Below are 115,343 nucleotides of genomic sequence, written 5' to 3'. Positions count from 1 at the left end.
TTCCGGTGATTTTCCACAAACAAACAGGGCTTCTGCCCCCAGAGCTTTTTGTGCTATAGCCAGGTCCACGGCAGGTTCAGAAACTGCAGTCCATTTCCAGTTGCTTAATAAGTGCAATATCTTCATAAAATACCTGTGTCAGCTCATTCTTGAATTTGCCAGCCTTCCCTTTCTTTCCCTTCGGCGTTTCTTTCTGGCCATATATTCCGGATATAAAAACGGGTAGTACTTTTTCCAGCGTTTATGCACCCAAAACCACTGCTCGGGATACGCTCTAACCGTCTTTTCAATCACATCTGTCATAATTTGCATGTTCGCTTTCAAGTCGGCCTTTAAATCTTTCGTTCTGGTTATCTTCAAAGGCGGTTCCACAATGATTGTAAGGCTTCCATTGATTTCTCTGACACCGAAAATGGGAACCACAGGACATTTGCATCTCAATGCAAGCAAAGCAGGGGCAACCGTTGCGGTGACAGACTTGCTAAAAAAATTGACCTTAACACCCATTGAGCTCTGTGTGCCCTGATCAATCATGATCCCAAGTATTTTACCCTCACGAACAGCCCGCCTCATCTTGGTCATTCCATCTTCTTTGTCAATTACTGTGGCTCCAAAACGGGTCCTAAGCCCACTAATCAGACGGTTGATTAGGCGAACACGCAATCGCCTTCCCACCATAGCCGCCTGTGCACCAATATTGGCAGACAGAAATGGAGCAACTATCTCCCAGTTTCCCAGGTGAGCAGAGATCAATATGACTCCCCTGCCCTCTTTTATCGCATCTAATAATATTTTTTCCCCCTTTATCTTGGTTCTGGATAATAGTTTATCCTTGGGAAGGCATGCTATTTGACAAATTTCCAGAAAGGTCATCCCAATATTCTGAAAAATTCTTAACGAAGTCTCTTTGATATACGCTGGCGACCATTCAGGATAAACAAATTTCAAGTTACGTCGCACAATACGCCGATGCGGAACATCGGCAACATACATAAATCTCCCCAGCAGTCTGCCCAAACACAAAATATATTTATGTGGCAAACCTGCTATAAAAGATACGATTGTATGGTGAATACCATCTTTTTTATTTGTGTTATTTTTGACTTGCTCTTCTTTTTTCATCGGTTGAACTATTTTTATATTGTTAAATAAAATTGGTCTGTTGAACCCAGAAGAGGCTAACGAGTAACAGACAAAAAGCAAGCTGTCAATGCATAACGTATTTGCATAATGTATTTGATAGCAGGATTAAATTGACACTTTAAACTCTTTCCATTATTAGTTCTTTTCTATGGTGAATAGACTGTCAATAAAATTGGCCTTTCAACTCTATAATATCGGATGGAATATCTCTATCCCGGCACTTCGCCTGAATAAACGCCTTGTTGAGGGATTTAAACAGCGAATACTTGGTGAAAAATTGCCTAAAGCGGATATCTGGATTCAAGCTGCGTCCGTTGGAGAAGCTTTTCTGGCCAAAGAACTTTTTGATCATTTTAAACCCTCCAACCCAACACGAATTCTCGTGACTTCAAACACCAGTCAGGGAATAGAGATCTTGGAGAAGACTGTCAGTAAAATCACACCTGATAATAGAGGGGTAACTGCTTTTACCGCATACTTTCCCTTTGACAAACCCACAATTATGGCGCAAGCCGTGAGTGATGTCAGCCCCAAAATTATGATACTCCTCGAATCTGAAATGTGGCCGGCTCACCTGGCTGAATTGAAAAAAATGGGCTGTAAGATTCTCATTATTAACGGCAGAATCACATCTAAAAGCCTTTCACGGTACCTTATCTGGCCTTCATTATGGCGGACAGTCAGCCCTGATAAAATCCTTGCCATTTCTCAAAACGATGCCCAAAGGTTCGCTACGCTATTTGGTAAAGATCGCGTGGATGTCATGCCTAATATTAAATTTGATAAACTCAACAGCAAAGAATCATTGCCAACTACAAAGAATCCCCTTGAAGCCATTATTTCTCAGGAGACACCCTTTGTGGTGCTTGGATCGGTCAGGCAAGAGGAAGAACCTCTCATCGAAAAAATTATTGCAGATATCCTACACAAGCAGCCTGAGATCAATATCGGGCTCTTTCCCAGACATATGCACAGGATAACACACTGGGAAAATACCTTAAATCGTATGACGGTCTCCTGGGTTTTACGATCTGAAACAGAGCATATTGTATCTCCCGGTACGGTTATCCTCTGGGATACTTTGGGAGAACTCTCTTTTGCCTATAAAATATCCAAAGCCGCTTTTGTAGGCGGCAGTCTCATGCCCTTAGGCGGTCAGAATTTTCTTGAAGCTGTCACCTGCGGTGTGATCCCGGTCATTGGCTCTTCATGGGAAAACTTTGCATGGGTGGGATCTGATATTATAGACAAGGGCCTGTTAAAAATTGCCAACAACTGGAAAGAAGCCGCGAATACTCTTGTCAAAGGGCTTGTAAACCCACCATCCCGTGAAGCAGTTCGAAAATCAGCCGTTGAATATTTGAAAGACCGCCAGGGCGGAACAAAAATTGCCTGTCGCCTTATTCATCAATTTTTAAACAATTTGTAAAAAAAACCAAGCATTACCTCCTTGACACATTTTCATCGTTTCTCTATAGTCCAATGACTTTAAACCATCCACGGACAATATAATGACTGTAGATCAAAGGAAAACATATGAGTCTTATCATTTTGGATTTTCATTTGAGCTGACCTACCAGCACTTTCAGCACCTAATAAAACTGTTTCAAACACCCTCAAAAATGTCTAATTCTATTCTTGGAGGAAGAAGTTCGGTTTTAATTGATGAAATGAATAAAATAGGACCGGTGGCTGTTAAATATTACCACCGAGGAGGTATTGTTAGACATTTTATTAAAAAACGATATCTCAAATGGGGAAAAACCCGAGGCCAAAAAGAGTATGAACTCCTGCAAAAAGTGAGAAATATTGGAATAAGTGCCCCTGAGCCCATCGCCTTTGCTTATTTTGGCCGTATTTTTTATCAAGCATGGCTTGTCACCAGAGAGATTAAATGCCACCAAACATTGGCTGAGCTAAGCTTATCAAACAAAAAGCGGGCTCTTTTGACAATGAAACATGTTATACAACAGACTGCCATACTTATTGAAAACCGCATATTACATGTCGATTTACATCCAGGCAATGTCATTGTTGATAATCAAGACAGAGTATATATTCTCGATTTTGACAAGGGAAGTATTTTTTCTGGAAATAAAAATGTGCTTAAAAGTCGATACATCCGTCGCTGGAATCGGGCCATAAAAAAACACAGGTTACCGAAGATGCTTATTGAATTGATGTACAACGGCCTTAATCACAAAATCAATCATCGATAAAAAGGATATGATGGTTACAACTCCTCCAAAAATACTACAACCAGACCCCTCGATTCTTATTATCTTAATGGGATCTTTGGGAGATTTGATAAGAGGGCTTTGTCTGGTAGCGCATATAAAAAATAATCTCCCCAACAGCAGAGTAACATGGCTGGTGGAAACGGCGTGGGCACAAATTGTGTCCTTTCAACCCCAGATTGATAAAATGATCGTGTTTAACCGTCCAAAAAATGTTTTCGCTTTACGGGAGCTCTACCAAAATCTATCGCAACAGAACTTTGATATTACTCTTGATCTTCAACGTCATTTCAAGAGCGGCTTTTTTTCTCTCCTTTCAGGTGCAAAAAGAAGGATCGGCTTTCATCGTAAAAATGCAAAAGAGTTTAATTGGTTTTTCAATAACGAACATATCGAAAATATCAGCGACGAACTATCGCTTCCCAAGTGGCGGCATTATCTTAAATTTACAGAATATCTGGGGTTGCCTGAACCTTCTTCCCTTGATTTCGGTTTTTCTTCTCTTGATGTTAAAACTGTTGCCCAGGGTATCGTAACCGAAATAAACAATCCCTTTATAGCTGTTGTAATTGGAACATCCTGGAAAACAAAAGAATGGTTCTTTCAAGGGTACTATGAACTGATTGATAATATCCTGTCTTCCGGCAACAATAAGGTGGTGCTTCTCGGTGATCGATCAAAAACAACCTATGCCGCATCACTTTGCGAAAAAGTCGACTCACCCAGATTAATAAATATAGTGGGAAAAACTTCACTTCTTGAGCTTGCAGCCATACTAAAGGACGCAACGGCCGGTGTCGGCCCCGACTCAGGGCCGGCTCATTTAGCTGCAGCGGTGGGAACCCCCTTTGTAACCCTTTTCGGGCCTACCCCTTCCAAACGAATGGCACCTTATAAATGTGAACACCTTGTGGTTAAAACTGATATAAGCTGTGCCCCCTGTTATAAAAAGAAATGCCCTGAACTTGACAGGCGGTGTATGCGCCTTATCAGCGCTGAAGCGGTTATGGGAAAACTTACCGAAGCACTTGCAATGGATAGGATGGATTAGATTAATCCGCTTTTAAACGGTCAAGCCGCTCTTTAAGAAAATTGCCGAAAATCTTGTCATCACTACCGAAAGAAATTTCAACCCCTACAACCAGAAGGTCAAGCGGCCATTTTACCCGGTGAGCGATCCTGGCATAATCTTTCTCCGTGGTAATCAGAAACTCAACGTTTGCTTTTTCTGCCGAATAAAATATTTTTTTAAAATCGTTGTCTGAATATCGATGATGGTCGTCAAACTCTATAAATCCCAAAACATTACAATTAAAACTTTTAACGCTGCAAAGGAAATCATTGTTCCTGGCAATACCGGCAAAGGCATAAACTCTCCGATCTTTTAATAATTCTGAACAATTTAATGGAGAATTATTTGAAATCCGACCAAATGGGGCGCTGGTTTCTTTTTCAACCTTGTAGATATAAGGTACATGAACGGTTATAAAAACCGGCAGTTTATGCGTAAGTTGGCTAAATTCAGCGTAAGAAACTTTCATTTTTTTTGAATCAGCTCTGGTCAGTATCAACGCATCACTGCGAAATAAAGATGATGGTGGCTCACGCAAAATGCCTCTGGGTAACAGGTAAGAATTTCCCAAGGGACACTTGGCATCCAAAAGCACCAGATTAATGTCGCGTCTGAGTTTCAAATGCTGAAAAGCATCATCCAGCACAATCACATCAGGATCAAATTCCCTTACAGCCAGCTTGCCGGCTTCAAACCTGTCTTTACCAATGATCACGGGAATTCCCTTTAACCTGCCAGCCATCATAAACGGCTCATCCCCCGCTTCTTCCGGTCCTAAGATTGTTTTATTGCCGTCGCTTACAACTCCCCCGGATTTTTCCAGTCTTCCTTTATATCCCCTGCTGATTACGACCACCTTATAGTCAAGCCTTTGAACGAGTTTGGCTATATATAAAGTCATGGGTGTCTTGCCCGTACCTCCAACGGTTATATTCCCGATTGATATGACTTTGCATGGCAGCCTTTTTGATTTTATTATGTTTCTTTTATATGCCGCAACTCTAAATTTTATTAAACCATAATAACCGACAGAAATTAAATATAAAAGAGATTCAAAAAGAGAAAACCGGTTTTCTCCTTTGCCGGTTGCTATGTTTATCATCTTTTTTTTTATTTTATTCAGCATTCAACAGAATAAAGCCTCCCAAACTTAAAAAAATAAGGTTTGCCATCCAGACGGCAATAACCGGTGGAAGTAATCCTCCATATCCAAGTGATAAACAAAAGCTGTAAAGAATCCAATAAAGAAAAATGATACCGATGCCGTAAATGATACATATAGACAGGGTTCTGCCTTTTTTTACTCTTATAGAAATACCGGTAGCCAGCAGACACATGATGATGCAAATAAAAGGAAAGGCAATTTTAGCATTCAGATCTACTTTATAAGTGGTTGCATCATAGCCTTCAGACTCAATGCTCTTAATATATAGATACAACTCCTTAAAATTCATCTCTTCCGACTTTTTAATCACCCGCTTCAAGTCATCAGGCAAAAAATCTAATTTCTCTATCCTCTGTGGGTGCAATACAGTCTGGTAATTTCCTGTTTCCCTGTCCTGTATCTGTTCCATGATTTCATGAAAAATCCATTGCCCATTTTTATAAAAACCCTTTCGGGCGTCAATCCTTCTAACCAAAGCATAATCCTTATCAAAATAATATAAAGTTGCTCCAGATATCGTTTTATTTGAAGGATTATAATATTTTATATGTAATATGGAACGATTATCTTTTATCCAGATGTTCTTTTCTCTTGAAACAACCGCAGATTTTTTTTTGACTTCCTTTAGCCATATCGCGTTGGCCTTGTTCATGGTAATTGGGACAAGAGTATCCGATAAAAAGAACAGTAAAACACTAAACAACAGACCTATAGAAAAAACCGGTCTTAAAAAAAAGTAGACGCTTACTCCGCTGCCTTTTAAAGCAATCATCTCATTATTTTTGTTCATCAAACCAAATACAATGAGAACGGCCAGGAGAATGCAAACAGGGGCGAGCTGAGTAATGATAAAAGGTATTCTGAGCTGAAAAAAACGGATCGTCGTTGAAAAAGGAAGCCCCGCTTCTATGAAATTATCTATTTTTTCAAAAAAATCGACCGCCAGAAATATACAGATGACCGTAACCAGAATAATACCGAAATATTTGAAAATCTCTCCTGTTAAGTATTTTGTAATGATTGACATAATAGAAGTGCTTTTTGGTTATTATTGCGCCAACGCAACTTGCCAGCTTTAGTTAGCAGCAGTTTCCTTTTTTGGTATTCGATATTATTGCGGGTTGCGGGTTGCAGGGTACGGGTTAAAAAAGGTAAGATTATTTCCTATTAACAACTCGCAACACGTAACTCGTAACCCGAGACACTTACATGATAACCAGACAAACCAGTTTAATAAGAGGCATTATGGTTAGCGATAAATATCGTTTTAAGGTTGTGTTATCTTGAGAATACAGAATTGAACCTTTTTATAAAAAATGCTAAGAAATCAATTCTCACCGGACGTTCAACTGCCGTCCTGGTCAGAAAATATAGCCCGAGCCCCCCTATGACGTAATTGGGAACCCACATTCCGATCACCGGCGGATAAGCACCTGTTTCACCAAAAACCAACCCAAACGACAGCAATAAATAATAAATCAGAAAAAACGCCAGGCCGAGCACCAGACCGTAGGATGTTTTTGAAGACCTTGACTGAATGCCCAAAGAAACAGCGAGAAGTCCAAGGGTCAAACAGGCAATTGAAATGGAAAATTTTTTATGCAATTCCATTAACGCCTTATAATATCTTTCATTTTTACTTGGCGCATCCCTTAAATAATTTAGCAATTCATCTAGACTCATCTCTTTTCTGCTCTTGCCCCTCAATCTTGCAGTTTTTATATTTTTTTTAAGATCAAGGCGTATATCGTAAGTCTGGAATTTTATAGAGTGTGCCGACTTGCTGGCAATATCGGCCTGATTAATAATGCCGTCATAAAGTCTTAAGTGATAAACAAGCCCGTCCGGCTCACTGAAGAGTCTCCCTTTAGGGGCAACAACTGTGCTTGCAACGTTTTTTGCACGTTTATCTTCAATAAAAACATCAATGAGTGTTCTGGTTTTTGAATCGATTTCATTCACATAAAACATCACATCTTTAAAACTGTCATTAAAAGTTCTTTCTTTGAGTCCCACATCCAGATGGGATGAAACAATTTTAAATGTAAGCTTTTTAACAGCCAGCCTTCCCCACGGCTGACCATAAACAGCCATAAATGCGGTCAGCAAACATCCTGCGAGACAAAACAGTATAACAGGTGGAAGCAGCCGGTAAATGCTTACACCACCGGTTTTTAGTGCAATGATCTCATTGTCTCCCGACATCCGCATGAAAGTAAGCAAAACAGCCATCATGACAGACATGGGTATCACATATACGAGAAAATAAGGCGTAGAATACACCAGCATCGTAACAATGACAATCATTCCAACACCGTAATTTACAATCAGATCTGTGATCTTAAGCATTTCCGCCATTAAAAAAATAAAGGTAAAAAACACCAAGTTGATGGCAAAAGGAGTCATCATTTCTGTAAATAGATATCTGTTTATAATTGAGTTGATTTTCATATCTTTGAAGAAATATGGAGTGTCGCAGAGGGACTTGAAGATCAGCCCTTTGGGCTTTTAGGATCGCCACTGCGTGGCTTGTATAGCGTCCCGCTATGCAAGACTTAAAGCCGAAAGCAAAGCGATCTCTGAGTTAAACGCTCATCAAGCATGGCGCTTCATATTCCCATTGGCAAATTGCATCTGGTAGAGTTTATGAAACTCTCCATGGTTTTCAAGTAACTCGTCATGTTTTCCTTCTTCCACGATTTTACCATTTACAATCACCACAATCCGGTGAGCATAACTGATGGTAGACAATCTGTGTGCAATGACAAAGGTGGTACGCCCTTTCATCAGGTTCTCAAGGGCCTTTTGAACCAGCATCTCGGCTTCGGTATCCAATGAAGAGGTAGCTTCGTCAAGGATTAATATGGGAGCATCCTTTAATAAAGCCCGAGCAATACAGATACGCTGTTTTTCTCCGCCTGACAGACGCCCGCCCAGTTCCCCGATGGTTGTGTCAAATTTATCCGGGAAATTTTGTATAAAATCATACGCATAGGCTGCCTTGGCCGCACGCTCTATTTCTTCATTCGATGCATTTCGCTTACCATATGTGATGTTGTTTTTAATGGTATCGTTAAAAAGGATGGGGTCCTGAGTTACAATGGCGATCTGTTCACGGAGTGACAAGATGGAACAATCCTTAATGTCTGTTCCGTCAATCAGGATAGAGCCTTTGGTGACGTCATAAAACCTGGGGATTAAATTAACCAGTGATGTCTTGCCGCCGCCGCTCATACCCACCAGCGCCAGAATCTCTCCGGCCTCGGCATTGATGTTAATCTCTTTAAGAACCATCTCTTTTTCATATTTAAAAGAGACATTTTTAAATGCAACACTGTGAGGACCCGGCTTTATTATCACAGGATTTTTTGATTCTCTGACCTCCGATTTCCTCTCGATAATATCAAAAACCCGGTCAGTTGCAGCCAGTCCCTGTTGAATGGCATTGTTCAGTTTACTTAAATTTTTTATCGGCGCATATAATAATAAAACAGCCGCCAGGAAGGAAATAAAGGTACCGGTTGTATAATCTCCTGCAATGACTTTTGATCCCCCATACCAAATCACTATAGCGGCCCCCACTCCGCCTAAAAATAAATTGATGGGACTCGATATCGCCCTGGCTCTGACTTCCTTCATTTCAAGCCTTAAAAGTCTGCGGGTCTTTTCAAAAAATCGTTTTTTTTCATGGTCCTCCATTCCGAAAGCCTTGACAATTTTATTTCCCGCAAAGGTTTCATGCAGAAAAGAGCTCATATCAGCCATGGCTTCCTGGCATCCTGTACTGACCTTGCGCACCTTTCTTCCAAAGATAACTATGGGATAAAAGGAAACCGGCAAAACGATAAATGCGATAAGTGCCAGTTCCCAGATCTGGTAAAAAATAACAACCGTCAGTCCTACTATGGTAAAACAGTCCCTGAGTGATCCTGTGACAGCAACAGAAACCATGGCTTTTATAATATTTACATCGTTGGTCACCCGAGACATTAAAACGCCGGTCTTTTCCTTTTGAAAAAAAGAGAGCGGAAGATCCTGGATACGGTTGTATAAAGTGTTTCTAAGACGTCGTATGATGTTTTGCCCCACATAGCTCATTAAATAATCCTGACCATACATTGCCACACTGCGAAGAAAATAAACAATGATTATAGCTGCCGGAATCAGCTTCAGCATCCTGACATCCTTATTAATAAACACATCATCCAACGCAGGCTTAATTAAATAAGCAGCGGCAGAAGTGGCTGCAGACATAACAAGCATGCACCCCATTGCCATAAACAGGACAGGCCAGCTGTCTTTTATCATAGTTATTAAACGTCTATGTCTGTCTTTTATTTTCAGCATTGGTTTCAGATTTTTCCAGCATATTCAAAGCAATATTGGCCACACGCAATGATGCGCCCGGCCCTCCCAGCATATCTTTTAGCGCTAAAAGATCACTTTTCATCTTTCCCAGACGGGAAGCATCGTTTAATATTTCAAATGCCATATCGGCTATTTTTTCTGGTGAAGCTTCACCCTGCAGCAACTCAGGTGAAATTTCCCGGTCCGCGATGAGGTTGACCAAACCGAAATATTTTACCCGCGATCGAACCAGCATCCTGCCAAGCCAGTAGGTAAGAGGCGATATTCTATATATGATGATCATCGGAACCCCGTAGATTGCGGTTTCAAGTGTGGCTGTCCCGGATGCAACCACGGCAAGTCGGCACCTTGTTAACACACGTTCCACAGGTTGTGAAACAACCTCAAAATCATAATTTCCTCTATGTTGTTCAACAATAGTTTCCACGAATTTTCTTTTGACAGAAAGGGCGGCTGAAATGATAAATTTAATTCTGTTATCGCGTTTAAGCAAAATCCTTGCGGATTGAAGCATCACCGGAAGAAGCCTTGCAATTTCCCTGTCCCTGGAACCCGGCAGAAGTCCGACCACCGGAATATCTTCTGTATTAGCTGCGGTTAATGATTCTTCTGCAGCAACATGTGTGTCGAGTAAGGGATGCCCCACAAAAGAAACTCTGACTTGATGTGCTTTATAAAAATCTTCTTCAAAGGGAAGGATAACCGCAACATGATCGACAAGCTTCTTAATTTTTTTAACCCGACCCGGCCTCCATGCCCAGAGCTGTGGGCTGATATAATACAAAACTGGGATACCTGTCTTTTTTGCTGCCGCAGCAACATGAAGGTTAAAATCGGGAAAATCTATAATGATAAGAAGATCGGGTTTTAGACTTTTAATCAGTTTTTTTGCAGCCGACATGCCTCGAAAGAGACCCGGCATTTTGGAAAAAACCTCGGATATTCCTACCACCGATAGCAGAGAGGCATCTACTATAATTTTGACACCTGCTTCTCGCAGAGCCTGGCCGCCAATTCCGCAAAAAAACAACTCGTTGTTTTTCTCACGCATGGCAAGAACAAGTTTTGACCCGTGAAGATCGCCGGAAGCTTCGCCGGCTATGATCATCACACATTTCTGTTTTTGGTAAGCGCCCATTGGCTTGTGAAAAGCAACTTATATTTTAAAAGAAAATAAACTCAAAAAATCACTTAAGACAAAAGGACAATTAGGTCTAAATATCTGCCTGTTTGGAAGTTTATCTCATAGTGAGTGGGCAAGTTTTTGATTTCTGTTTTGAATTTGTTGCATAATATCCAACGCAATCTTTAAAGCATCTCGCCCCACCTGTCCGGTCACTTCAGGAGATTCACGCTTTTTCACTGCTTTTACAAAGGCTTTTAGTTCATCGTCTAAAGCATCTCCCTGATTAAAACAACGTTTATTTATATCCATTCCGGGTATAATGCCGCGCTTATCTTTATCATTTTTCTTCACAATGGTAATTTGGCGATTTGCAAAATCAACTGAAATATAAGCATCCTTTTGAAACAGCCTGATTTTTCTTTCGTCCCTAGTTGAAATTCTGCTGGCAGTTACATTGGCCACACATCCGTTTTCAAACTCCATACGTGTATTGGCAATGTCTACATGCCCGGAGATCACAGGAGTTCCCGCGGCATGAATACTCTTTATTCCGGACCTGACCAAATTAGATATAATATCAATGTCATGGATCATAAGGTCTAAAACCACACTGACGTCTGCAGCACGTTCTTTAAATGTACTCAACCGGTGAGACTCTATAAACATCGGTCTGGTTATATAATCCCGTAAGGCAATCACTGCGGGATTAAATCGTTCAAGATGCCCGACCTGGATAATAAGTCCCTTTGATTCAGCAAACCCAATCAATTCATCCGCCTCTTTGATTGTGGTTGTGATCGGTTTTTCAATTAAAACATCCACATCATGTTTTAAAAAATCACGACTGACTTCAAAATGAACCGGTGTGGGTACAACGATGCTGACGGCATCTACTTTGTCTAAAATATTTCTATGGCTTGTATATGCTTTTGTAGAATATTTTTTTGCTATCTTTTCTGCCTGTGTCTGGTTGATATCTGCTATTCCTACAAGCTCAACATCATCCATGCGAGCATATTTTTCAGCATGGAATTTGCCCAGATATCCTGTCCCCACAACACCGATACGCAACTTTTTTTTCGGTTTTTTCATTTATTATTCTTTAACAGCTATAATGGAAATATCATGCTGATTCGCCAGATTAATCATTTCTTCCCTGTCAAAAACTACCGCCTTTCCGGCTTCAACGGCAAGGACCCGCGCTCCCGCTTCATTCATGATCCGGATCGTCTGCATTCCCACAGCTGGGACATCAAACCTAAAATCCTGGTTCGGTTTACAGACTTTAACCACCACAGCGGTTCCTTTGCCAAGTGCTCCACCTCTTTGCACAGTTGCATCTGTTCCGTCAATTGCTTCAACTGCCAGAACCGACCCGCCACCGATCACAATGCATTGCCCGATATCAAGTCGTCCTATTTCTTTAGCAAGACTCCATCCCAGTTTAATGTCCGATGTTTCCGATCGGCTGGGTTTTCGTTTGGTCCAACACCCTTCTTTCGCCAGAAGATCGGGAAGTAAAAATGTGGAAGCCTTTATTTTGATTCCCTCTTTTTCAAGGGCATTTGCAAAAGCACTGAGTACTTGGTCGTCATGTGTATGTCTCAAACCTGCAATAATCGAAATCGCTTTTATATCCGGTTTCACATCCTTAAACATCCGGGTCTTTTTGATACCACCCATCATCACTGCTTCAATAATATTATTCTTCTTAAAAAACTTTATGAGACGCTTGATCTGGCCAAGGTGTATCCATTCAATGACTTCAGCATAATCCTGTATACCTGGATCCGCTTCATTTAGATATGCTGCAGCATAAATAGAAAAACCTTTTGACTTTGCCTTTTTGGAAAAAATTATGGGGAACTGTCCGCTCCCCGCAATTAATCCTATCCGTTTATCCATAATTATTTTTACCGCTGATTTACACTGAAATTACACAAAATTATTAGAATTTAAATAAAAAGCGCCGGTACTGCGCTGATAGATAAATATGGCAAAGCGACTTTCAGATTTTTTTCATTTTAATCTGTGATATTCCATGTCATTCCGATGCGATTCCTTACACTATATTTATCTCGTTATTCCTCTTTCGGATGACTTTATAAAATCAATGAAATTCACCACCTCAGGAATTTGATCAACTTCCGCGGTGACCCTTTCAATAGCCTCATTTAGTGTCAACCCGATACGAAAAATAATTCTATATACTTTTTTTAATGCCAACAACGTTGATTTGGAAAAACCACTCCGTTTTAATCCAATACTGTTTAAGCCATGCAGTTTCGCCCGATCACCGGCAGCAATCACATAAGGTGGAATATCTTTAACGATCGCTGATTTTCCTCCAATAAACGCATGTTCCCCGATATGCACAAATTGATGAATCCCGACAAGAGCTCCGATAGTCGAATAATCACCTATGGAGATATGACCGGCCAGCGATGCATTATTAGACAAAATAACTTTGCGGCCTATCTTACAGTCATGGGCGATATGCGTATAAGCCATTAAAAAACTCTCTTCACCAATTTCGGTAATTCCGCTGCCGAATCCGGTGCCTCTGTGTATGGTAACGAATTCTCTGATAATGCTTCCCCGCCCGATCTTTACGTAAGTTTCTTCGCCATTGAATTTGAGTGACTGTGGCACCGCGCCTATGGCGGCGTACTGAAAAATATTACAATTTGGTTCTATGGTCACATAAGGTTCAATGATCACATGGGGTCCTATCACTGTTTCGGATCCTATGGAAACATTCTCTTTGATAATTGAATACGCTCCAATTTCGACATCTGAGCCTATCTCGGCCTTTGGGTCTATTATTGCAGTTTGATGTATCATGATTTTTCTCCAACAGTGGCCATTATTTCTCCTTCTGCAACCACTTTTTGATCCACACTGGCGGTTCCGGCCATCTTTACCGCCTTGGATCTTTGCCTGATAATTTTAACTTCAAGGATAATCTGATCTCCGGGCACGACCATTTTCCTGAACTTTACCTTGTCCATCCCCATGAAGTAAAAAAGAAGGCCGTGCCCTTTTTTTAATTGTGATGAAAATAATATTCCCCCGGCCTGTGCCATTGCTTCTACAATAAGCACCCCCGGCATTATAGGATTGCCAGGGAAATGACCCTGGAAAAACGGTTCGTTTATGCTAACGTTTTTTAATGCCACAATTTTCTCGCCGGGCACAATTTCCAGCACTCGATCAACCAGTAAAAATGGGTACCGGTGCGGCATATAATCCATGATGGCTTGTATATCAGCAACTTCCTCCATTTTATCTCTCCTGTTTTTCTTCTATGATCTTTAAACGTTTTTCAATTGTCCGGATCTTATTTTTAATCTCCGGGAGTTTTGGAATAATATTTTGCACTCTGAGCCACAGCCGATGAGGAATCGCCGGTGTACCTGATACAATTTCGCCACTAGCAACTGATTTTGTCACACCTGCTTTTCCCGCTATCTGTACATGATCACCCACAGTAATATGCCCGACTATCGCAACCTGACCGGATATCGCAGCGTGCCTTCCTATGGTTGAGCTTCCGGCAATTCCAGTCTGAGCAATAATTACAGTATCTTCGCCCACAGTGACATTATGAGCAATATGAACCAGATTGTCAGTCTTAACACCCCGGCAAATCCACGTTTTACCGAAAGTGGCCCGATCAATGGTATTACCCGCCCCTATCTCCACATCATCATCAATTTGGACAATACCGGTCTGAGGAACCTTATAATACTTTTCTCCGTCAGGGGCAAACCCAAAACCGTCGCTTCCTATTACCGAACCGGCATGAATAATCACCCTGTTGCCTATAACGCAGCGTTCGAGTATTGTCACATTGGGATATATCTGTGTATTATTTCCGATGGTAACATTATCACCAATAAAAACACTTGAATGTAGGACGGCACTCTCGCCGATGGTAACATTATCTCCAACCACTGCAAAGGGAGCGATGGATACTTTTTCCCCACATATCAGATTTTCGCCTAGATGAGCACCGGGATTTATTCCTGTTTTCGGTTTCGAGATGGGGTAGAATAAATTCATAACTTTTGCAAAGGCAACCCTTGGGTTTTTTACCCTCACAATGTTGTTGGAAGCTGTTTCAACATCCAGTGGAACGATGACGGCTCCTGCTTTTGTTGTGCTAATCTTTTTGGTTAATTTTGCCCGATCGACAAAGGTGAGATCATCATCAGTGGCAGACTCCAAAGGGGCTACACCACAGATTTTTTTGTTTCTATCACCCTCAACCCTACCCTCTACCAGTATTGCTATTTCAGAAAGTAATATCTCCATACAAATCCTGTCACTGAATGGTTGTAAACGTTCTATGTCGTTTTCTTCTGACAGCCTCAGCCTTCGATCTAAACATCTTCATTCTCACTTTACCCTATTTTTTAAATCCTGCATTATACTCCTGTATTACTTTATCCGTCAGGTCCAGTGTTTTAGGAACATAGACTGCCACGCTCTTTTCAATAATGATAAGGTAACCTTCTTTTTTCCCGATTTCTCTGGTAATATTAAAAACCTCTTTTTTTAGCTTTATAATCTTTTCTTTTTCACTTTTTTTTATTTCGGAATTATATTTATTCGTAAGATTTTTTAAATCGTATATCTTAATTTGAAGCTCGCGCTTTTTTTCTTCACGGGCCTCTTTGCTCATGACCGCTGCCTGGCGTTCTAAGCTTTTCTTCATTTTTTCTAGTTCTGCTTTTCTTTTCTCAAGCTCAGCCTTCATCTTTTCACCCTGCTTGTGAAGTTCAGCCAAAGCTGCTTTCCCGGCATTAGAGATATTAATAATTTTTTCTATGTCAACCACACCGATCTTGGCCACATCGGCAGCGTTCGATGAAAAAATAAAAACAAAAGTTACCATAAACATCACCGGAAATATTTTTTTAAAAAACCGCATGTGAATACACCTCCAGATTTTAATATTACCAAATTATTTGTTAAATGTTTGCCTTGTTATAACGACTTTATAAATATTATTTCTGAACAGCAAGATATCAAATGGCTAAGTCTCCTGTTGAGAATTTTGCTGTTTCTTGTTCGATATCCGAAATTCAATGGTTTGGGGCCAATTGCAAGAATCCCCAAAGATATACCCGGTGCCAAATGTATGCAACGAGCGGGTCTTTATGAAAATCTCGTTTCTTTCCGCTTAAAATGAACCACCCATGGTAAATTCCCATTGTCCTCCTTCACCCTGGCCCTCTATTGGATCAAGTATATACCCGTATTCAAGACGAATTGGGCCAACAGGTGAATACCACCTGAAACCGAATCCGGCGCTCTCTCTCAAGTGTTCTAAAGTACCCCAAGTGATCACTTCATCATTATCATAAACATCACCTGTATCAAAAAAAACAACCCCGACTATTCCAGCATCCTTAAAAATGGGATACTGCAGTTCAAAATTGAATTGCACAAATCTATCCCCACCGATGGCATTTCCATCTTGATCTTTGGGGCTTAAATCTTCCCAGTCAAAACCGCGCAATGAATTTATTCCACCGAGAAAAAATCGTTCATAATCCGGCAGTTTTCCTTCAGAGTTTTCACGAACATATCCACCCTTTGCATGGACAAACCCCACTATATCTTTAAACAAAGGAATGTACCACCCGGTATTGGCGGTATACTTAGTAAAGCCGATATCTCCATCAAAGCCAGCATATTCAACCTTTATGCTGTGATCCGATCCTCTGGTGGGATTAAAAATCCTGTTCCTTGAATCATAGCGAAGTTGGGCAGCCATACTTTTGGTGATAATATTCTCATCCCCCACATCGCTAATCAGATCTACGATTGATTGAGGTGTCTCTACTTCATTAGTAATTTCTATGTCCGCATTATCATAGGAAAAAGAAAGATAACCCCTGGTATAATCAAACACAGGAAAACCGAATTTTAATGTGCCGCCTTTGCTCTGTTTATCATATGCATCATATTCATATTCCCAATCATAAATCTTGATATCTGCTGATAGCGGAATGTCAAAAAGCCATGGTTCCGTGAATCCCAAAGAGTATTTTTTTGTCTCGCTTCCCCACCTCCCGTTCACGGCAAGAATATGCCCCCGTCCAAACAAATTCTTTTGCGAAATCGATGCCGTTACAAACGTTTTTTCAGTAGAACTGTATCCCCCACCGAAAGTAAAACTTCCGGTAGGCTTTTCGGAAACATCGATTTTAAGTATCATCTTATCAGCAGCGCTTCCTTTAATGGTGTTTACCTTAACATCTTTGAAATAATCAAGTCTGTATAGATTTCTTATACTTCGTTTTAAGCGAACCCCGCTGAACAGGTCCTGTTCATATACTTTAAGCTGTCTGCGAATCACCTTGTCCCTGGTTTTCGTATTCCCACTAATAATAATTTCTTCAAAATAAACCTGTTTGCCTTTTTTTATATCAAATGTGATATTGACCACCAGCTTATCAAGATCTTTTTCAGTACGTGGAAGTATTTCTGCATACGCATAGCCCTCATCTGAATAAATATCCTTAAGTAGCATCACATCATTGTGTACAATCCGACGGTTGAAAAATTCTTGTTTTGAAATCTTTATTTTCTCCATCATTTTCTCTTTGGCCATTACTAGATCGCCTTTTATATATACCTCCCCTACTTTAAACTGTACTCCTTCTTTGATTTTTATGGTGATCTCTATATGGTTTTCCTTAAATTCAACCTTGGGTTCCCCTATTTTGGCCTGTATATAGCCGTTGTTGTGATAAAAAGCGGTAAGCCTTGCCACATCTTCGTTCAAATCTTCTCTATTTAAATCACCGGATGACGTCAGCCAGGAAAAGAAACCTTTTTCCGATGATTTCAATATTTTTTTTATTTTTTTATCCGGATAAGCTTTATTTCCAATAAAATTAATTGTTCTAATCCGAACTTTTTCACCTTCTTCAATAATAAATGTTAAGTCCGCCTGATTGTTTTTAAGCTCAATAATTTTATAATCCACTTTAACGTTATGATAATTTTTTTCTTTGTAAAGTGCTTCAATCCGCTTCACGTTTTTCTGTACTTTAAATATGTTCAAGATTGAACCTGTTTTAATATTCAGGTTTTCCTTTATTTTTTCATCATCAAACCTGGTTGAGTTTCCTTTCATTATTATTCTTCGGATCGTCGGCTTTTCTTTTACCTTAAAAAAAATAATTTTCCCACTGGGTGTGCTTTCCGCTTCGATACGAACATCTTCAAAATAGCCCATTGCATATACGTTTTTAAGATCACTGGAAAGGCTTTTGGGGATAAATACATCACCCGGAGTAGTGATAATCACTCTTTTTATAGCATCCGCTTCAATGCGCTGGTTGCCCTCAATAATTATTTTTATGATCACTTCACGTTTAAAAAGCTTAAGACTTATATCGCCGGCTAGTTTTTTTACTGCATGAGGAAGATTCTCCATACCTTTATTCTCAGCAGAAAAGACAATGGGAGGATCGGTTCCGAAAACCTCCATCATCTTTATATCCAGGCTAAACTGTTTGCCTATCCAGGCCATACCTCCCCAAATGACATAGTCAGCTCCACTTTCCATACCAAAATTGCGAATTTGGGTTTTACCTTTGGCCATATTTTTAGGCGTCAAACCTTTGTGTTTATTTGCATCAATTATGGTCACCCCATCTTGCTTCAGATGCTTTTTCAACACTTCCGGAATTGAGGTTTGCAGATTTGAATAATCATCGCTGCTGTATATTTTAAAAGGGAGTATCACTACCGAAATCGGTTTTTTGGCATTTAACGAACTGGAGAAAAAACATGTGAATAGTAAAATAATCAGGCCCAAGCGTTTGAACATACAAATCCTCTATAGACAGGAACTTGTTTCAACCAGCAAACCATCAACAACTGTTACACATCGGGACATATAGGACGCAAGTTCTAAATTATGAGTGACCACCACCAGTGTCATCTGTAATTCTTTATTTAACTCCAAGATAAGATCATGAACCTGCTGGCTGTTTTTTTTATCAAGGTTCCCTGTTGGTTCATCGGCCAAAAGGATAACTGGTTTAAGAACCAGTGCTCTGGCCAGGGCTACTCGCTGTTGTTCGCCTCCTGAAAGTTTTCCCACCCTGTGAGACAGGCGATCTTTTAACCCAACCCTGACGAGTATTTCTTTTGCCGCCTCTCTGGCAGTGGTTTTGGATTTTCCATTAATAAGAGCCGGCATCATTGTATTTTCAAGTGCGGAAAATTCAGGAAGAAGGTGATGAAACTGGAAAACAAACCCGATAAACTCGTTTCTAAATTTTGCAAGTTTTTCTGTACTAAACAACAACACATCATTCCCCCGGTACAAAATTTTTCCTTTGTCCGGTCTTTCAAGAGTACCGAGTATGTGAAGAAAAGTTGATTTTCCGATCCCGGATGGTCCGACAACAGAAAGTGTTTCACCCGCGTTTAAATCAAAATCAACTCCTTTCAGGATATCCAGGCGTGCCTTGCTGCTGTTAAAACTCTTGCACAGCCCCCTGATAGATACCAAATTATCCAAAACAAATGCCTCTGGCTTTTTTCAAACAAATATTTAAAAGTTTAGCCATAACGAATTGCCTCAACAGGATCGAGTCTGGACGCCTGCCGCGCCGGATAGAGAGTCGCAAAAAAGCAGATCACTAAAGCCGCGGCTACAATAATAAAAATATCAAAAATTTCGAGCCGTACAGGAAGTTTTGTCGTAAAATAATAAATATCTCCGGTAAGTTCGGCAATCTTATAATGTTTGAGAATGGTACACAGTACAAAACCGAAAATAACACCCAGGGTTGTACCGATGGCACCTATAACCATCCCTTTAAACACAAATATTTTTTTGATGCTTTTATCCGTGGCCCCCATGGCTTTTAATATGGCAATATCCCGCGCCTTTTCCATAACCATCATGATAAGTGTACTGGCAATATTAAAAGCAGCCACAAGAACGATTAATGTTAAAATAATAAACATCACCGTCTTTTCCAGCTTCAAGGCGGTAAACAGGTTTTGATTCATCTGCATCCAGTCCCTTGCCCAAAAAGGAAATCCCAGGTTGGAAACGATCTTTTGAGCAATCTCTCTTGCCTGGTAAATATTATCCACACGTATTTCGATACCGGATACGGAATTGCCCATACGCAGAATTTTTTGTGCCTGATCGATGTTTATGTAAGCAAAAGACCCGTCATAATCATACATTCCGGATTCAAAAAACCCGGTCAGCTTAAACCTCTTCATGGCAGGAAGATGTCCTATGGGAGAAATCATTCCCCGGGGTGATATCAAATAAATGGTATCCCCCTGGCTTACACCCAGGTTATTGGCAAGCACTTTGCCCAAGACAATTCCCGGCACATTACTATTCCCACTTTTACCCATACCGATTTTTGCATGATTCAAAGACACCTTCTCGAGCGTTTTAATCACTCTCCCTGCTGATTCCGGATCTATTCCTCTTAGGACCGCACCTGACACCTTGGAGGATGCACGAAGCATGACCTGGGTATAGATCACAGGTGTGGCTGATTGGACTCCGTCGATCTTTTCCACCTGTTTAAGAATTTCGCGGTATTCCGTAAATGGACCACCGTGGCGCATCAATACGATATGGGCCTGTCCACCAAGAATATGTGACTTAAGATCAGATTCAAACCCGGCCATGACGGCTATTACCACAATAAGGGCCATCACCCCTACCGCAATGCCTGCTGTAGAAAGGATGGTAATCAAAGAAATGAAAGCCTGTTTCCTCTTTGCCCTGAGATAACGTCTTCCGATAAAATATTCAAAGGACATATGCCGGCCGCCTTTATTTTCCCTCTCTTGGTTTCATATGCGGAAAAAGGATAACTTCACGTATAGAAGCTGCATCAGTAAGAAGCATGACAAGCCTGTCAATGCCTATTCCCTCGCCAGCTGTTGGGGGCATACCATATTCTAAAGCTTCTATGTAATCATCATCCATACGATGGGCCTCTTCATTTCCGTCATTCAAGCTTTGAACCTGTTGAAGAAAACGCTTTTTCTGATCAGCCGGATCGTTGAGTTCAGAAAATCCGTTAGCAATTTCATGCCCTGCAATGAAAAGCTCAAAACGATCCGTTATCTCTGGATCTTTGTCATTTCGCCTTGAGAGTGGAGAAACCTCCACCGGATATCCCGTGATAAAAGTGGGCTGAATTAGATTTGGTTCCACCAGAACATCAAAAAGCTTGGTAATAATTTTACCGAGTCGTCCGGTTTTTTTGATTTTAATTCCATTGGAAGCGGCAAACTTTAGAAGGCCTTCCCTGTCATTCAGCAGGTTTGGGTCTATTTTGCCAACCATCTCCAAGGAATCCAATAGATTAAATCTTTCCCATTTGCCTCCCAAATCAATACTGTTTCCCTGGTATTCAATTAAGTCAGACCCTATCACTTCTCTGGCCACAAAGGAAAACATTTTCTGAGTTAAGTCCATCAGATCTTCGTATGTCGCATAGGCCTGATAAAATTCAATCATGGTAAATTCAGGATTGTGTTGTGTGGACACCCCTTCATTTCTAAAATTTCTATTAATCTCAAAAACCCTTTCAAACCCCCCGACAACCAGGCGCTTTAAATAAAGCTCAGGAGCGATACGCAAAAAAAGATCCATCCCCAGAGCGTTATGATATGTTTTAAAAGGCGCAGCCTCTGCACCTCCTGGGATGGGCTGCATCATCGGAGTTTCCACTTCAAGAAAATCGCGTTTTAAAAAAAACGTGCGTATCTTATGAATTATTTTGCTTCGTTTTATGAATATCTCCCGTACATCCGGGTTTACTAGTAAATCAAGGTAACGCTGGCGATACCGTTTTTCAGGATCTTTCAGGCCGTGAAATTTCTCAGGAAGTGGTCGGGTTGCCTTGCCAATAAGTTTTAATTGTTTGACCAATAGAGTCCACTCACCTGTTTTGGTTTTAAACATCGCTCCGCTTAAGCCGATAAAATCACCGATATCAAGCTGTTTAAAAATGTCATAGGTCATATCGCCAATTTGATCTTTTCTGACATATGCCTGAAGCTGCCCGGTTCGGTCTTTGAAACGGATAAAAGCTGTTTTTCCAAATTTGTTTATGGCCATCATCCGACCGGCCACAACAAAAATCGGTTCGTTTTCCGTAATTGAATTTTTTGGCGAATCTTTTATTGCATTTTGTATATCCCTTATAGTATGTATTACCTTAAATTCATTGGGAAATAGATTGATTTTTTTCTCTTTCAGGTCTTCAAGCTTCTTTCTCCGATTTAGGATGATATTTCCTTGTTTTTCCATAATTATTTTACACCTGCAAACATATAAATATTTAAGGCTCGTTTAAAATAATTTCACATTTTCTCATCTTAAGCTTCAAACCATTTTGGGCCAATCTTCGACCGCAAAGCGTGCGAAATAGCTTGCTATTACTCAGACTTTGCTCAATCAGATCAACCAAACCAAACTCAAATCTTAAGCACGAAAATATGAACTTATTTTTGAGCGAACCCTTATTGTTTCAACGGGTTGAACAATAATAGAAATAGCATAAACTTGTCTTGCTAACCTATTTACCGGGAGGTGTCAAGATTAAGTTGGAATGTTGATATGCTTTAATTTTAAGGTGAAGGTTGTTCCGGAGTTTTCTCTGCTCTCAACATCAAGTCTGCTATCATACGACTCAAGTATGCTGTGAACAATGGAAAGTCCAAGACCTGTTCCTCTTTTTTTGGTTGTAAAAAAAGGATCGAAAATCGATTTCATTATTTTATCCGACATTCCGCTGCCATTGTCGGATATTTCAATACATGCATATTTATTCTTTTCATCATACAGTTTGATATCGATTAACCCCGTGCCTTCAATGGCCTCTGCTGCATTTATTAAAAGATTCCACAGGACCTGGCGCAAATGCACCGGATCCATTTCAATCCTGATGCCGGACTTAATCTGCTTGTTTATTGAAATTCTTCCTATGCAAGTATTATCTTTTTCAAACAGCTCGATGGTGTCAATCAATACCCTGTCTATCTCTATTGATTCAATCCGGCTGGCCGGTGGCTTGGCAAACAAAAGAAAATTGCTCACCAGAGTACTTAAACGGTCTGCCTCACGAAGAATAATCTGCATCAGCTTATCCTGATCAGGATTACGATTAATATCATTTTTGAGAAGCTGAATGGAGCCTGCCAGAGAGGCAAGAGGATTCTTGATTTCATGGGCAAGGCCGGCTCCCATTTCGCCTATGGCTGCCATCTTCTCAACCCGCTTTACGTGCTGTTCCAGAGCCAACAGCTCTTTTTTTGTCTTTCTTGCCTGCTCTGCCAGTAAACTGGACAGAAAAGCAACGGCAAAACATGCCACCATGGTAATCATTATCTTATAAATCACATGGCTCCAGGCATAACCCGTCGAAATCATACTCCCCTGCACCATAAAAGGTTTCAACACCCCGTAATATTCCAGATCGATCATTATTCCATACTGCAGGCAGCAGAGCGCAGCCATAATCATGCTTCCCTTTCTGAAAAGAAGCATGCTTGTATAGATAATAACGACAAGGTACAGAAAAGAAAAAATGCTGGAAAAACTTCCGGTTACGAAGATTATCAGGGTCACGATAAAAGTGTCTATACAAATCTGGACATAGGTAAACTTAACAACCTGTTTAACTCTTTTGAATATCAGCGTATATTGAACTGACAGTAAGAAGATCCCGATAATAATTCCATACAGAACCAGAAGAGACTTGGCCAGCGGAGGAATCTTTTGATTCAGTTGAAGGATAATGGTTGAACTTAAAAGAAGTGTGGTAAAAAGAACGCGAGCAAACATAAGCCATTTAAGCTTATATAATAAGTCAGTTTCAGATGCCATGGTTGAGCTTTTCATCAGATATTAAAATAGAATCAAAGATTGGATTTAACAGAAGGTAATCGGGAAACTGACCGCCTAAATCGGGTTTGACTCGATGCGACTTTTAAAAAAAGATTTTTCGATCAGAATGTATACATCAAGCAACAATATTTTAAACCTTTTAAAGGCTACTTGCCATTTGAAATACCGGAAGATACATTGCGATGACAAGTCCTCCGATTGTGATACCCAGAAAAACCAGCATAAACGGTTCGATTAATGAAGTAAGATTTTCAACCGCCTGATCAACTTCTTCGTCGTAGAATATAGCAATCTTTTCCAGCATGGCATCAAGCGCTCCGGTCGATTCACCAACTGCAATCATCTGGCACACCATTGACGGAAACACCCCGCTTTCGATGAGCGGATCGGCCATGGTTCGTCCTTCTGCAATATCGGAACGGACAGAGTAAACCGCTTTCTCAATGGTTTTGTTGCCTGCCGTCTTGGCAACAATTTCCAGCGCTTCTAAAATAGCAACCCCGCTGGAAAGCATTGTGCCCATGGTGCGGGTAAATTTAGAAACGGCAACTTTTCGAATCAAATCTCCAAATATCGGTAATCTAAGAATATTTTTATCAATCAACGCCCTGCCTTTTTCAGTACTGTGAAACTTTTTAAAAGCAAATATAAAAAGTATCAAACCCACTACGATATATATTACATTTTTTTTTGTAAAATTACTCGCCTCAACAACCATTTGGGTAAAGGCAGGTAGCTGTCCTCCCATATCTTCAAACATGTCCTCAAATACAGGTATAACAAAAATCAGAATAACTGCAAGTACAGCACCAGCGATAACAAGGGTTACTATGGGATAGGTCATGGCCCCTTTAACCTTGGATTTTAGCCTGGCGGCCTTTTCCATATAGGTAGAAAGCCTTCTTAAAATCGTATCAAGAATACCTCCAGCTTCGCCTGCGGCAATCATATTTATGAAAAGATCGTCAAACTCGTTGGGAAATTTTTTCAACGCTTCAGCAAGGGTTGCACCGCTTTCCACATCATCTTTTATACTTCTGAGCATCTTTTTAAAGGTGGCATTCTCCTGCTGGGAATAAAGAATGTCGAGGCACTGGATAATAGGAAGCCCTGCATCGATCATGGTGGAAAATTGCCTTGCAAAAAGAATGATATCTTTATCTTTGACTTTTGGTTGAAGAAAGGCAACATTTTCAAAAAGATCTTTGGGTTTCTTTTTAACTTTTGTCGGCTCAATTTTCATTCTTTTCAGGTTGGCAAGTACCGCTTCTTCCGTTGAAGCTTCCATCTCACCTTTTTGCATGTCACCTTTTTTATTTTTCCCTGACCAAAGAAAAACCGGCATAATCAACCCCCTTCTGGATTTAGAAATACACTAATATAGTGATGATCTCGTAAAAAATTGAATTCATCAGGAATTACGTTTTGTGCTTTAATGATGTTTACTGTTTAACCAGAGGCTTAAAACTTAAAACATTTTGTAAACAGCTGTTTTTTCTTTGCGAACGCATCAATATATTAATTGAGCATAAAATATCTCAATTGTCAGCTGTTACAGTCATCTGTCCGTTGTTATTTACAAATTGTTGCATTGATTGAACGGTCTATTTTAATTAACCCATCATAGATTAAATATAATATCACAATCTTATTTAAACAACAATAGCTTTGAACAGTTTATTGCAAAACCGGATAAATCTTTCTAACCACTCATGATTCTATACAAATTTCATACCATACAGTTATTACTTTCAGTAAAAAACCACGGAAATAATTACAATGAATACCGATGCTATCGGCATTTTTCTCAATCCATATTTTTATATTTTTATCAAATAATTTTAGCGATTTGATGTATAGCTTGAAAAAGCTTGGGGACTATGTATATGTTGAGACTTCTAACCTACTCTGGTTTTTACCTTTAACGGGGCTTTGACGTGGAAAATAAAAAATTAACCATAATAACCAGCCATATCAACGCTGACTTTGATGCAATCGCATCCATGCTTGCTGCCCAGAAGCTGTATCCGGATTCTCTGGTCGTATTTCCGGGTTCCCAGGAAAAAAACTTAAGGAATTTCTTTGTCGAGTCAATGGTATATCTTTTTAATATGGCGAATATTAGAGATATCAATTTTTCCAACGTCAAAAGATTGGTCCTGGTAGACACGCGGCTGGCAAACCGCATCGGCAAGTTATCTTTGCTTCTGGAACAACAGGATTTAGACATACATATTTATGACCATCATCCACCCACTCCCAATGATATTAAAGGACGAATCGAGCTAAATCGTTTAACCGGTGCCACGGTCACCATTCTGACAGAAATTCTGAAAAAAAAGCAAATCGATATTTCTCCGGATGAAGCCACCATCATGTGCCTCGGCATATATGAAGATACCGGAAGTTTTACATTTCCATCCACTACCGAAGATGATTTTAAGGCCGCTGCCTTTCTCCTCTCAAAAGGTGCAAATCTGAACATCGTTTCAGATCTAATTTCCAGAGAGATTAGCACGCAGCAGGTCGGACTTTTAAACGACATGATTCAGACTGCTGTGCGTTACAGTATCCATAGTTTCGAAATTATAGTTACCAGTGTATCGTTGAACAACTATTTACCCGATTTTGCCTTCCTTGTACATAAGATGGCAAAAATGGAACCTGTTGATGCTATCTTTGCCATTGCGCGCATGGAAAATAAAATTTATGTGGTTGCACGAAGCAGAATTTCAGAGATTGATGCCGGTGAAATTATTGCACCACTTGGCGGAGGCGGCCATACTTTCGCTGCTGCTGCAACGGTTAAGGAAATGACATTGACCCAGGTTGAACACAAACTGATTGAAATACTATATCAAAAAATTAAATCAAACCGACTGGCCCAAGACTTAATGTCATCGCCTCCCATTTCCGTGACAAGCGATATATCCTGCCGGGATGCCGGCAATCTGCTTACACGCTATAATATAAATGCACTGTTGGTCACTGAAAAACCGGAGAAGCCCGACAGCCGTGAAAGATTGCTCGGTTACATATCACGCCAAGTGATTGAGAAAGCGCTTTACCATAAACTGGATCTCGTCCAGGTAAAAGAATATATGACTACGGATATTGCTGTTGTCAATTCAGATGCGGATCTCACAGAAATTCAGGAAAAGATAATCGAAAACAAGCAGCGCCTTCTGCCGGTGATGGATAATGGTGCCATCACCGGTGTGATTACACGCACCGACCTTTTAAATATCCTGGTCAAAGACTCAAGATACACCCGGGAAAGTTCTCCCGACCCGCTCACCGAACCTGTTCGCGCCAGAACCAGAAATATTGTAAAGTTTATGAAAGAACGGCTTTCAAAACGTCTGGTGGATATATTAAAAACCCTTGGAGAAGTCGCAGCTGAAAAAGGATACCGCGCCTATGTGGTTGGTGGATTTGTTCGTGACCTTTTTCTATACAGAGTTAATGAAGATATCGATATCGTCATAGAAGGAGATGGCATTGATTTTGCTAAAAAATATGCTTCAATAGCTGGAGCGCGTATTCACTCGTATAAGAAGTTTGGTACTGCGGTAATAATATTCCCGGATGGTTTTAAAATAGATGTGGCTTCCGCCAGAATGGAATACTACAAGTTTCCTGCTGCATTGCCCACGGTTGAAATGAGTTCCATAAAACTTGATCTGTTCCGCAGAGATTTTACTGTCAATACTCTGGCAATACAACTTACCCCTGACAGATTCGGCATATTAATCGACTTTTTTACCGCCCAAAAGGACATAAAGGAAAAAACGATACGTATCTTGCATAATTTAAGTTTTGTCGAAGACCCCACCCGCGTTTTTCGAGCCATAAGATTCGAACAGCGCTTTGGTTTTTCCATTGGGAAACTCACTTCAGGACTGATTGAAAATGCTGTTAAAATGGATTTTTTCAAACGACTCAGCGGAAGGAGAGTCTTTGCAGAATTTCGCCAGATCCTGGAAGAAGAAAATCCGATTCCTGCAATAATAAGGCTAAATGAGTACAACCTGTTAAGTGTATTGCATCTTTCAATTACCCTGGACAATGATCTTATTTACCTGTTTAATTCAGTCAAAAAAGTATTATCTTGGCATGATTTGCTTTTTTTAGAGGAATCATATATGAAGTGGGCCGTTTATTTTTTAGCACTTATTCGAAGCGACGATAAGAAAATTACCAACGAAATATGTGTGCACTTTGAACTTGCTCCCCGCTATCGAAGAATATTTTGTGTCGAACGCTTTGAGGCCGACAGATGCCTTTTCTGGCTGGAAAGGAACCTGCCGGTTAAAAACAGCGTGCTTTATAGTAAACTTTCAGTTTTTAAGACAGAACTTTTACTTTATATGATGGCGGCGACCAGAAAGGAAATTGTAAAACGATCCATTTCGAATTACTTTACGCGTCTCAGATATGTACATCCCGTAATTTCAGGCAAGGATTTAAAAAAGATGGAAATAGCGCCCGGACCTGTTTTTCGTGAAATTCTGCAAGCAGTTTTAGAAGCAAAATTAAACGGTACACTTAAGACCAAAAGCGATGAACTTGCTTTTGTACACAGGTATATTGGTAAAAAGTAGTTTTGACTTTTAAAGAGACCATGGTGTTTGATAAAATAGGAAATTTTATATGACGGACAAAAAACGAATTCTAAGCGGAATGCGCCCAACCGGTCCACTTCACCTGGGTAACTGGCATGGTGCTCTTGCAAACTGGGTGAAAATGCAGAAAGAGTATGACTGTTTTTTCTTTATTGCAGACTGGCATGCATTAACAAGCGACTATGAAAAAACAGGTTCGATATCCAAATATATTAACGATATGATAATAGACTGGCTTAGTGTGGGTCTTTCCCCGGAAAAAAGCACCCTCTTTATCCAGTCACATATCAAGGAACATGCAGAGCTCTTTCTAATTCTTTCCATGATAACTCCTGTTCCCTGGCTGGAACGTAACCCGACTTATAAAGACCAAATTCTACAGCTATCCAATAAAGATCTCTCTACCTTCGGATTTCTTGGTTACCCTGTTCTTCAGGCAGCTGATATCATCATGTATAAACCCTTCGGGGTCCCTGTTGGCATGGACCAGGTCCCTCATGTTGAAATTACAAGAGAAATTGCCAGAAGATTCAATCACTTATACGGCGAAGTGTTTCCCGAACCTGAAGCTGTTTTAACCCAAACACCCAAGTTACTCGGCATAGACCGAAGAAAAATGAGTAAAAGTTATGATAATGCCATATACTTATCCGACAACCCAAAAGTCATTGCTGATAGAGTTTCCCGTATGATCACCGATCCACAGCGCGCAAGGAAAAATGATCCAGGGAATCCGGACATTTGCAATGTTTATGATTTCCATAAAACATATACCGAAAAAGAAACCATTGATCAGATAGCTAAAGAATGCCGTGCTGCAGACATCGGCTGTGTACAATGCAAAAAAATTATGGCTCAAAACCTTATCAAAGCGCTTGAACCGGTTCGTAACAAAAGAGAATACTATTTGTCCCGACCCCAACTGGTGAATGAAATAATCAAAGACGGAATACAAAAAGCACAAAAAGTTGCACGACAAACCATGGACGAGGTCAGAGCTGCTGTGAAAATATAGGCGCTTCTGGCTTGCTTAACCATAAATTTACATTTTAGGGTGTCGATGCACCCATGACAATTCGTTTGGAGCACTAATCAATAAATGCCGGATGATATTTACAGAGTTCGGATTACAGATATCTTTGAAGGTCCTATGGATCTTCTGGTCCATTTAATTATAAAAAATGAGGTGGACATTTATGACATCCCCATCGCCTTAATAACAAAGCAATACCTTGATTATATTCAATGGCTTGAATCCATGAACATTGAACTTGCCGGTGATTTTTTAGTCATGGCCGCTACCTTGACACAAATAAAATCAAAAATGCTACTCCCCACTGCTGAAGATGATGACCAGGAAGATCCCCGGGAAGAAATCACCAGGCCTATTATGGAATACTTGCAGCTAAAATCCGCTGCCGATGACCTTGCAGGAAGAGCACTGCTCGGGAAAGACACTTTTACCAAAGGGCATGATGATGCGGATTATTTGATCGGCCAAGGCGAGGATCTTATAAAAATCGGCCTGTTTGAGCTTATTGATGCTTTTCAAAAAATTCTGAAAAACATATCTTCCGATCACTTGGTAGATCTGACTGCTGACAACATCTCTGTCAAGGACAGAATTTCCGAAATTGTTGACATTTTTGAAAAACAAAATTCAGTCACTTTTAATGAATTATTCCCTTCAAAAGCCAACAAAAGTGATGTAATTATAACCTTTCTGGCAATACTTGAAATGGTTAAACTTAATCTGGTTAAGCTGGCCCAGCATGCCCAAACCGGTATTATCAGACTATTTTATATATAAATGGAAAATCTAAAATATATTATTGAAAGCCTGCTCTTTGTTGCCCAGGAACCTCTTTCGGTTGACCGCCTGAAAAGAGTTCTTAATACCGCCGGCGCAAATGACATCAAAAACGCTTTAAAAGAACTTACGGATGAGTATGAGGCCCGTAAAGGTGGCTTTTACTTAAACGAAGTTGCCGGTGGTTTCCAAATCCGCACCCGTTCAGAATATACAAGCTGGATTAAACGTCTCATACAACCAAACCCTCCTCGCCTTAGTAAGGCTTCTCTTGAAACCCTGGCAATTATTGCCTATAAACAACCAGTAATCCGTAGCGACATAGAAAGTTTAAGGGGTGTTGATTGCGGTGGAATCCTTCGCGTATTGCTAAAGAGAAAGTTTATCCGGGTTCTGGGACGCAAGGAACTACCGGGTCGCCCCTTGATCTATGCAACCACCAAGCGTTTTCTGGAAATATTTGACTTAAAAGATTTAAAAGACCTTCCCACACCCAAAGAAATCGAAGAGCTGGGAAATTCCCCAACAGATAAAACTGATGAAGATTTTTTCAATGATGAAAAAAGATCGGACCCAGACAAAGGAAATAATACTTGAAAGTTTAAAACCATATAGGTATAATGAAAGCCATCGTATAAATGACCGGCAAAGGAAAAAATCATAAAATTTTTTACTTGATCTGGCAGCATTGCATTGGGTGCGACACCTGAAAACACTGACCTGAACGAGTCCTTAAGGTCTCTCAAAGTTAATTTTAAACAAGCCTGTAATTAAGGAGCCTTTATGAACAGATCTGATTTAATTAATGCAATAAAGAATGAAACCACACTTACTAAAAATGAATCTGAAAAAATTGTCAATGAGTTCTTTGGCGCTATAACTCAGACCCTTTCTAACAATGAACGAGTTGAAATCAGAGGTTTCGGCAGTTTTACAATTAATGGATATAAACCATATGTTGGCCGAAACCCGAAAACCGGTGTTAAAATCAATGTTCCTTCAAAAAAACTTCCATTTTTCAAAGTCGGCAAAGAATTAAAGCTTCGGGTAGACCATATATAATAACGGGCGGTTAACTCAGTGGGAGAGTGCCACCTTCACACGGTGGAAGTCACTGGTTCAAACCCAGTACCGCCCACCAAACAAATTCTCAAATCCATGAACAAGGACTCGCTTAAAAATTACTTTACATTCTAACCAGTCGATCCATGCCCAATGGATGGGTTACTCGTCGCTTGACTCACCCCAGACGAATCACCCTGGTTTTGTTATGCAGGCACCTTGATACATTGAATTGTAAATTCATTTTTGAGCAAACCCAAATCGACAGGGAGGAAGTAATGAACTTTAAAGTTGCTGTATTGATACCGATGCTTCTTATCGGCCTGGTTTCTATGCCTCTTTGTGCAGAATCACCCGATGGGGATATTATCGTTGAATCGGATGGTTTTGGGATATCTAAAAAAGACGCTCTTCTTAAAGCAAAACGTGAAGCTGTTGAAATCGGTATCGGCACAATTCTTTATTCCCAGACTGAAATAAAAAATTTTGAGCTCCAAAAAGATGTGATTCTTACTAAAACAGTTGGCTCAGTAAAAAAATATGATATCCTACAACAGGAGAAGAAACCAGACCATACATTTTATGTGAAGATACAGGCCGTGGTCTCCTTGGCTGGTATAAAGGCGGATCTTGCCGCATTGAAAATATTGCTGGAATCGATGGACAAGCCTCGTATGATGGTCGTAATAAGAGAAAAAAATGCGCGAAATGCTGAAAGTGCGATCATTGACTATTTGACTGAAAAGGGGATTGAACTGGTTGACCCAGCGGTTGTAGCTGCACTCATGAATAAAAATGATCAATTGATCACGCGTGCTGCCGATGGTGACCCTTCAGCAGCAGCCAAAATCGGCACATCAAACGGGGCGGAGTATATACTTGTGGGAAAGGTGACAAAAAGCACCGGGGAAAATGCACTCTTGAAGGAATCAGGTTTGATATCCGGTCAGGCCGGCATCACAGCTAAAGTGGTGGACTGCTCAAACGGTAAAATCATTGCATCAAAATCAACACGCAGTGCAGCGGCCCATATTTCAGAAAAAACGGCCCGTAACCTTGCGGCAGAAAAGGCCGGAAAAAAACTGATGGACCAGCAGCTTTTCGAAGCCATTGTCACCTCATTTCAGGATATGGTCAATAATGGTATACCACTTGATGTAACCATAAAGCAGGTTCCGAATTTCAAAACACAAAAGGCACTTAGGCAAACTTTGGGGAATCTTTCCGGTGTCGTTTCCGTAACAAAGCGCAGCTTTGGAAATAGCCGGCTTAAACTTACTATTTTCTATAAAGGAAATGCGGATTCTTTTTGCGAAACTGTTGACGGCAAATCTTTTCAGGGAAAAAGACTGTCGGTCATTGACACATCTGGAAGCAGGGTGGTTGTCCTGCTTAAGTAAAAAAACACAGCTTACCAGATCCACTGAAAACGCAGAACATAGGATATCGCCTGCTTTTTCTCTGGTTAAATAAAATGAAACGGTTTTTAACAACTTATATTTCACTGATGCAAGAATGTTAAACAGCCTGCAAGCCACTCCACCAAAACATGAAAATAGTTTTTTTAAATGAGTTCTCCGGCTTTTATAAATGCTGTTTGCCATAAATATATTCTTTTAGGGTAGAATTCATCCGGGTATCAAAAGAGGTTGCTAAATGATTGCCTCAAAAGAGGAATTGGGTAAAAACAGTCTGATCTCGCGTTTATTCAACATAGTTAACGGGCTTTCCGAAGAACAGCAACTTATCCTGCTAAAACAATTGCTTAAAAATAACATTACTAATCATTTGTTTAAGCTAATTATAGATATGTCGGATTACCAGCAACATCTTTTGCTGGAAGAGCTGGAAAAATTACCGGCAGATGATATGCCGGTGAGGACCGTTAGCTTAGATGGAAATGAGGTCTTAATGCGTGGCCATACCCGCAAAGCATGCCTGGTCAGTGTTGACCTTTCTGTTCAAGACAGGTCTTTCAATGCCCATATTCTTGACATAAGCACTGTTGGAGTCTTTATAGAAACCGGTGAATTACTTCCGGTGGGAGAAAAAATTAAGGTGGTCTTTTCGCTACCCAACCATCCAAAGCCTCTCAGCATCACCTGTATAGTTACCTGGGTTGGTCAAAATGGAATGGGGGTCAAATTTATCAAATTAACCAAGCATAATGAAAAGATAATAAAAGCTTTTGTTGAAAATTAGCAAAGATAATGAATATATTTATTTTTTTCTCTGTTATGCAAAATGTTTACCTTGACCTTCCACCTTCCGAATGTTATAAAAATGAATCTGTTTCAACATATTCAATTTATTCCAGGTTCAAACTCTCCTGGGTTTGTCCGCAATCAGACAGAGATATTAACCCCGCCATGGCGGGATCGTAAGCTTTTTTTTGCTTCCCTGCTTAAAAACCGCAGGATTGCCTTAGTTCTATTGTGTGTGGCAGCACTTCAGATCGTATCGATTTTAATCGGATTGCCCGGATGGCAATGCCCGATTCGGTCAACACTTGGAATTCCGTGCCCAGGCTGCGGGTTATCCACCGCAATAACTTTAATAATTAAGGGTGATTGGCAAAGTGCCATTCACACCCATGCCTTTGCACCGGTTTTCCTGTTCGCATTTGTCATACTTTTCATCGTGAGCATATTACCGGAAAATCTTCATCGTAAAACTGTGCTTCAAATAGCTGCCATTGAAAAACATACAGCATTTTCCGCATATGTTTTATGGGGAATTGTTATTTACTGGATTTTCCGTCTGTTAGCAGCATGTTGGTAAATTTGTTGTTTTTAATGAAAAAATGATACTTCTCACCAAAATGCAAGACAAAGAAAACGCGAAATTTATATTTTCTCCAGTGCTTATGCTGTGGTATTTTTTTCGTATATGTACCATTCAGGTTCAATATAGATTAAGAATCTTACGTTATTTTCAATTTTTAAGGGGATAACCATGACAACTAACTTTATGATATACGCGGCGGTGTTTGCAATTCTTCAAATTATTTCAATTGTTATATTCTTCATTGTTCTGATAAAGCTGTTTAAAACAGAAGGTGCTTTAAAGGGTATCCTGGGATTTATCTGCGGTCTGTATACATTCATCTGGGGATGGCTAAAACACAAGGAACTTCAAATGACCAAAATGATGATGCTGTGGAGTATCATTCTTGTTATTTTCATGGTTGGGACACCCCTGATTGGAACAGCAGAAATTATGAAGATGGTTGCAACGGTTCAGGGGAAGGGTTTTGATGTCAGATCCTATCAAAAAGGTAAAACAATTAAACCCTGGAAAAAACCAAAACGTGTGAGACCACGAGCAAAAGGTCCCGGTGTAAAAACTGTTCCAACAAATATTGACCCACATAAACAGGCAATCGCTTTATGGAAAAATGGTAAATACACAAATCCCAGGCAGGCACTCATATTCTTAAACCAGGCCGTTGCCAAAGATCCTAAATTTGCCAATGTTTACAGCAACCGTGGCAATGCCTACCGTGACTTAAAACAGTATCCAAAGGCACTGGCCGACTACAACAAAGCCATCAGCCTGAATCCGGCCCATGTCAAGGCGTATAATAATCGCGGGAATATCTATTATGAACAAAAAAAATATCAGCAAGCGCTAAAGGATTACAACCAGTGCATCCGTCTCAACCCGAATTACACCAATGCCTATATTAATCGAGGGCTTGTTTTTTATCAATTAAAAAGCAAAACACGCGCATGCAAAGATTTTAAAAAAGCCTGCCAATTGGGAGATTGCGATGGGTTAAACTGGGCAAAGGGAAAAGGGTTCTGCAAGTAGCAATTAAGCACCTCCTGTGATAACTAGGTGCAATGAGGGCGAACAGTTGGCCGAATTAACCGACGAGCAATTCACTCGGGTGGGATGTGTCAGTCCATTATAAATTGCTGAGTTGTTTCTGAGCAAGCCCTAGCTTACAACGATCCGGTCTTCTGGCTCAGTCAACACTTCTCCTATAACGGTTGCATCATTTATTCCCTTTTTCTTCAAACTGTTTACCAGATCATCGGCACTTTCTTTCTCCACGCAAATTAAAAGTCCCCCTGAAGTCTGGGGATCAAAAAGGATGTCTTGAGTCAGGCGATCCACTGTAGGGGCAAAATCAACCATTGGCCCTCGAAATTCGCGATTTTTGTATGCTCCCGCCGGCACCAAACCCATACCTGCATATTCCAAAGACTGGGAAATAATCGGTATTTTTTCTGATTGGATTTTCATCCCAAAATTGGATTCGGCCACCATCTCTGCCAAATGACCAAGCAAACCGAAACCTGTAATATCCGTACACGCATGGACAGGATAGTCATTCATTGCCGCTGCTGCATCTCTGTTAAGGGTTGCCATCAGGCCGGTCACATACTCAACAATTTCATCAGAAGCAAGGCCTCCCTTGATAGCTGTGTTGATAATGCCAGTTCCCAGCGGTTTGGTCAAAATCAGGCGATCTTCAACTTTAAGATCTTTTTTTGTAAGAACACGATCCGGGTGAATAAATCCGGTGACAGACAGTCCATATTTCAGTTCTTTATCTTCCACACTGTGTCCGCCCACCAGAACCACACCCGCTTCTTTCATCTTATCCAGCCCTCCCTGGATAATCCGGCGGAGAATAGACATATCCATATCTTTAAGCGGAAAGGCTACAAGGTTCATGGCTGTTTTAGGCACACCACCCATGGCATAGACATCACTTAAGGCGTTTGCCGCCGCAATTTGTCCGAACCAGTATGGATCATCTACAATCGGTGTAAAGAAATCCACAGTCTGAATGATGGCAATATCATCCGTAACCTTATAAACACCCGCATCATCTGCTTTATCCATCCCCACAATCAGATTCGAATCAGTTGGAAATTCTATTCCGCAAAGCGCCCTGTCCAGGTCCCCTGGAGGCAGTTTTGAGGCTCAACCGGAACCTGAAACTGTTTCCGTGAGGCGGAGTACTTTTTTATCTGTCATGATTTTTTCCTTTTTTCAGCCTAATTTGCTGCAATCAGCCCCTCTGTTATCTTCGAATTGACTGCTTCCTCCAAATATCCATCTTTTAAGGTCAAAACATTATCCGAAATTCTTCTTGTAAGAGAGGTATAATGGGAAACGACTATCAGGGTACATTTTTCCTTAAAACTTTTCAACAATTCGGTAATCTTTAAAGCAGCCTCCATATCCAGAGATGATGTGGGCTCATCAAGCAAAAGAACCTCGGGTTGTATAATCATGGCCCTTGCAATACATAGTCTTTGCTGCTGCCCGCCTGAAAGCTCAAGCGCCGAATCGTTTAACCTGTCCTTTACTTCATCCCATAAAAACGCATCTTTCAGTGCCTGGTCGACCTTCTTCTTTATATATTCTCTATCCTTGACACCAGATAATTTCAGCGGGAAAGCAATATTTTTAAAGATACTCATTGGCAGAGGGTTAGGGACCTGAAAAACCATACCAACCTTTTTCCTGAGGGTAGTAACAGGCAATCTGTGAACGTCGATATACCTGTCGTTTAATTTTATCTCCACTCTTCCCTCAACCCTGCAATCCGGGATCGATTCATAAAGTCGGTTTATTACCATCAGTAATGTTGTCTTTCCCACACCGGAAGGACCGATGATAGTAGTAATCGCCTTTTCCTCAACTTCTCCCTTAAGCCCTTTTAAAACCGGTTTTTTCTTATAAAAGAAATTAAGGTCGTTTATCCTGATTTTTATATTTTTCATGGATGTAAATTATCTATATATGGGTGGCAAATCTCATTACCGCCCTCCTTCTTAGTATATGTGAAAGGACAAACAGGAAAACACAGATGGAAAGCAAAATTATACAAGCCCCAAACCCTTTCATCAACTCCTCCTGGGAATTATAGTCCGAAGAAATGTAGAAGATATAGAAAGGAAGTGCCTCATACTGGGAAAGCAACGAATTAGGAATCCCGGCCATGGCCACTACTCCCGTCAGCATGATGACTGCTGTATCCTCTGCACATCTTCCTATGGCCAGGATAATGCCGCTGATAATACGTGAAAGATTATAAGGAATCAATATGAATAAGATGTTTTGCAGCCTGGAAGCGCCCAGCGCAAGTCCCGTAGTCTTGATAAAAAAGGGTAAATTAACCAGGGATTGCTCTGTTGTCCGGATAATATAAGGAAGAACAAGGCAGGCCAGAGCCAGGCTTGAAATAAGAAAACAGGGGTAAATATGATCGGATAGATGCTTGTGAAGGAAAACAGCAACGGCAAATCCGAAAAGGCCTACCAGTATGGAAGGAATCCCGGCAAGGACATCGAGCATAAGATTAAAACCGGGTTTCCATTTTTTGTCGCAGTATTCAGCAAGATAAATGCCGGCAGCAACACCTGTGGGGATTGCCCATATAATGGAGGTGAGAATCAAAAACAGGGTGCCGACTATCGCAGGAAAGAGACCGTCAACTACCTCGGCTTTTAATAAAAACGCGTCAAGAGGCCTTGTTTCCCCGAATATAAGGGATAAATTCAAAGATGAAATACCCTTGTGGAATAAAAAAGCCATGAGTACCCCTATGGCACAGATAAGGACAATCCCGGATATCCAGCAATAAAGCTTGATTTGATATTCCACAAAACGATTCATCTATCCCTCAATATTTTAAAATACCCCAGCAGTCTCAGGACAAGGATAATCAGGGTTGTAAAGATAAAGAGTATCAGGCCGCAGACGAAAATCGATTTGAACTCCGGGCTCTCATAGTCGCTTGCGATAATAAGGGCAATATGTGCGGTCAAAGTCCTTGCTGCATCGGAAAGTCCCTTGGGGATTTGCAGTGCATTGCCGGCAATCATAAGAGAAATCAGGGTATCTCCCACAGCCCTTCCAGCAGCCAAAACCAATGCTGAGATTATCCCTTTCCAGGCTGAAGGGATGATTACGTAAACAAGTTTCTGCACAGGCGTGGCGCCAAGGGAATCCGCTGCATCAAGATAATTTTTAGGCACTGAATTAAAAGCATCGGATATAAATAAAACAATGGTAGGAAGAATCAAAAGGGCCAGCATAATTGATGCACTCAATACGCACATCCCTGTTCCCTTTTCGAAAATCTCCCTGATAAACGGCACCAGAAGAAAAATAGCCACAAATCCATAGATAACGGTGGGAATTCCGGTCATAAACTCAACGACTTTTCTTAAGAACCTGCTGAAATACCCCGTGGAAAAGACGCTTATAAGGGCACTGCACCCTATCCCGAATGGTGTTGCGATCAAAAGAGCCAGGGAGGCAATAATTCCTGTTCCGGCCATCATGGGAACTATGCCGAACCCTCCTTCATATGGGTTCCATTCCAGAGTGAAAAATTGGGCTATATCACCTCCTTTAAACAGCGGAAAACTGAAAAATACCATGAAAGAAAGGATAAGTATAGTAATAGAAGCACTGAGTATGGCACTGAAAAGAAAACCCTTTTCAGCTAATTTTTCAATAGAGGGTTTCATTTCCTGACGGCAATATATCCTTTATCTTCTGCGACTTTCTGTCCTTCTTTGCTCATTATGTAATCTATAAACAACCTGGTCAACCCTGAAGGTTCTCCTTTTGTATTCATATATAGGCCCCTTGCTATCTTGTAATCACCCTTTAGCACACTCTCAAGTGTTGGTGAAACGCTATCTAAGGATACAGACGCCACACTATCGTCTATATAGCCTATTGAGATATAGCCTATTGCGTATGGATCAACGTTTATTGCCGATTTCATGGCGCCGTGGGATTTTACGAAATTAGCGGATTTTATTATTTCCCCTTTATTTAATGCTTTTTTCCAGAACACCTTTCTAGTACCGCTGGAAGCATCCCGAGTATATACATTAATCCCCCTGTCTTTAAATCCAAACGTTTTCCAGTTGCTGGTTTTTCCTGAAAAAATATCTATCAACTCGCTCTTTTTCATCTTTGCTACAGGATTTCTCGGGTTAACAACAACGGCAATTCCGTCTATTGCAAATTTATGCATCTTCAGACCATACCTTTTTATTTCATCATCCGTCGCCTTTCTTCCGGAATTTCCTATGTCAATAAGTCCTTCACCCACCTGCTTGATTCCTACACCTGAACCGCCTCCGGCAATTGTAATCTTGATACCGGAATTTACGGCCATTATCCTTTTTGCAGCCTCTTTCATAACCGGTATATGGGCTGTTCCTCCTGCAATCCTGAGAGTTCCTTTCACGCCCTCAAATCTGCCCAAATCTCCTGCAACTGCAAATGAGTTTCCTGCCATCATAAAAACAAAGATTCCTGCCAAATAGATTGCAAATTTCATGATTATTCCTCCTTTTATCCTATATATTGATTACCTTGTCGGCCAGTTGCATAGCCGTAACAATATCCAGCATATTGGTTGTCTCTCCCACCTGTTTTTTGTCAAGCAAGTTGAAATGGGTCAGACAGGTTCCACAGACCAGGATGTAAAGCCCATCTTTTTCATACTCTTTTAAAATCGGCAGCACCTCGGAATCTTCAATGGCAAGTTTAACACCGTTGTTCACAAAAACCAGACGCCACAGTTCATCACCCATTTCCTTTATAGTTTTTAAAAAGCTCACCATAAGCTTTGATCCCAGCTCATCATCGCCATGTCCCATGCAATTATTGCAAACCATAACCATGATTTTCTTCTTTTCAGCATCCTGTTTTTCAACCACTGCGCCTTCAGGCTCAAATCCGTCTTCACGCCTGCCGGTGATATGAAAATTACCTTCCCTCTCCTGCAATGAGACTTGAAAACCCTGGGATTTAAGAAAACGACTTACGTTCTGCCTGGCCGCTTCGTTATCAACAATGGTTTCAATACTGTTTAATTTTTCCCCTTCTATTGCATTCTTTGTCTGCAATACAGGAGCCGGACATGCAAGCCCCCTGGCATCTATTTCTTTCATTATTTCTCCTCTTTTGTATCATATACTTTTACTCTTGGACAATCCAGGCAACATCGCAGTCAAGCGCCTTAACGATATCCCCCGGCTTCATTATTAACATGACTCCCCTTTTACCCGCGTTTATAGCCACATTGTCGAATTTCAGCAAACTTTCTTCAATTACAGCCCGCAGGTTCTGTTTCGCACCGAATGGGCTGATACCACCCACTAAATAGCCGGTTAACCTTTCCGCAGTTGCCGTGTCCACCATGGCAGCCCTTTTGACATCGCATACTTTTGCAAGCTTTTTTAAGGCGAGTTGCTTATCACCCGGCATAAGTGCAAAACTGTATTTTTTATTTCCCAGATCAACCACCAGGGTCTTGATGGTTCTTTCCAGTGGGAATCCTATTGCCCTGGCTGCAAATTCAGCTCCTTTCGCATCGTGCTCGTATTCTACGACTTTAAATTTTTTGCCTTTTTTATTAAGGTGTTTTATGGCACGTGTTGACATTTTAGCATCCCTTAATTTCTATTCCGCCCTTATTCCCCTGCTGCATCCTCCAGATCTTCAAGAAATTTTTCCAGATTCAAACCATATCTTGCCGCAACTTTACTTAAAGGTTCAAAAAGCGCCTGGCAGCAAATACATTCACCTGCCTGCTTATCGTACTGTTTAAACACCGCCTCTGTTTTTCTGTATCTCGACACAACATCCAACACGGTCATTTCATATCGAATACATCGCCCTTCTTTTAAGACTGTTTTATCCACACTTCTCCTTTCTCATTCTCGCTAAGAACCTTAGCAAGAGCTTTCGGTATGTGCTGAATAATCTCCATCACCTGTGTGGCGGGTGTTGGTTTTGCATAATACCCTGCCAATCGATTCACTCTTGCAGCAATAATTGCTGCCCTGGTAACCTCCATGCCTGATCCGACCAGAGCCGTTACAATACCGGTCAAAGTATCTCCCGTGCCTCCCATTGCTTCCATGGCCTCTTCAACAGGGCTGTCAATTGTCGCCTGTATCCCCTGCAGATCGGCCACATAATCCTGCTTCCCCTTTACCAGGAGACAACATGCGGCATTATTATGTTGATATACCCGATCAATCAATTCAGATATCCGGTCTTCTTCATGTAAAATAAAACCCCTTGTGTAAAATGGATGCGGAGCCTCTTCATCTGCCAGAAAAGCCAGCTCGCCAATATCAGGTGTAAAAAGATCGTATTTACTTGCCTTCCCGCTCATTTTTGCAGCGTACATAAACCCTGCATCTGCAATCAAGATCGGCCGCCTTATCATTTCTTTTATAGCAAACAAAATTCGATTATGCCAATCCACATCCGGCTGGAGATAATGAAAAGTAATTGCCTTAAGACCCGTCCCTGGCTTTGATCGAGAACCGGATTGTCGAAGATCTTTAGTCAGGTATTCATACAGGCTTCGGCTTCCCTCTCCCAGTCCAATGTCTCCCACAAGATACCCAAAGGGAGCAGGTTGGTCCAGCACTTCGCACGCCTTTACTGCTGCGGATAGCAGGGCAGGAGTCCCCCTGTTAACCGGAATCCGTCTTTCCCCGATACAGATACTATCATCTTCCAGAAAGACTTCTCCTGCCACCAGGGGAAAGTCTTGAATGGGAACAGTACCCGCTATGGCGAACATCGGCGTGTCATCTCCTCATAAGCCAGTTGTAGCGCATATCCACAAAGGGTATGACCGATTTCCCGTGGGTCCGGAGCGTCAGCCATTGTTTTACCCACCATCTCCTGAGCCAGATATGGAACGTCCGGGCAACCTCCACCGGAAATATTTACGATATCTTGTGTCTCCTTATCAATGGTCAATTTCATATTAGCCGCACGGATCATCAAATATTTTCCAAAGTCCTTATTCTGAAATAAATCCACAGGCTGCAGCAAAGGACTACTGACAGGCACTATTTCCAGAGGCAATGCTTCCGCCTCCTCAAGACTCCGTAGAATATTCAGCTCTTCAATAAGGGGAAACTCGATTACCAGGTCGCAGCCGCTTCGAATCTCCGGAGGAGGACCCATCACCTTTATCTTCCATCCCTCAGCCTTGAGAATATTCTCTGCCTGAATTACTTCACTGGTATTCTCGAATACCATGATTCCGCGATCTATGTTTTGATTATCCGCAGTTTTGGACCGCTTCAGTTTTAAAAAATTTAAAATAGTCACATCCTACTCCTTTTTGATAGTCACCCGGTAACCTTCCCCATCCTTTTGAATATCAGCCACTTCCCAGCCCTGGCTTTCGGCAGCGCGGCTCACATTCTCCTTTGAAGTATCTGTATCTACCTTCACTAGAATTTCTCCTTTTTGTATCTCTTTGATCTTATTTAACGTCATCAAGACCGGTTGCGGACATGAAAGTCCTCCTGCATCAACAGTTGTATCCATTTTTATCCCTCCTTTATTTTGTATACGTCCACAGGTTTAAATCTACCCGCCGCGCCGGATGGCAGGAGGGTTTTCGATTAACCCTGAACCATGGTCGCCTATGGCGCAGCCAAAGGCGGTTAAACCTGTGAACCGAAAATATTTGAACGGTTGCTTTATTTTTTTCTCATTGTAAACCCGATAAACAGACAGACCAAAAGCCCGATAATCACAGCGGCAATGCCGTGAGGGCCAACGCCTTTGGGAGAACTCGCCAGACCGAAATTGTGTGCAAATCCGGCACCAACTATCATCCCCAACACAAAAACCGCTGCATCACCATCACCCTCCCCTGCCAGAAAAAGCTGGCGCCCCGGACATCCACCTGCCAAGGCAAATGCAAGACCGGCAAGAACCATTCCTCCGAAGTTCCAGATTTGCATGGTGTGGGCCACCGGCTGCTTGACAAAACCCGGATGAAACTGCCCCACAATCAGATTCGTTATGAAAGCAAAGACAACAAGAGCAAAAAGCCCCATAAAAAGATGGGCCTGGCGAAACAATATCAGATCCCGAAAAGCGCCCATTGTGCAAAAACGGCTTCGTTGAGCTAAAAATCCTATGCCAAGGCCGACTATCAATGAAACGATTATAGGTGCATGCATAGCGCCGGGTCCTTTGAGGCTGTAAAACAGAATTCCGCTTTTGGCTTCTCCCTTAACTTGCGGGAAGATGAGCATCAGTATAAAAAAACCGAGCATTGTCAAAGGCAGCAACCATCCCACCGAAGTATATGTCTTCTCAGTTCTACCCAGGTTATATCCGCCTTTTAGAAAAAGGGTGCCAATCCAGATGCCGCCTATAAGTCCGAGCAATCCAAAGATTGCATTCCCATCACCGGCTGCAAAACGCAATAACGCTCTCCACGGACATCCAAGAAAAACCAATGCCCCGATCATGGCAAAAACGCCTAACACAAATCGAACAATAGGAGCAGAGCCTGTACGGGGTCGAAACTCCTTAAATATATAGGCAGCAACAAGTGAACCCAAAACAAAGCCAATGATTTCGGGACGCATATACTGGACCACAGCCGCACGATGAATTCCGATTGCACCTGCAATATCTCTTTCAAAACATGCAACACAAATACCCATGTTCCCTGGATTGCCCAGCTTCTGCAAAAGGGCGGCAATAACCCCGATAAATGCTCCTACCCCTATAATCCCCCATCGTGTCGACAAAAAGTTTTTCAATTGTGCCATTTACTTCCTCCTTTCAATTTAAAATATCTCTTTCGAGATTTTACACAACCCCAACATTGTCGGGTTTGCTCTGCTATAAACTCATTAAATTCCCTTTCCTTCTCATACATCGAAACCTCAAAACCCTGTGATTTTTAATAACCTTCATTTTGTCCCGCCGCATCATCATCCACCAAAAACAAATCTGTTATTTTGAATTGGATATCCCGATTAGTCAAACTGGAAGATTTGATACTTAATCCATATTTCATAGGAAATACCGATACCTTTTTTTTAGCACGGGCAGTTGATAGCTTAAAAATTATTTTGAGCACAACCCGCCAAATACACTTCGGAGTATTTTTTCATCAATTTTTTTCATCAAAATATCATCATACTCCATCTCTAAATCTAATTCATCTTCGGATGATTTTATTTCTTTTTCACATTCCTTTTCAAAAACAACTTTTTGACTCTCTTCATCAAAAGTGGTCCGAAAGCCACGGTTATTTTCAAGCCAACGGTTACAATCATCGTGGGACCCGATATAGGAAATGATAATGTGTTTTTCCTGTTTCACACATATAAGCCGATAACCGCCGCCTAAATCATATTTCAGGACATTATCATACCTGAACTCGCCATATTTTGTGCGTTTGCGAATGTCTTCAACCCCTATTCTCCTTCTAACGGCCAGTTTTTTTATAATTTCTTCTGCCCGATGAGCAGCCAAAGACGCATTTCCTCCGCCCTTACGAAGCCTTTTCAATTTTTTGTTAAATTTTTTCTTGTGGTGTACAAAAAGTGCCATTTTTTTATGAAACCATTAAAAAAAGAATTATGAATTATAAATGCAGAAAATGAAAGTCTTCCTTCTGCCTATGTGCCTTAATATCTTTCAACCTGAATCATTCATTCCTTTGGAAGATTGACCTCTTTCAGATCTTCGCCAAGATATTCCCTTTCGTTTTCACCAAGAATTCCCAGCGAAAGACAAATCAGCGTCCACATATGAATTGTGTGATAGTCTGCTTTGTAATGTTCTGCCAGCTCATGAATCTGTGCATGACAGTTATGGCACGGAGTAACGCAATAATCAGCGCCTGTGATAATAATCTGGTCGAATTTAAGCTTTTCATACTCCCACCTTTCTTTGTTATAGCCGGACTGAAGATATCCTCCCCCTCCGCCGCAGCAGTAATTATTTGAATAGTTAGGAGTCATGTCCATAAAATTTTCTTCGCCGACGCATGACTTTACTATAAAGCGCAAATCATCGGCCAACGGGTCTCCAAAACTTTTGCGAACCTGCTGGCACGGATCCTGAACCGTAAACTTTATCTTTAAATTCTTATTCCAGTCGGAGCTTGGCTTAAGTTTTCCTTGTCTTATCCATTTGGCGTAATATGGCACAATCGGAGCTATTTTAAGATCGGTTTTAATGCCGTGTCTTTGAACACCCATCCATACCGAATAGGTTGAATGGCCGCATTCAGTGTTAAGATAAACCTTGCACCCGAGTTCTTCTGCTTTTCTGATTGACTTTTCAGTAATATTTTTCCAGTTCTCATCATCAGCTAAAAACATGCAGTAGTTTTCTCCTCCCCATCCTGTGCTTCCGTATGTCCAGTCAGCACCGACTATATTAAGAATTTTCCATAGAGGAATCATCTCGTCAGGCTCGGTAACAGGCTCCCTTGAATTCTGAGACAGAAAAAAATGAGAGTTTTTTTTGTCTATTGGCGCCTGGATATTTTCCCATCCGGGCTGTGTTTCACGCACTTCTTCTGCCACATCTTCCACAACAAAAACAAAATCATCAGGAGGTGCCCCCATGGCGCTGCAACTGTCGTTTTTCAAGGCCATGTCACAGGAACCGAGAATTCCTTTTGGTCTTTCATCCCTTGGCCATAGTTTCCTTGCCTCATAAACCATCCCCGGAATATTAACTTCCATGGGGCAAACATGGATGCATCGCTGGCACAAAGAGCACATCCAGACCCAGGGATTACCTGTGATTTCTTTATCCATTCCCAAAACAACCATACGCAAAAATTTTCTTGGATCCATATTTGCCAGACCTGTTGCCGGACATCCTGAAGAACAGGCTCCGCAGGTCAGGCACAGATTAAGGTTGCCGCCTTCAGGCAGGAATTTTTTTACTTTATCCACGAAGGTGTTTTTCTTTCTTTTTCCAATTTTAACTACAGTTTCAGACATAACATCTCCTTTTAAAGCAAATTAAACTATGACAAATTGAGGTGGGTTGTTTTTTACAAAGCCTGGTTCTTCAAGAGCAGTGTTACATATACTCCCGTTTTCAAGACCGAAAACAACAATTCTTAAGACCGCGGGTCATTCAGCGCCATTACCCCTGTGAACCAACTCGTGACAGAGTGTAATCGATTTGTAAAATCAAAAGATAATAATTAGAAAAGATTAGACGTGATTTTTCGACCAAACCCTGTACCTACCGAACCCGGGCAGAATTTTTATAATACACTCAGGTAAAGCCGAAAAATTTGAACATGGAATAGTATCCTAGCTGATATTGATTTTTTAAAAAGTAAAAGATAATTTTATACAAAGGATATATTGATTTGTCAAACTGGTTATTCCGATAAATAAAGTAGTTTTTTATAGTAAAAACCGATAGAACATCTATAATAATGATCATAAAGAAGAATTTTGTAATTTTTTCACGGCATTAACAATAATCCGAATGGCTTTATCAATCTGCTCAACAGTGGTCATCCGTCCTACACTGAACCTTAGGGTTCCTTTGGCCCAGTCCAACGGAATATTCATAGCCTGGAGAACATGGGAAATTTCCACTGTATCTGAATGGCAGGCCGCACCAGCGGAAGCCGCGACCTTAAGCCCGATCTCTTCGAGAATCCTGTTGGCCTCAAGACCTTTAAACGAAAGACTCAGGGTGTTGGGCAGCCGTTTATCCGGATGCCCGTTTGGTTTTATCTGTCCAAGCTCACAAAATAATCCATCATGCAGCCGATCTCGCAACATTTTCATATGTTCCATGCTCTTTTTCAAATTACGGGCGGCAATTTCACATGCCTTTCCCAGGCCGACAATTCCAAATACGTTTTCAGTGCCTGCACGAAAACCCATCTCCTGGTCTGCGCCGTGGCAAAATTTTTCCGGCGTTATGGATTGACGGATATAAAGGGCACCAATACCTTTGGGAGCATATACTTTATGTCCTGCGATAGACAGAAGATCAACGCCAAGCTTGCTCACGTTCGTTGGTATTTTACCGATGGATTGAGCTGCATCGGTGTGCATGACAATACCATGTTCTTTCGCTATCCTGGAAATTTTTTCAATTGGTTGAATGGTTCCCACCTCGTTATTGGCATGCATAATGGAAATCAGAACTGTCTCGGGTCTGATGAATTTTTCAACATCCGACTCGCTCACAAGGCCCTGTTCATCAACCGGCAGATAGGATGTTTTAAATCCAAAACCTTCCAGAAACCGGCATACTTCAAGAACTGCCGGGTGCTCAATTGAGCTTGTAATGATGTGGTTTCCCTTTGCACGAAAAGCATAGGCAATTCCCATAATCACATGGTTATTAGATTCTGTGCCGCCACTTGTAAAAATAATCTCACCGGGGCTGCAATCTAGAAGTTCTGCGACTTGTCTGCGTGCGGTTTTAACCGCCTTTTTTGGAATAATACCGTACCAGTGACTGCTTGAAGGGTTACCAAACTCTGTTTCCAAAAACGGCCGAACGGCCTCTATTACGTGAGTATCCATGGGTGTTGTTCCATTATAATCCAAATAAATCGGTTGTGTAATTTGTGACATGATTTTATGATTCCTTAAAATTTCTGCTTTACCTGTTTTTCTAAAGTGGATACTAAAAATTTGAGCATCCTTCCCCGTTTAAATCGGACAAATCGATTTGCAGCCATAGGAGAACGCCAAAATTACGTCGTCAAAAAGATTTAGGGATTGATTTCAATTATATCCCCTGCACACAATTTTTTTATTCCAAATGTTTCATGGAATTTAGATAAAGATTTCAAATCAGTGCAATGCATGGGATATAAATGGTTCACCTTGTTTTTCTGAAAATAGTCAATCGTTTTTTGTAGTTGAACCTGATCGCCTAATAAATGAAAACCACCCATCACTGTATATATTTTTTCTTGATCGGTCACTTTTTTAGCATACTCAACAATATTGCAAATACCTGCATGTGAACATCCGGTAACAATCACCAATCCCTTTTCAGTTCTTATGGCAAGAGCCGTATCATCCATAATAAAATCCTTAACCTTTTCCCCTTTATCCATGTAGAAAAATGTGGTTTTTCGAGCTTCAAATCCATTGACTCTGGGGATTTCCCCTAAAAAAAAAATATTTTCTGAAACTTCAAGCGGTTTTCTTGATAAAACCAGATTAAATTTTTCTGCTGTTTTTTTCTGATTGTAAGGCATGCCGTTGTATTCACCTGTTGCCTTATGTCTGTCGGTAAATATGTCGGGGTGAGCGAGCAGTTTCTTTTTCATTCCTTCCATATGGAGTGATTTCAGCCCATTGGTATGATCCCAATGCCCATGGCTTAATACAATCAAGTCTGTGGCATTCAAATCAATTCCGAGCAAAGCTGCATTAGAAATAAAAACATCCGTGGCGCCCGTATCAAACAGGATGTTTTCTCCGGCCTGTATAAAAGCAGAAAACCCATGCTGGGCCAGAAATATTTTGTCCATGTATCCCATTTTGGCCTGATCCTCACATAATATGGAAATTTTGACACTTTTTTTCATTTAATACACCCCCTATTTTGCCTCTCATCATTTTATATCAGGATACGACTTAAGAACTGACGGGTTCTTTCATTTTTAGGATTATCAAAAAAGCTTCGGTTAGTTCCTTTTTCAATAATACATCCATTACTCATAAAAATGATCTCATCTGCCACTTTCCCGGCAAATCCCATTTCATGAGTTACAACAATCATTGTCATCCCTCCCCTGGCCAGGTTAATCATGACTTCGAGAACCTCTTTTATCATTTCGGGATCCAGGGCCGAGGTGGGCTCATCAAAAAGCATAATTTTAGGTTCCATGGCCAGAGCTCTGGCGATGGCCACCCGCTGCTTCTGTCCACCGGAAAGTTCCGCCGGGTATTTACGAGCTTGTTCCGGGATCTCTACCCTTTTGAGTAGCTCCATGGCGTTTTTCTCAGCCTCTCTTTTTGATTTTTTACGAACCCGGATAGGTGCCAGGGTTATATTCTGCATTGCCGTCATGTGAGGATAGAGCTCAAAATGTTGGAATACCATACCGATATCAGAGCGAAATTTATGAATATCTGTTTCAGGATCCTGCACGGATATCCCATCGACAAAGATCTCACCTTCCTGGAAATGCTCAAGGCCATTTATACACCTGAGCAAAGAACTCTTACCTGAACCACTGGGGCCGCATATAACAACTGTTCTGCCTGTTTCTATTGTTTCTGTGACATTATCAAGTGCTTTAAACCCTTTATTATACCATAAGCTAAGTCCTTTGATTTTAATCAATGATAACTCCTTTCACGCTGCTTTTCGATCCGATGGCTTGCCAGAGAACCCGCGGAACAGATTGCAAAATAGACCAGGCCGGCGAAGAGATAGAGTTCAACGGACCGCGCCTCGCGTGCGTCAACCAAATTGACCCGGCGCAGGAATTCTCTCAGTCCGATAACATAGGCCAGGGATGTATCCTGAAAGATAATTACGGCCTGAGTGACCAGTGACGGAACCATATTACGTAGTGCCTGCGGCAGGATCACATAACGCGCAGTTTGATAGGCAGTTAAACCGCCGGCGTAAGCCGCCATTGTCTGTCCACGGGAAATGGACTGCACCCCGGCACGAATAATTTCAGCAAAATAAGCAGATTCAAATACAATAAAAGAAATTACAGCAGCAGGAAACGCTTCCAGAGATTTTCCTGTAATAACGGGTGACAGAAAGTATATCCAGAAAATTACCAGGATCAGAGGCAGCCCGCGAAAAAAATGGATGTAAACGGTGGCTGGATAATATAACCAAGGTCTGGGTGAAAGTCTGGCCATCGCCAGAATAATACCGATCAGCAAACCGCCTCCCATCGTCATCAGGGCTAACTCAAAAGTTAGAGCAAGACCTCCTATCATGAATTTAAAGTTTATTGAAATGACGCTCAGGTCCATAGCTCATTGTTCCCTGGCAATCATACCTGGAATATGAATTCTTTTTTCTATAAACGACATAAAGAGCACAACGCATAGCGCGATGCATAAATAAACCATGCTGGCTGCCGTGGTCGTCTCCAGTCCGTGCCAGGTAAATGAATCAATATAATACGCAGTATGTGTAATCTCCATTACGCCTATGGTCATGGTCAGCGCCGAATTTTTAAAACAGGTCAGAAATTCAGTTGTAAAAGCCGGTATGATTATTCGGAATGCGTATGGAAGAATTACGTATCGATAGGTTTGCAAGGTTGTTAGGCCGGTTGAATATGCAGCGCGGTATTGATCATGAGATATGGATAAAAGACCTGAACGAAACTGCTCTGCCACCCGCGAGGCTGTATATGTTCCCAGAGCGGTAACTCCGGCCAAATAAGAATAATTGGGTACATTATCGTACAACCACACCTGCGCCGGTTTGGGCAGCAATAAAGGCGCTGCAAAATACCAGAAAAAAAGTTGCACAAGAAAAGGCGTGTTGCGGAAGATCTGCACATACGCGCTTCCTGCAAAACGGGCCAACCCAAAAGGCAAAACCCTGAAAACACCGATTGTTATACCAAAACAAACAGCGATCATCCAGGCCAGTATTGATAAATAGAGGGTGGTTAAAATACCGTTGATTAACAAACCGCCATAAGGATGCCGCCAGAGAACACTCCAATCAAACGTATAATTAAAAAAGCCCATAACCGATCCGGCACTGGAGAATCTATTGATAATTGTTGGCAATCATTTTTAAAAGCTAAGGGCAAGGCCCCCTTTATTATTCGTTTCTCAAAATAATGCCCGAATTCTAATAAGAGGCCTTTGCCTTAAAGGAATACGACTTAGTCCGGATAGCTCAATGCTTTAAGCAGAGTTTTGTATTCTTTGCTCATGGGCAGCGGAACCTCACCGTTCGGACCGAACCATTTATCGTAAATTTCTTCAAACTTGCCGCTTTTAATCATTTTAATAAGCGTGGCGTTCACGAAATCACGCCATTCACCCTGATTTTCAGGAAGAATGATTCCATAGGGTTCATATGTCAGGTATCTGCCGACGATTTTCCAATCGCTTGTCTTCCGGGCTTTTGCCTTCATGCCGGCCAATATGCTGGCATCCGTAAAATAGGCATGTATTTTACCCTGTTGCAGAGCCAGAAACCCCTTGTTGTGCTCTTCAAAGAGGACCTTCTTACAGGCTGGTTTGATAAGACCCGATGCAACTGCCCTGTCTATCCCTTTAATATTAGCAGTGGACCCGCTACCCATACCGACCCGCTTGCCGGCCAGGGCTGGAAAATCCTTGATGGGACTGTCCTTTGTAACCAGAATCCTGGTCCCTGTGAGAAAATATGGGAGGCTGAAGTCGACCACCTCTTCCCTGGCAAGAGTAATGGTTGTTGAGCCGATGCCGATGTAAACCGTTCCGTTTACAACCAGGGGAATTCGGGTCTTGGGGTTGATCGGTTTCTTGACCAGTTTAATATTTTTTCCAAATTTCTGCTCCAGGGCCTTCACGATTTCCTCTCCAAGATCCAGACCAAAGCCCACCCATTCTCCTTTTTTATTCATAAAACCAAAGGGAACTGAACCTTCTCGAAATCCCATATTGACCTTGCCTGTCTTTTCTATCTTATTGAGAATACTTTCGCCATAAGATGGCATAGCTGTACTCAACGATACGAACATAAATGCAATGCATAAAACCAGTGTAAATCCCTTTTTGCTAATCATTTTTATCCTCCTTCTTTAATGTAAATAATGTCACTTTACCTATACAAATAAAATTCGTCCCTTTTCACCAGCGAGCAACGCCGCTCCCAGAGCTCCGACCATCTGCAAAATTTCAGGAAGCATGATATCCTTGCCAAATGCTTTTTCCAACAGATGGTGCATGCAAAGATTTCCGGCCACGTCACCAGCGAAAAGAATTGGTTCTTTTACAAAGACCCTTTTTAACATTTCTCCTGTCTTTGTTTCTCTACCTGCCTTTTTCCACAGGAAAGCCGGCCTGTAGCCACCCTTTTATCCCACCGGGACACCGATAAGCATTTTTGTAACCCAACTTCATGGCCCACATGGCACCATTGTGGGAGCGGGTACACTTTGTAAATCCGCAATAAAAAACTAATGTCAGATTTTTATCCGACCCCAAAAGTTTGATAAAAGCCGATTTATTCTTTTCCGGCATTTCCTTCAGTTCCGGTATGGGAAGTTTAAATTGAACTGCCCCCGGGTAATGCCCCTTTTTGAAACCAGCCTCAGGACCGGTAAAGACTATAACCATTTCTTTTTTTTGATCCATCCATTGCTTAAGCTCATCAGTACGAACAATTCCATAACCACCTTTTTGAACCTCCCTTACTAAGGGCTCACGCAAAAATAACTTTACATTTTAAGCGCCGATGCATCCCGTCTGGCTGCGTTGCGAAAGCTCGGAATATCCTGATTTTCCTGTACTTTCGCGCCTTGCCAAGCGGGCGCCTCAATTCTTAAAATTGTAAACTTATTTTTGTGTGAACCCTAAGTTGACAGCTATTCTTTCTGTTTCAACTTCATTGATTTCAGTGCAAAGGCCATTGGAGCCCATGGTGAATCCAAAGAATAGAACCGTGCAAAACAATGCCGATACGCCCATTTCTTTACTGTGTATTTTCAACATACTCTCTCCTTTTTCTCCTTTCTCTCATGATCTCGATAAAAATTTTTAATTATTTCCTTTCCGCATACAAAGCCGCACCAAGCGCACCTACCATGTCAGGATCATCCGGGACAACTATGGCGTCAGTAAGTTTTTCCTCAAAAATCGATTTCACGCAGGGATTGTGGGCAACTCCGCTGGCAAAAAGCACAGGCCCCTTTCCGTCAACTCGACTGAGCATTGAAAAAGTTCGATCAACAATGGCCTGATGCAAACCCATTGCTATGTTTTCAGGCTTCTCGCCACGGGCCATAAGGGAGGTGGCCTCACTTTCAGCAAAGACCGTACACATGCTGTTTATATGAATCCTTTTATCAGCCTCTAATGCGAAACCCCCGAAGGATTCAATGGGAACCTGGAGAGCAACAGCCATGAATTCGAGAAACTTCCCGGTCCCCGCGGCACAACGATCATTCATCTCGAACTTTGCCACCTTCCCTTCGGCGTTGAGAGAGATCACCTTGGTATCCTGCCCCCCGATATCAAGAACCGTGCGGGCATCCGGCCATACCCGACCGGCTCCCATTGCATATGCCTGGATTTCCGTGATGGCTGAGACATTATTACTGTTCCCGTTATCAGTGAAAAGTTTTCGCCCGTAGCCGGTGGCAATGGTTCTTGTTGCCTCTATACCGTTCATCAAACGCTTGCACTGGGTAAGCGGATCAAAGGTGGTCGCGGTTTTAGCGGAATGGATGATATCCCCGTCTTTCAGGATCACCAGTTCAATAGAACGCGAACCAATATCTATGCCTGCATATTTCATGTGCTTTCCTTTGCTTTACTATTTCAATAATTCCACAAACGCCTCCACCCTAGTCTTGAGCTGTCCCACATCCTCCATGCTGTAATCAGTATCAATACGAAGGGTTGGAATATTCTTTGCCTCAAGGGCCTTTTCCACTGGCATGGATTCCATGAGATATGGCTGACAGAATTGCAGACCGTAGTGAATCACACCGTCTACTTTGTAAGTCTCGGTCATTTCAACAATGTGGTTAAGACGATCGGGATTGGGTGTGAATATAGCGCAGTCCACTTCGAAATAACGGTCCACGATGGCTTCCATTAGTTCTTCTACAGTATCCCAGCTATCATCGGTCAGATTGCGGGTGCCCCGCTCCCCAACACAGGATTCCTCTCCCACAATAACTGCGCCGGATGTTTCTATAATCCAGGGAAGTTTCCAGTTGGGAACGGCCATGGGACATCCTGATATCAGGATGCGTGGTGTTTTTTCAGGGAATACGCCTTCTTTCTTTTCGATCCGTTTTTCCAGTTCATCGCACATCTTGTTCACCGATTCTGTGAACCGTACAGGATTATCATAAAAAAAGACCTGATTGGCCAGCAAGGCATCCAGCCCGGAAATAGGTGCAGGATCGTTTTTTCGCAAATTTGACAGCCTGTAAATCGCTTTTCGTTTATTATTGACGATTTCAATGCCTTTCTTGAGCCTTTCGGCATCAAGATTTACATCGGTAAGTTCTTCAACGGCCTCCTTGAAGCGCAGATATTCCGCTTTCATAAGAGCTCTTCCTTCTGCAGATTTAACCTGTGGTATGTCCATTACATACAGGTTGGGAACGAGATTAGTTAATGTCTCATAGGACTTCTTTTTTCCATCACACGTGTTTTCCCCAACAATCATGTCTGAAGATTCAAGGTAAGGGCAAACCTTCCCCAGCTTAAATCCAAAGGCCGACTTTATAAGAGCGCATGTATTACGGGGAAGAAGCTTTTCCACTTCTTCCATGGCAAAATCAGCCCCTGTACAAAGGCCCACAAGTGTGGCATCAGCAGCCCGCACTATCTCTTCCGGCACAAATACACAGAATGATCCGATCACCTTGCGACCGGCAGCCTTTTCGTCCAACAGTTCCTTAATGCGCAATCCGTGTACTTCGCTCATTACAAAATCGAAATAGCCCATTCCTTCGGGCCGATCTTTCTGTGCCAGATAGATATCCTGGTAACCTTTACCGAGCACTTCAAGCAGTGCATCATGCGCATCGAGGTCTAAACCCAAACTTTCCCACATACTTCTGTAATCTTCGCCCATTTTTTCCTCCTATTTCATTCATTTTTTTAAAACGCGCTCATTACCCTTTCTTGAAGTAAAACCAATTTTATCCAGATAATCTAAAACAGGAACTCCTCCCCACCTTCCGTATCCTAAAATCTCTTTACTGTCTGCAAGGGTTATGCTTCTCTTGTGCAAAATGAATTCTTTCACACTTTTCTTAATCTCTTCCAAGGCCTCGAGAGATAAGAATCGTTTATCACTCAAGCGAATCAATTTTTTCTGAAAATATAAATAATCAAGAAGGTTCTGTATTTCATCCTTTTCAAATTTTTTATCATGCAACTTCCATATTGTATCAGCGCTGAAGGGAACGACACCCGTTTTTTGTGCGTATTTGAAAAGCAGTGAAAGCAAATGCTCCTGCTGTTTTGTAAATTTACCTTTAAGATTCTGAAATTGAAATCCGCCGTCTATCTTCACCAGCCTTCCTTCATCACAAAGTTCCGAAAGCATTTTTTTAAGCAGTATTTCGTCAAAAGCTGTATCCAGTCTGTTTGTAATCTCTACGGCATTTAAGTTCTTTTTTAATGGATTTTTCCTGATTACACTTTCAATAGTATTTAAAATCTCTTTTTTCCCTGAATTATAATGATCTTTTTTAAAGGCCCCCTCACCTTTAAGATATATAAATTCACCCTTGCTGACCCTTGAACTGATTTCTGCCTCAAAGTAGGTTATGGGAAGGCCAGTAGCCTGGGCAAGCTCCCCTGCCGTGATAAACCGGGTTTGATTTCTGCTGAAAAAACAATCCACAAATTCTTTCATATCGCCCTGTTGGAGTGCTTTAAGACATGGAATCATTGTTAAAGCCTTTGCTTCTCTGAACTTTTCTTGAGGGACTTCCAGAACTGTTCCACCGGCAATGATTGTATTCAGGTTTAAAGGTGAAACTACAAACGGATCCCTTGGAAGGGCGGCAATCGGCTTCATTAAACGGAACTGTACCAGTCCTTTATCACCAGGCGACAATTTTTTATTGTCCATCAAAACTGCCATAGCGTTCGTAACCGAGGTTCCAAGATAGAGCCTCACTCTTTGTCTGTTTTTAAGCGTTTGGCCTGACCTTTTAAGTACTTGAAGTTCCACATTCAATAAATAACCGGGTTTCACAACTCCCTGCTCTGCCAAGGCCGTTCCACGCTTTACTGCTTTGACAGAAATTTTATGCAGATTAACACCAACCCGTTGGCCCGCAACAGCTATGGAGATTTTTTTCCCGTGTGATTCCATTGAACGGGCTCGTGTTATCAAACCGGTTGGCATAAGTTGCAGGGAATCATCCTGTTTGAGAGTACCGGACAGAACAGTTCCGCTAACAACGGTTCCAATACCTGTAAATCTTTTGATTTGATCTATCCACAGACGCATAGGGGTATCCGTCATCTTGCAGGGTATATCTTTTATCTCCCCATCAATGCAAAAAAGGATATCATCAAGACCCGTTAGATCGGGTGCGGAAAATGAAATGACAGGTTTTCCCTCGAAAATGGTGCCTGTTAATGCCTCTTTGATTTCAAGCCTGCCGATTTCCAAGGTCTCCTCATCCACAAGATCCGTCTTACTTAATACAACAAACCCACCCTTGACTTTGAAAAATTGGAGCACTTCCAGATGCTCAAGGGTTTGAGGCATTACCCCGTCGTCAGCCGCCACTACAAGAATTGCCATATCTACACTATTCAAACCCCTGATAGTATTTTTTAGAAAGTCCGTATGGCCTGGAACATCTATCAAAGAGACCCTTTGGCCGGAAGGAAGCTTTAAGGGCGCAATCCCTGACTCTATAGACAGACCACGTACCTTTTCTTCCTGCAATCGATCCGTGTCGATACCGGTCATACACCGGACAAGGGCGGATTTCCCATGGTCCACATGACCGGCCACACCTATTGTGATGTGTTTTTCCATTACCTGAATTTACAACTTTTAATTTTCTGTTACTTCCGTTCTGGAAGGGGCAAGGGGAATCGAACCTCCTCCCCGTTTTTCAGACGGGGCCAACGGTTTTGAAGACCGCGGGGCGCCCAGCACCATTGCCCCTATATTTTTTCAAAATGGGATGTGACAGAGTCTGATCGATTTATGAATGTAAAAGATGATAAATAAAAAAGAATAGATATGATTTTTCGGCCAAACCCTGTGCCTACCGAACCCGGGCAGAATTTTTAAAGCACACTCAGGTAAATCCGAAAAATTTATGCATGGACAAGCTCCTTATGAAGATTGCTGAATTATAATTGATATAAATAAAGAGAATAAACCTATTTGTCAAACTGGAATTTCCGATAATCAAAAGGGCTTTATATCGAAAAACCCGATTTATCCTTTATTCTCTCAGCGTCAACCAGTTGCGGTGGTACTCCAATAACAAAAAAAGAATCGCAAGAATGGTGAGAAAAAGCAGCTGAAATTGAATGGTATTGAAAAATTTGAAGGTTGATATAGAATAATAAACGTAATAAATTAACTTTGATAAAATTCAATTGCCACAAGATTTCAAGGGATGTCACATACTGAAATAAAATGTGATTATGTTACATCCCTGTCAGAATCATCCCTTCGGAAACCCTTTATTATAACAGTAAACCGGAAGTTCATTTGCTGCAGCCGCCAGACAGCGATTGCAGGAAACACAGGAGACTCGGTCCATCTTGTTGTCTTTTATCTTATTCACCAGCAAAGGTTCTCTTATGAATGGCCGCGACATGGATATAAAATCTGCATCATTATTTTTTAAAACTTCTTCCATGTGGGAAACGGTGCGCATACCTCCTACCAGCAATAATGGAATATCTCCGATGACCGGTTTGACGATCTTAGCAGCATCGAGGTTATAGCCTTCTACGAGGTCATATTTTCCTTCCAACCTGCCGATCATGAAACGTCCGATGGGTTTCTCCCACCAAGAGAGACCTTTGACCAGTTCGGCCGTTGGCACATCACCCCGGCACATATTCATGTATGAATAGTTTGTTGTCCCGGAGCTTACTTCCACCGCATTAATTCCTAATTCCGCCATCCATCCGGAATATTTTGCTGCCAGCGAAGGGTACGTTCCTTCTTTTGGAGTGTGGTCATTGGTATTGAGTTTCAGTAAAACAGGAAAACCATCAGGCACCACTTCTTTGACCTCCAGGTATACCTCCTTTAAAAACCGAAATCGATTTTCAGCGCTGCCCCCCCATGAATCTGTTCTGATATTAAAAAATGGAGATAAAAATTCGCTGATTAAATATCCGTGAGCCCCATGGAGTTGAATTCCGTCTGCGCCAACCTCCACTGCCCGTTTGGCAGCAGCCCCGAAAGCTTTAATGACTTGGATAATTTCGTCTTCGGTCATTGCTTTGGGCTTTACCAAGTTTATCGGATCCCGACCACGGCTTGACGGTGCTAAAGGAGTCCGACCGATCATATCCTTGGTGGTTTGCCTTCCGCTATGGGCCAATTGAAACGCGATCCTGCCACCTACGTGATGCACGGCATCCACCAATCTCTTTAAGCCCTGTATCATACTGTCATGATGGATTCCTATCTGGTGTTTGTAACCGCGCCCGGAAGGATGAACACACATCATCCCGGTGATGATCAATCCCACGCCACCTTTGGCCAGTCTTACGTATCTTTTAATCAATTCATCTCTCACCTCACCGGTTTCCTTGGCCATACATTCATATGTTGCTGAATTGACAAATCTATTTGGTATCTCAACCTTTCCGATTTTCCCAGGAGTAAAAAGTATCGACATTTAAAACCTCCCCGATTAGTGATTATGTATTTTTGACACCCTTTCTTTAAAGCGTGTCATATTTGACAAACTTTCTAAGGGTGTCTGAATTAACCTCTTTTAATACCTGATCCTGTTATATAAATGAAAAAGATCATCTCTACAAAGGTGTTCTGTTTCGTTAAAAAATGCCGATGATCGCTGCATCTTCCACTGGCCTTCAGCAGTATTCACATCATAATAAACGGAAGGAAATATTTTTACCTGCAAACTTTTTAGAAAATTGATGGTAGCCTCTATCTCTTCTTTGGTCTGATTTGGAAGTCCAAGTATAAAATAGGATCTTACATTCATCCCGAGTGTCCTTGCCATATTCGCAATATCAGCAAATTTTTTTGTATCAAAAGGCCTGTTATATCGCTTTTGTAGTTGCTCAGAATAGCTGACCAATGAAATATTTAACTCTCTAAAACCCGCCTGTTTCATTAAATTTAATATCTCTTCATCAAGTTGTTCAATAGAAATACCGTTCATGGCGGTAAAATCAAGACTCACATCATGTATTCTTTGAAAATGATACAGCTCGGTTAATAATTCAACCGCCCTTGACTTGTGGGCAAAAATATTATCATCCTCAAAATTGATGATCTTAATCTCATACTGGTGGATGCACCGATCTATTTCCGACAAAACGGATTCAATACTTCTGGCCCGGTAACGTTTACCCCAGATAATTTTTCCGGTGCAGAAATCACATTTATTTGGGCAGCCTCTTGAGGTGATCATTGAAACAGCACGAGCTCGATACATTTTAAAATCGCGTGCTTTAAGAAATTTTCTTGAAGGATAAGGTATCGCATTAATATCTTGAATATACTTTTTTTCTGTCTTAACCATTTCATCTTTTTTACGGAATGCCAGGTTCGGTACTTTAAGTATATCTTTATCATTTATCAGAGAGTCCAGCAATTGCACCGAGCTTTGCTCTCCTTCACCGATGATTACAAAATCAACATCGAGCTTTTGTAAATAATATTCGGGATAGAGTGCGGCGTGATAACCTCCCACAACTATTTTGGAAAAAGGATTTACCCTTTTAATGATATGTATGATTTCATCGGTTTCTTGATAGTAAGGGGTGAATAATGCCGAGATAAAATATATATCGGCATCCGTTGACTTAATTTGTTTTTCTATTTCCTGAAAACTTAATCCAAAATGATAGTAATTTTTAAAGGGAAATGAAAGAGCAGGGTTATTGTTTGAAATATATTTATTCAGGTAGGAAAATTCTGCAGGGATGGGAAGCTTATGTTTTTTGGGTGAATGACCATTAATGAATGAAACATGATACCCTGCGGATTTTATTGAGCTGATTAAATATAATATCCCTAGTGGTTGGCGTCTAATGGATGTTGAATAAAAGTCTTCAATAGGGGGATTAATGAAACAGATTTTCACGATCGTTGCCAATTTGCCAGGATTGCCAGTCTCATAATTGTTCGATTCCTGGTGAATTTTTATTTACTATTTAAGTTCGATGAACTTCTGAAAAGTCCGATTTACGAGACCGTCATTGTTTTACGAATTTGTAAAAATAAGCCGGATGGTGTCGTTCCAAGGTTCATATACAAGGCGTAGCGGTTTTTCAGGAACGAGACTATACATGGAGTATGTCGAGTTCCTGAAAAACCGCTACAACGCAGTAGATGAGACTTAGAACGACACCATCATTGTTTTATCGTTGCATAGAAAGCCGCACTTAAAATGATGACACCACCTAAAAATACCCTCAAAGTTGGTATCGCGCCTAATAACAGGATCGCTGCGATAATACCATATACCGGTTCAAGACAGGCAATAATGCTTGCCGTTTGTGCTTTAACACTGGCCAGGCCTTTTATAAATAAGGTGTGAGCAAGCCCTGTAAATACCACACCCAGTAAAGATAGAAGCAGTATATCAGTCAGCCGGAACACAGGCACCGCCAGAAATAGAAAAGGAAGAAGCACCACAGTTGCAATGGAATCCTGATAAAAAGCCACTATGATACTGGAGTAGTGTTTGACATACTTCCGATTCATTATCGACAGCAGAGCAAATGTGAAACCGGATGCGATCCCCCATAGCGCGCCCCGGGTCATACTGTTTCTTATCTCGAACTCTTCAATAACAAGAGCAACACCCACAACTGCAAGGAATGCAATTAAAATATCCTTAAATTCCAATCTTTCTCTGAAAAAAATCGGTTCAAGGAAAGTAACGAACACCGGGAATGTTGAAAAGGTCAGTAACCCTATGGCTACCGTAGACACTTGAATGGCCTGAAAGAAGGTCACCCAGTGAACTGCCAGGATACCCCCCATCAGTGTCATGAAGAAATAATCCTGCGTTTGCCGTAGCCTTATTCCCTGCTTTAGATAGATAAGGACCAGAGATAAGAAAATCGTTGCAAAAAAAACTCTGCCAAGCACAATGATGGTTGCCGGCAAAGCCACCAGTTTACCAAAAAGACCTGCAAGCCCAAAAAATAGCACTGCGATATGGATTTCGCCCAAGCCTCTTCTTCTAACCTTCAATTCTCTATGGGAGATCAATTTTCTTCCTATTTTTGCGTAACGGCCTGGCGGCAATTGGAGTAATTTTGATTATTTCGGCCCTTTAAAAAATTATCAATTGAATCCGGCACTCAGACGAATGAATGCCGAGCAGCCTTTCAAAGAGCTAAAATGTTTTAAAAAAATTATACGCTTTTATCGAGCATGATGCCAAGAATTGTTTCATCCACCTTTGACATGCCCAGAATGCTTATTTTACTTAAATTGCGAATCGTTTCTTCGGCGGTTTTTCCCACAAAACCTTCTAAATTAGAAATACCGTAATTATCCAAAGCCATAAAGGCAGAACGGATGGCCGAATCTGTGGCGCTGGCGACTTTTAAAGCGCATCCCCCTTTTGCGCCGTCACACAGCATCCCTCCCAAATCACTGATTAAACTGTTGACGGCTAAAGTAATCTTTTCCATATCATTCCCGCATTGCTGGTAAACCACGGCTGCCGTTGCACAAACTCCTGCCGCAGTCGCGCACCCGCAAAGGGGGGATAAATCACCGGTAAAACATTTGATATAACTGTTAATCAAATGGGACAGGGCAATACTTTGAAGAATGATCTTTTCTTCGATTTTAAAAATTTTTCCGGCGTTGTAAGGAACCAGAATAGACACAATTCCCTGGTTTCCACTGCCGCCGCTGGACATCGCAGGCAAATCAATTCCCGCCATTCGGGCATCCGCGGCTGAAGCGGTCAATATTTTGCTTGATAAAAAAACATCATTTATGAGGCACCCTCTATTCACTGAATTAAAAATATAATAACCGACTTTTTCCAACCTTTGTCCGGCCTTGGAAATCTCCAGATTCATCTCAATGCCGTGTTTGATATAGTCATAATCCTCATCATCCATATGTTGGACTAAATCAATAAGTTCGGATATTTTCATTTTCTTCAAAATCGCCTTATACTCTTTTCCGGCAGACCGGCTTTCCCTGCGCTCCTTTTTAAACAGTGTCTGATTATTTTTTTCCAGGTAAACCAGGTTGGTATGGGAATTTTCAATCACCGCCCGGGATGAATCTTTTTTCGTTTTTAAAAAGACTTCAATATATAGATCCGTTTTTGAACTGTCGTAAGATATTTTTGCCTTTTTATTTTGAATCAATGTTTTTGCCCGACCGATCATTTCCCCTTTTACATCTTTTAAAACTTCCATCTTCAATTCAGGCTTTTTGATTAAGGCGCCGAGAACACCGGCGATTAGATTGCCTTTTTCTCCGTCCGTATTGGGAACGATTACTGCAAAACCATTTTTATAAACTCCCGGGTCAACCGTTATACTTATTTCTTCAATATCTCCATCCACCTCGTTAGCAGCGATTCCGGCCGCGTATGCAACCGCAATCGGTTCGGTGCACCCCAATGCAGGAAAAACCTCGTGTTTTAAAACTTTTTTAAGAATATTCAATTTTCTTCCCTTCCCTTCTGTCGCCGGATTCTTCCACCACTTGGGAAATATTCCGGTGATTTTTTTACCCATATCTCTTTAGTGTCAATTCCAATCGACCAGAATAAGACCGATACTAATCCGATTGACATCGTGGTCGTGATCCAACAGGCTTTCTCCATAACCGGTGAAGTACTGGATATAACCACTGATTTTATCAGATAGAGGAATACTCCACTCAAGCTGCAATGCCCCTCGATTTTTATGGGCCTGAAAGTTATTACGCAGCATTATCCCGAACCTGTGCTTTTCCCACAGATAATAGCCCCAGATCTCACCAGGCCCCATGTAATCGGTAATATCCGGATTATCATCGTCTTCTGAGTTTTCCGGAATCCGGTACCAGGCTTTCAAAAGCAGAGTAAAATCACCTCTCTCGAAACCCATGTTTCCCACAATACGGTTCCAGCTCCTGGAAAGCGGTTCAGACCTTCCGTTGGATTGATGATTAAAGCCTAAGTTGATAACACGGCCATTGAGCCCAAGTAACCTATAATTTGTGCGAAAGTTGAGCAGCAACTCCGGTTCATAATTGGTCTCACGAAATGGAGCAGAGTCATCAAAGTTATAAAGCTGCCAGAATGATTTCTGGGTATAACCAAACCACAGATCCATCTCCTGCCCGAAAATATCCTGCCAGAGTTTGATTTTCAGGCTTATTTGAAACTTGACTTCGTTCTTTTCCACATCCATGTTCGGTGAAGCTTCCTGTATGGGGGCTTTATTGGGCGAATCATTATATGCAAACGGCAGGATGTAATTCGATCGATGGGGCATAAAAGAGTATTTACCCCGCGACACTTCCTTATCCAGTTCCCACAGTTTGGTAAGATAGGAAGCTTTACCGGTTTCATCCGAGTCAGACCCGGCAGTTTCATCATAGCATTTCAGCCGCTGTTCATCATCTTCAATTTGGGAACAGTCAGACAGACTTTGTGGGGCTTCTGCTCTTATATTGCTTGCTGTCATGATGATAATCAAAAAAACAAGCATAACCTCTAATAAATATTTCCATGGTTCAACGTTAAAATATTTCATGGAACATCCTTTCGGCCGTACTTACCACTGACTTCTATTTACACATAAATTTATATGCCCGACTGGGCACAACGAAGCATGAAACCTAAGGTTCGACCGGGGAATCGCCTACTGGCCTGTGACAAGACTTAACTAATGAGATCGGCATGTTACACACCCCCTATCTTCTCAGTTAAACCGATACAGGCAGAGACGATCAGCGCCGCCGTGGGGTTCTGTCCTCCGGGGCTGACTCAAATCTAATTGAAGCGGGATAGCTGCCGTACGTTCATTTTTAGATAAGATTGTTAAGTCTTGTCACAGGCCAGTAGGCGATTCTCCGGTCGAACCGACCTAAGATTGAAAAACGACTGTTTGTTTTTTATTGAATATGTTCTGTATCCGCAAATCACTCTTTAATCTCAAAAAAAATACAATGGGCCAAACACACATTATCGGCGCAGGCGGGAAGGAGCCCTTGATCCACCCTGTGATGACAGAGATTACACTTTTGGGCAAGGCCTTTATCTTCATCATAGGCAATGGCGTCGTAAGGGCAAACATCCATGCAGGCCCGGCAACCCGAACATAAATCATAATCCAATACAACCATGCCATCTTCTCTTTTTGTAATTGCCTCTTCCGGACAGATATCCATGCAGGGAGGATCATCGCAATGACGGCACATATGAACATGAAAGGAAAATTCGAATTTGCCGTTAATTTCCTTGGGCCCGTTTTCTGTCACAGTAATTAATTTAATGCCATCGGCCGAATTATTCTCCTGTTTGCACGCCACCTCACAAGCTTTGCATCCCCAGCATAGTTCATGATCGATTGTCAGGTAATATTTTTTCATCTAGCGCCCGCTTGTTTTTTCTCCGCATAAATTCTGCACAAAAAAGTTCGCACAGGAGTGGCGCCCATGTCCGGATCACACCCCTCATAGGAATTATCCGTCAATATATTGATGTTTGATTCATCCCAGCCATGACCCGGATCTTTTTTTTCCGGAAACCACCACCCGTGTTCCGCACTGACTACTCTCGGATCGATACCGGCGAAAACCTTGGCTCTTTGTCTGATGCTGCCACGGGGAGACTCGATGACCACCCAGTCCCCTTCGCTGATACCTTCTTTGTCAGCCGTATCCGGATGGATTTCAACCACCGGGTCTCGGTGAAGCTCCCTCATCCAGGGAAGCTGGCGGTTTTCCGTATGAAAAAACCCGGGCAATCTCCTTCCGGTGATAATGATATATGGATATTTTTTATATAATTCGGGAGTGCTGTAAGGGCTTTCGGAAGCCTCCTTAAACTGCGGAAGGGGGTCAACTCCCCAGCTGTCAAGAACTGTAGAAAAAATTTCAAATTTTCGAGTGGGCGTGGAAAACCCGTTTTGTTTATATTTCTGATACCTGATTTCCCCTCTGATATAGTCCTTTTTGTTAAACTCCTTCCAGGTGATGCCCAGCGGTTCAAGAATGTAATCCAGGCCCTCTTCAAAGGTGTCCCACCAGTAATCCCCCTGCCCCACCCGGTGGGCAAGCTCATTGAGCATTTCATGATCGGAACGGCACTCACCCACCTGTATTACCTTGCGTCTCGGCAGAATATAACCGTGGCGTTTCCAGAAATCACCCACATAATTCATTTCAAGCCAGGTGGCTGCAGGCAGAACAATATCTGCCAGTTCAGCAGTCGGGGTTAAAAAAAAGTCGGAAACAGCCATAAACTCTACTTTTTCAAGAGCACGATAAACCTCTTTTGCATTGGCACGGGTCATGAGCGGATTGGAGCTGATAAAAAACAGCATCTTCACCGGATAGGGTTTCTCTTCGAGGATGGCGTCCCATACACATTTTGGATTGATGATGGCAAAATTTCCTGCCAGACGAAATCTGTCTCCACCCAACCGTTTCGCTTTCTGTTGTTCCGAAAGCATTCTATGGGCACCGAATTGACCCACATTTATGATTTCAGGCGACTTGAACAGCATCTGTCCCCCTGGAATATCAATATTGCCGGTAATTCCCATCAGGGCCATGAGGGCACGATTGTTGTCCGCACAGGTGATCTGTTGCTCAATAGCCACACCCCATTGAATCGCAGCCGGTTTAACGGTGGCAAACATTCGTGCCGCTTGGCGAATTTTTTCCTTTGCAATCCAGGTAATTCTGGCCACCTTATCAAGGGGATACTCATTGACCCGTTTAACAAACGGTTCCCACCCGTGAACGTAATTTTCCACAAACTCCCTGTCATACAGTCCTTCGTTAACAATCACATGAAGCATCCCCAGGGCCAGTGCCGTATCGGTACCCGGCCTGAGTTGAAGCCATATGTCCGCCCGTGCGGCAATCCGCGTAAGCCTCGGATCGACAGCTATCAGTTTGGCCCCTTTATTCAAACTGACGCTAAAAGGTTCGCCTTTGTAACAGTCAGGATTGCTGATTACCACATTATTCCCCCACACCATAATACACTTGGGATGATTCTCATAATCGACAATCGGGTTTGTCCCACAGGTAATGATACTCGTCGCAATCCTGGGACCGTAACAGAAGTGTCCTGCAGTCAGCACGTTGGGTGTGCCAAGCAGGTTGGCAAATCGGTAAATGACCGCCTCGTTTTCGCGACCGGTACCATAGCCCATCACAATGGATTCAGTTCCGAATTTTTCTTTATATTTCAGAATGTGGTTTCCTATTGTATCCAGGGCTTCATCCCAGGAAATTCGTTTCCATCTTCCGCTTCCCTTGGGCCCGATTCTTTTAACCGGATAAGTCAGCCTGTCCGGATGGTAAGCCAGTTGTGTGGATGCAATACCCTTGCTGCACAATGTCCCGTGATTGATGGGGCAGTCCGGGTCACCGGCGATTTTAACCACCTTTCCGTTCTTGGTATAAACCAGAACGCCGCATCCGCCGTGACACATGCGACAGTGGCTTCGGGTGACGGAATCATATCCGTAAACCTCCATTTCTCTTTGTACATTGGAAAAAGTAAACTCGGACAAACCAGCTATCCCTCCGTCAAAAAATTATATCGGCGTGCTGACACTGCCAAAGGCGAGATCTATTTGATGTTAAACCACGATTTATCGAAATGCATTTTAAAACTATCCCTTTATATAATCTATATTAAATAATTTGTCCACTTCCATTAAGAATGATAATCCTCATGCTTAAGTAAAATTAAAATTACTATCTCTTTATTTCATCAATGCGATTGCTCAACAGTGAAACGCTTAACCTGTTGATACCCGAAGTTTTTTGTGTTATTATTTGAAATATGAGTTAAAGATGCTGGGCAAAGATAGGGTATGTCAAAAAACCGGAGTGTGAATCCAGCAACCACTGTCGAACAATCTGTTAACTTCCAACTCGAAACTTTATAAATAATCTTCTGTCATTGGAGGATGCACTATGAAAAGGTGGAACACCAAAGTTAAGAAATTATGGATACTATTAGCTTTACCCACATTTTTTCTGGTCACCCACTGCGCTGAAGTTCAGCTTAACACCATTCCCCCTCCACCGCCGGGCGCCAAGCTCAGGATTTTTATCCAACCCACTTCAAGTACTGCGCCAAAACGTGGATGGCGCACGCCTTACAAAAAGTTCGAAAAAAAAATGTATCAAGCACTACGAAAAACCCTTTCAGATCAGGGAATGTACGAGGTGGTCCCCAAAAAAGATGTCCGCTCGGTTTTAGGAAGACAAATCTCAACAGTTTGGCGATGGGAAAGAAATGACTGGTCTCTGGCGAAAGAGGTTGGTCGGTCAGTGTATGCCGAATATGCCATGATCGCTGAGCGCGGTTGGGAGCCATCCCCTTACTGGCGTGTGGTATTGATCAATATTGAAACAGGTAAGCAATTTGCGGTATTCTCTCATGTAAAGGTCGGCACCCGGGGAGCATACAGTCCTGTTATCAAAGCATCTTATCGTGAAATATTCCGCGATGCAAAAAAGGATTTGATGGTCACTGCGCTCCGTATCGGCAACCGCAAGAAAGATCCGCATTTAGAGCATAAATCCCCACCGCTCAAAAAAGTACCCGCTTCAATTCAACGGGTTGAAAAACCACCTGTACCTTCAAAGAAACCTCGAACGCTTGCATCCCTGGGCCGACAGGTGGATATCGCCAAGACCCTCGAGGAAAAGTCTGCGGCCAAAGGCCGAGCCCAGCTTGCTGTTTACGATCTTGATGCTGCAAAACATCTGAAGATAGTGGCCCTTATTCTTTCTGAAGCCTTGAGAGAAGAACTGTTCCGTTTGGGTAACTTCATTCTGGTCAACCGTGAAAATATGAATCAGGTGGTGCAAGAGGTCACCCTTGGACAAACAGGGCTTATAGATGAAAAACAGGCAGTCCAGGCGGGAAAGGCATTGGCAGCGAAACAGATCATTGTAGGGAGTCTTAGATCAATAGGAAAAAGTTCGCTCCTTCAGGCCAAGCGGATCAATACCGAGACACACAGCACCATGGCCATATCCTCTTTAAGATGTAAAAATGGTAAGGAAGAAGTTTTGCTTGACCACATGGAAAAACTTGCCAGCAAATTGGTTCAAACACAATAAAGGACGAATCACCTATTTTTGATTGATTCAGATAGTTCCGCTACCCTTTGAGAAATATTTCTCACAGTCATTTTCCGGTGATCTATCCACCATTTGGCCTCTGTTTTTTGCTGCCACTCCTGGAAAAAGATATCAAACGCTTTGCCTGACTGCTTTTTTTCATCATCATTTTCAAACTTGAGGCTTTTTCTCAAATAATCGACCTTGCCGATTAACTCCGCCCTGATTTTTTCCGCCCATGAAACCATTTTCCAGGATCCTTTAAGTTCAGGAAATCCGATTGCCTGATGTGCCTTGGCAAGTTTTTTGGACTGCTCACTCAAGTATTCTTTTTTACACTTATCACAGTACCAGTCCTTTTTATCTACCAAAAACAGATTTTTCTGGTGGCTTTCAAACAGCTGTACCTGGAACATGGTACGGCAGGTACGACATCTTACCGTATAACTATATTTGTCTTCGGCCAATTTTGATGATCTCGTAAAAAGACTTTTAGCGCCAGATGGTGGGATTCGTTCAAAAAATAAATTTACCTTTTAGAGTGTCGCTCTATCCCGCATCACCATCTTGTTTTTAACCTAGGCCAATTTTTCTGAACGGCCGGTATACATTTTTCTTAACTTCGGCTTTTCTATTTTGCCGGTCGGATTTCTCGGAACATCTGCAAAAATGATTTTTCTTGGACGTTTGTATCTGGGAAGCCCTTCGCAATATTTCATGAGTTCTTCTTCGGTCATCTCCTGGGAAGGCTTTACCTTTACTATGGCAGTTACAATTTCACCCAAGCGCTCATCCGGATATCCAATCACCCCCACATCCTGCACTTTGTGATTATCCATAATGAAGCTTTCTATTTCCACCGGAAATATGTTTTCACCACCGGTAATAATAATGTCTTTGGCACGATCCACCAGCCAGATAAATCCGTCCTCATCATAGCGGGCAATATCTCCAGTCAGCAGCCATCCATCGACAATGGTTGCAGCAGTTGCTTCGGGGTTTTTATAATATTCCTTCATCACCCCAGGGCCCCTGACGGCAAGTTCACCGCTTTCACCCGGGGCGACCGGTTTCATTTCGTTGCTCATGGTCAAACTTTCCCAGTCGAAAATCATACACTCCCAGTCAAATCCGGGAACGCCGATTGCTCCCACCTTGTTCACATTTTCTATTCCAAGATGGACACAACCCGGGCCGGTGGTTTCGGTTAAACCGTAATTGGTGTCATACTCATGGTGGGGAAAAACCTTTTTCCAGTTTCTAATTAAAGATGGCGGGACAGGCTGGGCACCAATGTGCATTAACCGCCACTGGGATAGTTCGTAGTCATCTAAGCTTATCTCGTTATTTTCAATGGCAATCAGAATATCATGGGCCCAGGGGACCAGAAGCCAAACAACCGTGCATTTTTCTTCCGAAACTGCAGCAAGAATATCTTTTGGCTGTATCCCTTTTAATATAACCGCTTTCGCCCCTACAATAAAATTGCCAAACCAGTGCATTTTAGCACCGGTGTGGTACAGGGGCGGAATACACAGAAAGTTGTCTTCATGGGTCTGGTTGTGATGTCGGTTTTCCAAAAAGCAGGAAAATTCAAGGTTACGCTGTGTCAAATGAACAGCCTTTGGCTTACCGGTCGTTCCGGAGGTAAAGTACAGTGCGGCACTGTCACCTATGTCAACTTCGGTTTTAGGTTCTGTTTCCTGGCCGGATGACAAAAAATCAGCATACGACTGGGCATAATCGGGCATCAGCTCCTCGGGGCCGACAAATATATAGTTTGAAACAGTTTTATCAATAGTTGTTTTTATGCTATTGACTCTGTCAATAAATTCCTCGCCAAACAGAAAAGCCTTTGCTGCTGAAATTTCGGTGCAGTGTCTGATATCATCTGCGGCAAACCTGAAGTTAAGCGGCACCACCCATGCCCCTGTTCGCAAAATACCGAAATAAGCAGGGAGCCATTCAATGCAGTTCATCATCAAATGAACCACCTTATCTCCTTTTTTTATTCCCTTTGCAATCAGGGCATTGGCAACTCGGTTGGCTTCCGTGTTAAATTCCTCCCAGGTAATCTCTTTGCGGGTTTTTTTGCCAGGATCTCTTTCAATAAGGGCCACTTCCTTTGGGTAAACCCTGGCATTTCTGGCTAATATTTCAGTGATCAGCATGACTTGCTCCCTTCAATGCTTAACTCATCTAATCGAGTTTTTGAAATGCTTCCTTGCGCCCGGTATATTTTACTCTCATCTGTGGTTTCATAAGTTTTCCTGTCGGATTTCTCATAACCGGATCGAAAAGAACCTTACGGGGAACCTTGTACATGGCCAACTTCGTTTTTGCAAAATCAATCACCTCTTCTTCCGTCATTGATTCTCCCTCTTTAAGCTGCACAATGGCCAGAACCACTTCCACCAGGCGTTCGTCAGGGTATCCGATGCAGGCCACATCATCAATTTTGGGATGATCCATCAAAGCGTCTTCAATTTCTACCGGAAAAATATTTTCTCCCCCGGAGGTCACCATATCCTTCATACGGTCAACAATATAAAAGTATCCTTCTTCATCGGTCTTAAGCAGATCACCGGTGTAAAGCCAGCCGTCTTTTAATGTTTCAGCAGTCATCTCCGGATTGTTATAATACCCTTTCATCATGCGGTTGGTTTTAAATAAAAGCTCACCCACTTCTCCAGGAGGAAGTTCATTTCCTTCAACATCTACAATTTTAGCTTCTATCCCAAAAGTAGGTTTCCCGATGGATCCCGGTTTTTGCAACACTTCGTCAGGGTAAAGATTAAAAAGTCCGCCCCCGCCCCCTTCGGTAATTCCATAAATATTGGAAACACCACAGGGAAGGGCCTTTACCAGTCGCTGCATCACATCGAAAGGTACCGGTTGTGCCCCTATATCCATATACTTCCATCTTGAAAGATCATAATCGGAAAGTTTTATATCACCGTTTTCAATAGCGTTAAGAATGGCGATGCCGATCGGTACCACGAAGAGAACATCCGTAGCTTTCTCTTCACTCATGGCCTCAATGATCCATTTTGGATCAGTAAACTCTCTTAGAATGGTGCCCACAGCGCCTGTGGCATAAAAGGGAGCCCACAGAAACATGGTTCCACTGTGATATAACGGGAGGAAAAAGACATAATTATCATTTTTTTCCACAAAATAACTCATTCCATTTCCGATAGCCGTATTGTTAAGAGAATAATGGGTATGCATCACCGGCTTGGGATCACCGGTGGTACCGGAAGTAAACATCATGGCCAGGTCATGCTGATCGTCCACATCCACCATAGCTTCGGAAACATCATCAGATGCCGCTATGGTTTTATAATCGATCATATCATCAGGAACCTGTTCACCCACACAGATATACTTTTCAACGGTGGCCAGGTCTTTTTGGGTAGGTTGAACCACGGGAAGAAATTCCGAACCTATAATAAAGACTTTCGGACTGCAAATTTTAGCCGCATAAAGAATATCAGGGCCAAGGAATCTGAAATTCAGCGGCACCACCACAGCACCGATCTTGATAATTCCGTAATAGGTGATCAGCCACTCAAGGGAGTTGTTCTGAAGATGCATGACAAAGTCGCCGTCTTTAACTCCCAGCTCTTTTGAAAGGTAATTGGCCGTTTTATTGATTTCATCGTTAAACTGCCGCCATGTTAACGTCCTTCTCTGGTTCTTTGAAGGGGTCCTTTCGATCAAACATGTTTTATCAGGCAAATGGCGAGCATGGAGTGTTGCGTATCTGGCGTAATTCATTGCAATTTTCCTCCCTTATTCATTAATAAAAAGTGTTTACTTGATTATTTCAACATCTGTTTCGGGCGAATCTTCGGTGATATTCAGTGTTCTTTGGCAAAAAAATATTTACCCAACTTTTAATACAATAGAACCGGCGGTGTCACCTGCCGCACAGCCGCCAAAGAGCAGGTAACCACCACCTTCCATGGCCACCTCTTCAATACCTTCGATAATGCATCGTCCGGCTGTGGGTCCCTGGGGGTGCCCGTATACCAGTGAAGATCCGTAGTTGTTAAATCCATTCACATCTATATTAAACTCGTTGGCAAGATAGATATCATTGGCGGAAAACGGGTTATGGGTTTTGATGGCCTTAACGTCATTGATGCCGATACCGGCATTTTCAAGGGCCATTCTTGCTGCCGGAACAACGGCAGCAGCCATAAATCCTTTTTTTGCCCTGGCAAAACCGTAAGAGATCACCTGGATCTCAATGCCGGAATCATCGCTCAGTTCTTTGGCCTTTTCACGGGTGGTGACCATAACCCCACAGTTTCCATCAGCAGGATGGGTCTGTGCACCAAAAGTATGGACACCGTCTGGAAGAACGGGTCTCAGCTTGGCAAGCCCTTCTTTAGTACTTTGGGTCACCCCTTCATCTTCTTCCACCAGGATGGTCTTTTTTCTGGAAACGTTTATTTCCGCCGGAAACATGTAACGCTTTTGAAAAGCGCGGTTGTCAGCCAGCGCATCGGTATATTGCTCATAACGCCTTAATGCAACAGCATCGCATTCCTCTCTGGTGATGCCGGCTTCCTTGGAAACATTCTCCGCTGTCTGGATCATGGCTCCGCCCACTGAGGGATCTTTACCAAAATGATCCATCAGCCAATTTTCCGATATAACCTGTGCTCCCGGCCCCATGGGATTGGGCCAGATCGTATGGGGACCGTTGGAGCACCTGTCCACCATAAGGCAATACGGGGTTTGGTAAAGACCGGTTTCTACCCCAACAGCGGCCTGATAGATACAGGTAGTAGAAGTACTGCATGCCTGCATCAGGGTCACCCCCGGTATATGGCCGGCACCCATCATATGAGCGGCCCAGGTGCTGCCGTAAAACACATACGGCTGCCCGATGGTAATTCCCAGGTAGAGAAAGTCAAACATTTTTGCATCCCAGTTTTTTTCGGCAAACCATCTTTTAGCGGTATTGGCACCCAGTTCAATTGCATTGGCATTGGCCAGACTTCCCTGCCACCGGGCAAAGGGAGTGCTGTAATAGCCCTTGTACGGAATAAAAGCTTTTGTTAACATAAGATTAATCTCCATTAAGTTTAAGTATTTTAGGTTAATATATAATGTTTTCGATTTAGACGGTTTGGTAAAAAGTCCAAATTTCCCCGCTAAAAAGAAACGGGATAGAAAGGTGTATAATTTTTATTATTATACTACCCATGGTGCGTTGAATGATTACAAAGTGCGGCACCACACCGTCGCGCCAGGCGGAATTTACCAAACCGTCGATTTTATTCTCCGAAATTTTCCCTTAATACACGGTGAACTATTTTACCGGTCGGTGTTCTGGGCATTTCGTCCTGCTTGATGAATATCACTTTTTTGGGTCGTTTGTATCCGGCCAGCTTCTCTCTGCAATGGTCCATGATCGTTTTTTCATCAAGTTCGCCATTGGGTATCACCACCGCAACGACTTTTTCTCCCCATTTTTCGTCCGGCAGGCTAATGACAGCAACATCAAACACATCCGGATGACTGCCGATCACCTCTTCCACTTCGCTCGGATAAACGTGTTCACCGCCGGTGATGATCATATTGTCTTTTCTGTCCACAATCTGATAGAAACCGTCTTCATCACGTCTGGCCATATCCCCTGCAGAAAACCACTCTCCGCGAAAGGAGCTGGCGGTTTTTTCCGGAAGCTTGTAGTACTCGTCAAACAGCATGGGTCCCCGTGAATATAGTTCTCCCACTTCACCTGTGCCCACTTCATTGCCATGTATATCAAAAAGTTTAACAAAATCCGTACCCAAATTTTCAAAACCGATGGAGCCCAGTTTTTTCATCTGGTATTCAGGTTTTAACACCGTCACAATGCCTGCTTCTGTAGAGCCATATCCCTCGTAGAGCTCGACGCCGGGAAAAAAATCCATGATGGCCAGTTTCATATCTTTTCTCACCGGAGCAGATGAGCAGAGAAGCTTTTTGATAGAGCTGACGTCACGTTGTCGCCCCTCTTCGGAGACATTGAGAATAATGTTGTAATGGGTCGGGATGAGGGAAATAAAGGTAATTTTTTCTTTTTCTACAATCTCAAGAATTTCTTCAGGCCGGAAGGATTGGGCCGGATGCACATAGACCGTTGCACCGATATAGGTAAACGTAAAGGTAAAAAAGGTAGAGTTGATATGACAAAGGGGCATCACATTCATGCATATATCATGCTCGTTGAATCCGAAATCAACCGCATTGATAAGATAAAATGAAATGTGCGACTCATGAGAACGTACCACCCCTTTCGGCTTACCGGTGGTTCCCGATGTATATATCAAAATCCAGGCGTCTTCTGCGTTTACCACAACATCCGGTTCACTGTCTGAGGAATTGCCAATGAATGTCTCATATTCTAGGTATCCGTCTTTTCCTTCACCCACAACGACATAATTTTCCGGTTTAATATTCTTTAATTTTGTTTTTATGGGATCAACAGTCCCTACGAACTGGTCATGCACCACAAACGCTTTGGCATCCGAGTTGTTTACGATATACTCAACATCCGAGCTGACCAGGCGAAAATTGATGGGTACGATGACAAGCCCGGTTTTTGCAGTAGCAAGAAAAATTTCGATAATTTCGATGCTGTTTTCCATCAGCACAGCAACCTTATCACCTTTTTGCAAGCCGAAAGAAATAAGACTGTGAGCCAGCTTGTTCACGCGAATATTCGCTTGAGGATAGGTGTAGCTTCTTTTACTGTCTTTCAGTGCGACGGTATGGGGAAATTTCTTGGCGTTGACTTTAAAGTTCTGACCCAGATTCATCCAGCAGGCCATATATGTACTCCTTTCGTGTTGCGGGTTTCAGGTTTCGGGTGATGTTAAAAAAGCCGCTTCAAATAACCTTTAGTTGAATATCAAATATCGAACAAGGAATTTTTAAACATGAAGTGTAGAATCGATTTATTCCGGCACAATATCGGCGGACGAGTCTTTTTATTGGTAATATGAAAAAGACAGAATATCCGATTTCGATATTCATTATTCCTTATTCGATATTCTGCGTTTTAAAAAAACTTGGAAAAATTTAATCTGCTTAAAAGGTGAACGTGTTAACTTTTTTAAATACTGATTCTCGCATCAACCACAAACACGCCATCTTCATATGCAATAACCGGATTTAAATCCATTTCTTCAATGTCATTCAGATCGGTGACCAACTGGGACAGGCGCTGAATTATTTCAATCAGGGCCTTTTGGTCCACACCTTTTTGGCCCCTTACCCCTTTAAGGAGAGGCGCCATCTTGATGGAAGATATCATGTCACGCGCTTCACTTTGCGAAACCGGTGTGATGTCAAATACGACATCCTTGAAAACTTCAACATAAATACCACCCATTCCGAACATAATCAGGTGACCCAGCCCTTCTTCGGCTTTTGCACCCAAAATGACTTCCAGTCCATCCGGCATATATTTTTGGATAAAGAACTTAAGATCATCTGCCGATAGTTTCTTTTCCATTTCCCTGACCACAGATTTAACCGTATCGCCGTCTTTTAAATTAACCGCTACACCGCCCATATCGCTCTTATGAAGCACGGTCTGGGAGTCGGCTTTAACCACAACAGGAAAACCGATTTCCAAAGCTTTTTTCTCAGCCTCTTCGGCATTGCTGGCGATTCGCCAGTTTGCCACTGGAATTTTATACGCTGAAAGGATATCGTAAACCTCGGTTGCCGAAAGGCTATTTTTCCCGGCCTGTTTTGCTTTGTCAATAATGGCTTTGCCCCTTGCTTTATCAACATCTGCGAATGCGGTGACTTCTGTTATCTCCCGGCTTCTAATTTTATTGTATCTGACAAGAGCAGTTAAAGCCCGTGCGGCAACGCCGGGAAGGCTGAAACACGGGACGCCGCCTTCCTGCAGTATTTTAACCGTTTCCGTCCACTGGCGTTTGTCGGTCATCAGATTACAAACCATAGGCTTTCGCTGCTGTTTGTTAACCTCAACAATTTCTTTGGCAATGCTGTCCGTATCTACAAAGAAAGGGGTGACAAAGTTGACAAACACGCAGTCAAAGTTATCATCATCCATCATGGCATCCAGGCATGCCCGGTAATGCCCTGCATTGCCGGTTGCCAGGACATCAACAGGATTGCTAACCGTTGCTTCGGGATATAATTTTTCCTTTAAAAGGTCTTTCGTTTTTTCCGAAAGCGGCGGCAGCTCCAATTCGTCGGCAACGAGAATATCGGTGGCAATGACAGCCGGGCCGCCGGTATTGGTTATAATACCCACGCGTTTTCCTTTTGGAATCGGTTGGGTGGCAAAAGCCGCCGCCGCCTGGATGAGTTCTCCCTCGTCCCGGAAAGTCAGAATGCCTGCCTTCTTAAAGATTAGGTCTGTGGCAATATCTTCTTTGGCCAGTCCGCCGGTATGGGAGGCGGCCGCTTTGGCGCCTTCCTTGGTACGGCCGGCTTTCATGGCAAGAACCGGTTTTTTGGCTGCCACTTCTTTGGCCACTTTCATGAATGTTTCAGGGTCTCTGAGTCCTTCCACATAGGTGACGATGACCCGGGTGCCTTCATCTTCACCCAAGTACCGTATGATTTCCGGAATGGTAACATCACAGGCGTTTCCATTGGAAGCATAAATCCGTGTTCCGATTCCCATTTCGGAAAAGCCCTGGTGGATGACTTCAGCCACACCGCCGCTTAATGCAACGATGGATATAAACCCGACGTCAGGCTTGGTAAATGTGAAGTTGCAGTATGCCCTGATATCCGGATCGGAGTTAATAATTCCCTGGCAGTTGGGGCCGAACATCCGGATGCCGTATTTTTTTGCTTTTGACAAAAAATCTTTTTCAATGGCTTCACCCTCAGGACCGATTTCAGAAAATCCACCGGAATTGATAATGATATTTTTGACCCCTTTTTTCCCGCAATCCTCTACTGCCTGGGGTACAAATTTTGCCGGAATCACCATATGGACCACATCAATACCGTCCGGACAGTCCATGATCGACTTGTAGGCCTTAATCCCTCGGACTTCGTCTGCCTTGGGGTTGATCGGATAAACCGGTCCCTTAAACTCAAAATCGATCAGGTTTTTAATCACCCTGTTTCCTATGGATAATTCTTTTGTGGATGCTCCGATAATTGCAACCGATTTGGGTCTGAATAAAGAGTCTAACATTTTATTTTCTCTCCTCTAACTGTTCAATAAAGGCTTCGACATTGGTTTTGGTCTGTTCATCGGAAAGACACCTTAGGTCGTTTAGGTCACCGTCAATGGTTAAACTGGGTATGCCTGTTTCCTTTTCCAGGCGTTCGGGCATTCCGTACTGGCAGTTTGTGTTGTTGGGACATGTCCTGGCATCGTGATAGACCACCCCGTCGATTTTAAAGAAGTCAAGTTTCTCTTTGATATACTTTTCCTTATATTCATCGGAACGTACGATAAAAAGCTCCGTATATGCCCGTGCCATGCTTTCAAAAGGGTTCTCCGGGTCTAAAGCGGAAAATATCCAGCTGCTGCAATAGGTAGATGCAATCACATTGGCATTCAGACCGGCAAACAGCTTGGAATGCATGCTCAACCTGCCCCAGACCGGCATGCCGTCCCAGTAAATTCTATAACGTTCGTCTTCCAGGGCACCCTCGCCGCTTGCCACTCTTTCGTCAAGCTCTTCTAAAAGCAGGTTATATGCATCAATAGCCTGCGGGGTTCCTCTTCCCACCACCGCCGGCCCCATAAGGGTGGTGCCGTCAAAAAACGTCAAAGGAGAAGGTGTCGCCGATGCCGCGGCCAGACATTTTTCCCACAGGTCCGAGCACTCACGGGAAAGCTTGACTGCATTTTTGAACTCGTCCATATCGAATTTTCTCCCCGCGACTTTTTCCAGCGGTTCGACAATATTTTCCAGCTGTTTGGTTATGGAAGTAATATGAGAGTCGGTCACATCCTTAACCCCTCGATAGGTGTGAACACCAACTAGCGGAACGTCAAACTTTTCCGCATACCAGGCAAACCAGTCCTGAACGTCCCTGCATTGGTTGGTGTTAAAAACCAGTACGTCAGGCTTCGGTACGCTTTCAATCCCCTTAAATGCCCTGGATAAAGGGGTCACGCCCTCAACAAATGCGCCGATATCGGCGGTAAGATAGGAGCAAATCTCAGGCGAATAGCCCAGTGCATTGGCAACAGGGATTAAGTCTGTAGCCATTCGAGTGGTCCCCAGCATAGCGGAATGTGTTTCCGGAAAGTATGTCAGAAAACCGAGCCCCCTTAATATTTCTGCAGGGCCCACGCTGGTCACCCACGCGACCTTTTGTTTTCCCGATTTTGCAGCCTCATCAAGTTCATAATAGTAATCTGCCATGAATTTTCCTAAATCTCTGGCGGCTTTCAGCCGCTTGATGACGATTTTTTTTTCTTCAGTCATAAAATTCCTCCATTATTGAAAAAAGTATACTAGGTCAATTCGTTGATAACAGAACACAGATCTACGTAAATTCTCACGTATGTTGCTAACACTCTTGCTTTTCCCATATCAGTAAAATAATTTATCGGTGTGATCTGTGTTTATCCGTGTCCCATTTGAAAAAAACTATTTTGCATTTTCAATTGCGTAAAGCGCCGCTCCAACCGCACCGGTCAGCTGCGGATATTCCGGGACCAATATATTTCTTCCGATCAGCTCTTTAGCCATTTCGACCAGATAGGGGTTATGGGCAACCACCCCTCCGGTCATGACCACCTTTTTGGTAAAGGAATCCATCTCCACAATCCTTTTGATTACCGAAAAGAAAAGTCCCTTTACAATATCCGGCACCTTTTTACCGTTTCTTATATTTTCCAGTACTTCCGTACCTGAAAACACGGTACAATAGCTGCCCAGCTTAATCATATCTGTCGATTGAGCAGCCAGGTCGTTCATTTCTTCCAAAGCAATGTTAAGCCTCGGAGCCATCTCTTCAAGAAAGGCCCCTGTTCCGGCAGCACACTTGCGATTCATCTTAAAGCCGGTTCGCTGCCCGTCATCGCCAAGCTTGATCACTTTATTGTCCTGGCCGCCTATATCTATAATCGTAATGGAAAAAGGGTAATAAAAATAGCATCCCTTTGCATGGCAGCCGATTTCGGTTTTGCTTTCGTGGGCAAAAGAAACATTTTTTCTGCCATATCCGGTTGAAATGGCTTTAACCACATCTTCCTTTTTTGCACCTGCCATTTTAAGTGATATGGATAGACATTCTTCTGCTGTTGCGGCAAAATCTGTTCCGGATTTATCTATTGCATGACCGATGAGATTTTTATCCGGATCAAGAACCGCGACTTTTGTCCTTGATGCCCCGACATCGACACCCACGAAAATGGGAGTTGCGTGTTTCGCGTTGTGTGTTGCGGGTTGTGAGTTGTGGGTTTCTGGTTTATCCTTCATATTTAACTAGTTATAATGATTTTGCTCTTTGAATATTCAGCTGATTTTTTTAATTAATATCGAATATCGAACAAGGAATTTCGAATGATGAAGTGTCAAATTGTTTTATTCTTTTCTTTATACTATCAAAACGATAGAATACCTTACTTCGATATTCATTATTGCTTGTTCGATATTCTGCGGTTGTAAAGATGCTGATTAATTTGTTTTTTTTTAACAAAGCTAAAATAGTGTATATAATTTTTTTTACTAATGAGGAAAAAGTAAGAGCATTATGATCCGTATGAATCTGTGCAAATCTGTGTCCTACTTAGATTCCAGGCCTTTAACCAAAGCCTGTAATGTAAGGTTGTAAGGTGTGTTTACCCCTGCACGGATTCCGTATTCAACAAATTTTCCATTAATAAAATCAATTTCAGTCCGGCGATTATTCTCAATATCCATGAGCATGGAAGGCTTGTGGTTTCCCGCATTTTTCATGTATTCAATGGCACCTGGATAATAATCCCATCCAAGGTCAATCTCATTGGTCCTGGCCACCATTGCACATTCTTTCACCAGGGCATCGACAATCTGAAAAACAATGGGATCACCCATTGCCTGAGCCATGGTAAGCCCTGTTACCGCACATACCGGGTTCATACTGGCATTCATGATGCTCTTGCGCCATACCATAGAGACAATCTGATCTGTATGATCAGTGGTAAGGCCGCATTTGCTGAGGGATTGGGCGATGGCAATCGCTGCTTCTTTTGATTCAGTGTCGAGTTCCTGAATAAAATGAGGTGTATGATGAAACGGCATAATCACATGACACGGCCCTTTAAGCCCGCAACCGTAATTCACCACCGCACGCATGGACGGTTTTTTCCCCAAGGTTTTGGCGATTTCAAGCTCGGTATCAATACCGTTTTGCCAGCTGACCACATACATGCCTTCTTTGTAAAAGCCTTCGATTGCAGAGGCAATCAGCGGCAGTGCATTGGCCTTAACGGTGATGAAGATAACATCCGGAGGATTTTTTGCCAGCTCATCAATATTGGTAATCGTTTTAGCTACAGGCTGTTGAAAGTTCTCCGCACCTTCTAAAATAATTCCAGGATCTGTGGCCGGTTTGACCAGATCTTCAATCACATCACAAAGGGTAACATCAAATCCCCCCTTTGCCAGAAAGGCTGCAACAATACAACCCACCGGGCCGGCCCCGATAACTGCAAATGACCGGGGGCTAAATACGGCTTTTTCATTCATTGGTAACCCTCCCCTGTTTTTTTATGAAGAATAAAAGGATAAGTATCCAGGTATTTAGGTCGAAGACTGAAGGCTGAAGCATTTCAACCGTCTCTTAACGCTCGAATCAGACTATTTACGCCCTTCTCTTCTTCGACAATATTTGGTTCAATCAGAGATGAATCGTAGTTGCGAAAGATGCCCCACGCTTCTACCCTCTGCCTTTGTGCCTTTTTCCTTTCTTTTCCCTCCTGTCTTCTACCTTCTACCTGCAACCTATTTCTTTTGCGGTGGCAAAGCCAAGGTCAAACGCTTTCAGATTTATATCAACGAAGGCTTTCTTTGTCTTTGTTTTTATGGTCTCTTGGATGCTGTCTGCGGTCAGGGGAAGAATATCGGTTTGGATCATGGCCCCAAGAAGTACCATATTCACCGACATGACATTACCGGCCTCTTTGGCAAGCTCGGCGGCGTCGAAAGCAATCAGGTTTGCTGTTTTTGCCCGGATTAAATCCTGAACTTGTTTAAGATCAGGGTAGGTCCCTTTCCCGATTGCCACTGTAAACGGCGGCAGCGGTGAAAGGTTGGTAATCACCACCGTTTTTGCATTGCATTTGTTTAACGCCCGGGTGGTTTCAGAGGGCTCAAACCCGACAAGTACGTCTGCCTCGCCATCTGAAATGATCGTGCTATCAGAATCACCGAATACGATAGCAGATTCAACCACTCCACCTCGCTGTGCCATACCGTGTATTTCACTCATTCGAACCGGAACATCGGAAAGAAGCGCCGCTTCCCCAAGAACCCTTGAAGCCAGCAGGTTTCCCTGTCCGCCAACAGCCACTATTATTAATCTTGTTGTATTCATTTTTTTTATCCTATCGTTACAGGTAAAATATCAGTTTATGCGGCTTTGCCTTTACTCTTTAAGGGCAGTATTGCATTTTCAGGACAAATTTGTGCACAGAGGGCACATCCCACGCACAGCTCAGGGTCAATATTGGGTCTGTCATCCTTTAGGAAAAAAGCCGGGCAGGCGAGCTCGTTAATGCAGTCTCTGTGATTTTTACATTTATCGCTGATATAAAATGGTTTTCCTTTAAGTTTCTTAAGGCTTTTGGCATACAGGGTACACAGCTCCTGTGAAATAATGACCGAAACACCCTTAAAATTTAAAGCCTTTCTCACCGCCTCGATACTCTTTTTAACCCTGTATGGCCGGATTACCTCAATGTGCTGAACACCGACCGCTTCCACTATTTTCTCTATGGAGACTTTGCCATATCCGCTCAGATTGAAATTTTCCATATCCACACCCGGATTCGGCTGATGTCCGGTCATGGCTGTAATCCCATTGTCCAAAATAACCAGGGTGAAATTATGGTTATTAAAAACAGCATTAACCAGGCCGGGTATTCCTGAGTGAAAAAAGGTGGAATCACCGATAAAAGATATCACCTTTTTGTCTGTGGCTTTTGAAAAGCCGCAGGCTGTGCCGACGGAAGATCCCATGCATATGAGAAAGTCCGCCATGGAAAGGGGAGGCAGCAAGCCAAGGGTATAACATCCGATATCGGTGGGATAAATGGTCTCCAGGCCTTCAGCTGCAGCAGCCTTTTTAACGGCATAATAGGTCGCCCGGTGGGAACACCCGGCACACAGGTTGGGGGGTCGCTGGGGTATTTCCGGGACATCGGAAAGATCAGCAAGAGCAACCGGAGTGTATTCAAGGCCAAAATATTTGGCAATGCATTGGCGAACCTGGGCCGGATTGAATTCATACAGCCGGGAAAAAAGGTCGTTTCCTTTACCCCTTATGCTAAGAGTCAGTCCTGCTTCCTGAGCAATGGCCTTGATCGCCTCTTCCATATAAGGCTCGCCTTCCTCGATCACCAGAACCTTTTCACATCCTTTTAAGAAATCCGTTATCAGCTTCGAGGGCATGGGGTGCGAGAAACCGATTCTAAGTATACGTGTCTTATCTTTGATGCTTAAATCGTTTAAAGCATCCTTTGCATAGTTATAACTGACCCCGTTGCATATAATGCCCCAGGATCCCGACCCGGTGGTAAAATTATAATCCGATTTTTCGGAAATTTCCTGGGCGGCTTCAATGTTTTTAAGCAGCTTGACATGCAGATTTCTGGAAACCGCAGGAACGGTCACATAGCTAAACGGGTCTTTGGCAAAATCACCCTTTGTTACCCGCTGTTTTATCTCACCCAAAGTGACCATTCCGGTGGAATGGTTGATTCGGGTCGTCGTTCGGAAAAGTACCGGTTCCTGTAATTTTTCTGAGAGATCAAAGGCGTAGGCAACCATATCTTTGGCTTCTTCCACGGACGAAGGCTCCACAATGGGAAGTCCTGAAAGTTTACCGTAATAACGGTTATCCTGTTCGTTCTGGCTGGAAAACATGAACGGATCATCGGCGGTCATAATCACCAGCCCCCCCTTGACACCCACATAGGCCAGGGTCATAAGAGCATCCGCAGCCACGTTCAGCCCCACATGTTTCATCATACACATGGTACGGACACCGGAGTTGGCGGCAGCAGCCGCCACCTCGAGTGCAACCTTCTCATTCACACTGTATTCAAAATAAAGGTCGCTTTCCTGGGACATCTGAAAAAAGTTTAAAGATGCTTCTGAAGATGGCGTGCCTGGATAGGTGCTGGTAAAGGCAACACCCGCTTCAATGGCTCCCCTGGCAATGGCTTCATTGCCCAGAAGCAGCATCGTTTCGCCGGGGTTGTCAGTCAGTAGTTTATGCATGGCATTTTCCTTGAAAAGTGGTTTTAGGTTTTATGGGAGAGTTCATGAGACCTTTGAAAAACGGTATTTTATATTTGAATCCGATACAGAAATCATACATAAAAGGCCATTTTGCAACTATCTCAACAACGCAGCTACAATACAGCTACAAAGCAGTTAAGTCAAGAAAAAATATTTACAAATTTTAATGAAATTTTAAGATGAAATTATTTGAATTGCATTAGGTCTTAAACGCTTCAAAGTGACGGTTAATGGGCTTTTGGAGAAAGGATAATAAATTCTGGATTTTTCGATTTAAAATTTTATCAAACAAATTGAAATGAAAAGTACGCTGTGCATCTATTCTTGATTTATTTGGAAACCTTAAACCTAAAAAGCGTCTCGGAATCACCTACCATTGTTTCCATTCAAGCATCATCCTTTGCATACTTTCAATCCAGCTAAGAAAAACCGCCTTTGATGAATATATTCTTTACGTTTTTTCTGATTTCTGCCATAATTTTTAAGTTTGATGGACATACCTTTTAATTTCGTTGATAAATCTACAATCGGAACTGTGCCTTGGCTTAACAAATTATACAATCTGAACTCCTATATGGGCCGGATAGGAGGGTGACATGAAAGAAGCCATTAAACACCAAAATCTTAGCCATGAGTTCTACACCTTCGAGAGGTGCTACATTACTGAATTATCCAACACGCCTGATGACCCAGATGTATCAATCGCGCGGGCAAAAGTGAAGCCTGGAGCTACAACTCGCTGGCATCGTCTTAAGGGAACCGTCGAGCGCTACTACATTCTCAATGGCACGGGTCGTGTAGAGGTTGGGGAACTATCCCCAGAGGAAGTAAAACCTGGTGACATCGTGCTCATTCCGCCGATGTGTCGTCAGCGCATCACCAACATAGGCTCAGAAGATTTGGTCTTTCTGGCTATCTGCACACCTCGGTTTTCCAATGAGGCTTATAAAGATATTGAGGACAATCCAATTTAAGGAGGGTGATAGTTAAAGGTTGCCAGGCCCGTTTTTCTTTTGTTTCTGAGAGCATGGCTGTGTATATTTTGCGTGTATCTGCAATGAAAATGAAACGGCAACGAAATATTCTCATTTCATCTCAGGTTCGTAAACATTCAGATTTTACTTTGAACTATAATCTGACCTTTCAATAAACGGAATAATTTTAAGTAGGAGCAAGTAATGGCTGTTGGTTGGGCCCGTGATGAGGCTGTGCAGGATCAAATAGACGCCAGTGTGGAAGACGCTGTAAAGCGGGCCAGGAGTCGGATGCCTGATGGCGAGAGCTCAACTCACTGTGAAAAATGTGAAAGCCTTATTCCAGAAGCACGCCGCAAAGCAATCCCTGGAGTTCGCCTATGCGTCCGCTGCCAGTCCGCACTGGAAAAAAAAGTGACGGCTTTCACCGGGATCAATCGACGTGGCAGCAAAGACAGTCAGTTGAGATAAGCTGATACCGGGGAATTCATGGCTAAAGGAAAAGGAGAAACTATGCGATTCATTTTTGTTCTGGTTGTTTCGTCCTCCCTTCTTTTTTTGGGATGTGGTGCCGTCAGCGACATGAAAGATATGTTTGCTAAGCAGGGCTTGGTTCAGGAAGCAATCAAAGAAAACTATGGACTGCATTCTCAGGTTGGCTGGAATATGCACAATGGTGTACTCAAACATGTCACTGTAGTCTTTTTTGCCGATGAAGTACGTGATAAAAAAGTTTCCGAGCTTGAAGTGGTTGTTCAAAACGCAGTTTATGGGGCATTTGAAAGCACCCCACAGGTACTTAATGTACAAATTTCCTGCAAACCAAAGACCGAAGCATAGCCTGCTATAATGTGTTGCATCAACCTGCACTCTCTATTTTAACAAAAGTTGCAGCCTCAGCCTTTATACGAGGCTTCAATCCCTGTAAGTAAATTGGACGAGTTTTTCTTTATAAAGCATGGAAAATCAAACCATGATAAATTTAATGAAACCTGAAAACGAAGCAGAAGCAAATGTAATCAAATCGGTTTTACAGGAGCATGGAATATACGCAGAAATAAGATCCTTTCATGATACTGCCTATGACGGCCTGTTCCAATCTCAATATGGTTGGGGCGTCATTCGGGTTTCTGAGACAGATTTTGCCCAAGCGCAGAGAATCATTGAAGAATGGACAAAAGCATCTCCCGGAGAACTCCCATGGAAAAAGAAGATAACCAAATGATTGATCGCAAAATGCAACAGCCGTTAAACTGCGAGCAATTATGGTTAAAGGTCCGTTTAAAAATAAATTTGCACTTTAAGGTGTCGAGGCACCTGCATGGCAAGACGCAACGATGATGAGAGGTGAAACATGTTTCCTGAATTCAGTTTATCCGCAAAATATCAAGAGGTCTATCCCGGCGTCGGATTCGGCCTGACGCTGATCAGCAACTGTACAGAAAGTGCCAGCCCCAAAGGGTTTGCGCCCTATAAGAAAAAACATCTTCGCAAAATGAGAAAACGAGAGACACTGGCGCAGATCACCGAAAGGATCAGGATTTACGACACGTTTTTTGACCGGTTCGGCTATCCCTGCCCGCTCACCAAGCATCTGAAAAGAACCGTCAACAGCGGTTTCCCCATGTATTCCCTGTTCGTGGATGCCCACTTCATGGCCGAAATGTGTGCCGGCATCCTGGTAGCGGTGACCGATGCCGACAAATTCGACGGCGGATTGACCCTGGATGTTGCCAAAGAAGGCGAAACCTGTAAGGGGATGGGTGGTCGGCAGTTTGTCATGCAAAAAGAGGAAATTGTGCTGCGTGATGAAAAGGAGATCGTTTGCGTCCTCTGCCAGGGTGCAGATGACAAAACTAGAGTAACGGAACACACCACCAACGTTTGTTTCTATGCCTATGCTGTTCCGGGCATTGAATCAGACCATCTCAAAAACGGGCTAACTGTGGCCGCCGACACCATAGCTGAGTTTGGTGGCGGCAGTATTGAAGGCATCCATATTTATTAAAAGCTCAAATGCCTATTACTTGCTTTTCAACTGGTTTATAATATTGCATGGCATCATCGCCGCTTCCGGTTTCTTACACCGAAAGAATAATTTGCTGGCAGGCGGAACCATGCTTTTATTTTTTTAATCTAAACCTTGCCTTAACAGGTTGATGATCTGAATTTTTGAAATCAAGGTTGATATTTTCTATATGGAGATTTTCAATATTTGGTGAAATTAAAAAAAAATCAATCACTGTTGTAACCGATGTATTTTTATCATAAGGTGACGCTACCCTTCTGTTTGTTGGCGTTTTATTGCTAAACACCCATTGCCAATCAGATGGCAAATAGTCTTTGTCAATGCGGCTGAAATTTTTTGTATCAAAGCGAAAACCGACAAACGAAGTCTCAACATCCGGTGGGCATTGATTCCAATCGCCACCAACCACAATATAATTTCCTTTTTCATATTCGTTCAGCAAAAACTCTTTTAAATAGGTCATTTGACCGGATTTTAGAGTACCATCATCATATGCTGAGTTGTGCGTATTAATTATCAATAATTGTTTACCATTTGAAACATTAATTCTGCTAACCAAAAAACACCTGTCAAGCATAAACAGCCCCTTGGGGAAATTATAATTTCCTGGAAATTGATGTCTCACCACTTCAACAGGATTAAATTTACTTAAAGTCATCAAACCGGAAAGCACTTTGCCATAAGGCTCAGTTGGCGGGGTTGGTACAAAGAACACATCGTAATTTTTACCAAAAAAAGAATAGTAAATTGAAAATGCATTTTGTATGGTGTCGTACTGATTTATTTTGTAGCTCCTTTTTGATTTTTTATCAACTTCCTGTAATAAAAAGAAATCTATATTTTTTTGAGTACTAAGAAAACGTATAACCGATTTAAGGTTTTCAATTACATTTTCTTCAGGTGGTCTTACATGAGCACCTCCATCATAAAAGAAATCCATAGAAGCATCCAAACCACAATACCCAATGTTCCAGTTAACAATATTGAACTCCAAAGTATCGGAAATGGTGGTTGAACTTTTTGCTTTATATACTTCTACTGTTTCTGCAGGTTTGTAGTCTGTTATAACTGCTGTAATTATTAATCCTGCAAATACTGAGACGATAACGATGAGAAGATATAAGATTATCTTTAATACTTTTTTCATTTTTTATTCCTAATATTAGCCGCACCCAGAAGTCAGGCAGGCTACAGAGAGATTAGATATAATGGTTGAAACTTATAACAAAAGTTTATAAGTTGATAGAATATTTAAAATAATCGATAAATTCAAGAGAAATATTTATCGTAGTTTAAGTCATATACCACCGGTGAAACCGGTGGCTTGAAATGTGAATCGCTCAAAGCGCATTAAAATATTCGTTACCTTAAGGTATTAAGGAATCTGCTCATCAAAACGATTTCGCTGATCGAATCTGCAATCTTCTTTTTCCTGCTCTTTGATATACTTCCGTATCGCATCTTCATCTCTGCCAACTTATGATCAAAAACTTTCCCCTGTATTAACTCTAAAAATAACCTGTCCTACCCCTATACCGGTATCATGCTTTACCTTGCTCACATCCACTTAATCTAAGAAAAGTCCGCTTTGATGACTATATTCTTTACGTTTTTTCTGATTTCTGGCATAATTGGATTTGTAAAAATTTAATTTGCAACCAAATTTAAAACATGGTTTGAAATAATTCCTTCAGATACTGTTTTCGAACTCGGAGAAGGTCCAATCGAAATAGAAGATTATTGGGCTTTTAACAAATCAGGAACACTCATAACCAAATGTGCCAAAATCGACTGAACCTGTAATTACTTTTTAACTGTATATCATTTCATATGGCCATGGATACCCCTATCACCATTTCTGTTAACCATTTAACGAAATATTACGGCAGAACACCCGGCATACAAAATATCAACTTTACGGTGAACCAGGGTGAGATTTTTGGTTTTCTTGGCCCCAACGGCGCGGGCAAAACCACCACCATTCGACTGCTTCTCGATTTGTTGAGACCTTCATCCGGAGAAATAAAAATATTTGGCAATGATATTTACAGCCATTCACTGGAGATTCGAAAACGGTGCGGGTATTTACCCGGTAATTTTTTTGCCTATAGCCATATGACCGGTGCTGATTTTTTACGTTTTGTTGCGTCCATGCGAAAGGTGAAGCCCAGAATGCAGCAAAGATTGATCGACCGGTTCGAACTTTCACAGGATGCTTTATCATTAAAAATAAAACACTTATCTCATGGAATGCTGCAAAAATTGGGGATTATCCAGGCCTTTTTTCATCAACCGGAATTGCTTATTCTCGATGAACCAACCATTGGACTCGATCCCCTCATGCAGGAGGAATTTTACCGGCTTTTGCGCAAAGTGCAAAATGAAGGAAAAACCGTTTTCTTTTCCTCTCACAACCTCCCGGAAGTCGAAAAAGTGTGCCACCGAATCGCCATCATCCGAAAAGGTGAACTGGTTGCGCTGGAAACGTTGGATGGGCTGAAAAAGAAAAAGTTGAAGCGATTGCAATTCACCCTCAGTCGGCCTGTGCCGGGCTTAAATTTACCGGGGGCTCATTTGGTGAATCAAAAAGATTTAAGTTACGAGTACCTGGTTGAGGGGGATCTTCAAATTTTATTGCAGAAGCTGTCCACCTTACCAATGGAAGATTTAACCTTCCCGGAACCGGATTTGGAAGAAGTGTTCATGGCCTACTATCGCAAAAAAGAGTAAGATATGTCCTATTTTTGTTTTCTCTGGAAATCACATCGCAGCTTCCTGTTGTTTAGCATGTTCTTCATTTCTTTATTCCAGTTCCTAATCTTAAGGTTGGTCACCACCATCGATTATTATTCCACCATCATGTATTTTATGAATCAGCTTCCCGAAAACGTACAGGCCATGTTTGGCGATGATTTTATTTCAATGCTGACGGTTGAAGGCGCCGCAGCTCTGGCCTTGAATCACCCCTTGGTCCTGGTCATCCTGTCCATCGGCGCCATTGCAATCCCAAGCCGTCATATTGCCGGAGAAGCAGAAACCGGAACACTGGAACTGGTATTATCCTTTCCAATAAAAAGGATTAAGCTTCTTTTTAATCTTTTTATTTCAGCGGTAGTTTTCCTATTTCTCATTATTTTATGCGCCCTGTGTGCTTCATTATTGTCCATTGGCATTCTGCACCAACTGACATTTGACTTATCGGTTAAATTGGTTAAAATCGGCGTCAACCTTTGGTTGCTGTTTGTATTCATAATGAGTTTGACATTGACATTATCCTCATTTGAAAAAGAAGGAAACAAGGTCGGCATACGAATAGCAGGAATTACCCTGGTGTTTTACCTGTTACATTATTTGAGCTCATTATGGGAAGCGATCCGATTCACCAAACCGTTTAATATCTTCACCTACTACCAGCCCCAGGACCTCATGACGGGTCACCGTAGTTTTTTATTGCATTTTGTGGTATTGTGTTCCTTGATTATAGTGTGCCTATTGGTAAGCATCTGCCAGTTTAATCGTAGAGATATACCCGGGTAGTAAAACCAGAGAGATTGGTATAGATTTTTCTTTGGATTTTGTTGCGAATGAAGCATAAATGTTTCGAAAGCCTGTCCTGACTTAAAAAGTTATAATATGAGCTTAAATGGGAGCTTTGAGGGTGATGAAAAAAACGCACTCGAATATTGTGTTGATCGGAATGCCGGGATCAGGAAAAAGCACCGTCGGTGTAATCCTGGCGAAGAAAACATCTCTCAGCTTCGTAGATGTAGATATTCTAATTCAGACCTCACAGAAGCGGACATTGCAGGATATTATGGATTCGCACGGGTGCGCTGTGTTGCGAAAAATTGAAGAAGACGTCATCGTTGGCCTTTCCATGAAAAACCATGTCATTGCCACTGGTGGCAGCGCGGTTTACAGCCATCAGGCCATGACCCACCTCAAGTCGGACGGAATACTGATCTTTCTTGATGTGGAGTTGGCTACACTGGAGTCAAGGATTGGTGATTGCAGCACGCGAGGCATCGCCAAACAACCAAACCAGAGCTTTGCTGAGCTGTTTGACGAGCGACTGGGGCTATATACTAAGTACGCAGACATCTCCATCAAATGTGATGTAATGTCTCAGGAGCAAGTATGCGAAAAAATTATTGAACAAATGGAACAAGTAATGGGGTAAAGCCTTATATTGAACCATGGAAGAAATTATTACCCATTGGAGTTGTAAATGGTGGGTTTTTTCGCTTTAAATTAATATCAAACAAATTGATGTAAAAAAATGTGCAGCGCATCTATTGTTGATTTATATTATACCAATAGTTTATATTACATTCAGCTAATCTTAGAAATGGATAATTGGTATTGCTGAGCTGGTCATAAAATGTCGAAATAGAACATCTGTTCTTTAGGAATCTTTATCAACCAAAAGGAGGAGCGAAATGGATATTTTTACAGCCATGAAGGAAAGGAGAAGTTGTCGCAAGTTCTTGCCGGAATCGATAAGCGAAGAAGTAATCGAAAAAATTCTGGAAGCAGCCACCTGGGCCCCTTCGCCTTTGAATACTCAGCCCTGGGAATTTATGGTGGTAACCAATAAGGAAATGAAAGAGAAAATCTTTTCCGAGGCTGATAGGTGCCGAAAATGGGGGCTTGAAAAAAGTGGATGGAAATGGCTGGAAAAGTATCGGTTGAACTTTTTGAAAACGGCCCCGGTAATCGTTGCGGTCATAGGTGATCCCAAAAAGACAGGGCTGGACATGTTTCTGGAAGAAGGAAACGTTGGGTATCAACACGCCTGTGCAGCGGCCATTCAGAACATACATCTTGCCGCCCACGCTCTTGGCCTTGGCTCTCTTTGGTTTACCTTGTTCGACAAAAAACCCATGAGAGAGATTCTCGGCGTTGTTAGCGAAAAAACACCCCTGGGATTGATTTGCATCGGCAAGGCAGATGGGGAGCCTCCCCAAACGCCCAGAAAAGATGTGAAAGAAAAAACGACTTTTATCCGTTGAGTCTTTGAGCTTTTCGGGAAATAGCCTTTTAGCTCAGATTTTATCAAAGATATTGTAAATCTAGCCGGCACCTATTGTTGATTTGCATGGTGCAATATCACTTGATACATTTGCTTAGGTGTCGTACCCTTTCGTTTATTCAACAACATAGGCGGTAAGGGATAAACATAAGATTTCGGAATGCCCTCCTCATGCGGCTATGGGGAAAGATATTTCCCTTTTCACAAACCTAACCCGTCTTTCGCATTCGATCTATCCACCGAATCAGACCTTGCATATTTGAAATAATTCCTTACATTAATCATTAATGAGCCATAGCAAAATCACAAAATTCCCCACACTGGCACTTCTGAACTGGTATGAGAAAAACAAAAGGGATTTGCCCTGGCGGAAAACCAAAGATCCCTATAAAGTATGGCTTTCTGAAGTCATGTTGCAACAAACCCAGGTCAAGACGATGATTCCATATTATCAGAGATGGCTCGAAAGACTGCCAACCATCCAAGACCTGGCAGCTGCTTCTGAGCAGGAGGTTCTTAAATTATGGGAGGGACTCGGCTATTATAATCGCTGCCATAATTTCCAAAAGGCTGCCAAACGGGTTTGTGCCGAATATGACGGCAGAGTGCCGGATCATCCTGATCTTTTCTTGAAATTGCCGGGCGTGGGACCGTATATTCTTTCGGCGGTGATGAGCATTGCCTTCAAACGTGCTTTGCCCGTCGTGGATGGCAATGTTCTTCGCGTGGTCACCCGATACATCGAGTTGTGGGATGACATCAGCAAATCTGCCACTAAAAATAACGTTTACCAAATGCTCCTGGATTTGATCCCAAAAAACAATCCAGGTGATTTCAACCAGGCTGTGATGGAATTGGGCGCTTTGGTGTGCGCCCCGAAGAATCCGACCTGCTCAACCTGTCCATTGAAAAGAGCCTGTCAGGCAAAAAAAAAAGAAAGCATCGATTCCCTGCCTTTTCGCCCCAGGAAAAAAAAGATACCCCTTTATAAGGTCGCCCTGGCCGTTATCTTAAAAAAAAATAAATTCCTCATTCAGAAACGTCCCGCCAACGGTCATCTGGCCGGAATGTGGGAATTTCCGGGTGGCAAAATAAAAGCCGATGAGTCGGCAGAGCAGGCGATCACCCGGGAATGCCACGAAGAGCTGGATGTTTCCATAAAAATTATTGGAAAACTGAAAAATGTCAAACATGCCTATACCCACTTTAAGATCGAGCTAAATATTTTTATCTGCCGGTTGACGTCTTCAACGCCCCAGGCCCGGCAGAGCCAGCCGATTCGATGGATCGGCCTGAATGAGATGACTCAATATCCATTCCCCGCCGCCAATTACAAGTTTTTTAAAGAGCTTGAAGCTGTTCTTGTAAAGGAGGTTTAAAGCATAGTATCCGACTGGTAATCCGCGCAAAATATAAACAGATTGGCCGGGCATGTTTGCCCATATCGTGGCGGGAAGTATACCATTAAAAAGAATATTGCCAATTCAGTTTGATTAATATGTTCTTTATGGTTTTTCTTAATTCTGGCATAAGCTTTTGGCCTCATGAGCGCACTTCTATTATTTTTTATTTAATTGAAAAACTCCCCGACTCTTGAGTTAATTTGATATTTCTTGTACAAGGAGCATGCATTATTCTAATGAAACTTTAAATTTTTAACAGATAATAAGAGTTATGGAACTATCACCCGAACTTAAAAATAATATCCGTACTGAGATAAATAAGATTCCCATAGTGGATACGCTAAAAATCCAAATCGTTTCTCTTGCCGATGGATATTGTGAAACCAAAGTTCCCAGGAAGTTAAGCTATGACGGTGTCTTTAAATCATTCCATGGTGGATTGTTAATGACCGTTGCCGACAGCACGGCCTGCTTTGCCATTTTCACTAAAACGGGGCCATATGTTAAGCTCACCACCACTGATATGAATATACGGTTCCTGGCTCCATGCCTGAGCGACGTGACTGCAAAGGCAACAGTCATAAAGATAGGTCCAACGTTGTGCCCGGTTTCAGTTGACCTGTATGATGCAACTAAAAAGCATGTGGCTGTGGCACAAGTGAATTATATCCTGATAGACAATCTATCAATACATGATGTCTAACACGGTCAAATCCTAATCGACATATGGAAAAGAAAATGACCATTATAAATATGACTCATTTTAAATTTTTCATTTTTAAATGCCTCTTGGTATTATTGATTGCTATTTTCACCGGTGGATCATGCAGTTATTTCGATCCCGAACTCAGGCAGATGCCTGAAGGAAAAATTCCGGAGACCTTCTCACTCTATAGTCCGGGCCCTGAACCACCGGATAAGTGGTGGGAAAGCTTTAATGACAAAGACCTGAACCACCTCATGGAAATATGCCTTGCGAATAATCTGTCACTCAAAGAGGCGTGGTCCAGGCTGATGCAGTCAAAGGCCCTTGCCGTGCAGGCGGGTGCAGCACTCGTTCCAAACCTCACCGGAAAGGCCGGAGCCTCCCGTGCCAGGCAAAAAAGAAAAAATACGATTACTTCCAAAGAAACTGTTAAAGAGTATTCGCTCGGTCTGGTGAGCAGTTACGAACTGGATCTGTGGGGGAAGATAAGGTCGGAGCAGGAAGCCGCCATATTTCAGGCATCCGCAAGCCGTGAGGATTTTAACACGGTGGCCATGACTCTCGCTGCCGAAGTGACGGAACAGTGGATCAACATCATTTCACAGCGCATGCAAAAGCATCTGCTTAAAGAACAGTTAAAAACAAATATGATACAGTTTGAGCTGGTAAAGCTCCGGTTTACCAAGGCTATGGTCTCAGCCCTTGACGTATACCAGCAAAAACAGGTGGTAGAAAAGGTAAAGGCCCAGATACCTCTGGTAGAGGCGCAAGAGATGCTTTTTTTTCACAAGCTTGCCCTGTTACTGGGGAAAGCACCGGATGCAAACATTAAAATTAGCCGTAACGATCTGCCGGCTTTGCAGGAACTTCCCTCCATTGGAATACCTGCCGATGTTCTTTCACACAGACCGGACATTCGCTCTGCAGGCCTGAAATTGAGGGCGGTTGACTGGAAAGTGGCTGCGGTAAGGGCGGATCGTCTCCCGAGCATTAATCTCACCGCTTCTTTAAACCTGAGTTCAGATAGCCTTGACCTGCTGCTGGATAACTGGGTGATCGGTCTTGCCGGTAATTTGACCGCACCTATTTTTGATGGTCATAGAAGAAAAGCGGAGGTAGATCGCCAAATGGCTTTAGCGGATGAAAAACTTGCCTCCTACCGCTCAACGGTCCTCACCGCAATTAAAGAAGTCGAAGACGCACTCATCAGTGAGTCAAAACATAAAGAGCACATAGAGGCCCTTAAAAGAGAAATACAAGCCGCCAAAAGCGCCCTTAATGAAGCGAGGGAAAGGTATAGAAAAGGCCTCAATGAATATTTACCTGTATTGACTCAACTACTGTCGGTTCAAAATCTTGAGATAGACCTTATCCAGAAAAAAACCCTGCTTTTACTGGACAGAATAAGCCTTCATCGCGCGCTCGGGGGGACATGGATGAAAAAGATAGAACAGACATTATAAAGCTAATAACAGCATAACTCACTGGATAAACAAAAAATGGAAAAACATAAAATAGAAACCCACGAAAAAGGAAGCAGACGGTCTCTGTCCATCTTAGTCCGGGCAGTTATCTGCATGATATTGCTTGTTGCAGGTATCGCAGGTGCCACATACTTTAAAAACACGGCACCCAAAGCAAAAAAAAGACCTCCAAAAAAAATGATACCGCTGGTTCAAGTCAAGGAGGTACACCCGGGGATACACCAAGTCATAGTGCCTGTCATGGGTTCCGTTGTGCCTGCGCGCCAGGTGACACTCAAATCGAGGGTCTCAGGGGAAATCACCTGGATCCATCCCGAATTTATCGAGGGAGGAATCTTTAAAGCGGGAAAAGAAATACTCCGCATTGATCAAACGGATTACAAACTCGATATCGTTCAGAAAGAGTCACAGGTTGCCGAAGCCAGGTATTCCCTTAAATTAGAACTGGGCCATCAGGACATTGCCAAAAGGGAATGGGAGCTGTTAAACGACGGGAAAGATTCCAAAGAGCTCGACTCCGAACTCGCCTTAAGAAAACCCCATCTGGAAAAGGCAAAGGCAAGCCTTAAATCAGCCCAGGCCAGCTTAAAACAGGCAAAGGATAATCTTTTAAGGACCCGAATCAAAATCCCCTTTAATTCCACAGTTCGCTCGAAAAATGTTGAACTGGGCTCCCAGGTAACGACTCAGGATCAACTCGCCGAGTTGGCAGGCACCGACGAATACTGGGTTGAGGTATCGATTCCCGCAGACCGTCTCAAATGGATATCCATACCCAAGAATTCCCACGACTCTGCTTCAAAGGCAAAGGTTTACTACAGGGAAGGTTCAACCCGTGTAGGCAATGTGGTAAGACTGTTGAGCGATCTGGAAAGTGAAGGGCGAATGGCCCGGATGCTGATTTCAATCAAGGACCCGATGGGTTTGAAACAGCAAAACAGGCACAAGCCCCAGATGCTCATCGGGGAATATGTGCGGGTTGAAATTGAAGGGGACAAGCTCGAAAATGTCTATTTAATACCCAGAACGGCGCTTAGAGACGACACCCGTGTATGGGTATGGGGAAAAAACGACCGCCTTCATATTCGAACAGTGGAAACACTCTGGCGTGGTACAACGGTGGTGATCATTGGAAAAGGACTTTCACCTGGGGAAAAAATTATTACGTCGGATCTCGCAGCACCGGTAGAAGGAATGCCCATACGGATAAAGGGAGCAGATTCCACAAAACGGGGGCCAAGAAAGAATGACTAGCCCCTTACCGGAAAATAAAAACCACCTGGGCGCCATGGCATGGATGGCAAAACATGCCGTTGCAGCAAACCTGCTCATGTTGGTTTTGCTCGTTGGCGGTTTTTTATGGGGAAGCATGATCAAGCAGGAGATTTTTCCTGAATTTGAGCTCGATGTGGTCAACGTCAGCGTGGCCTATCCCGGAGCCAGTCCCGAAGAAGTTGAAAGAGGCATCATACTCGCGGTAGAAGAGGCCGTGGAAGGTCTTGAGGGTGTCAAGGAAATCAAGTCCACCGCCAACGAAGGATCAGGTACGATCCGTATAGAAATGATTGAGGGCGGAAACCTGAACCGGTTTGCCCAGGACATTAAAAATGAAGTGGACCGAATTACCTCATTTCCGGAAGAGACCGAAGCGCCCACTGTTGCAATCGCAGCGAGAAAAAGAGCGGTGATGTCACTTGCCCTCTTTGGAAGGCAGAGTGACTGGGTATTAAGACATACCGCAGAGGAAATTCGTGACAAGCTGCTGTTAGACCCTGAAATTACCCAGGTTGATCTTGAAGGTATCCGCGATTTTGAAATCAGCATTGAAATTTCCCAACAAACTCTGCGAACGTATAATCTCACCCTTGATGAGGCGGCCAACAGGATAGCCACTGCCTCGGTGGAACTTCCGGGAGGGGCGATCAAAACAGGCGGAGGCGATGTTTTGGTTCGCATGAAGGAACGCCGCTACCACGGAAATGAATTTGCCAAAATTCCGATTATCACCTCCAATGACGGCACCGAAGTACTGCTGGAAAATATCGCTAAAATAAAAGATGACTTTGAAGAAACCAACCGCTTTGCAACCTTTAACGGCGAACCTGCCATTATGCTTGAAGTATATCGGGTTGGAGATCAAACGCCGATCACCGTTTCAAACGCGGTAAGAGATCGCCTCTCATCCATCAGGCAGAATCTGGCTCCCGGTCTGTCCATCGAAACCATACGAGACAGATCCGACATCTACCGACAACGTCTGAACCTTATGGTACGAAACGGTTTGATCGGATTAGGTCTGGTATTTATCCTGCTCGCCGTCTTTCTTGAGGCACGTCTTGCCTTCTGGGTCAGCCTGGGAATCCCCATCTCGTTTCTTGGCTCTCTTCTTATACTTTCTCCGCTGGGAGCCAGCATAAACATGATTACCATGTTTGCCTTTATTATCGCCTTGGGTATTGTGGTGGATGATGCGATTGTCTCAGGCGAAAACATATACCACTATCGTCAACAGGGCCTTCCGTGGCTCAAATCGGCAATTCGCGGTGTGAGGGAAATTTCCATGCCCGTGACCTTCAGCGTCCTAACCAACATGGTGGCCTTTATGCCGATGCTTTTTATCCCGGGTGTCATGGGCAAAATATTCAAGCACATCCCCTTTGTGGTGATCAGCGTATTTGCCGTCTCTCTAATAGAGAGCCTTTTTGTACTTCCGGCCCACCTCGGCCATCAAAAAGAAAAGCAATCAGAAGGCTGGTTTGGATGGATACAAAAAAAGCAAACCAAATTCAGCGCCCATTTTTCCAGGTTCATCAGAGAGCGCTACGGTCCTTTTCTTAGATTTGTGCTCAGTAATCGCTATATTACCCTTTTTTTGGGTGTCTCTATTCTCATTGTTACCATCGGTTTTATACAAAGTGGCAGGATGGGGTTTGAACTCTTTCCAAAGGTGGAATCTGATTTTTCTCAGTCCACCATCGTCCTTCCCTATGGGACAGCAGTCCAGAAGACCTTAAACATCCAAGAAAAAGTGGTGAACGCTGCCAGGCAAGTTGCGGAAAATAACGGCGGCGACCAACTGCTAAAGGGAATATTTGCCAGGATTGTTGAGAACCAAAGTCGAATCAGGGTGTATTTAACCGATCCGGATATAAGACCGATTTCAACTGCCGAGTTTACCAGGCGTTGGAGAAAAAAGGCGGGCACACTTGTGGGGATTGAATCGATAAAATTTGAATCTGATGTGGGTGGCCCGGGCAGAGGTTCTGCCATCACCCTAGAACTGCGACACCATAATCTCGAAGTTTTAAAAAAGGCAAGCGCAGATCTGGCCGACTCGCTGTCCTACTTTCCGAGGGTATCGGATATTGATGACGGTTTTACCCCTGGAAAACAACAGATCGACTTTCGGGTAAAGCCTGAAGCTTTGAGTCTGGGCTTGAGTTCAAGGGAAATAGCCGGACAAATTCGAAACGCATATTACGGATCAGAGGCTTTGAGACAGCTCAGGGGAAAAAACGAGGTTAAAGTCATCGTGCGACTCCCCCTGGAAGAAAGACTCTCAGAGTACCATCTGGAAGAAATGATACTGAAAACCCCTTCCGGAAAGGAAATCCCTTTAAGACAAGCCGTGACGTTCAACCGGGGAAGATCGTACACCAGCATTGACAGAAGAAACGCCCAAAGAGTGGTGACGGTTTCGGCTGATGTGCGGCCCAGGAGCAAGGCGGGAGAAGTTTTAAACTCTCTTAAGACAGACATGCTTCCCAAGCTGCAAGTCGACTATCCCGGTCTCTCTTACAGTTTCGAGGGACGACAGGCCGATATGAGCGAAAGCATGGAGAGCCTTATTTACGGGCTTTTGATGGCGCTAATCGCCATTTACGCCATGCTGGCCATCCCCTTTAACAGCTACATCCAGCCGATCATAGTCATGGCCTGCGTGCCATTCGGTATTGTTGGAGCGGTACTGGGTCATCTTTTAATGGGATACAGCCTGAGTGTGATGAGCATGTTCGGTGTGGTCGCCTTATCCGGGGTGGTAATAAATGACTCTCTGGTCATGATAGACTTTGCCAATAGAAAAAGACGTGCCGGAATTGGAATTCTCGACGCGATTCAACATGCAGGAATTCAGCGTTTCAGACCGATCATGCTCACCACACTTACTACCTTTGGCGGGCTGTCACCTATGATATTTGAGACATCCAGACAGGCGAAATTTCTCATTCCCATGGCCATATCGCTCGGCTTCGGTATTGTTTTCGCCACTGTGATTACCCTGATTCTCGTTCCTTCACTTTATATGATTATTAGCGATATAAGGAAACTGATCCTTGGAACCGAGTCAGCCGCTTTAACTTCAGGCAAAACCGGTAAAATGATACAATAAGGATTAACTCAACTTTCACACCCCTTATCTAAAGCAAAGCCTTAATTCCTCAAAATTTGATTTATATCGAAGGGATGAATCGAACCGGTTAGATTATTTTCTTCCAGACGATATGAAAATAATCAACTATCAGTGTGTCCTGAACATCCATCTCCCTCTCGGTTTATCAGCCGGGTCAGTACCACCCCTATAACGAAAATAATTGCCATCACCGCACCCATATAGCCCCAGTGGTAAAGGCTGAGTGCCGTGGTTTTAAAGATAATGTTCATTACCGGTACATAAACGACCGCCACCTGGAGCAATACAGAAAAAATGATTGCCCCGATCAGATACAGGTTTGAGAAGAATGGAAGCTTGTATTGAGAACGGATCATGGTCACCCGAACCATCTCCAGCATGACGATGGAAGTAAAGGCAATTGTTCGCGCGATGGTCCCCCCTTCGGGAAGAAACCGGTTAAAGAGAAAGAGGACTCCGGCTGCCATGAGGACGGATATGATGATAATGTTTGTCGCCATGTTTTTTGTTATAATCGGTTCAGCGGAATTGCGCGGCGATACTTCCATGACGCCTTTTCGTATGGGATCCACACCCAATGCAACTGCGGGAAGTCCGTCAGTAATGAGGTTCAGCCAGAGGATCTGCGTCGCCAGAAGCGGCATCACCATGACTCCGGATGGGTCTTTAAAGCCAATGATCATGGCGATAAACAGTATTAACACTTCACCCAGATTGCTGGAAAGCAGGTAATTGACAAATTTCTTGATGTTTTCGTAGATGCCCCTTCCCTGTTCCACCGCATTGACAATGGAGGTATACTTATCATCCAGGAGTACCATATCGGCCGTTTCCTTGGTCACGTCCGTACCGGTAATGCCCATGGCAATGCCGATATCAGCCTCCTTGAGTGCCGGCGCATCGTTTACGCCATCCCCGGACATGGCAACCACCTCTCCGGTTTCTCTTAAGGCTCGCACGATCCGTATCTTGTGCTCCGGGTTTACCCTTGAGAAAATCGAGACTTCCTTTACCGTTTTTTTCAAAGCCTCATCGTTGATTTTTTCAAGCTCTTCTCCGGTGACTGCATCACCTTCAATTCCCAGTTGATGCGCGATAGCTTGTGCCGTAAGTGCATAATCACCGGTGATCATAACGGATCGAATCCCTGCCTTTCTACACTTTTCAATGGCACTGCGAACCTGGTCACGGGGAGGATCGATCATGCCTTGAAGACCCACCAAGATAAGCTCGTTCTCATCGGACCGGTCAACATCCTCATCGTAATCCAGGGGTTTATAAGCAAAGGCAAGCACCCTTAACGCCTGCGATGCGAATTTACGGTTGGTTTCCATGATTCTGTTTTTCATTCCATCGGAAAGGGGCGACACCTTGCCGCCAACATCAATACTAGTACAGAGATTGATAACCATGTCCGGCGCTCCCTTGGTGGTCATCCACAGACCTTCTCCGGTGCGATGCACCGTTGATTTCATTTTCCTCTCCGAATCAAAGGGTATTTCATTCACCCGGGGGAAATGATCGCTTAAAATCGACTTTTTCAGCCCCGCTTTTGCCGCACTGACGATCAGACATCCCTCGGTGGGGTCGCCGACCACCCCCTCCTCTCCCGATAATTCCGCATCATTGTTTAAAACGCCTATTCTCAGGAGAAGTTCAGCAGATAAGGGGTCAATTTTTTCTCCTGAAGAAAAGAACTCTCCAAAAGTCCCGTATCCGGTTCCTGTAATATCGATGATGTTATCGTTGACGTACAATTTCGTCACCGTCATTTCGTTGCGCGTCAGCGTCCCGGTTTTGTCCGTGCAGATGACCGTGGTACATCCCAGCGTCTCCACACTGTGAAGACGCTTAACCAGGGCATGATGGCGAACCATCCTTTTGACTCCCAAAGCCAGCGCAATGGTCACCACAATTGGAAGGCCTTCCGGTACGGCTGCTACAGCAAGACTCACACCCACCATGACCATCTCAAGGATATTTCCACCTTTGAAGATACCGAAGACGATGATGATTCCGCAGATAATGAGCGTCAGAATCCCCAGCTTCCTCCCCAGCCTATCCAGTCTCTTTTGCAGCGGCGTTTCATCGTCCTCAACTGATTCAATCGATTCGGCAATTTTTCCCATCTCGGTGCCCATGCCGGTTCTCACCACCACTGCCCTGCCGGAACCGCTGGTAACATTGGTACCGGCGAAAAGCATGTTCTTCATATCACCAAGCGTACTGGTATCATTGATAGGTGCTGAATCCTTTTTTACCGACAGGCTTTCACCGGTCAGCGATGACTCCATGACTTCAAGCAGGTATCCTTCGACGATACGGGCATCGGCGGGTATCCGATCCCCTGACTCGAAAGCAATCACATCACCGGGTACCAGTTTATTGCTGTCGATCCTCCTTTTTTCACCACCCCTGATCACTGTTGTCTGAAGGGCGGCCATTTTCTTGAGCGACTCAATGGCCTTTTCCGCCCTGTATTCCTGGAAAAAGCCGAGGACCGCGTTCACAATAAGAATGGCGATGATCACCCCGCTGTCTATGAATTCGTGAAGTGTGAACGATACGATAACAGCAGCGATGAGTATATACACGATAAAGCTGTTGAACTGAGAAAGAAAGATCCGTATGGGAGATATTTTACGTCTGCGTGTGATTTCGTTGGGGCCGTATTGAGCAAGTCTGTTTTGTGCTTCATTTTCACCCAGACCGCTTATTCCAGAGGAAAAATGTTTTAGAACTTCTTGAGACGCGAGGTGATGAAATTTCATTCAGTTCTCCCTTTAAAATGATCTGTTGGACGGCTTTGGTTTATGGAACAATATAGGGTTTTTAAAGTCAAGCAAAAACGATTTTGTATAACAACCTGGGGGGTTACCGAGACATCACCGGTTGCTGTGGGGACACCCATACCAACTAATCATCATCCGCTTGAATATATTCTTTACGTTTTTTCCGATTTCTGCCATAATCTTCCAGAGTCATGGGACCATCTCTGCGTATTTGTAAGAAAGGTACAGTATTATGAAAGATAAAACGAAAAAAAATATTTATACATCATTTATCGGTGAGGCAAAAGCGTATTTCAGGCTGTTGGCCTATGCGGAAAAGGCGGACGAGGAAGAAGTACCGCAAATCGCACTGTTGTTTCGGGCCATCGCAGAAGCGGAACGGGTGCATGCCACTCGCCAGTTATACCTGGTGAAAGACATGATCGTTAAAGATACGGACACCAACCTGGAAATGTCTTTTCAACGGGAAAAATCCGTCAGTGAAAATGAATATCCGAAATTTTTGAAAGATGCCGAAGATGAAGGGGAAAAAGCGGCCGCTTTGGCTTTCAGCCATGCCCGAGATGCAGAATCCTTTCATGCGAAGCTATATGAACGCGCCATCTATCATGTGATCAAGGATACCGCAAATGCCTATCATGTATGCCAGGTGTGCGGCTATGTCACCGATAAAAAGATCCCGGACGAATGTCCGATCTGCGGGGCGCCGAAAGATAAATTTAAAACCATACAATGATGATTTTAGCAAAATCGGAGGTAGCGGATCATTGCTGCTGTTCAGCCGTTTATGTTTAAATGAAGGCATCGGGGAGTTTCTTATCAATGGCCTTTTTGGTAAACGGTTTGAGCTTTAATGATTGGTAGCGGTTCGTCCGGAGAAGTGCCCATTTGCCCGTATCCACCTTAACAATCATTTTGAGAAACTGGCGTACGGCAGCTATCTCGCTGAGATTCGATTTGAACCAGCCCCAAGGAACAGAACTCCACGGCAGCGTTGATCGTTTCTGCCTGTATGGATTTCACTGAGAAGATAGGGGCGTGTAAAGAGTGCCGGAATTATTTGTTAAGGGGGATACGGGCAAATGGGCACTTCTCCGGACAAGCTGATTAGAGATTGAAAAACTCCCCGACCCCTCGTTTAAATGGTACATTTGAAGTGGTATCCAACTCAAGGATCAGATTCTTCAGGGTTACCTGCAAGTAAGAGATCGTAGAGGAAAAAGCTTATAGAGCGAAAGGAATAAAAGATGAAACTAAAAGCAAAAGGCATGGTTATGGCATCTTTTGTAGCAGACTCACTGGCGCTCGGTGCTCACTGGGTATATAATACCCATGTGATTGAAAGAAAATTCGGCAGGGTTGAACATCTGGAAAAACCCCTTGGCAAATCGTATCACGGAATAAAAAACGAGGGGGATTTCACCCATTACGGAGATCAGACACTGGTACTGCTGGAATCCATTGCAGAGTGTTCGGGATTTGATCTTGCCCGTTTTTCCCATAGCTGGAAAAGCCTTTTTAAAAGCTACGACGGGTATTTCGACAAAGCGACCAAAGAAACCCTCGAAAATTTTGCTGCAGGCAGTGGTCCCGATTCCTCTGGCTCCGATTCCACCGACCTTGCCGGTGCTGCCCGTATCGCCCCGATTGTATATACGTACACTGAAGACCTGGACACCATGATCACTGCATCCAGGTCACAAACATTGATGAGCCATCGTAATCCGCTGGTTGTCGAAAGTGCGGAATTTTTTGCCAGGGTTATCTGGGATGTACTGAGGGGTAGTACACCCACAGAAGCCCTGGAACGTGTGCGCAGGGAAGATTTGAAGGAAGACACCCTGGCTAAATGGGTGGATGAAGGGCTAAAAAGTACCGGTGTGGACACCGTATCCGCCATCGATAGCTTCGGCCAGGCGTGTGAAATCGATATGGCACTTCCTTCGACGATTCATTTGATTGCCAAATATGAAAATGATCTAAATGCCTCTCTAATAGAAAATGTTATGGCCGGCGGTGACTCCGCATCAAGGGGGATGTTGGCTGGTATGATTCTCGGCGCACATTTGGGGTATGACGCCATTTCGGCAACATGGATAGGTGAGTTAAATAAAGCAGATAAAATTATTCGACTGCTTGATATGATCGATGATCGATAACTCCCTGATTTTCAATTTGATAGGAGGTAAGCATGAGGTATTTGCCGATACTTGGATTATGCGGAATCGTTCTGTTCTTTATCCCCGATCTCCATGCTGACAGAATTTACTCCTGGACAGACGAAAACGGTGTCAGGCGATACAGTAATACCGAACCAAGCAATGATGCAAAAGATGTCCAAATCATCAAAGAAATTCCTCACACCCGGGACGACGATAAGAAATCAGGACAAAACGAGAGTGAACTCGAACGAATAATAGATGAACTGGAAACCGAAAACAGAGCAGCAAAAATTGAAAGGGAAGAAAGAGACAAAAAAATTGAAGAAGAAAAAAAGAAGACGGCTCAAGACAAATTAAATAAGAAAATACAAAAAGAAAAAGAGCGTCTTCAGAATGAAATCAAACGGATTGAGCAGATGCCTACTGGCTTCAGGAGTGTTAAAGGGCGGCCTATTAGCAATTATTTCTCTCTGGCAATGAAAAAGTCCAAGATAAAAGAATATCAGGAAAAAATAGACCTGCTTGAACGTTCTCCTGAAGAGTATTTCTCTGCCAACACACCATAATATCAAAAAAATTAAACGGCAACCCCTGCCGATTATGCAGCAATTAACTTGCCGCTGTCATGTAACTGCAGCTTTAAAGACATTATACCGTTTCTTAAAAATTTTCATGTCCGACCGGTCCCAACGATTCATGAAACCTAAGGTTTGTCAGGCGATTCCCTGTTCGAACCGAACAAAGATTGAAAAACGAATGTTTGTTTCTATTGAGTATATTCCATTTTAAGCGATGAAAAACTAACTCGTACTTGCCAGCCTCAGATAGCAGATGGTAGAGAAAGCACAAACGGACTGGATTAAAATTTATGTTGGCATTAGAACCATTGTGGTAAATTGACCATATTCAATTATAGTTCTTTGTTAACGATTTCTAATACACTCAAACAGTTTTCTCATTCAAAATGAAACATATTTTTGAGAATTACTATGGGTGCATAAAATATGAGAATGTTTTCCACGCGTCTAACCATACCCCCGGACTTCTACGTGAAAAAAAGTGGTTGTTAGAAATGTCGAAAATACATGAAATTGTAAAAAGACAATTTGACCAACAGGCAACGAATTTCAGCAACTGGTCAGTCACCAAAAATGTTGAATATCAGAAAGCTTATTTCGATTTTTGCGAAATATCTTCTCAGGATACTTTATTGGATTTTGCCTGTGGTACAGGTGAATATGCTATTTTTGCAGCACCAAAAGTTAAATATGTTCACGGTGTGGATATCTCAACAGGAATGATAGCAATAGCACAAAAACAAGCTAATAAAAAAAATATCAATAACATAAGCTTTTTATGCCACCCAGTTGAGCAAGTTCCATTTAAAAACAAATCGTTCTCAATCGTTATCTGTCGATCCGCATTTCATCACTTTAAGGAATATGATAAAATTTTTGATGAAATGACTCGGTGTTGCCAAAATGGTGGGCGTATCAGCATACAAGATATTGTCGCCCATTCAGATGAAAAGATCGATCGATTTTTTGAAGAATTCGAAAAAGCAGTGGATGTGAGTCATCATATCACACTACCAAAAGAATACATTAAAAGCTTGTATGACCAAAGAAATATAAAAATTAAGAATACCTTTGAGATTGAGATTGAGCTGCATCTTCAAGAATATCTCGGGCATGCCCAGCAATCGTCAGAAAACAAAAAAAAGATTAGCCACTTGTTAGAAAAAGGTTTAAACGATCCCGATCTTTCTAAATATTTTATCATAAAAGGTGGAGATCTTTTTTTTAAACGAAAAGTGTTTTTAATATTAGGCGAAAAATAAAACGATCAATAGTAAAAACGACTATACTGTTTCTACAAAAATATATTCCGTTTTAAATGAGAAAACCAGCTATAGCAAACAATCGCTCATTAATGCACCGGTTGAAGATGTTTTTAAATGGCGTGCCCGACCAGTTGCACTTGATAAGCTCTCACCCCCTTGGGATCCGATGAAAGTTATTGAACATCACGGTAACACCAATAAAGATGTAACGGTTCTACCGAAAATGTTCAGGAAAAGGCCTCGGTAATATTCAAAACCCAAACTTATTTTTTCAAAGGAGAAGAACATGTTTCCCAGCATCGATGAAATCAATAGGACCAGGAAGAAGTATAACTGGCAGATGAGTCAAATCGGTATTAAAACGTTCACCGAAATAGGAAAGCTTGAATCAAATGCTTTACAAGGTGGTGCACTTAAGCAAAAATACAAAGAATTAATCGCACTGGGGATAAGCATTCATAACAGCTGTTACGGCTGAATTGAATATCACGTCAGCAGTGCTGCTGATCTGGGGGCAACAAGAGAAGAGATTCAGGAAGCCACCGCTGTGGCAATCGCCTTGGGTGGCGCTATGACAGAATGGCCCGCACGGTTTGTGTTTAAAGTTCTTGGAGAATTGGATAAATCGGAAGATAAAGATAAGGGCTAAATTAATCGGACCGTTGAAAAATGGGGAGCATCTCCCGATTAGTTGTAGTTAATTCAGTCAAAGCATGTGAATAATCTTCAAGTGAACCGGTGTGGTTCCAGAGGGTTCAAGGGGCCAAGGCTTCCAGGGTTCGAGTGAAATGCTAAAGCGTTACAAAGAATTGAATGTCTGGTAAAAGTCATAGGAACTTTGTTTGAAGATATATCAAATAACAGCAAAATTCCCCAATGAAGAAAGATATGGTCTAACTTCACAGATAAGAAGATCCGATGTATCTATTCCTTCTAATATTGCAGAAGGATATGGAAGAAAGACAACCCTTGATTACATTGGTTTGCTTTACATTTCTTATGGTTCGGCTGGTGAGCTGGAAACCCAGATATGATTAACAGTAGATATAGGCTTCATTGATAAAGGTGAATTGGATACAGCAAAAAAAGACATAGCAGAGATCGAAAGAATGTTAAAAGCGCTGATAAAATCTTTAGAAAACAAACACTTGAATCCTTGACCCCTGGAATCCTGGAACCCTCTTCTCCAACTAATTTGGAGAAGAACCAAAAATGATAATTTTCCACGTCTGCACTTATCCGTTTGAGTTAAAGTTGAAGGTCCCTGACCTTAATCGAGGAAAGCGAAAATTTTAACCGCAGAAGTCAATCAGCCATCTGGCAAAACCAAACAGGATAAGACAAAATCCTTCCACCCGGCCTATCTGCCATCGGGTACGCATGAAAATAAGAACCGTTGCCATCATGGCTATAAGCGCATAAAAACTGGGTAAAGCCAAAGGAGATACGTGAATGGGCCGCATGATGCACGTAATGCCCAACACTCCGGCAAAGTTGAACATATCGCTCCCGATAAGGTTGCCAAGAAGCATATGATTTCTGCCTTTAATTGAAGCGGCCAGGCAGGTGACCAACTCCGGAAAGGATGTGCCACCTGCAACAATGGTCATGCCGATCACCCAGGAACTCACTCCTGCTGCCTTAGCCAGGCTGGTGGCTGACTCGACCATGAAATTTCCGCCAAAGCCTAAAAAAACAAATCCCAGCAACAGTAAAATATAATTTTTAAAAGCGGAGTTTATTATCACATTAGGCGCTTCCGTGTACAGTGGTATAGACTTCCTCTTAAAAAGAAGAAAGGTGATATACAAAAGAAGTATTAAAAGAAGAAGGCCACCGGCTGCACGGTTCAATGCAAGATCCATCCAAACAAGAAGAAGAAAAATGAAAACAATGACGCCAAATAGAATCAACCCGTCTCTAAAGATTATGGTTTTATTTGTTGGCAGGGGTTTAATAACCGCCATCAGCCCCAGAATAATCCCAAAATTAAAGACGTTGGAGCCTACAATGTTTGACATTGCAATGTCCGCGTAACCTTTAAAGGCAGCTGTAGCGGTTACCAAAAGTTCAGGAGCGGAAGTCCCCATGGCCACAACTGTCAGACCGATAACCAATTCCGAAATGTTAAATCGCCGGGCGATAATCGACGCATGGGTTACAACAAAATTAGCACCGCTCCACATTAAAACGATGCTCAACAAACAGATAAAGATGTTAAAAATCACATGAGAAACCATATTCGATATATCCTTCAAGAAAAATCAACTTGAAAAGCTCATATACTAGTTATGCCCTGTCCCAGGCCCGCGTAAAAAGGCAACAATCACACCCATTGCGGCAACTATTCCTCCGGCACGCATTGCCCATTTAAAGGCAGTCATAAAAAACATTTCCATTTCCGGTTTATAAACCTTTAAGGTAAGTCCCCCGCTAAGTGAATGAAAGATACTGTTAAAAATGAGCCCTGACATCGCTACTCCTAATACCATACCAATATTCCGCGATGTGGCCACACTACCGGATGCCACCCCCCGGTAAGCCTGACCGGTGGCACTCATAATGAGTGCATTGTTTGGTGATATAAAAATTCCGGTACCGATACCCACCAAGGCAAGGGGCAAGGCAACCGAAATAAATGCATGTGAGGGTGTTAGATTAGACAACATAAACATCGCGATGGACATCAGCAGCATCCCCAATGTGCAAAGTATGCGTGATCCGATACTGTCTGAAACGTAACCGGACAAAGGACTTATAAAAAAAAGAAATGCAAAAGGGATCACCATGGTATATCCTGCTTTATCAATAGAAAACCCATAGGGATAAACAAGATAAAAAGGCATCAGGAAGACCACAGTAAAAAGACTGATAAATAGTACGGCCGCTGAGATAACCGGCAAAATAAAGATACGAATGCTTAACAGAGACGTTTGAAATATAGGATAATTCGATTCTTTTTCAATCTTGAAAAACCACACCAGAGAAATAATTGAAGCCAATAAAAGTAAAACTGTTGGTGCAGAAACAAATCCCCAGTCATACGCCCTATATATTACATAAATAAACAGGCTAAATCCGAACGCCAGCAATCCTGCGCCTTTCCAGTCAAAAGGTTCTCTTCTAACAATTTCACCTTTTGTCCCTCTAAGAATTTGAAAAGCTAAAATCGCAGATACGATACCAATGGGAATATTAATAAAAAATATTGCCCGCCATGAAAAAAATTCAATAATCAGGCCGCCAAGTAGCGGACCGGCAGTTAATCCTGCAGCAACTGCTGTTCCCACCATTCCCAGTGCCCGTCCCCTTTCAGAGGCCGGAAAGGCATCAACGACAAGCGCGGGGGAACAAGCCATGAGCATTGCAGCAGCAATACCCTGCAAGGCTCGAGCAGCAATCAGCCATTTGGCATCCGGTGATACACCACATAATAAAGATGCAATGGAAAAAATAAAAAAACCCCGGCAATACACCCATCTACGTCCCTTTATATCGCTTAGCCGTCCGAAAGAAAGCAGCAGTGACGATACAGTTAACAAATAAATCATGGGTATCCATTCAACGGTTGTAAGCGGAACCTTTAAATCTTTCATGATGGCAGGCAGAGCAATATTTACAATGCTGCTATCAAGCGTCGACATAAAAACCGCCACAGCAACAAGTGAAAATATAACCCACTTTTTTTTAGTAATAGCAGTATGTTTCACAATATTATAATGGAAAAAATTATGAAATATTTAGAGACCTCTGCAAAAAGCCCGTCCATAGATAGCAATGATATTAAGTGATTTCAACATCATAGACATTTTGCAGCATATGTGGTTTAATGCAATGCGTCAAGGATTAAGTTGCTATTTAAAAACAGATGGTTGCAAATCCAATCTCTTCTCTGATACAGAGTATACATATTGCATAATGGATTGAGGCTTTTGCAAAACGTTACGCAACAAGACATGGAAACTGAACAATAATTGGAGGAACGCCATGAGTGAAATACGTATGACCGGAGAAATTCGTACGGATTATGATTGTGAAGCAATCGGCTTTCCCGCTGAAAGATGGGGAGAAGCCGTATTCAAGATTGGAGAAGAGGAGATTGTTTTTGAAGTCAGTGTGGAAGATAACGTTATTATCTCCATCATGGCAGGCGATGATACTGGGTGGAAAGGTACATTAAAAGGCTTTAAACAGATTTTAACAGGCGAACCAAAGGCGGGATAGCGATCAATGCTGGAAAAGGACGCACGAAGAATATTATTTTTCAGGGCACTTGGGGAAACAGATCATAAAGATGTTATCCTTTCTCCTTCCCTGTTGGAAACGGTTCGAAAAAATATGGCGCCCTTCCTTAAAGATACTGATTTCTTTACCAGGTTCAGTCGCAGTCTTGAAAAAATTGCCGGCCGTCACCATGATATTAACTTCTCCTCCTATTACATGCCCCATGACTTCAAACCTGGCAGGTTGGGCGTGATCTTGCTGGTAAGTTTTTTCATCGGTTTAGGCGCAAACTATCTCGGTTCCGGCCACAGGGTCAACATACTGCTAAACCCCTTAATGATTCTCCTTGTTTGGAATCTTGCGATCTACCTTGCATTGCTGTTTAAGAAAACCGTCTTACGAAAATCTATCCTTCCACCTGCAAAAATGGCATTTCAACTGATCAATTTTGGTAGAATTACAAAGGATAAACTTAATCTGCTTTTCCCAAACAAATCAAATAAATCCAACCTGTTACGAAATGCCAGGATTTATTTTATTAGACTATGGTTACAACAGGCCTATGTATTGTCAACTGCCCGACTTTCCTTAATTCTACATGGTATGGCCATTTCCCTTTCAGGTGGTGTGGTGGCCGGCCTTTATTTAAGAGGCCTCTTTCAGCAATATCAGTTTGCCTGGTTTTCAACCTTCGACAAATCAATTGTCATGAGCATTGGTAAAGTTATTTTTGCACCTGTCCTGCTATTCACTCAACAAACCCTGCCAAAAGAAACGATGGGCGCGGCATGGATACATCTTTTCGCCGCATCGGCTGTTTTTTATATTCTTCTTCCCAGGTTTCTGCTCCTTTTTTATACAGGTCTTACAATAAGGAAACTATCCAGATCTGTTGAACCGGACCTGACCCAGTCTTACTATAATAAATGGCGTTTAGGCCCAACAAAACTTGCCCTTTATACGTACAGTTATTCTCTGGATGATAAAAATCTACACCTGTTAAACGAAGCGCTTGAAAGGGTTTACGGATATCAGCAAAAACTTGTGGTTGAAAATATCCCATGGGGAGGAAATCTTCCCCAATCACTCAATCAGGAGAATATTCCGGTGTTTTGCTTTAACGCCGCACAAACCCCTGAAAACGAAGTCCATGGCGAATTTTTAAACAAGGTTCTTCAGCGTTTAAACTCCTGCATCGTGATTGTGGATTATTCAAGACTTACCAGGAAACAACAAAACTCCCGTTTCTTGCTCTGGAAGACCCTGCTTGATGATTATGTCGGATTGGATCGCTTTTTTTGGGCCAACCTGGAAAAAACAGGCCGTAAAAATGATTCAGAACTTACCGCCGCATTATGGAGAAAAATCGTTGAGTAAAAAAACCGAAATTTTGATCAGCATCATTTCGCATACCAATATCGGAAAAACGACTTTAGCCCGGACGCTGCTTCGACAAGACATTGGAGAAATAGATGACGCTCCCCATGTGACTGTGGAACCGGAACGGCATGTATATCTCGAGGGGAAAGATGATGTCATATGGCTCTGGGATACACCAGGTTTCGGACATGTAGGGAAGTTATTGACCCGTCTTGAACGTGAAAACGGCAGGATCGGATGGATCATGAATGAAGTGGTGGACAAGCTATTTAACCGGGCGCTGTATTGCTCTTTTTCTGCTGCCAGAAATGTCCGTGCCCAAAGCGATGTTGTCCTCTATCAGGTAAATGCCCAGGAAAAACCTGAAGATGCCGGTTATATCAATGATGAATTAAAACTGCTTGATGCTTTAAAAAAGCCTGTTGTGATGGTTTTAAACAGGATCGATACCTCTTTGCAATTTTCGGTCATCGATCTTAAAAACCTTGAAAAAGCCTACTTTTCTCAATTTGGTCATTTTAAATGCCTTAAGGATATAACGGTACTGGATGCTTTCTCCCGAAGCTGGCACCAGGAGTTACGACTGTTAAACATGATTCTGCCTCTGCTCGAACCGGAAAAGGCCAAAGGCCTGTCAAGGCTGATTCATATTTTTCAGCAGCAACAGGATACGGTTTTAGAGGCATGCGCCCGAGCTGCTGCCCAAGTAGTACTTCATACTTCTCACCAGCGTTTTTCTTTAGACGACAACCAGGAGCCAGAAGAGGTTTTTAGAAAACTCGAATCCGAACTGCAGAATCAAATCGATGCATATGTTACACATCTGGTACAACATTGGCTTATTGAGGCTGAAGGCCGGGCACAGTTCGAAGCCGATATTAAGCAAGTTTCAGGCCTGACTGGAAACACCTACACGGAAAAGGAGGTTGGGTTCCTGGCGGGATTTCTTTCAGGTGTCCTTTCTGGACTGGCTGCTGACATTATGGCCGGCGGGCTTTCCCTTGGCGGAGGCGCCCTGCTCGGCGGTCTTATCGGAGGACTTGGCGGTTTCTCAGTTAAAAAGCTGATTGACCGTCTATTCAAAGATGATGTTTCCTGGAAAAATGATGCCCTGGTGGAAATCTTTAAACGGCTGCTGGCCCTTTATCTTTTGGCCGAACACCATGGTCGGGGAAAAGGAATCCTGGTACTTGAAGAACCGGCAATATTTTTATCAGAAGCCGTTAATAAAATATGGCCGATGCTCAAAGATCGTGTTGCCCGCCTGATAGAGAATGCGCAGACAAATAATCGTTTTGAAGTTTCCCTGATTGATCTTTTTAAGTATTGTGTGAAAGAAATCGAAAAGGAAATGTATTCGTGACTACTCGTGTAGTCAGGTTGAAGATGTTTAGACTGAAGGCTGAAGGGATCAAAAGAGTATGATTGCCGTACTTTGGTGGAATGTGATTTTTACACCAAGCGTGGTATCAAAATGCGTTTTTTCCTAACAGTCTTCAGCCTATCCACCTGAGTATTCACGATCTTTCTTGATATTACGTTTCGACTATAGTGGGTGCTATATTCTCAATCGCTTCCACCCGTTTTAAAACCGGTGGGTGGGAATAATTTAAAAATACATACAGCCAGTGAGGCAAAAGATTCGACAGGTTGTGAACGGAAAGCTTTTTCAATGCACTCACCATTGAAGTATGATCTTTGGTGGTTTCCACTGAAAACTTATCCGCCTCATATTCATTCTTCCGAGAAAACATCTGCATCAAAAGACCGGTAAATAATTCCACCGGAGAGTATAATAAGCCAAAAAAGATCAAACCGGCATAAATTGATTTTTTATCCATATAAAAAGCATCGAACAGTCCCTGATAAGAAATAAACATCGACAGCAGGAAAAACATGACTCCCATCTGCGCCACCCCTATGATGAGCGTCTTTTGTATGTGTTTTTTCTTGTAATGTCCCATTTCATGGGCCAGAACAGCTACCAGTTCTGAAACTTTGTGCTGTTTTATCAGCGTGTCGAATAAAACAATACGCCTGTGTTTACCAAACCCGGTAAAAAAAGCGTTTGATTTTTCCGAACGTTTTGACCCGTCCATCACAAAAACATTTTCTAAAGGAAAGTCTATCGAACGCGCATAGGAGAAAATTGCCTTTTTGAGCTCGCCTTCTTCCAGTAAAGTGAATTTATTAAAAAGAGGCATAATCCAGGTAGGTGAAATATACTGAACTGCAAGCATGTACAGGGCAACAGCTATCCAGCAATACAGCCAGGCACCTGTACCGGCATATTCAAAAAAGGCCAGAATCCCTGCAACAAGAGGCCCTCCCAGAATGACTGCCAAAAACAATCCTTTTACCAAGTCCTTTACAAAGGTGGATCCGGTGGTTTTATTAAAACCAAAGCGCTCTTCAATAACAAATGTCGAATAAATGCTAAAGGGCAGGGATAAAACAGCCTTTATTAATACCAGGGCACCGATAAAAATCATTCCGCTGATCACAGGCCCCTGATGATATGCCTGTACCCAACCATCCACCAGGGGAAACCCTTTTAAAAACCAGAAGAGAAGAAAAACAACCAAATCAAAGGCTGAAACGACCCAGCCAAATCGCGTATTTGTTTTAAGATATTCCTGTGATTGACTGTAACGATTGGCATCATACCAGCCTTGAAAGGCATGGGGAATTTCGCTTCGCAACATCCTCAGGTTTAATAATTCAGCAATGAAATTTAATATAAATTCGGCAAAGATGACTACCAGAATGATCACGGCGATAAAGTTCATACTATTTCAGTTTGGCCTTTTTATATTACTTTTTTTCCAGTTTGACCGCTATGGCATATCGCCCCGGCCCTGTGTTTACAAAACCGATAAAGACCGAAGCCAGGCTTAAGGAATA

The 115,343-nt window shown here is 42.5% G+C and carries 106 protein-coding genes and 2 tRNA genes (2 of these 108 cut by a window edge); 37 read left to right on the top strand and 71 right to left on the bottom strand.

What is annotated here, in order from left to right:
• Positions 1 to 126 carry the start of a glycosyltransferase family 4 protein gene (locus SWH54_09135; GenBank protein ID MDY6791417.1) on the bottom strand. The gene continues 1,026 nt to the left of window position 1, outside the view, so 126 of the gene's 1,152 nt are visible here — the first part of the coding sequence; it begins with the start codon at positions 124 to 126; its stop codon lies beyond the left edge, outside the window.
• A gap of 12 nt (positions 127 to 138) precedes the next feature.
• Complete coding sequence (locus tag SWH54_09130; GenBank protein ID MDY6791416.1) at positions 139 to 1,122, bottom strand: hypothetical protein; 984 nt, start codon at positions 1,120 to 1,122, stop codon at positions 139 to 141.
• Between the two features lie 169 nt (positions 1,123 to 1,291).
• Here SWH54_09130 and SWH54_09125 point away from each other — a divergent pair, with 169 nt between their 5' ends.
• The 3 genes from SWH54_09125 to SWH54_09115 all read left to right on the top strand — a co-directional run bounded on the left by SWH54_09125 (position 1,292) and on the right by SWH54_09115 (position 4,431).
• Complete coding sequence (locus SWH54_09125) at positions 1,292 to 2,572, top strand: glycosyltransferase N-terminal domain-containing protein (protein ID MDY6791415.1); 1,281 nt, start codon at positions 1,292 to 1,294, stop codon at positions 2,570 to 2,572.
• 82 nt (positions 2,573 to 2,654) lie between these two features.
• Positions 2,655 to 3,362, top strand: coding sequence for a lipopolysaccharide kinase InaA family protein (locus SWH54_09120; protein ID MDY6791414.1), 708 nt, complete (start codon positions 2,655 to 2,657; stop codon positions 3,360 to 3,362).
• A gap of 7 nt (positions 3,363 to 3,369) precedes the next feature.
• On the top strand, positions 3,370 to 4,431 hold the full coding sequence (locus SWH54_09115) for a glycosyltransferase family 9 protein (protein MDY6791413.1): 1,062 nt from the start codon (positions 3,370 to 3,372) through the stop codon (positions 4,429 to 4,431).
• Between the two features lies 1 nt (position 4,432).
• Here the strand turns inward: SWH54_09115 and lpxK are convergent, their stop codons facing one another.
• From lpxK to SWH54_09030, 17 genes are all read right to left on the bottom strand, one after another.
• The gene (gene lpxK / locus SWH54_09110; protein ID MDY6791412.1) at positions 4,433 to 5,578 is read right to left on the bottom strand and encodes a tetraacyldisaccharide 4'-kinase; all 1,146 of its coding nucleotides are present in this window, start codon (positions 5,576 to 5,578) and stop codon (positions 4,433 to 4,435) included.
• Entirely contained in the window at positions 5,568 to 6,644 is a 1,077-nt protein-coding gene (gene lptG, locus SWH54_09105; GenBank protein ID MDY6791411.1) for an LPS export ABC transporter permease LptG, read from the bottom strand. Before lptG ends, lpxK begins: the two co-directional genes overlap by 11 nt.
• A gap of 251 nt (positions 6,645 to 6,895) precedes the next feature.
• Positions 6,896 to 8,068: an LPS export ABC transporter permease LptF gene (gene lptF / locus SWH54_09100; GenBank protein ID MDY6791410.1), complete on the bottom strand. Its 1,173-nt coding sequence runs from the start codon at positions 8,066 to 8,068 to the stop codon at positions 6,896 to 6,898.
• Between the two features lie 144 nt (positions 8,069 to 8,212).
• Positions 8,213 to 9,964 carry an ABC transporter ATP-binding protein gene (locus SWH54_09095; GenBank protein ID MDY6791409.1) on the bottom strand — a complete coding sequence of 584 codons (1,752 nt, stop codon included), beginning with the start codon at positions 9,962 to 9,964 and terminating at the stop codon, positions 8,213 to 8,215.
• Positions 9,939 to 11,123, bottom strand: a complete 1,185-nt coding sequence (lpxB, locus tag SWH54_09090) for a lipid-A-disaccharide synthase (GenBank protein MDY6791408.1) — start codon at positions 11,121 to 11,123, stop codon at positions 9,939 to 9,941. Before lpxB ends, SWH54_09095 begins: the two co-directional genes overlap by 26 nt.
• 105 nt (positions 11,124 to 11,228) lie before the next feature.
• Positions 11,229 to 12,203 (bottom strand): Gfo/Idh/MocA family oxidoreductase, encoded by a 975-nt coding sequence (locus tag SWH54_09085; GenBank protein ID MDY6791407.1) that lies wholly within the window; start codon positions 12,201 to 12,203, stop codon positions 11,229 to 11,231.
• Positions 12,204 to 12,206: 3 nt separating this feature from the next.
• Positions 12,207 to 13,016: a UDP-2,3-diacylglucosamine diphosphatase LpxI gene (gene lpxI, locus SWH54_09080; GenBank protein MDY6791406.1), complete on the bottom strand. Its 810-nt coding sequence runs from the start codon at positions 13,014 to 13,016 to the stop codon at positions 12,207 to 12,209.
• Positions 13,017 to 13,184: 168 nt separating this feature from the next.
• Positions 13,185 to 13,955, bottom strand: coding sequence for an acyl-ACP--UDP-N-acetylglucosamine O-acyltransferase (gene lpxA / locus SWH54_09075; protein ID MDY6791405.1), 771 nt, complete (start codon positions 13,953 to 13,955; stop codon positions 13,185 to 13,187).
• Positions 13,952 to 14,395 carry a 3-hydroxyacyl-ACP dehydratase FabZ gene (fabZ, locus tag SWH54_09070; protein MDY6791404.1) on the bottom strand — a complete coding sequence of 148 codons (444 nt, stop codon included), beginning with the start codon at positions 14,393 to 14,395 and terminating at the stop codon, positions 13,952 to 13,954. The genes lpxA and fabZ overlap by 4 nt, the downstream gene beginning before the upstream one ends.
• Before the next feature lies 1 nt (position 14,396).
• Positions 14,397 to 15,428, bottom strand: coding sequence for a UDP-3-O-(3-hydroxymyristoyl)glucosamine N-acyltransferase (lpxD, locus tag SWH54_09065; protein MDY6791403.1), 1,032 nt, complete (start codon positions 15,426 to 15,428; stop codon positions 14,397 to 14,399).
• Positions 15,429 to 15,522: 94 nt separating this feature from the next.
• Entirely contained in the window at positions 15,523 to 16,047 is a 525-nt protein-coding gene (locus tag SWH54_09060; protein ID MDY6791402.1) for an OmpH family outer membrane protein, read from the bottom strand.
• Positions 16,048 to 16,299: 252 nt separating this feature from the next.
• Positions 16,300 to 18,963, bottom strand: coding sequence for an outer membrane protein assembly factor BamA (gene bamA, locus SWH54_09055; GenBank protein ID MDY6791401.1), 2,664 nt, complete (start codon positions 18,961 to 18,963; stop codon positions 16,300 to 16,302).
• 9 nt (positions 18,964 to 18,972) lie between these two features.
• Entirely contained in the window at positions 18,973 to 19,662 is a 690-nt protein-coding gene (locus tag SWH54_09050) for an ABC transporter ATP-binding protein (GenBank protein ID MDY6791400.1), read from the bottom strand.
• 41 nt (positions 19,663 to 19,703) lie between these two features.
• On the bottom strand, positions 19,704 to 20,939 hold the full coding sequence (locus SWH54_09045; GenBank protein MDY6791399.1) for a lipoprotein-releasing ABC transporter permease subunit: 1,236 nt from the start codon (positions 20,937 to 20,939) through the stop codon (positions 19,704 to 19,706).
• A 13-nt stretch (positions 20,940 to 20,952) separates the two neighbouring features.
• Positions 20,953 to 22,440: a lysine--tRNA ligase gene (gene lysS, locus SWH54_09040; protein ID MDY6791398.1), complete on the bottom strand. Its 1,488-nt coding sequence runs from the start codon at positions 22,438 to 22,440 to the stop codon at positions 20,953 to 20,955.
• A gap of 291 nt (positions 22,441 to 22,731) precedes the next feature.
• Positions 22,732 to 24,018: an ATP-binding protein gene (locus SWH54_09035; protein ID MDY6791397.1), complete on the bottom strand. Its 1,287-nt coding sequence runs from the start codon at positions 24,016 to 24,018 to the stop codon at positions 22,732 to 22,734.
• A 160-nt stretch (positions 24,019 to 24,178) separates the two neighbouring features.
• Entirely contained in the window at positions 24,179 to 25,384 is a 1,206-nt protein-coding gene (locus SWH54_09030; protein ID MDY6791396.1) for a type II secretion system F family protein, read from the bottom strand.
• A gap of 592 nt (positions 25,385 to 25,976) precedes the next feature.
• Between SWH54_09030 and SWH54_09025 the strand changes: the two genes are divergently transcribed.
• The 10 genes from SWH54_09025 to SWH54_08980 all read left to right on the top strand — a co-directional run bounded on the left by SWH54_09025 (position 25,977) and on the right by SWH54_08980 (position 35,349).
• Entirely contained in the window at positions 25,977 to 28,643 is a 2,667-nt protein-coding gene (locus SWH54_09025; protein MDY6791395.1) for a CBS domain-containing protein, read from the top strand.
• Positions 28,644 to 28,692: 49 nt separating this feature from the next.
• Positions 28,693 to 29,679, top strand: coding sequence for a tryptophan--tRNA ligase (trpS, locus tag SWH54_09020; protein ID MDY6791394.1), 987 nt, complete (start codon positions 28,693 to 28,695; stop codon positions 29,677 to 29,679).
• 84 nt (positions 29,680 to 29,763) lie between these two features.
• Positions 29,764 to 30,474, top strand: a complete 711-nt coding sequence (locus SWH54_09015; GenBank protein ID MDY6791393.1) for a segregation/condensation protein A — start codon at positions 29,764 to 29,766, stop codon at positions 30,472 to 30,474.
• On the top strand, positions 30,475 to 31,071 hold the full coding sequence (scpB, locus tag SWH54_09010; protein ID MDY6791392.1) for an SMC-Scp complex subunit ScpB: 597 nt from the start codon (positions 30,475 to 30,477) through the stop codon (positions 31,069 to 31,071).
• Between the two features lie 186 nt (positions 31,072 to 31,257).
• Positions 31,258 to 31,536 carry an HU family DNA-binding protein gene (locus SWH54_09005; protein ID MDY6791391.1) on the top strand — a complete coding sequence of 93 codons (279 nt, stop codon included), beginning with the start codon at positions 31,258 to 31,260 and terminating at the stop codon, positions 31,534 to 31,536.
• A gap of 4 nt (positions 31,537 to 31,540) precedes the next feature.
• Positions 31,541 to 31,615: transfer RNA gene (locus SWH54_09000), tRNA-Val, on the top strand.
• 199 nt (positions 31,616 to 31,814) lie between these two features.
• Positions 31,815 to 32,936: a hypothetical protein gene (locus SWH54_08995; GenBank protein ID MDY6791390.1), complete on the top strand. Its 1,122-nt coding sequence runs from the start codon at positions 31,815 to 31,817 to the stop codon at positions 32,934 to 32,936.
• Between the two features lie 256 nt (positions 32,937 to 33,192).
• A complete protein-coding gene (locus SWH54_08990) occupies positions 33,193 to 33,738 on the top strand; it encodes a PilZ domain-containing protein (protein ID MDY6791389.1) in 546 nt (181 codons plus the stop codon).
• An 81-nt stretch (positions 33,739 to 33,819) separates the two neighbouring features.
• Complete coding sequence (locus SWH54_08985; protein MDY6791388.1) at positions 33,820 to 34,317, top strand: DUF2752 domain-containing protein; 498 nt, start codon at positions 33,820 to 33,822, stop codon at positions 34,315 to 34,317.
• A gap of 174 nt (positions 34,318 to 34,491) precedes the next feature.
• Positions 34,492 to 35,349: a tetratricopeptide repeat protein gene (locus tag SWH54_08980; protein ID MDY6791387.1), complete on the top strand. Its 858-nt coding sequence runs from the start codon at positions 34,492 to 34,494 to the stop codon at positions 35,347 to 35,349.
• A 129-nt stretch (positions 35,350 to 35,478) separates the two neighbouring features.
• Here the strand turns inward: SWH54_08980 and selD are convergent, their stop codons facing one another.
• The 34 genes from selD to SWH54_08810 form a co-directional block, all read right to left on the bottom strand.
• A complete protein-coding gene (selD, locus tag SWH54_08975; GenBank protein ID MDY6791386.1) occupies positions 35,479 to 36,528 on the bottom strand; it encodes a selenide, water dikinase SelD in 1,050 nt (349 codons plus the stop codon).
• A gap of 20 nt (positions 36,529 to 36,548) precedes the next feature.
• A complete protein-coding gene (locus SWH54_08970; GenBank protein MDY6791385.1) occupies positions 36,549 to 37,280 on the bottom strand; it encodes an ATP-binding cassette domain-containing protein in 732 nt (243 codons plus the stop codon).
• Positions 37,281 to 37,293: 13 nt separating this feature from the next.
• A complete protein-coding gene (locus tag SWH54_08965) occupies positions 37,294 to 38,175 on the bottom strand; it encodes an ABC transporter permease subunit (GenBank protein MDY6791384.1) in 882 nt (293 codons plus the stop codon).
• Positions 38,172 to 39,035 (bottom strand): phosphate ABC transporter permease subunit PstC, encoded by an 864-nt coding sequence (gene pstC, locus SWH54_08960; protein MDY6791383.1) that lies wholly within the window; start codon positions 39,033 to 39,035, stop codon positions 38,172 to 38,174. The genes SWH54_08965 and pstC overlap by 4 nt, the downstream gene beginning before the upstream one ends.
• Positions 39,032 to 39,862, bottom strand: a complete 831-nt coding sequence (locus SWH54_08955) for a phosphate ABC transporter substrate-binding protein (protein ID MDY6791382.1) — start codon at positions 39,860 to 39,862, stop codon at positions 39,032 to 39,034. The genes pstC and SWH54_08955 overlap by 4 nt, the downstream gene beginning before the upstream one ends.
• Before the next feature lie 19 nt (positions 39,863 to 39,881).
• Positions 39,882 to 40,478, bottom strand: a complete 597-nt coding sequence (gene yedF / locus SWH54_08950; GenBank protein MDY6791381.1) for a sulfurtransferase-like selenium metabolism protein YedF — start codon at positions 40,476 to 40,478, stop codon at positions 39,882 to 39,884.
• A 28-nt stretch (positions 40,479 to 40,506) separates the two neighbouring features.
• The gene (locus SWH54_08945) at positions 40,507 to 40,971 is read right to left on the bottom strand and encodes an aminoacyl-tRNA deacylase (protein MDY6791380.1); all 465 of its coding nucleotides are present in this window, start codon (positions 40,969 to 40,971) and stop codon (positions 40,507 to 40,509) included.
• Positions 40,972 to 41,000: 29 nt separating this feature from the next.
• On the bottom strand, positions 41,001 to 41,231 hold the full coding sequence (locus tag SWH54_08940; GenBank protein MDY6791379.1) for a hypothetical protein: 231 nt from the start codon (positions 41,229 to 41,231) through the stop codon (positions 41,001 to 41,003).
• Positions 41,213 to 42,127, bottom strand: a complete 915-nt coding sequence (locus tag SWH54_08935; protein ID MDY6791378.1) for an NAD(P)H-hydrate dehydratase — start codon at positions 42,125 to 42,127, stop codon at positions 41,213 to 41,215. The genes SWH54_08940 and SWH54_08935 overlap by 19 nt, the downstream gene beginning before the upstream one ends.
• Positions 42,115 to 42,660, bottom strand: coding sequence for a putative Se/S carrier-like protein (locus tag SWH54_08930; protein MDY6791377.1), 546 nt, complete (start codon positions 42,658 to 42,660; stop codon positions 42,115 to 42,117). Before SWH54_08930 ends, SWH54_08935 begins: the two co-directional genes overlap by 13 nt.
• Before the next feature lie 9 nt (positions 42,661 to 42,669).
• Positions 42,670 to 42,888, bottom strand: a complete 219-nt coding sequence (locus SWH54_08925; GenBank protein MDY6791376.1) for a sulfurtransferase TusA family protein — start codon at positions 42,886 to 42,888, stop codon at positions 42,670 to 42,672.
• A 155-nt stretch (positions 42,889 to 43,043) separates the two neighbouring features.
• A complete protein-coding gene (gene yedE / locus SWH54_08920; protein MDY6791375.1) occupies positions 43,044 to 44,132 on the bottom strand; it encodes a YedE family putative selenium transporter in 1,089 nt (362 codons plus the stop codon).
• 301 nt (positions 44,133 to 44,433) lie between these two features.
• Positions 44,434 to 44,922, bottom strand: coding sequence for a hypothetical protein (locus tag SWH54_08915; protein ID MDY6791374.1), 489 nt, complete (start codon positions 44,920 to 44,922; stop codon positions 44,434 to 44,436).
• A gap of 101 nt (positions 44,923 to 45,023) precedes the next feature.
• On the bottom strand, positions 45,024 to 46,331 hold the full coding sequence (locus SWH54_08910; GenBank protein ID MDY6791373.1) for a heterodisulfide reductase-related iron-sulfur binding cluster: 1,308 nt from the start codon (positions 46,329 to 46,331) through the stop codon (positions 45,024 to 45,026).
• Positions 46,332 to 46,784: 453 nt separating this feature from the next.
• Entirely contained in the window at positions 46,785 to 47,942 is a 1,158-nt protein-coding gene (locus SWH54_08905) for a cysteine desulfurase family protein (protein ID MDY6791372.1), read from the bottom strand.
• A gap of 140 nt (positions 47,943 to 48,082) precedes the next feature.
• Positions 48,083 to 48,910 carry an MBL fold metallo-hydrolase gene (locus SWH54_08900; GenBank protein ID MDY6791371.1) on the bottom strand — a complete coding sequence of 276 codons (828 nt, stop codon included), beginning with the start codon at positions 48,908 to 48,910 and terminating at the stop codon, positions 48,083 to 48,085.
• A 32-nt stretch (positions 48,911 to 48,942) separates the two neighbouring features.
• Positions 48,943 to 49,671, bottom strand: coding sequence for an amino acid ABC transporter ATP-binding protein (locus SWH54_08895; GenBank protein MDY6791370.1), 729 nt, complete (start codon positions 49,669 to 49,671; stop codon positions 48,943 to 48,945).
• Positions 49,668 to 50,324 (bottom strand): amino acid ABC transporter permease, encoded by a 657-nt coding sequence (locus SWH54_08890; protein ID MDY6791369.1) that lies wholly within the window; start codon positions 50,322 to 50,324, stop codon positions 49,668 to 49,670. The genes SWH54_08895 and SWH54_08890 overlap by 4 nt, the downstream gene beginning before the upstream one ends.
• Positions 50,325 to 50,327: 3 nt before the next feature.
• Positions 50,328 to 51,056, bottom strand: coding sequence for an amino acid ABC transporter permease (locus tag SWH54_08885; protein MDY6791368.1), 729 nt, complete (start codon positions 51,054 to 51,056; stop codon positions 50,328 to 50,330).
• Positions 51,057 to 51,196: 140 nt separating this feature from the next.
• Positions 51,197 to 52,087, bottom strand: a complete 891-nt coding sequence (locus SWH54_08880) for a transporter substrate-binding domain-containing protein (protein MDY6791367.1) — start codon at positions 52,085 to 52,087, stop codon at positions 51,197 to 51,199.
• A gap of 39 nt (positions 52,088 to 52,126) precedes the next feature.
• Positions 52,127 to 52,315 carry a hypothetical protein gene (locus SWH54_08875; GenBank protein ID MDY6791366.1) on the bottom strand — a complete coding sequence of 63 codons (189 nt, stop codon included), beginning with the start codon at positions 52,313 to 52,315 and terminating at the stop codon, positions 52,127 to 52,129.
• Between the two features lie 19 nt (positions 52,316 to 52,334).
• The gene (locus SWH54_08870; protein ID MDY6791365.1) at positions 52,335 to 52,733 is read right to left on the bottom strand and encodes a rhodanese-like domain-containing protein; all 399 of its coding nucleotides are present in this window, start codon (positions 52,731 to 52,733) and stop codon (positions 52,335 to 52,337) included.
• Positions 52,734 to 52,859: 126 nt separating this feature from the next.
• A complete protein-coding gene (locus SWH54_08865; GenBank protein ID MDY6791364.1) occupies positions 52,860 to 53,015 on the bottom strand; it encodes a hypothetical protein in 156 nt (51 codons plus the stop codon).
• A 49-nt stretch (positions 53,016 to 53,064) separates the two neighbouring features.
• Positions 53,065 to 53,820, bottom strand: coding sequence for an acyl-CoA dehydratase activase (locus SWH54_08860; protein ID MDY6791363.1), 756 nt, complete (start codon positions 53,818 to 53,820; stop codon positions 53,065 to 53,067).
• A gap of 18 nt (positions 53,821 to 53,838) precedes the next feature.
• Positions 53,839 to 55,116 carry a double-cubane-cluster-containing anaerobic reductase gene (locus SWH54_08855; GenBank protein ID MDY6791362.1) on the bottom strand — a complete coding sequence of 426 codons (1,278 nt, stop codon included), beginning with the start codon at positions 55,114 to 55,116 and terminating at the stop codon, positions 53,839 to 53,841.
• A gap of 18 nt (positions 55,117 to 55,134) precedes the next feature.
• Positions 55,135 to 57,048 carry a selenocysteine-specific translation elongation factor gene (gene selB / locus SWH54_08850; GenBank protein ID MDY6791361.1) on the bottom strand — a complete coding sequence of 638 codons (1,914 nt, stop codon included), beginning with the start codon at positions 57,046 to 57,048 and terminating at the stop codon, positions 55,135 to 55,137.
• Between the two features lie 41 nt (positions 57,049 to 57,089).
• Positions 57,090 to 57,181: transfer RNA gene (locus tag SWH54_08845), tRNA-Sec, on the bottom strand.
• Positions 57,182 to 57,691: 510 nt separating this feature from the next.
• Entirely contained in the window at positions 57,692 to 58,885 is a 1,194-nt protein-coding gene (locus SWH54_08840) for an NADH:flavin oxidoreductase (protein MDY6791360.1), read from the bottom strand.
• 99 nt (positions 58,886 to 58,984) lie between these two features.
• Positions 58,985 to 60,325: a radical SAM protein gene (locus tag SWH54_08835; GenBank protein MDY6791359.1), complete on the bottom strand. Its 1,341-nt coding sequence runs from the start codon at positions 60,323 to 60,325 to the stop codon at positions 58,985 to 58,987.
• Positions 60,326 to 60,594: 269 nt separating this feature from the next.
• On the bottom strand, positions 60,595 to 61,461 hold the full coding sequence (locus SWH54_08830) for a DMT family transporter (GenBank protein MDY6791358.1): 867 nt from the start codon (positions 61,459 to 61,461) through the stop codon (positions 60,595 to 60,597).
• Between the two features lie 146 nt (positions 61,462 to 61,607).
• On the bottom strand, positions 61,608 to 62,888 hold the full coding sequence (locus SWH54_08825) for an L-serine ammonia-lyase, iron-sulfur-dependent, subunit alpha (GenBank protein MDY6791357.1): 1,281 nt from the start codon (positions 62,886 to 62,888) through the stop codon (positions 61,608 to 61,610).
• An 84-nt stretch (positions 62,889 to 62,972) separates the two neighbouring features.
• Positions 62,973 to 63,965: a phospholipase A gene (locus tag SWH54_08820; protein ID MDY6791356.1), complete on the bottom strand. Its 993-nt coding sequence runs from the start codon at positions 63,963 to 63,965 to the stop codon at positions 62,973 to 62,975.
• Positions 63,966 to 64,353: 388 nt separating this feature from the next.
• Positions 64,354 to 64,803: a 4Fe-4S dicluster domain-containing protein gene (locus tag SWH54_08815; GenBank protein MDY6791355.1), complete on the bottom strand. Its 450-nt coding sequence runs from the start codon at positions 64,801 to 64,803 to the stop codon at positions 64,354 to 64,356.
• On the bottom strand, positions 64,800 to 66,962 hold the full coding sequence (locus SWH54_08810) for a molybdopterin-dependent oxidoreductase (GenBank protein MDY6791354.1): 2,163 nt from the start codon (positions 66,960 to 66,962) through the stop codon (positions 64,800 to 64,802). Before SWH54_08810 ends, SWH54_08815 begins: the two co-directional genes overlap by 4 nt.
• A gap of 409 nt (positions 66,963 to 67,371) precedes the next feature.
• Between SWH54_08810 and SWH54_08805 the strand changes: the two genes are divergently transcribed.
• Positions 67,372 to 68,529 carry a CsgG/HfaB family protein gene (locus SWH54_08805; GenBank protein ID MDY6791353.1) on the top strand — a complete coding sequence of 386 codons (1,158 nt, stop codon included), beginning with the start codon at positions 67,372 to 67,374 and terminating at the stop codon, positions 68,527 to 68,529.
• Between the two features lie 8 nt (positions 68,530 to 68,537).
• Here the strand turns inward: SWH54_08805 and SWH54_08800 are convergent, their stop codons facing one another.
• The 12 genes from SWH54_08800 to iorA form a co-directional block, all read right to left on the bottom strand.
• The gene (locus SWH54_08800) at positions 68,538 to 68,996 is read right to left on the bottom strand and encodes a hypothetical protein (protein ID MDY6791352.1); all 459 of its coding nucleotides are present in this window, start codon (positions 68,994 to 68,996) and stop codon (positions 68,538 to 68,540) included.
• Positions 68,997 to 69,107: 111 nt separating this feature from the next.
• The gene (locus tag SWH54_08795) at positions 69,108 to 70,700 is read right to left on the bottom strand and encodes a class I adenylate-forming enzyme family protein (protein ID MDY6791351.1); all 1,593 of its coding nucleotides are present in this window, start codon (positions 70,698 to 70,700) and stop codon (positions 69,108 to 69,110) included.
• A 28-nt stretch (positions 70,701 to 70,728) separates the two neighbouring features.
• Complete coding sequence (locus SWH54_08790) at positions 70,729 to 72,309, bottom strand: AMP-binding protein (protein MDY6791350.1); 1,581 nt, start codon at positions 72,307 to 72,309, stop codon at positions 70,729 to 70,731.
• Positions 72,310 to 72,417: 108 nt separating this feature from the next.
• Entirely contained in the window at positions 72,418 to 73,608 is a 1,191-nt protein-coding gene (locus tag SWH54_08785; protein ID MDY6791349.1) for a thiolase family protein, read from the bottom strand.
• A 212-nt stretch (positions 73,609 to 73,820) separates the two neighbouring features.
• A complete protein-coding gene (locus tag SWH54_08780) occupies positions 73,821 to 75,362 on the bottom strand; it encodes an AMP-binding protein (GenBank protein ID MDY6791348.1) in 1,542 nt (513 codons plus the stop codon).
• 284 nt (positions 75,363 to 75,646) lie between these two features.
• Positions 75,647 to 77,725: an acetate--CoA ligase family protein gene (locus SWH54_08775; GenBank protein ID MDY6791347.1), complete on the bottom strand. Its 2,079-nt coding sequence runs from the start codon at positions 77,723 to 77,725 to the stop codon at positions 75,647 to 75,649.
• Position 77,726: 1 nt separating this feature from the next.
• Positions 77,727 to 78,974 carry a 2-hydroxyacyl-CoA dehydratase family protein gene (locus SWH54_08770; protein ID MDY6791346.1) on the bottom strand — a complete coding sequence of 416 codons (1,248 nt, stop codon included), beginning with the start codon at positions 78,972 to 78,974 and terminating at the stop codon, positions 77,727 to 77,729.
• 165 nt (positions 78,975 to 79,139) lie between these two features.
• Positions 79,140 to 79,973: an acyl-CoA dehydratase activase gene (locus SWH54_08765; GenBank protein MDY6791345.1), complete on the bottom strand. Its 834-nt coding sequence runs from the start codon at positions 79,971 to 79,973 to the stop codon at positions 79,140 to 79,142.
• 306 nt (positions 79,974 to 80,279) lie between these two features.
• On the bottom strand, positions 80,280 to 81,224 hold the full coding sequence (locus SWH54_08760) for a 2-dehydropantoate 2-reductase (protein MDY6791344.1): 945 nt from the start codon (positions 81,222 to 81,224) through the stop codon (positions 80,280 to 80,282).
• An 83-nt stretch (positions 81,225 to 81,307) separates the two neighbouring features.
• Positions 81,308 to 81,478 (bottom strand): hypothetical protein, encoded by a 171-nt coding sequence (locus tag SWH54_08755; protein MDY6791343.1) that lies wholly within the window; start codon positions 81,476 to 81,478, stop codon positions 81,308 to 81,310.
• Positions 81,469 to 82,071: an indolepyruvate oxidoreductase subunit beta gene (locus SWH54_08750; GenBank protein MDY6791342.1), complete on the bottom strand. Its 603-nt coding sequence runs from the start codon at positions 82,069 to 82,071 to the stop codon at positions 81,469 to 81,471. The genes SWH54_08755 and SWH54_08750 overlap by 10 nt, the downstream gene beginning before the upstream one ends.
• 35 nt (positions 82,072 to 82,106) lie before the next feature.
• Positions 82,107 to 83,978, bottom strand: a complete 1,872-nt coding sequence (gene iorA, locus SWH54_08745) for an indolepyruvate ferredoxin oxidoreductase subunit alpha (GenBank protein ID MDY6791341.1) — start codon at positions 83,976 to 83,978, stop codon at positions 82,107 to 82,109.
• Positions 83,979 to 84,595: 617 nt separating this feature from the next.
• Between iorA and SWH54_08740 the strand changes: the two genes are divergently transcribed.
• The 5 genes from SWH54_08740 (at position 84,596) to SWH54_08720 (ending at position 86,981) form a co-directional block, all read left to right on the top strand.
• The gene (locus tag SWH54_08740) at positions 84,596 to 84,973 is read left to right on the top strand and encodes a cupin domain-containing protein (GenBank protein MDY6791340.1); all 378 of its coding nucleotides are present in this window, start codon (positions 84,596 to 84,598) and stop codon (positions 84,971 to 84,973) included.
• Between the two features lie 204 nt (positions 84,974 to 85,177).
• Positions 85,178 to 85,444, top strand: a complete 267-nt coding sequence (locus SWH54_08735) for a DksA/TraR family C4-type zinc finger protein (GenBank protein ID MDY6791339.1) — start codon at positions 85,178 to 85,180, stop codon at positions 85,442 to 85,444.
• 18 nt (positions 85,445 to 85,462) lie between these two features.
• Entirely contained in the window at positions 85,463 to 85,813 is a 351-nt protein-coding gene (locus SWH54_08730; protein ID MDY6791338.1) for a hypothetical protein, read from the top strand.
• Positions 85,814 to 85,946: 133 nt separating this feature from the next.
• Entirely contained in the window at positions 85,947 to 86,198 is a 252-nt protein-coding gene (locus SWH54_08725) for a DUF2007 domain-containing protein (GenBank protein MDY6791337.1), read from the top strand.
• A 129-nt stretch (positions 86,199 to 86,327) separates the two neighbouring features.
• Entirely contained in the window at positions 86,328 to 86,981 is a 654-nt protein-coding gene (locus SWH54_08720; GenBank protein MDY6791336.1) for a phenylalanine--tRNA ligase beta subunit-related protein, read from the top strand.
• 115 nt (positions 86,982 to 87,096) lie between these two features.
• On the opposite strand, the gene SWH54_08715 is transcribed toward SWH54_08720, so the two are convergent.
• Positions 87,097 to 88,149 (bottom strand): endonuclease/exonuclease/phosphatase family protein, encoded by a 1,053-nt coding sequence (locus SWH54_08715; protein ID MDY6791335.1) that lies wholly within the window; start codon positions 88,147 to 88,149, stop codon positions 87,097 to 87,099.
• A 689-nt stretch (positions 88,150 to 88,838) separates the two neighbouring features.
• Here SWH54_08715 and SWH54_08710 point away from each other — a divergent pair.
• The 9 genes from SWH54_08710 to SWH54_08670 all read left to right on the top strand — a co-directional run bounded on the left by SWH54_08710 (position 88,839) and on the right by SWH54_08670 (position 100,017).
• The gene (locus SWH54_08710; GenBank protein MDY6791334.1) at positions 88,839 to 89,732 is read left to right on the top strand and encodes an ABC transporter ATP-binding protein; all 894 of its coding nucleotides are present in this window, start codon (positions 88,839 to 88,841) and stop codon (positions 89,730 to 89,732) included.
• Positions 89,733 to 89,735: 3 nt separating this feature from the next.
• On the top strand, positions 89,736 to 90,539 hold the full coding sequence (locus tag SWH54_08705) for an ABC transporter permease subunit (GenBank protein MDY6791333.1): 804 nt from the start codon (positions 89,736 to 89,738) through the stop codon (positions 90,537 to 90,539).
• Positions 90,540 to 90,663: 124 nt separating this feature from the next.
• Positions 90,664 to 91,182, top strand: a complete 519-nt coding sequence (locus SWH54_08700; protein ID MDY6791332.1) for a shikimate kinase — start codon at positions 90,664 to 90,666, stop codon at positions 91,180 to 91,182.
• A gap of 259 nt (positions 91,183 to 91,441) precedes the next feature.
• On the top strand, positions 91,442 to 92,014 hold the full coding sequence (locus tag SWH54_08695; GenBank protein ID MDY6791331.1) for a nitroreductase family protein: 573 nt from the start codon (positions 91,442 to 91,444) through the stop codon (positions 92,012 to 92,014).
• 307 nt (positions 92,015 to 92,321) lie between these two features.
• Entirely contained in the window at positions 92,322 to 93,413 is a 1,092-nt protein-coding gene (gene mutY / locus SWH54_08690) for an A/G-specific adenine glycosylase (GenBank protein MDY6791330.1), read from the top strand.
• A gap of 295 nt (positions 93,414 to 93,708) precedes the next feature.
• Positions 93,709 to 94,140, top strand: coding sequence for a PaaI family thioesterase (locus SWH54_08685; GenBank protein ID MDY6791329.1), 432 nt, complete (start codon positions 93,709 to 93,711; stop codon positions 94,138 to 94,140).
• A gap of 35 nt (positions 94,141 to 94,175) precedes the next feature.
• On the top strand, positions 94,176 to 95,606 hold the full coding sequence (locus SWH54_08680; protein MDY6791328.1) for an efflux transporter outer membrane subunit: 1,431 nt from the start codon (positions 94,176 to 94,178) through the stop codon (positions 95,604 to 95,606).
• Between the two features lie 36 nt (positions 95,607 to 95,642).
• Positions 95,643 to 96,881, top strand: a complete 1,239-nt coding sequence (locus SWH54_08675) for an efflux RND transporter periplasmic adaptor subunit (GenBank protein ID MDY6791327.1) — start codon at positions 95,643 to 95,645, stop codon at positions 96,879 to 96,881.
• Positions 96,874 to 100,017, top strand: a complete 3,144-nt coding sequence (locus SWH54_08670; protein ID MDY6791326.1) for an efflux RND transporter permease subunit — start codon at positions 96,874 to 96,876, stop codon at positions 100,015 to 100,017. Before SWH54_08675 ends, SWH54_08670 begins: the two co-directional genes overlap by 8 nt.
• 122 nt (positions 100,018 to 100,139) lie before the next feature.
• On the opposite strand, the gene SWH54_08665 is transcribed toward SWH54_08670, so the two are convergent.
• On the bottom strand, positions 100,140 to 102,809 hold the full coding sequence (locus SWH54_08665) for a cation-translocating P-type ATPase (GenBank protein ID MDY6791325.1): 2,670 nt from the start codon (positions 102,807 to 102,809) through the stop codon (positions 100,140 to 100,142).
• Between the two features lie 253 nt (positions 102,810 to 103,062).
• On the opposite strand from SWH54_08665, the gene SWH54_08660 reads away from it, so the two are divergent.
• The 6 genes from SWH54_08660 (at position 103,063) to SWH54_08635 (ending at position 107,869) form a co-directional block, all read left to right on the top strand.
• Positions 103,063 to 103,566 carry a rubrerythrin family protein gene (locus tag SWH54_08660; protein ID MDY6791324.1) on the top strand — a complete coding sequence of 168 codons (504 nt, stop codon included), beginning with the start codon at positions 103,063 to 103,065 and terminating at the stop codon, positions 103,564 to 103,566.
• 511 nt (positions 103,567 to 104,077) lie between these two features.
• Positions 104,078 to 104,989: an ADP-ribosylglycohydrolase family protein gene (locus SWH54_08655; protein ID MDY6791323.1), complete on the top strand. Its 912-nt coding sequence runs from the start codon at positions 104,078 to 104,080 to the stop codon at positions 104,987 to 104,989.
• Between the two features lie 32 nt (positions 104,990 to 105,021).
• Entirely contained in the window at positions 105,022 to 105,558 is a 537-nt protein-coding gene (locus SWH54_08650) for a DUF4124 domain-containing protein (protein ID MDY6791322.1), read from the top strand.
• A 506-nt stretch (positions 105,559 to 106,064) separates the two neighbouring features.
• Positions 106,065 to 106,832 (top strand): methyltransferase domain-containing protein, encoded by a 768-nt coding sequence (locus SWH54_08645; protein MDY6791321.1) that lies wholly within the window; start codon positions 106,065 to 106,067, stop codon positions 106,830 to 106,832.
• Positions 106,833 to 107,121: 289 nt separating this feature from the next.
• On the top strand, positions 107,122 to 107,313 hold the full coding sequence (locus SWH54_08640; GenBank protein MDY6791320.1) for a hypothetical protein: 192 nt from the start codon (positions 107,122 to 107,124) through the stop codon (positions 107,311 to 107,313).
• Positions 107,314 to 107,677: 364 nt separating this feature from the next.
• Complete coding sequence (locus SWH54_08635; protein ID MDY6791319.1) at positions 107,678 to 107,869, top strand: four helix bundle protein; 192 nt, start codon at positions 107,678 to 107,680, stop codon at positions 107,867 to 107,869.
• Between the two features lie 258 nt (positions 107,870 to 108,127).
• Here SWH54_08635 and SWH54_08630 read toward each other — a convergent pair whose 3' ends face one another.
• Positions 108,128 to 109,075 carry a calcium/sodium antiporter gene (locus SWH54_08630; GenBank protein ID MDY6791318.1) on the bottom strand — a complete coding sequence of 316 codons (948 nt, stop codon included), beginning with the start codon at positions 109,073 to 109,075 and terminating at the stop codon, positions 108,128 to 108,130.
• A gap of 45 nt (positions 109,076 to 109,120) precedes the next feature.
• Positions 109,121 to 110,491 carry an MFS transporter gene (locus tag SWH54_08625; GenBank protein ID MDY6791317.1) on the bottom strand — a complete coding sequence of 457 codons (1,371 nt, stop codon included), beginning with the start codon at positions 110,489 to 110,491 and terminating at the stop codon, positions 109,121 to 109,123.
• 331 nt (positions 110,492 to 110,822) lie between these two features.
• On the opposite strand from SWH54_08625, the gene SWH54_08620 reads away from it, so the two are divergent.
• Genes SWH54_08620 through SWH54_08610 form a run of 3 tightly spaced genes read left to right on the top strand, consistent with a single transcriptional unit; the run spans position 110,823 to position 113,802 of the window.
• Positions 110,823 to 111,059, top strand: a complete 237-nt coding sequence (locus SWH54_08620) for a hypothetical protein (GenBank protein MDY6791316.1) — start codon at positions 110,823 to 110,825, stop codon at positions 111,057 to 111,059.
• A 6-nt stretch (positions 111,060 to 111,065) separates the two neighbouring features.
• Positions 111,066 to 112,436 (top strand): DUF2868 domain-containing protein, encoded by a 1,371-nt coding sequence (locus SWH54_08615; protein ID MDY6791315.1) that lies wholly within the window; start codon positions 111,066 to 111,068, stop codon positions 112,434 to 112,436.
• Positions 112,429 to 113,802, top strand: a complete 1,374-nt coding sequence (locus tag SWH54_08610; GenBank protein ID MDY6791314.1) for a DUF3482 domain-containing protein — start codon at positions 112,429 to 112,431, stop codon at positions 113,800 to 113,802. The genes SWH54_08615 and SWH54_08610 overlap by 8 nt, the downstream gene beginning before the upstream one ends.
• Positions 113,803 to 113,974: 172 nt before the next feature.
• Here SWH54_08610 and SWH54_08605 read toward each other — a convergent pair whose 3' ends face one another.
• Both SWH54_08605 and SWH54_08600 read right to left on the bottom strand, forming a co-directional pair.
• Complete coding sequence (locus SWH54_08605) at positions 113,975 to 115,228, bottom strand: M48 family metallopeptidase (protein ID MDY6791313.1); 1,254 nt, start codon at positions 115,226 to 115,228, stop codon at positions 113,975 to 113,977.
• 25 nt (positions 115,229 to 115,253) lie between these two features.
• Positions 115,254 to 115,343 carry the 3' portion of a DoxX family protein gene (locus SWH54_08600; protein MDY6791312.1) on the bottom strand. The gene runs 324 nt beyond the window's last position, so the window shows 90 of its 414 coding nt (coding positions 325-414); its start codon lies off the right edge, out of view; the stop codon is at positions 115,254 to 115,256.

Source organism: Thermodesulfobacteriota bacterium (assembly GCA_034189135.1).
GTDB lineage: Bacteria > Desulfobacterota > Desulfobacteria > Desulfobacterales > JAUWMJ01 > JAUWMJ01.
Note: the sequence above shows the minus strand (reverse complement) of the source record. Positions and strands in the feature narration are given on the sequence as shown.

Bases quoted from the DNA above. Each gene is read 5' to 3' on its own strand.
- SWH54_08925 (MDY6791376.1), bottom strand. From the start codon at position 42,888: ATGGATACAACTGTTGATGCAGGAGGACTTTCATGTCCGCAACCGGTC.
- SWH54_08680 (MDY6791328.1), top strand. From the start codon at position 94,176: ATGACCATTATAAATATGACTCATTTTAAATTTTTCATTTTTAAATGC.
- SWH54_08730 (MDY6791338.1), top strand. From the start codon at position 85,463: ATGGCTAAAGGAAAAGGAGAAACTATGCGATTCATTTTTGTTCTGGTT.
- SWH54_09045 (MDY6791399.1), bottom strand. From the start codon at position 20,939: ATGTCCTTTGAATATTTTATCGGAAGACGTTATCTCAGGGCAAAGAGG.
- SWH54_08630 (MDY6791318.1), bottom strand. From the start codon at position 109,075: ATGGTTTCTCATGTGATTTTTAACATCTTTATCTGTTTGTTGAGCATC.
- SWH54_08775 (MDY6791347.1), bottom strand. From the start codon at position 77,725: ATGTTAGACTCTTTATTCAGACCCAAATCGGTTGCAATTATCGGAGCA.
- lptG (MDY6791411.1), bottom strand. From the start codon at position 6,644: ATGTCAATCATTACAAAATACTTAACAGGAGAGATTTTCAAATATTTC.
- lpxB (MDY6791408.1), bottom strand. From the start codon at position 11,123: ATGGGCGCTTACCAAAAACAGAAATGTGTGATGATCATAGCCGGCGAA.
- SWH54_08780 (MDY6791348.1), bottom strand. From the start codon at position 75,362: ATGGCCTGCTGGATGAATCTGGGTCAGAACTTTAAAGTCAACGCCAAG.
- SWH54_09095 (MDY6791409.1), bottom strand. From the start codon at position 9,964: ATGCTGAAAATAAAAGACAGACATAGACGTTTAATAACTATGATAAAA.
- lpxD (MDY6791403.1), bottom strand. From the start codon at position 15,428: ATGGAGATATTACTTTCTGAAATAGCAATACTGGTAGAGGGTAGGGTT.
- SWH54_08715 (MDY6791335.1), bottom strand. From the start codon at position 88,149: ATGAAAAAAGTATTAAAGATAATCTTATATCTTCTCATCGTTATCGTC.
- fabZ (MDY6791404.1), bottom strand. From the start codon at position 14,395: ATGGAGGAAGTTGCTGATATACAAGCCATCATGGATTATATGCCGCAC.
- bamA (MDY6791401.1), bottom strand. From the start codon at position 18,963: ATGTTCAAACGCTTGGGCCTGATTATTTTACTATTCACATGTTTTTTC.
- lpxK (MDY6791412.1), bottom strand. From the start codon at position 5,578: ATGCTGAATAAAATAAAAAAAAAGATGATAAACATAGCAACCGGCAAA.
- SWH54_08665 (MDY6791325.1), bottom strand. From the start codon at position 102,809: ATGAAATTTCATCACCTCGCGTCTCAAGAAGTTCTAAAACATTTTTCC.
- mutY (MDY6791330.1), top strand. From the start codon at position 92,322: ATGAGCCATAGCAAAATCACAAAATTCCCCACACTGGCACTTCTGAAC.
- SWH54_08725 (MDY6791337.1), top strand. From the start codon at position 85,947: ATGATAAATTTAATGAAACCTGAAAACGAAGCAGAAGCAAATGTAATC.
- SWH54_08695 (MDY6791331.1), top strand. From the start codon at position 91,442: ATGGATATTTTTACAGCCATGAAGGAAAGGAGAAGTTGTCGCAAGTTC.
- SWH54_08765 (MDY6791345.1), bottom strand. From the start codon at position 79,973: ATGAAGGATAAACCAGAAACCCACAACTCACAACCCGCAACACACAAC.
- SWH54_08760 (MDY6791344.1), bottom strand. From the start codon at position 81,224: ATGAATGAAAAAGCCGTATTTAGCCCCCGGTCATTTGCAGTTATCGGG.
- SWH54_09005 (MDY6791391.1), top strand. From the start codon at position 31,258: ATGAACAGATCTGATTTAATTAATGCAATAAAGAATGAAACCACACTT.
- SWH54_08650 (MDY6791322.1), top strand. From the start codon at position 105,022: ATGAGGTATTTGCCGATACTTGGATTATGCGGAATCGTTCTGTTCTTT.
- yedF (MDY6791381.1), bottom strand. From the start codon at position 40,478: ATGAAAGAAATAGATGCCAGGGGGCTTGCATGTCCGGCTCCTGTATTG.
- SWH54_08640 (MDY6791320.1), top strand. From the start codon at position 107,122: ATGTTTCCCAGCATCGATGAAATCAATAGGACCAGGAAGAAGTATAAC.
- SWH54_08615 (MDY6791315.1), top strand. From the start codon at position 111,066: ATGCTGGAAAAGGACGCACGAAGAATATTATTTTTCAGGGCACTTGGG.
- SWH54_08795 (MDY6791351.1), bottom strand. From the start codon at position 70,700: ATGCTGATCACTGAAATATTAGCCAGAAATGCCAGGGTTTACCCAAAG.
- SWH54_08880 (MDY6791367.1), bottom strand. From the start codon at position 52,087: ATGATTAGCAAAAAGGGATTTACACTGGTTTTATGCATTGCATTTATG.
- SWH54_08885 (MDY6791368.1), bottom strand. From the start codon at position 51,056: ATGGGCTTTTTTAATTATACGTTTGATTGGAGTGTTCTCTGGCGGCAT.
- SWH54_08675 (MDY6791327.1), top strand. From the start codon at position 95,643: ATGGAAAAACATAAAATAGAAACCCACGAAAAAGGAAGCAGACGGTCT.
- SWH54_09015 (MDY6791393.1), top strand. From the start codon at position 29,764: ATGCCGGATGATATTTACAGAGTTCGGATTACAGATATCTTTGAAGGT.
- SWH54_08685 (MDY6791329.1), top strand. From the start codon at position 93,709: ATGGAACTATCACCCGAACTTAAAAATAATATCCGTACTGAGATAAAT.
- SWH54_08605 (MDY6791313.1), bottom strand. From the start codon at position 115,228: ATGAACTTTATCGCCGTGATCATTCTGGTAGTCATCTTTGCCGAATTT.
- SWH54_08905 (MDY6791372.1), bottom strand. From the start codon at position 47,942: ATGTCACAAATTACACAACCGATTTATTTGGATTATAATGGAACAACA.
- SWH54_08965 (MDY6791384.1), bottom strand. From the start codon at position 38,175: ATGAATCGTTTTGTGGAATATCAAATCAAGCTTTATTGCTGGATATCC.
- selB (MDY6791361.1), bottom strand. From the start codon at position 57,048: ATGGAAAAACACATCACAATAGGTGTGGCCGGTCATGTGGACCATGGG.
- SWH54_08875 (MDY6791366.1), bottom strand. From the start codon at position 52,315: ATGTTAAAAAGGGTCTTTGTAAAAGAACCAATTCTTTTCGCTGGTGAC.
- SWH54_08740 (MDY6791340.1), top strand. From the start codon at position 84,596: ATGAAAGAAGCCATTAAACACCAAAATCTTAGCCATGAGTTCTACACC.
- SWH54_08865 (MDY6791364.1), bottom strand. From the start codon at position 53,015: ATGTTGAAAATACACAGTAAAGAAATGGGCGTATCGGCATTGTTTTGC.
- SWH54_09115 (MDY6791413.1), top strand. From the start codon at position 3,370: ATGATGGTTACAACTCCTCCAAAAATACTACAACCAGACCCCTCGATT.
- SWH54_08890 (MDY6791369.1), bottom strand. From the start codon at position 50,324: ATGGACCTGAGCGTCATTTCAATAAACTTTAAATTCATGATAGGAGGT.
- lysS (MDY6791398.1), bottom strand. From the start codon at position 22,440: ATGGAAAAACAAGGAAATATCATCCTAAATCGGAGAAAGAAGCTTGAA.
- SWH54_08655 (MDY6791323.1), top strand. From the start codon at position 104,078: ATGAAACTAAAAGCAAAAGGCATGGTTATGGCATCTTTTGTAGCAGAC.
- SWH54_08700 (MDY6791332.1), top strand. From the start codon at position 90,664: ATGAAAAAAACGCACTCGAATATTGTGTTGATCGGAATGCCGGGATCA.
- SWH54_08860 (MDY6791363.1), bottom strand. From the start codon at position 53,820: ATGAAATATGCAGGCATAGATATTGGTTCGCGTTCTATTGAACTGGTG.
- SWH54_08955 (MDY6791382.1), bottom strand. From the start codon at position 39,862: ATGAAATTTGCAATCTATTTGGCAGGAATCTTTGTTTTTATGATGGCA.
- trpS (MDY6791394.1), top strand. From the start codon at position 28,693: ATGACGGACAAAAAACGAATTCTAAGCGGAATGCGCCCAACCGGTCCA.
- SWH54_08840 (MDY6791360.1), bottom strand. From the start codon at position 58,885: ATGTCGATACTTTTTACTCCTGGGAAAATCGGAAAGGTTGAGATACCA.
- SWH54_09125 (MDY6791415.1), top strand. From the start codon at position 1,292: ATGGTGAATAGACTGTCAATAAAATTGGCCTTTCAACTCTATAATATC.
- SWH54_08815 (MDY6791355.1), bottom strand. From the start codon at position 64,803: ATGAAAAAATATTACCTGACAATCGATCATGAACTATGCTGGGGATGC.
- SWH54_08820 (MDY6791356.1), bottom strand. From the start codon at position 63,965: ATGAAATATTTTAACGTTGAACCATGGAAATATTTATTAGAGGTTATG.
- SWH54_09030 (MDY6791396.1), bottom strand. From the start codon at position 25,384: ATGCCGGTTTTTCTTTGGTCAGGGAAAAATAAAAAAGGTGACATGCAA.
- SWH54_08660 (MDY6791324.1), top strand. From the start codon at position 103,063: ATGAAAGATAAAACGAAAAAAAATATTTATACATCATTTATCGGTGAG.
- pstC (MDY6791383.1), bottom strand. From the start codon at position 39,035: ATGAAACCCTCTATTGAAAAATTAGCTGAAAAGGGTTTTCTTTTCAGT.
- iorA (MDY6791341.1), bottom strand. From the start codon at position 83,978: ATGCATAAACTACTGACTGACAACCCCGGCGAAACGATGCTGCTTCTG.
- yedE (MDY6791375.1), bottom strand. From the start codon at position 44,132: ATGGCACAATTGAAAAACTTTTTGTCGACACGATGGGGGATTATAGGG.
- SWH54_08785 (MDY6791349.1), bottom strand. From the start codon at position 73,608: ATGTTAACAAAAGCTTTTATTCCGTACAAGGGCTATTACAGCACTCCC.
- SWH54_08620 (MDY6791316.1), top strand. From the start codon at position 110,823: ATGAGTGAAATACGTATGACCGGAGAAATTCGTACGGATTATGATTGT.
- lpxA (MDY6791405.1), bottom strand. From the start codon at position 13,955: ATGATACATCAAACTGCAATAATAGACCCAAAGGCCGAGATAGGCTCA.
- SWH54_08995 (MDY6791390.1), top strand. From the start codon at position 31,815: ATGAACTTTAAAGTTGCTGTATTGATACCGATGCTTCTTATCGGCCTG.
- SWH54_08985 (MDY6791388.1), top strand. From the start codon at position 33,820: ATGAATCTGTTTCAACATATTCAATTTATTCCAGGTTCAAACTCTCCT.
- SWH54_08910 (MDY6791373.1), bottom strand. From the start codon at position 46,331: ATGTCTGAAACTGTAGTTAAAATTGGAAAAAGAAAGAAAAACACCTTC.
- lpxI (MDY6791406.1), bottom strand. From the start codon at position 13,016: ATGGATAAACGGATAGGATTAATTGCGGGGAGCGGACAGTTCCCCATA.
- SWH54_08790 (MDY6791350.1), bottom strand. From the start codon at position 72,309: ATGAATTACGCCAGATACGCAACACTCCATGCTCGCCATTTGCCTGAT.
- SWH54_08990 (MDY6791389.1), top strand. From the start codon at position 33,193: ATGATTGCCTCAAAAGAGGAATTGGGTAAAAACAGTCTGATCTCGCGT.
- SWH54_09060 (MDY6791402.1), bottom strand. From the start codon at position 16,047: ATGCGGTTTTTTAAAAAAATATTTCCGGTGATGTTTATGGTAACTTTT.
- SWH54_08945 (MDY6791380.1), bottom strand. From the start codon at position 40,971: ATGTCAACACGTGCCATAAAACACCTTAATAAAAAAGGCAAAAAATTT.
- SWH54_08915 (MDY6791374.1), bottom strand. From the start codon at position 44,922: ATGGCACTTTTTGTACACCACAAGAAAAAATTTAACAAAAAATTGAAA.
- SWH54_08855 (MDY6791362.1), bottom strand. From the start codon at position 55,116: ATGGGCGAAGATTACAGAAGTATGTGGGAAAGTTTGGGTTTAGACCTC.
- SWH54_08710 (MDY6791334.1), top strand. From the start codon at position 88,839: ATGGATACCCCTATCACCATTTCTGTTAACCATTTAACGAAATATTAC.
- scpB (MDY6791392.1), top strand. From the start codon at position 30,475: ATGGAAAATCTAAAATATATTATTGAAAGCCTGCTCTTTGTTGCCCAG.
- SWH54_09130 (MDY6791416.1), bottom strand. From the start codon at position 1,122: ATGAAAAAAGAAGAGCAAGTCAAAAATAACACAAATAAAAAAGATGGT.
- SWH54_08670 (MDY6791326.1), top strand. From the start codon at position 96,874: ATGACTAGCCCCTTACCGGAAAATAAAAACCACCTGGGCGCCATGGCA.
- SWH54_08805 (MDY6791353.1), top strand. From the start codon at position 67,372: ATGAAAAGGTGGAACACCAAAGTTAAGAAATTATGGATACTATTAGCT.
- SWH54_09035 (MDY6791397.1), bottom strand. From the start codon at position 24,018: ATGGCATCTGAAACTGACTTATTATATAAGCTTAAATGGCTTATGTTT.
- SWH54_09085 (MDY6791407.1), bottom strand. From the start codon at position 12,203: ATGAAAAAACCGAAAAAAAAGTTGCGTATCGGTGTTGTGGGGACAGGA.
- SWH54_08970 (MDY6791385.1), bottom strand. From the start codon at position 37,280: ATGAAAAATATAAAAATCAGGATAAACGACCTTAATTTCTTTTATAAG.
- SWH54_08900 (MDY6791371.1), bottom strand. From the start codon at position 48,910: ATGAAAAAAAGTGTCAAAATTTCCATATTATGTGAGGATCAGGCCAAA.
- SWH54_08935 (MDY6791378.1), bottom strand. From the start codon at position 42,127: ATGTTCGCCATAGCGGGTACTGTTCCCATTCAAGACTTTCCCCTGGTG.
- SWH54_08735 (MDY6791339.1), top strand. From the start codon at position 85,178: ATGGCTGTTGGTTGGGCCCGTGATGAGGCTGTGCAGGATCAAATAGAC.
- SWH54_09120 (MDY6791414.1), top strand. From the start codon at position 2,655: ATGACTGTAGATCAAAGGAAAACATATGAGTCTTATCATTTTGGATTT.
- SWH54_08980 (MDY6791387.1), top strand. From the start codon at position 34,492: ATGACAACTAACTTTATGATATACGCGGCGGTGTTTGCAATTCTTCAA.
- SWH54_08770 (MDY6791346.1), bottom strand. From the start codon at position 78,974: ATGACTGAAGAAAAAAAAATCGTCATCAAGCGGCTGAAAGCCGCCAGA.
- SWH54_08750 (MDY6791342.1), bottom strand. From the start codon at position 82,071: ATGAATACAACAAGATTAATAATAGTGGCTGTTGGCGGACAGGGAAAC.
- lptF (MDY6791410.1), bottom strand. From the start codon at position 8,068: ATGAAAATCAACTCAATTATAAACAGATATCTATTTACAGAAATGATG.
- SWH54_08705 (MDY6791333.1), top strand. From the start codon at position 89,736: ATGTCCTATTTTTGTTTTCTCTGGAAATCACATCGCAGCTTCCTGTTG.
- SWH54_08720 (MDY6791336.1), top strand. From the start codon at position 86,328: ATGTTTCCTGAATTCAGTTTATCCGCAAAATATCAAGAGGTCTATCCC.
- SWH54_08645 (MDY6791321.1), top strand. From the start codon at position 106,065: ATGTCGAAAATACATGAAATTGTAAAAAGACAATTTGACCAACAGGCA.